This is a genomic window from Streptomyces sp. NPDC001135 (assembly GCF_053598395.1).
The window spans coordinates 1-113,684 of sequence record NZ_JBSFKD010000003.1 but is presented as its reverse complement, the minus strand read 5'-3'; the positions used below and the strand labels follow the sequence as shown (position 1 = coordinate 113,684).

Sequence of the window (113,684 nt, the reverse complement as noted above, 5' to 3'; positions counted from 1 at the left end):
TACCCTGCGCCGGAAGGCCGTGAACGGGCGTGCCGTGACCGGGAGTCGGTGCTCCGGCGGGGGGCGGTACGGGCTGTCCCGGGAGCGCCTGGCCGGGAGCCGGAGTCTGCGCCGCGGCCGGCGCGGGACCGGCCTGGGCGGGGATGCCCTGGCCGGCCGTACCCTGCGCCGGAAGGCCGTGAACGGGCGTGCCGTGACCGGGAGTCGGTGCTCCGGCGGGGGGCGGTACGGGCTGCCCCGGGAGCGCCTGGCCGGGAGCGGCTTGTGCGGGAGGCATCGGTGCCGGGGCCGGCTGCGCGCCCTCCGGTGCCATCGGCTGAGCGGGGTCCGTCGGCTGGGCCACGGCCCGGCGGCGGCGACCGGTCGGCGCGCTGGTCGGATGCGGCTGCGGCGGGGTGTGGTCCGCGGCCTGGTCGAGCGGTACGGCGTCGTGCCGGCCGTCGTCACCGGGCACCCCGGGGACGGGCAGCGGCTGCTGAGCCGCCACCCGCACCTGCCCGGCGCCCTGCCCCGGAACCCCCGGTTGCCCCTCGGCGGCTCCCGGAACGGCCCCCGCACCCGGCCCGGCGGGCGCGACCGCCCCCGGCCCGACCGGCACAGTGCCCGCGGGCCCCGCAGGCGCGCCCGGAACCCCGCCGGACGCCGGAACCGTACCCACCCCGTTCGCCGCGTCCGCGGACTGCGGGGAGCGGTCGGCCTCGGCCGGCGGCAGGGCGAAGACCGTACGGGCGCCGGCCTCCTGGGCGGCGGCCCGCTCCGCCGCGGCGGCCAGCGCACGCCGGCGCCGCCCGGTCGGCTGCCCGCCCTCGGCCGGCGCGCCGTCCGCAGCCGCGATGGCCTGCGCACCGGCGACCGTCTCCGTACCCGGAACGATCTCCGCGCCCGGAACGGCCGGAACCCCCGGTGCCGCCCCGCTGCCCGCCGCCGCGGGCAGGGCGGCCGGCAGGGCCGGCTGCGGGGCGCCCGAGTCGTGGGGGCGCCGGCCCGTGGGAACGGGCACGCCCTGGGGCGGAACGGCGGAGCCCAGGCCCGTACCCGAGGCAGCGGCCCCGGCGGCATGCTCGGCCGCCGTCACCACCGCCCCCTCGCTCACGGCCGCACCGTCCCCGCCGTTGCTCTCGGCGGGCCTGCCGCGTCGCCGCCCGGTGCCCCCGGACGCGCTCTCCGTGCCCTCGGCCGCCGGGACCGCGCCGGTCTCCTCGGCGGGCGCGGCGGCACGCCTGCGGCGCCGCCCGGTCGGTGCGGGGGCCTCCGTGTCATCGGTCCGGCCCGCCGCGGGCACCTCACTCTCCAGGAAGGCGTCCGTGGAGGCGCGCCGGGCCCGCCGCCGTCCGCCACCGGCCCCGTCCTCCGCGGCCGGCTCACCGCCGCCCGAGATCTGCGTGACCGGTCCCTGCCCGGCCGGAAGCGCGGCGACCGCCGGTGCCTGTCCGTCGACCGTCCCGGCGCCACCGCCGAGCGGCACTTCCAGCACATACGCGCTGCCGCTCATGCCCGGCACCTCGTGGGTCTGCAGCACACCGCCGTGGGCCCGTACGATCCCGCGCACGATCGGCTCGTGCACCGCGTCTCCCCCGGCGTACGGTCCGCGCACCTCGATCCGTGCGACCTCACCGCGCTGCGCGGCGGCGACCACCACGGTGTTGTCCAGGTAACCGCCCGCGGAGACGGGCGAGTTGCCGGTCGCGTCGACGCCGGCCACGTCCGCCACGAGGTGGGCGAGCGCGGTGGCGAGCCGCTGCGGGTCCACCTCCGCCTCGATGGGCGGCGCGTGCACGGCGAACTGCACCCGCCCCGGCCCGATCAGCTCGACGGCCCCGTCCACACCCGCGGCGACGACGGCGTCCAGCATCACCTTCGTACGGGCGATGTCCTCGGCGCCGGCGTCCAGCCGCTGATAGCCGAGGACGTTGTCGATGAGCGTCGTGATCCGCGCGTACCCGGCGGAAAGGTGATGCAGCACCTGATTGGCCTCGGGCCACAGCTGCCCGGCATCGTCGGCGGCCAGCGCGGCCAGCTCGCGCCGCAGCTCCTCCAGGGGCCCGCGCAGCGACTGCCCCAGCAGGGTCAGCAGCTGCTCGTGGCGCCCGGCCAGCGCCTCGTACCGGTCCTTCTCCCGCTCGGCGAGCGCGGCGTACCGCTCCTCGCCGGCCGCCACCTCCTCCGCGTGCTTCTCGCGCAGCTCCTCGAGCTCGGTGACATGCTGCTGGCGCAGTGCGGTCAGGTCGGAGGCGTGCTCCTCGGAGAGCCGTTCGACCTCCTCCGCGTGCGCCTTCTCCAGCGCCGCCTTCTCCTCGGCCAGGGTCTCGAGCGGGCGCCGGTCGGTGAAGGTCATCACGGCGCCGACGAGCTGGTCCCCGTCGCGCACGGGAGCGGTGGTGAGGTCGACGGAGACCTTCTCCTCGCCCTTGGACCACAGCACCTGCCCGCGCACCCGGTGCTTGCGCCCGGAGCGCAGGGTGTCGGCGAGCGGGGACTCCTCGTACGGGAAGGGGGAACCGTCGGGGCGCGAGTGCAGCACGAGCGTGTGCAGCTCCTTGCCGCCCAGCTCACCGGCCCGGTAACCCAGTATCTGGGCGGCGGCCGGATTGACGAGGACGATCCGGCCCTCGGTGTCGGTGCCCACGACGCCCTCGGCCGCGGCCCGCAGGATCATCTCGGTCTGCCGCTGCGAGCGCGCCAGCTCGGCCTCGGTGTCGACGGTCCCGGACAGGTCCCGTACGACGACCATCAGCAGCTCGTCACCGGTGTAGCCGTAACCGTCGTACGCCTGCTGGCCGTTCTCCAGATTCGCGCTCGTGACCTCGACCGGGAACTCCGTCCCGTCGGTCCGCCGCGCGATCATCCGCGTCGGCTTCGTGCGCCCGTGCGGGTCCATGTGATCGGGCCGCCGCATCGAGCCGGGGATGAGCCGCGAGTCGAACTCCGGCAGCAGATCGAGCAACCCGCGCCCGACGAGCGCCGTGCCCGGCGCCTCGAAGGCCTCCAGCGCGATGGTGTTCGCGTTGACGACGGTTCCGTTGGCGTTGACCAGGACCAACGCGTCCGGCAGCGCGTCGAGTATGGCTGCGAGGCGAGCAGCGCCTCGGGATGGCCTGCTGCTCACGAGACGCCTTCCTCCCTGTTACCGCACCTTGCCGACCGCTCGGGCCATCTTGCCAACCGGCCCGCGACGTGTCACGCGAGGGAGTCTAAGCGCACACGTTGCGCTCGCGACGCCGGATGCGAGGGAGGTCCCACGACGAAGTGACACCGAACGCGTGACCGCACGCCGCCCCCGGCCCCCGGCCGCGCCCCCGGCTGCTCCTCCGGTGCCCCTGCGGCACTGCTCAGGCTCCGTCCCGGTTCCGCTCCGGCTCCGCGAGACCTTCGCCGGACCTTTACCGGACCGGTGATTCCACCAGGAGAACCCCGGCGGGCGGGAGCCCTCCACGAGCCACCCCCGGGCCCCTCGTCCCGGCCGGGCCGGCCGCTCAGACGGTCACCGGGCCCAGCTTCGGCAGCAGGGGCACCAGCCCGTCCCACCGCCCGATCTCGCACCCGTTGCTGCGGTCGTAGCCGGCGTCGACCCTGCGTCCGGCCCAGGTGCCGGTCACCCGGGCGGTGGCCGGTCCGCCGTAGAGCATGGTGCAGGCGGTGCCGGGCGCCACCGGGGCGAAGAGGTCCCGCCCCCAGCGCGTGTGCCCGTCCAGCACCCGGCAGGCCTGCGCCGCGTCCGGGTGACTCCCGCCGGCCGGGTGACAGGACAGCTCGTACGTCCCGTCCCGCCCGGGTCCGGCCTGCCGCACGACGACGGTGAGGTGATCGCCGCCCCGGTCCTGGGGCCGCACGGGCGACGGCCCGGCCGGTACGGCCACGGCGGGCACGGCGGACAGGGCGAGGAGCCCCGAGACAGCGGCCAGGACAGGCCCGGCGCCGCCCCGGACCGGACCCGGCCGGACACCGGCGCGCGACGGACCTCGCTGAAGAAGAAAGACCATGTCCTGCCCAACGCCCGCGGCCCCCGGACGTTGCGCCGCGCCTCGCCGGAGGAAGCCCTTTGCCCTGTGACCCGGGTGCCTAGTACCGTGGGGGGCGATTGGTGACAGGCCGCTCGGCTGTGTCATCATCTGCACGCACCGATCGCGCGCTCGCGTGAGCGGTTGTGCTGGAGGCGTCGCCTAGTCCGGTCTATGGCGCCGCACTGCTAATGCGGTTTGGGCCTTAAAGCCCATCGAGGGTTCAAATCCCTCCGCCTCCGCACCGATCCCGAAGCCCCGGTCCCCAGGACCGGGGCTTCGGCGTTCCCGCCCCGGCTTCCTCCTGCGTGCGCCTCTCGGCCTTCGTCGGCGTTTGTGCAGGTCACAAGGGGTATGCGAATCGGATTTCACATGGCGGCGGCAGTCATGTAATGTTCTTCCTGTCGCCGCGAGCGGGCCGAAAGGGCCGGGAGCGGGGACAAAACAAAAGAACAAGCACTCGTAGCTTAACGGATAGAGCATCTGACTACGGATCAGAAGGTTGCAGGTTCGAATCCTGCCGAGTGCGCAAAAGGCCAGAGGCCCTGTGGAGTGATCCGCGGGGTCTCTGGCTTTTTGATCACCTGGGGTGCACCGAAGCAGGGTGCAGGAGGCTGTGGACGGGCAGCCTCCTGCGGGGCTGTGCTCCGCGGTGCCGGTCACCCTCCTCTCGTCCTCATGTGCCGCGCTCTGCGACGACGCCTTCAGCATTGCCAAGTGGTCATGTCGACGTCATATGCAGCTAGGCCGTTCGGGTGGGGTCACCCGGGGGCTGAACCCGGTTCGGAGAAATTCCATCTTCCGTACAACCGTTCGCCGTTGCCGTAGGTCTCCGGTACGAGTCGCCAGACTCCTCAGACCCGTCGGGCCCGCGAGTCCCCCACCTCGCCAAGGCCCCATTCCTCACTTGGGGAACACACATGCGCATTCGTGCCAGCCTGGCCACCGCGGCTCTCTCCGGTGCCGCAGCCCTGACCGCCCTGGCCGTCCCCGCCGCGCACGCCGCGGGGAACCCGGCTGCCGCCAAGGCCGAGCAGTTCAAGAGCGCCCACCAGGCGTCGAGCAAGCAGCAGTCCGTCGCCGCCTCGCCCGCCACCGAGGCGGACGGCGACATCCAGGTCACCAAGGTCACCGTGAACGCCAACAAGGACGTCGTCGTCGGCCTGTCGCCGAAGTCGTTCAACGTCTACGTGACCGTGACCGACCCGTCGGGCATCAACCCCGAGCAGCACGGTGTGGACGTCGCCCTGTGGCACGGCACCGACCTGGCGGGCGGCGACTTCGACGGCTTCCTCTGGAACGAGAACGGCGCCGAGAGCTGCGACTACTGGAGCGCGACCGCCGCCACCTGCAAGTTCACGATCACGGCCAAGCCGGGTGAGGTCGACGGGCTGTGGGACAGCTCGCTGAACGGCAAGTGGAACGTCACCGTCTTCGCGTCCGCCAACGACGGGGACTCCCTCGAGAACGACTTCTACAAGAACCACTGGATCAAGCGCGCCAGCAGCTTCAGCGGCTTCAACGCGGGCCCGGAGCCCGTCGCCAAGGGCAAGGCCATCACGGTCTCCGGCACCCTGAACCGCGCCAGCTGGACCAACATGAAGTACTACGGCTACGGCAGCCAGCCCGTCCAGCTGCAGTTCAAGAAGGCGGGCAGCAGCACGTACAGCACCGTCAAGACCGTGACGACGTCCTCCAGCGGTTACGCGAAGACGACGGTCACCGCCTCCGTGGACGGCACCTGGCGCTTCCACTACGCGGGCAACGGCAACTCGTCCGTCGCCGACGCCTACGACTACGTCGACGTCCGCTGATCCACGAGATCCGCTGATCACCCCTGGGTGAGACAGAAGGCCCCGGAGGGATCCGGGGCCTTCGTCATGCGCCTCGGCCCGCGACGGCGTCTCAGCACTCCTCCGCGGGGTCGTCCCTGTTCAGCTTCTCCAGGTACTCGTGGGCCAGCGCTGTCGCGCGGGTGAACCAGTCCGTGACGACGGCCAGTTCCCCGGGGGAGTAGTCGGCGAACAGGGCCGTCAGGCGTGTGTAGTGGCCCGCGTACACCGCCTCGACGCGGGTCACCGCGGCCGGTACGGCGGCCACCCGCACCCGGCGGCGGTCCGCGGGGTCCGGGCGGCGGGTGACATAGCCGGCGCGTTCGAGGCGGTTGAGGATCCCGGTCACCGCACCCGTGGTCACGTGGGCGCGGGCCGCGAGGTCGCCGGCCGTGAGCAGGTTCTCGCCCGCCTCCAGGACGAAGGCGAAGCAGGTGAGGTCGGTGACGTTCAGACCCAGCCGCCGGGCCAGCTCCTGCTGTCCGATCAGGTGGGCGGCGATGAGGTGGTCCATCGCCGACAGCGCCTGTGCCGGGGTGGCGGGCGGTCGGGGCGTGCCGTCCATCTTTCTAATTCCCTTAGCTCGTGAGATATTCGGGGTGTGAATTCTTAGTCCGTGAGGGAGTCTCGTCCCTGGAGGCGGCTACATGAGTCTGTACGACGAGGGTCACACGCTCGCCGGCTGGACCGGGTTCGGTATCGCGACCGTCGGAAGCGCTGTGGTGGGCCTCGGGGTGTGCACGGTCTCCGTGCCGGCCCTCGTGGGCGGGCTGGTGATCGTGGGCGTGAGCGTCCTGGTCACCTGGGCGCTGCACCTGGCCGGGTGGGGCAAGCCGCCGGGGGTGCGTCCGCGCGGGCAGTGGGGGATGCGGACCCGGGACTCACTGGCCCGGCAGGGGCATCCCGGGTGTGTCAGTTGCCGGCTGGCGGGCCGGGGACGGCCCGCGCCGGGCGGGGTGCCGGTGCCGACGGCATCGGGTGACGTGCGCGCCGGATCGGCCCCCCTGTCCCCTGCCGAGTGAACGCGGCGCCCGCGGACGGCAGTCGGCGGACCGTTGCCCTCCGGCCTCCGCCGGGCCGCCCCCGGGGCACTGTCGGACCCGGCCTCTAGGCTCGGGAGTGATGGCACACGTATGGACGTGCGCGGGACTGCGCTGGACGCCGGACGGCCCCGTGCTGATGTGGGACGGCGGGCGGCGCAGTGCCCTGCCCCGGGGCAAGCGGGTCGCCTTCGCCGTCGCGGACGGCTCGGCGCGGCAGTGCGTCGGGGCGCGCGGGCACACCTGCCCGGTGCGCGCCGCGGTGCCGGGGCGGAGCACGGGCGCCCGGTGCGAGGAGTGCGCGCGGCTGGACCGGGCGCACTCCGTGGCCGCCGACACGATCGCCGATGATCCGCGGCCGTACCGGGTGTATCTGGCGTGGTTCGGCCCCGGGATGGTCAAGGTGGGGATCACCGCGGTCGAGCGCGGCTCGGCCCGGCTGCTGGAGCAGGGCGCGGTGTGTTTCAGCTGGCTCGGCACCGGACCGCTGATGGCCGCCCGGCGCACCGAGGAACTGCTGCGGGCCGCGCTCCGGGTGCCGGACCGGATTCCGTACGCCGAGAAGCGGGCGGTGCGGTCGGCGCTGCCGGAGACCGAGGCGGAGCGCGCCGCCGAGGTGCGGGAGCTGCATGCGCGGGCCGGGGCGCTCGGCGGATGGCCCGAGTCCCTGCGGCCGGAGCCCTGTGAAGTGACCGACCACATGGGGGTGTTCGGGCTCGCCGGTGCTCCGCCCGTCCTCGGGGACGTGGTGGAGCTCGTCCCGGGTGGCGGTGTGAGCGGTGAGCTGGTGGCGGCCGCCGGGCCCGATCTGCATCTGGCGGTCGCCGGAGGCCGAGGAGGGGCCGTCGTCCTGGACACCCGGCTCATGACCGGCTGGGGACTGGTGCCGCCCGCGGCTTGCGGGCCCGCTGAACTGACCTTTCCCGTCCGGGAGTTCACTCGTCGGCCGGAAGGCCTGTTCTGAGGGGTGTTTCCCAGGGGCTTCCTGAGAGACGCCTGTGCGTTTCTCAGGGAAATCACAGACACCGGAAAGCGTCTTCTCAGAGGACCTCGACAAGGTGTCCACCATGACCACGACCTCGCCCCAGGGGCGCACCGAACTGCTGAGGCCGGACGGGAGCCCCGTCCGCGTGCTTGTGGTGGACGACGAGCTGTCGATCACCGAACTGCTGAGCATGGCTCTTCGTTACGAGGGCTGGCAGATCAGGAGTGCGGGGGACGGGCAGGGAGCCGTCCAGACCGCCCGTGAGTTCCGGCCCGACGCCGTCGTCCTGGACATGATGCTGCCGGACATGGACGGGCTCGCCGTGCTGGGGCGGCTGCGCCGCGAACTGCCGGACGTGCCCGTCCTGTTCCTGACCGCCAAGGACGCCGTCGAGGACCGTGTCGCCGGGCTCACCGCCGGCGGCGACGACTACGTCACCAAACCGTTCAGCCTGGAGGAGGTCGTGGCCCGGCTGCGCGGGCTCATCCGGCGGTCCGGGGCCGCCGACCGGCGGTCGGACTCCGTGCTCGTCGTCGGCGACCTGACGCTGGACGAGGACAGCCACGAGGTGTCGCGGGCCGGGGAGAACATCCACCTGACCGCCACCGAGTTCGAGCTGCTGCGCTTCCTCATGCGCAACCCGCGGCGCGTGCTCAGCAAGGCCCAGATACTGGACCGGGTCTGGTCGTACGACTTCGGCGGCCAGGCCAATGTCGTCGAGCTGTACATCTCCTACCTGCGGCGGAAGATCGACGCCGGCCGTGAGCCGATGATCCACACCCGGCGCGGGGCCGGTTACCTGATCAAGCCCGCCGTGTCGTGAGCCGGCGACGACGGCCACGTCCGCAGAAACGACATGGGGGTCCCCCCGCCCGTGCGAAGCCGAGAGTGGGGGAGGGACAGCCGCGGACCCTGCGGGCGCGGCTCGTCGTCGCCTCCGTGGTGCTGATCGCCGTCGTGTGTGCGGTGATCGGGACGGTGACGACACTGGCGCTGCGGACCCATCTGTACGAGCAGCTGGACGGGCAGGTACGGGAGGCCGGCAAGCGCCTGTCGGGTCCCATGAAGCCCGGCGGCGTGATCCACTCCGGGCCGAGGGACAGGCTCACCGGCTTCGTCGAGGGGCCGACGCAGCTGAAGACCATCGCCGCCGAGGTCGGCACGGACGGCACGGTCACCCGGGCGGTCATCGCCCAGCTGGCCTCCACCAACAACGGGCCCTTCCAGCGGAACGACGCCGTCGCCCTCAGCGACGAGCGCAAGGCCGCCCTGAACACGGTGCCCACCACGGGCACGCACACCGTCGACATCCCGGGCCTGGGTGAGTACCTCGTACGGTACGTCACCGGAGCCGAGGGCACCTACTACGTCGCCCTGCCGACCGAGACGGTCGACAACACGGTCAACACCCTGATCCTCGTCGAGGTGAGCGTCACCGCCGCCGGTCTCGTCGCCGCCGGTATCGCCGGATACGTACTCGTCGGTGTCGCCACCCGCCCCCTGCGCAAGGTCGCCGCCACCGCCACCCGGGTCTCCGAACTCCCCCTGCACACCGGCGAGGTGAACCTCAGCGAGCGGGTCCCGGAGTCCGAGTGCGATCCGCACACCGAGGTCGGCCAGGTCGGCTCCGCGCTCAACCGGATGCTCGACCATGTGCACGGTGCGCTGCACGCCCGGCAGCAGAGCGAGACGCGGGTACGGCAGTTCGTCGCCGACGCCAGCCATGAGCTGCGCACGCCCCTCGCCTCCATCCGGGGCTACGCCGAGCTGACCCGGCGCGGGCGCGAGCAGGTGGGCCCCGACACACGGCACGCCCTCGGCCGTATCGAGTCCGAGGCGGGCCGCATGACCCTCCTCGTCGAGGACCTCCTCCTCCTGGCCCGTCTCGATGCCGGCCGGCCCCTCCAGTTCGAGCGGACCGATCTCGTTCCCCTGGTCGTGGACACCGTCAGCGACTCCCGCGCGGCCGGCATGGACCACAACTGGCGGCTGGACCTGCCCGACGAGCCCGCGCTCGTGTCCGCGGACGCCGCCCGCGTCCAGCAGGTGCTGGTCAACCTGCTGGGCAACGCCCGCAAGCACACCCCGCCCGGTACGACCGTCACCGCCCGCGTGCAGCGGCGCGGGCCGTGGATGTGCGTCGACGTCGAGGACAACGGGCAGGGCATTCCCCCCGATCTGCTGCCGCACGTCTTCGAGCGGTTCGCCCGAGGGGACTCCGCGCGGTCCAGGGCCACGGGGTCCACCGGCCTCGGTCTCGCCATCGTGCAGGCCGTCGCCGCCGCGCACGGCGGTGCCGTGACCGTGGACAGCGTCCCGGGTCGGACGGTGTTCACCGTGCGTCTGCCGGCGCTCGCCCCGGCCGTGCCGCGGCCCGCCCGCGAAACCGACTGGCAGGCGCACTCACAGGCACAGCACAGCGCCACCACATGGGTGGAACAGGGCGCCTGACGAGAGTCGCTCCCATGCGAACCGACTCTTCTCCCGGCACCCTGCCGGCGCGGGAGCACCTCCCGGCCACAGACGCCGGTACGCCTGTCCTGGACGTGGTCATCCCTGTCTACAACGAGGAGAAGGACCTCCAGCCGTGCGTCCGCAGACTGCACGAGCACCTCACGCGCACCTTCCCGTACGCCTTCCGCATCACGGTCGCGGACAACGCGTCCACGGACACCACCCCGCTGGTGGCGGCGCGGCTGGAGGCGGAGATCCCCGAGGTCACCACCTTCCGCCTGGAGCAGAAGGGCCGGGGGCGGGCCCTGCGGACCGTGTGGTCGGCCTCGAACGCGCCGATCCTCGCCTACATGGACGTCGACCTGTCCACCGACCTCAACGCCCTGCTGCCCCTGGTGGCACCGCTGATCTCCGGCCACTCGGACCTCGCGATCGGCTCCCGCCTCGCCCGTGCCTCCCGGGTCGTACGCGGCCCGAAGCGGGAGTTCATCAGCCGGGCCTACAACCTGATCCTGCGCGGCTCCCTCCAGGCCCGCTTCACGGACGCGCAGTGCGGCTTCAAGGCCATCCGGCGGGACGTGGCGCAGGTGCTGCTGCCGCTGGTCGAGGACACCGGCTGGTTCTTCGACACCGAGATGCTGGTGCTCGCCGAGCGGGCGGGCCTGAGGATCCACGAGGTGCCGGTCGACTGGGTCGACGACCCCGACTCCACCGTGCACATCGTGAAGACCGCGACCGACGACCTCAAGGGCGTCTGGCGGGTCGGCAAGGCACTGGCCGGCGGCGCGCTGCCGCTGGACCGGCTCACCCGGCCCTTCGGTGACGACCCGCGCGACCGCGAACTGACCAACGTCCCCACGGGACTGGCCCGCCAGCTCGTCGGGTTCTGCGTCGTGGGCGGCCTGTCCACCCTGTTCTACCTCCTCCTCTACAGCGTCTTCCGGCAGTTCTCCGGCTCCCAGGTCGCCAACGCCCTCGCGCTGCTGGTCTCGGCGGTCGCCAACACGGCCGCGAACCGCCGGCTCACCTTCGGGGTGCGCGGCCGGGGCGGCGCCGTACGGCACCAGGCGCAGGGCCTGGTCGTCTTCGGCATCGGTCTCGCCCTGACCAGCGGCTCGCTGGCCGCCCTCGACGCGGCCAGCGACACCCCGGCGCACTCCACCGAACTGGCGGTGCTCATCGCCGCCAACCTCGCCGCGACCGTGCTGCGGTTCCTCCTCTTCCGCGCCTGGGTCTTCCCGGACCGCGGCGAGCCGGACGACGTCCCGCCGGTGACCGCCACCCACGTCCCGTCCTCGCCGACCCCCAGCACGACGCCGGCACCGACCGGCCCGTACGCACCGCTGCCGCAGCGGCCGGTGCCGTACCAGCAGGCGTACGCGCCGTACCCGACGACCCGCCAGGTCCGCGCCGGTGAAGCCGCGGGCGGCAGCTGGAGAGACGCCACCGTGCGATCGCAGCCGGTGCGCCCTCACGACACCGACCCGGGAGACCCCCGATGACCACCCACTACGACCAGCCGGCCGGCGATCAGGACAGTGCCGCGGTAGGGGGCCCGCCCCCGGCCGCTCCCCCGCACGCGCAGGCGCCCGGCGAGCCCGGGCGGCCCTTCGTCCGCAGGCTGTGGCGCGGCCGGCCCGAGGACCCGCGCTGGGCGCGCCCGGCCCTGTTCGGCCTGCTGGCCGCCACCCTCCTGCTCTACCTGTACGACCTCAGTGCCTCGGGCTACGCCAACTCCTTCTACTCGGCGGCCGTACAGGCCGGCAGCACGTCCTGGAAGGCGTTCTTCTTCGGCTCGCTGGACGGCGGTAACGCGATCACCGTCGACAAGCCGTCGGCGTTCATGTGGCCGATGGAGCTGTCGGTCCGCCTCTTCGGCCTGAACGCGTGGGCGATCCTCACACCCGAGGTCCTCATGGGCGTCGGCACGGTGGCGGTGGTCCACGCGGCCGTGCGGCGCCGCTTCAGCCCGGTGGCCGGTCTGATCGCGGGTGCGGTGCTCGCGCTCACCCCGGTCGCCGCGCTGATGTTCCGGTTCGACAACCCGGACGCGATGCTGGCCCTGCTGATGGCGCTGGCCTGCTACTTCGTCGTACGGGCGGTGGAGGACGGCCGGACCGGGTGGCTGGTGGGGGCCGGGGCCGCGATCGGCTCCGCCTTCCTCGCCAAGACCCTGCAGGCCTTCCTGATCCTGCCGCCGCTGGCGCTGGTCTACGCCGTCTGCGCTCCGGTGAAGCTGCGCAAGCGCCTGGCCCAGCTGGGCCTGGCCACCGTCGCGCTGGTCGTCGCCGGCGGCTGGTGGGTGGCGGTCGTGGAGCTGTGGCCGGCCTCCTCCCGCCCCTACATCGGCGGTTCGCAGAACAACAGCTTCCTGGAGCTGACCTTCGGCTACAACGGCCTCGGCCGGATCAGCGGCGACGAGACCGGCAGCGTCGTCCCCGGGGGCGGCGGCAACGGCGGCGGGCAGTGGGGCGAGACCGGCTGGGACCGGATGTTCAACTCCGAGATCGGCGGCCAGATCTCCTGGCTGCTCCCGTCCGCCCTGATCCTGCTGGCCGCGGGCCTGTGGGCGACCCGCAGGCTGGGCCGTACGTCCGTAAGGCGGGCGTCGTTCCTGGTGTGGGGCGGCTCGCTGCTGATCACCATGGTGGTGTTCAGCTACATGGCGGGCATCTTCCACCAGTACTACACGGTGGCCCTCGCCCCCTACCTCGCGGCCGTCGTCGGCATGGGTGCCGGGCTGCTGTGGGAGAAGCGCGAGGAGACCTGGGCGTCGATCACCCTCGCCGCGTCCGTCGTGGCCGCGGCGGCCTGGGGCTACGTCCTGCTCCACCGCACCTCCGCCTACCTGCCCTGGCTGAAGTGGCTGGTGCTGATCGGCGGGATGGCGGCGGCGCTGGGCCTGATCCTCGCCGGCCGGATCTCCCGGCGACTGGCCCTCGGTGCGGCGGCCGTGGGTCTGGTGGCCGCGCTCGCCGGCCCGACGGCGTACACCCTCAGCACGGTGGACTCCGCGCACACCGGCTCCATCCCGACCGCCGGCCCGGCGGGCGCGAGCATGAGGGGCTTCGGCGGCGGCCGGGGTCCCGGCGGTGGCGGGATGCGGGGCGGCTTCGGCGGCGGGATGCCGGGCCGGCAGGGTCAGAACGGCCAGGGCCGGCAGAACGGCAACGGGTTCCCGGGCGGCGGCTTCGGCGGCGGCATGCCCGGCCCGCAGGGCCCGAACGGTCAAGGGCCGAACGGCCAGGGCCCGAACGGCCAGAGTCAGAACGGTCAGGGCCGGCAAGGCCGGCAGAACGGCAACGGCTTCCCCGGCGGCGGCCGGATGGGCGAAGGCGGCATGGGCGGGGGCGCCGGCGGCCTGCTGAACGGTGCGAAGGTGGCGTCGGCCGCCAAGGAACTGCTGGCGAAGGACGCCTCGAAGTACACCTGGGTGGCCGCGTCCATCGGTTCCCAGAACGCGGCCGGCTACCAGCTCGCCACGGGTGACCCGGTGATGGCGATCGGCGGCTTCAACGGCACCGACCCGTCCCCGACTCCGGCGCAGTTCAAGAAGTACGTGGCGGAGGGGAGGATCCACTACTTCATCGCCGGCGGGGGCATGGGCCGCGGCTCCGCCTCCGGTACGTCCTCGCAGATCAGCTCCTGGGTCCAGAGCACCTTCAAGAAGGTCACGGCCGGCTCGGCCACGTTCTACGACCTCACCCGGAAGAAGAGCTGACGGAAAACCGTGGTTCGTGGCGGCGGGGTTGTTGCGGCGGGCGGGGCGGAAGGTCGCCGAGAGCTCGGGGGTGGGGGTGCGTGCGGTTGCGGGCCGTATGTGGTTGATCGCGCCCACGCGGCGGTGGCCGCATACCGGTGCGGCCCCGCACCCCCTTAAGTTGGACCAGTAGCCGGAAACTAGAAAGGTGCGCTGGTGCCAAAGGAAGCAGGTCGGTCTCCGCGAGCCAGTGTCTGGCTGGAGGGGAAGGGCCGCCGGGGTGGCCGCGGTGGGGGCCAGCCCTCGGGGCTCGACCGGGAGCGGATCACCTCGGTGTCCGTGCGGCTCCTGGACGCGGAGGGGCTGGCGAAGTTCTCCATGCGCCGGCTGGCCGCGGAGCTGAACGTCACCGCGATGTCCCTGTACTGGTACGTCGACACCAAGGACGACCTGCTCGAACTCGCCCTGGACGCGGCCTTCGGCGAACTGTCGCTGCCCGACCCGGAGAACACGGCGGAGGACTGGCGGGACCAGTTGCGGGGGCTGGCCGCCGCGTACCGGGCGCTGCTGGTGCGTCACCCGTGGCTGTCGCCGCTGGCCGGGCAGTACCTCAACATCGGCCCCAACGCGCTGGCGTACTCCCGCGCGGTCCAGCGAGTGGTGCGGCGCACCGGCCTGCCGGCGCACCGCATGATGAGCGCCATCTCGGCCGTCTTCCAGTTCGTGTACGGCTACGGCACGCTGGAGGTGCAGTTCCTGGGACGGATCGCGGACTCCGGGCTGACCCCCGACGACTACTTCCAGCAGTCCATGACCGAGGCCCAGCGGCAGCCCCAGGCCGCGGACCTCTTCCAGGAGTCAAAAGAGATCATGGACGCCCGCGGCGGGGACACGGTCGCCGAGATGATGGACCGTGACTTCGACTTCGCCCTGGACCTGCTGATCGCCGGTATCGAGGCGATGGTCGAGCGCGGCTGACTACTCCCCGCCGGACACCAGCCGCGCCGGAAAGCCGCCGGTGGCCACCGGTCCCCAGCGTTCGGGGGTCACCCGGATGATGGACTTGCCCTGCTTGGCCATGGCTTCCCGGTACTCGTCCCAGTCGGGGTGCTCGCCGGCGATGTTGCGGTAGTACTCGACCAGCGGTTCCACCGAGTCGGGGGTGTCGACGACCTCGGCCGTGCCGTCGATCTGGACCCAGGGGCCGTTCCACTCGTCGCTCAGGACGACCAGGCTGACCCGGGCGTCGCGCCTGGCGTTGCGGGTCTTGGCACGCTCGGGGTAGGTGGACACGACGATCCGGCCCGAGTCGTCGACTCCGCAGGTCAGCGGGGACGCCTGCGGTCCGCCGTCGGCGCGGCGGGTGATCAGCAGGGCGCGGTGGCGGGGCCGTACGAAGTCCAGCAACTCGTCCAGGGAGACACGGGTGTTGGTCGCGATGTTCGGTGCCATGGGGGCAGCCTAGGGGCAGAGCGCGCCCCTGTGGCTGACCCCGCTGTGCCTATGCCTGGGGCAGTGAGTCGCCCTGCACCGCCTGGATGTCGAGCTCGACCTTCAGGGTCGTACCGATCGCGGCGATGCCCGCCTGCAGGACCTGGTTGTAGTTCATCGCGAAGTCCTCCCGGTGCAGTTCCGCCGTGGCGCGGAACGCGGCGCGCGTGCCGCCCCACGGGTCGCCGCCGGTGCCGAGGTAGGCCAGGTCCAGGTCCACCGGTCGTACGACCCCGTGCATGGACAGCTCGCCGTGCACCGTCCAGCGGTCCGAACCCGCGGCCGTCACCCCGGTGGAGCGGTAGGTGATGGCGGGGTGCCGTTCCACGTCGAGGAAGTCCCCGGACTTCAGATGCGTGTCGCGCATGCCGTTGCCCGTGTCGATGGACGCGGCCCTGATCACCGCGTCGACGCGGGACTTGGTGACGTCGTCCGGTGCGATCTCGATCGTGCCGCCGAACTCGGTGAACCGGCCGTGCACGCTGGAGATCCCGAGGTGCTGGGCGACCGCGGCGACGGAGGAGTGCACCGGGTCGATGGTCCAGGGCCCGGGCGGCGGCAGTTCGGTGCCGCCCTGCCGGGCCAGCGTGATCGTGCCGACCTCGGCCCGGCGGCTCGCGGTGACGATCGCGGAGGAGGCCGCGGGCGCGTAGCCGACGGCCGTCACGATCACCGTGTACGCCCCCGGCGCCAGCGCGGTGGTGTCCCGTACGGCTCCCTCGGCGTCCGCCTCGGCGCGCAGCACCTGCGTGCCGGTCATGTCGGTCACCGTGACGACCGCGTGCGACACGGCCCACCCGTCCCGCGTACGGATCTTCGCGGTCAGTCCCATCCCGCCAACTCCCTGAAAAAGTCTTATAAATCGGTCGTGGAGAACCGGCCTGTGGCACACGTACGTCCGTGTGCCACAGGCCGGTGGCTGACTACTCGCCGGGGTGGGCGAGCTGGATGTCGTGGCCGTCGACTCCGGTGCCGGCGACGGTCAGGGCCGTCGCCACCGGCGGGTAGCCCGTCGCGATGACCGTGTACTCGCCGCTGTCCAGGTCGGTGAAGGCGTACGCGCCGTCCGTACCGGTGGTGGCGGTCCCGACCACGTTGCCCGCCTGGTCGACGAGCGTCACGCGGGCGTCGGCCAGCGGACCGTGCGGGGCCTTGACGACACCCTGGAGGCGGGCACCCGCGTCCAGGTCGACCTCGATCCGGGTGACCCCGGTGGCGCCGACCTCGACCGGCAGCGCGCGGGGCCGGAACCCGCTCGCGTTCACGGCGACGGTCACCGCGCCCGGCACCAGGTCGCCGAAGGCGAAGTCGCCCTGCTCCCCGGTGGCGGCCGTGGCCAGCAGGTCACCGCGCACGTCGGTGACGATCACCATGGCGTCCTTGACCGGCAGCGCGCTCCCGGCGGCCCGGACCACACCGGTCAGGCCGCTGGTGCCGCTGAGCAGGATGTCGTACGGCAGCGGCTCCTCGCCCACCACGATGGTGGAGGCCTGCGGCTGGTAGCCGTCGGCGGAGGCGATCAGGACGTACGAACCCGTGCCCGGCGCGTCGACCGCGTAGGCGCCGTCGGCCTGGGCGACCGCGCGGCCCAGCTGGCGGCCGGACAGCGAGATCAGGGTGACCGCGGCCTGCGGGACGGGGGCGCTCTCGGCACCGCGGACGAAGCCGTGCACCGGGGTGCCGCCACCGGTGCCGGGCTCGGCGAGCGTGGCGACGGCGGTCATCTGCCGCGTGGCGGTCGCGGTGGCCGGCGCCTCCTGGAAGCGGTCCGTCGCGACGACGGGCTCGGCCCAGCTGGGCACCTTCTCCCGGGCGGGCTCCCGCACGGTGTTCTCCGCGTTCTCCACGGCGTCGTCCAGGGCGGTCTCGACGGCGGTGGCGGCCGGGGCGGCCACGGGGGCCTGGCCCTCGGCGGCCTGTGCGAGGGCGCCCTTCGTCTTCAGCGGGACCTCCTTGATGAACAGGGTGATCAGGAAGGCGGCGGCGGCGAGGCAGCCGGCGATGAAGAAGACGTCGGCGATGCCGTGGCCGTAGGCGCTCTCCAGCAGCGTCCGGATGGGCGCCGGGAGCTTGTCCATGTCCGGGATGCTGTCGGTCGAGCCCGAGCTGCCGGCCAGGGCCGCCTGGTACTTGGGGCTCAGGGCGGCGACGCCGTCCTGGACGTAGTGGGTGATCCGGCGGGACATCACCGCGCCCAGCGCGGAGACGCCGACCGCACCACCGAGGGAGCGGAAGAAGGTGACCGTGGAGCTGGCCGAGCCGAGGTCGGAGGGCGCCACCTGGTTCTGCGTGGCGAGCACCAGGTTCTGCATCATCATGCCGATGCCGAGACCCAGCAGCGCCATGAAGACGGCCATCTTCCAGTAGGCGGTGTCGTACCGGATGCCGCCCAGCAGCACCAGCCCGGCCGTGACCAGGACGCCACCGCTGACCAGCCACGCCTTCCAGCGGCCGGTGCGGGTGATGAACTGACCCGAGACGGTCGAGGAGACGAACAGACCACCGATCATCGGGATGGTCATGACGCCCGACATCGTCGGGGACTTGTCGCGGGCCAGCTGGAAGTACTGGCTGAAGAACACCGTGCCGGTGAACATCGCGACACCGACGAACAGCGAGGCGAGGGACGCGAGGGTGATGGTGCGGTTCCTGAACAGGCGCAGCGGGATGATCGGCTCGCTCGCCCTGGCCTCGACGAGCACGAACAGCGCGCCGAGGACGATCGAACCGCCGACCATGGCGTAGGTCTGCCAGGACAGCCAGTCGTACTTGTCACCGGCGAAGGTGACCCAGATCAGCAGCAGGGAGACGGCGGCGGAGATGACGAACGCGCCGGCCCAGTCGACCTTGACCTCCCGCTTGACCACGGGCAGGTGCAGGGTCTTCTGCAGCACGATCAGCGCGATGATCGCGAAGGGGACGCCGACGTAGAAGCACCAGCGCCAGCCCAGCCAGGAGGTGTCGGTGATGACACCGCCGAGCAGCGGGCCGCCGACGGTGGCGACGGCGAAGGTGGCACCCAGGTAGCCGGAGTACCGGCCGCGCTCACGCGGGGAGATCATCGCCGCCATGACGATCTGCGCCAGGGCGGACAGACCGCCCACGCCGATGCCCTGGAACACCCGGAAGGTGATGAGCATGCCGGGGTTCTGCGACAGACCGGCCGCCATCGAGGCGACGACATAGATGACCAGGGCTATCTGGACGAGAGCCTTCTTGCTGTACAGGTCGGCGAGCTTGCCCCACAGGGGAGTGGCCGCGGTCATCGACAGCAGGGCGGCGGTGACCACCCAGGTGTAGGCGGACTGGCCGCCGCCGAGGTCCCCGATGATGTGCGGCAGGGCGTTGGAGACGATCGTGGACGACAGGATCGCCACGAACATGCCGAGCAGCAGCCCGGACAGGGCCTCCATGATCTGCCGGTGCGTCATCGGGGCGTGGGCGTCGGCGCCTCCCCCGTGTTTGGCGTGAGCCCGCACACCGGCTGGTGTGGTCGTTGCCATGGGCTTCCTTTTCTTACGTGCTTGCGGGTGTACGGGTGGTCTCTTCGACTACGGGAGCGGCACGGAGGCCGGGAGCCGCAACGGGGTGGACCGGCAGTCGCCGAAGGACTCGCGCAGGCGGGTCATCAGCCGGATCAGCTGGCCCACCTCGTCGTCGGTCCAGTCGGTGAGCCGCTCGGCGAGCAGACGCGTGGTCCGCCGGGACAGCTCCTCGAGCTGCTCCAGACCGGAGGGCGTCAGGCGCAGGATGCGCGAGCGCTTGTCCGCCGGGTCCGGGTGCCGCTCGATCCAGCCGCGCGCGGCGACGTGCGCGACATGGCGGCTGGTGACCGACATGTCCACGGCGAGCAGCTCCGCGAGCTTGCTCATGCGCATGTCTCCGTGGCGGCCGAGCAGGGTCAGCACGGCGGCCGAGCCGGCCGGGCAGTCGGGCGGCAGGATCCGCCCCATGTCCCGTTTCACGGCTCCGACGGCGCTGAGCTGACGCGCCAGCTCCTCGAACTGCGCCTGCTCGGCCATCACACCTCCCGTATTCGTTGCTTGGGGCAACCATAGAGCTGTTTGGTTGCTGCAGGCAAACAAACGGGGACGGTGCGATGTAAAAACTTGACAAAGACAAGTATTGCAGTCGTAAATGTGCAGGTAGGTCGGGGTGAGCTGCCCCCGTCTGTCCCGGTGGCCCCGCACTTGGGTCGGTCACGCGGATTCGCTAGTGTCTCGGGCCATGGCTAACACCCAGGGCCCCCAGGGCAACTACGACCCCGCCGGCAGCACCCAGATGTTCCGCGCGTTCGTCGACGAGGCTCCCCAGGGACGCCAGGCGCAGGCGGCCGCTCCCTCCGGCCCCCGCATCGGCGTGATCATCGGCGTCATCGTGGCCCTGGCCGTGGTGGCCGGTGTCGCCTGGCTGGCGCTGGCGTAGGCGTCACTTCCACTCCACCGAGACGTCCCGCGTCTCGATGTGCATGCCGAGCGGTACGCGCCAGGAGTCGACGCACACCGTCCAGGTGTGGTCCTTGTGCGCGCCCGGAGCGATCGGTGCCGGAAGGTCCGCCGTCGAGGTGACCGTCCCCCAGTCGATGCCGAGCGCGCCGATGACGTGCGTGCCGAAACCCACCGAGCCCGAACGCACCGCGGTGCCCCCGGAGTTGTGGAAGGCGACGGTGACCTTCTGGCACCAGCGCTGATCCGCCGCCCCGGTCGCCGGTTTCCCCCAGGAGAGGTCGGCGGGAGCGGGCGGCGTGCCGTGGCGGGGAGGTGGGGTGGATGAGGCGCCGGGAGGCGGTGCCGTACGACCGTCCGTGCCGCCGTCTCCGCCGCCCGTACTGCCGGAAGGGTCCGGCGTGCCCGGCGTGGGTGCGGGCCGCTCCGGGCTGCCGGGGGCGGTGGGTCCGCTGGTCGGCGGCGGTGAATCGGGCGCCGCTGAAGGCGGGTTGACGCCCGCGGTGCCCCGGCTGCCGTCCAGCGGCACCAGTGACACGGAGCCCGTCGGCGTGCTCGCCGCACTCCGCTTCCCGGAACCGCCCGCCGAGCCGACCGCGACGTACCCGCCGCCAGGGCCGTGGTCCCCGCATGCGGCCAGCACCCCGCCCAGGACGACGACGGCCGCCGACGCTGCCGTAACGGCGCCTCGGCGGCCACGTGTCCATGTCGTCCCCGTCGCCCTGCCCGGCCCTGTCGCTCGCAGCATCGGGCCAGTGTGGCTGACGGGCTGTCAGAACTGAAGGGTCAGTCCGAGATCAGACCGTCCCGCAGCTGGGCCAGCGTCCGGGTCAGCAGGCGGGAGACGTGCATCTGGGAGATGCCGACCTCCTCGCCGATCTGCGACTGGGTCATGTTGGCGAAGAAGCGCAGCATGATGATCCGGCGTTCCCGGGGCGGCAGCTTGGCCAGCAGGGGCTTGAGGGACTCGCGGTACTCCACGCCCTCCAGGGCCGTGTCCTCGTAGCCGAGCCGGTCGGCCAGGGAGCCCTCGCCGCCGTCGTCCTCGGGAGCGGGGGAGTCCAGCGAGGAGGCGGTGTAGGCGTTGCCGACCGCGAGGCCGTCGACCACGTCCTCCTCGGAGACGCCGAGCACCGCGGCCAGCTCCGTCACCGTCGGGGAGCGGTCCAGCTTCTGGGACAGCTCGTCGCTGGCCTTGGTCAGGGCCAGGCGCAGCTCCTGGAGCCGGCGCGGGACGCGGACCGACCACGAGGTGTCCCGGAAGAAGCGCTTGATCTCGCCGACCACTGTCGGCATCGCGAAGGTCGGGAACTCCACGCCCCGCTCGCAGTCGAACCGGTCGATCGCCTTGATCAGGCCGATGGTGCCGACCTGGACGATGTCCTCCATCGGCTCGTTGCGGGAGCGGAAGCGCGCGGCCGCGTAGCGGACCAGCGGCAGGTTCAGCTCGATCAGCGTGTCCCGGACGTAGGCCCGCTCGGGGCTCTCCTCGCCGAGTGCGGCGAGCCGCAGGAACAGGGAGCGGGACAGGGTGCGGGTGTCGATGTCCCCCGAGGCCGGAGGGGCCGGAGTGTCGGCGGGCGCCTGGGCGGGCGGGGCCGGCACGGCGTCGAGGGCCGTGACGCCCTCGATGCCGTCGAGGACGTCGAAAGCGTCGAGCTCCTTGGGCGCTGCCTCGCTCTTCGCGGGCGTCAGCACCTTCGAGCTGCCCTGGTCTGCGGACATGCCACCCCCTTTGGGTCGCGGGACGGTCGGGGCGGCGCTGTCTTTCGAGCAACGCAGCCTTCACCTGAATACCGGAGCCGAAGGCCCGGCAAACGCGTCTCCCGCAGAATGTCACATGTCGGCAACACGCTGTAGTGACATGTCGACATGTGAGAGGTGAATCGGCCCTGGAAAGAAGGGGTCTGACGCCTTTTCGGGTCTCAACTGTCGGCATAAGCGCTGGTGAGCGATTCGCTCGCGACGGTGAGGGATCGAGCGGGTTTGCGATGCGGGGGTGTTCCCGGGTGTGCTCCCGTGCGCCCGCCGTGCTTCTCCGCGAGTCCTCCTGTGCGCCGATGCCCTTCTGCGCGTCGATGCACTTCCGTGTGTGCCGATGTCCTTCTACGCGTCGATGCGATTCGCGGAGCGCAGTCGCTGGAAGCTGCGGGCGAGGAGCCGGGAGACATGCATCTGGGAGACGCCGAGTTCCGCGCTGATCTGTGACTGGGTGAGATTGCTGTAGTAGCGCAGGAGAAGGATTCTCTGTTCGCGTTCGGGGAGTTGGACGAGCAGATGCCGGACCAGGTCGCGGTGTTCCACGCCGTCCAGGGCCGGGTCCTCGTAGCCGATCCGGTCCAGCAGGCCCGGCAGTCCGTCGCCCTCCTGCGCGGCCTCCAGCGAGGTGGCGTGGTACGAGCGTCCCGCCTCGATGCAGCCCAGCACCTCGTCCTCGGTGATACGCAGCCGCTCGGCGATCTCGGCGGTGGTCGGTGAGCGGCCGTAGAGGGTGGTGAGGTCCTCGGTGGCGCTGTTGACCTGCACCCACAGCTCGTGCAGCCGGCGCGGTACGTGGACCGTGCGGACGTTGTCCCGGAAGTAGCGCTTGATCTCGCCGACCACGGTCGGCATCGCGAAGGTCGGGAACTGCACACCCCGGTCCGGGTCGAAGCGGTCGATGGCGTTGATCAGGCCGATGGTGCCGACCTGGATCACGTCCTCCATCGGCTCGTTGCGGGAGCGGAAGCGGGCGGCCGCGTAGCGCACGAGCGGGAGGTTCGCCTCGATCAGAGTCCCCCGCACGCGGTTGTGCTCCGGCGTGCCCGGCGTGAGCTCCTTCAGCTCGGCGAAGAGCACCTGGGTGAGGGCTCGGGTGTCGGCGCCGCGCCGCTTCTCTGGGGTCGCGGGGGCGGGGTCGCAGGCGGGAGCGGTCGCCTCCTCCTGGGGCGGCGCAGTACTGGCCGACACGGTCAACGCCACCTCTTCATCGATCAACCATCCGTCAAAAGTGGTCATAGCATCACAAGAGATGTGCACTGTGTGCAAGCACCGCATAACGCCGTGTTGTGGTCAAACAATGACAAGTTGGGGCGTACAACGCAGGAAAGCCCCCCGCCGGAACGGCGGGGGGCTCTTGGTGCGGGGCACTCAGAATTCGTAGTCGGCGATCACCCACGTGGCGAACTCGCGCCACAGTGCGACGCCCGCCTGGTGGGCCGGGTGCTCCAGATAGCGCTTGAGGGCGTCGGTGTCCTCGACCGCCGAGTTGATCGCGAAGTCGTGGGCGATCGGCCGGTCGCTGATGTTCCAGCCGCACTCCCAGAAGCGCAGTTCCTCGATCCGGTCGCCGAGCTCGCGGAAGGCCCGCACCCCCTGTACGACCCGCGGATCGTCGCGCTCGACACCCTCGTTGAGCTTGAAGAGGACCAGGTGGCGGATCATGGGGTGTACCTCAGCTCTTTCCTCCGTGGGCGACCCAGGTCATGAAGTCGCCGATGGCCTTGGCCGCGTCCGATATGCCCTCGAAGCCTATCTGGACGTAGTCGGCCGCCTTGGCCGGGTCCGTGATGATCACGTACAGCGCGAAGACCACGAGCACGTATACGGCGATCTTCTTGGCGTTCACCGCCACCGCGGCCTCCCCTGTGCTGTGCCTGCGCCCTGTGGGCCCCCTGCTGCCGGCGGCGAGTGTAACCTTCGCGCCCTTTGACAGGACCAACGGCCCGCCGTCCGAGGTCCTTTGCCGGGCCCGTACGACCGCCGTGCCGGGCAGGGCGAACCCCGGGCCCGGCAGGGTCCGGCAGGAATCCGCGGGCCGGGGACGGGCCCCGGCCGCGGGGGTGCGGGCCGCCGGATTTCCTGAAGGCGGCGCGGACTTGAGGGCCCGTTCCCCCTGTGTCCCTTCCTCGGGACGTACGAAGGGCCCCGTCTTTCGACGGGGCCCTTCGTGAAGCGGTAGCGGAGGGATTTGAACCCTCGGTGACTTGCGCCACACTCGCTTTCGAGGCGAGCTCCTTCGGCCGCTCGGACACGCTACCGAGGGAGACCCTACAGCAAGGTGGGGCATGGTTTGAAATCGGAATTCGGCGGCGCCGTCACCGGTCCCGGAAAAACTCGGTGAGAACCCGCGCGCACTCCGCGGCGAGAACACCCTCCACGACTTCCGGACGGTGATTGAGCCGCCGGTCGCGGATCACGTCCCAGAGCGAACCCGCCGCCCCCGCCTTGTCGTCCCGGGCGCCGTAGACGACCCGGTCGACCCGGGACTGGACGATCGCGCCCGCGCACATCGTGCACGGCTCCAGGGTGACCACGAGGGTGCAGCCGGCCAGCCGCCACTCCCCGAGCCGGGCGGCGGCCCGCCGGATCGCGAGAACCTCGGCGTGGGCCGTGGGATCACCGGTGGCCTCGCGCTCGTTGTGCCCGGCTGCCAGCACCGTCGTACCGTCCGGGGACAGCACGACGGCGCCGACGGGGACGTCCCCGCCCCGGACGGCCCGTCCGGCCTCGTCCAGGGCGAGCCGCATCGCGGCCCGCCAGCGGTCGCGTACCGGGTCCACGGGGCCCGGCGTGTGCTGTGCCGCGGTCAGCGGACGGTCTCCAGCACCTCCGAGGCGCCCAGGGCCTCGGCGATCGAGCTGAGCGCGTCCTCGGCGTCCAGGGAGCGCAGTTCCTTCTCGCTGATGCCCAGGTCGTCGAGGATCTGGCTGTCGCCCACCGGGCTGTGCGGGACCGCGTCGGCGCCGCCCTCCTCGTCGTCCTCGTCGGACTCGGACTCGCCGTCCTCCGTTCCGTCGAGGTCCAGGGAGTCCAGGTCGGGGCCGTCGTCGGCACCCGGCTCCCGGCCGAGCAGCTCGTCGGTGAGCAGCAGCTCGCCGTACGCGCTGCGCTGGGCGGCGGCGGCATCCGAGACGTAGATGCGAGGGTCGTCCTCCCCGTCCACGCGGACGACGCCGAACCAGGCGTCCTCCTGCTCGATCAGGACGAGCACCGTGTCGTCGTCGGGAGAGGCTTCCCGGGCCAGGTCGGCCAGATCCGACAGGGTCTCCACATCGTCGAGCTCCGTGTCGCTCGCTTCCCACCCGTCTTCGGTGCGCGCGAGCAGTGCGGCGAAGTACACCGTGACTCTCCCACTGGTCATAGGCGTGCCGGTTGGGGGTCCCCCCGGCGGAGGTACTTGGGCGGAGAGAGCTGGGCTCCGAGCCCCACCCACTCGGAATCGTGGCAGAAACAAGGCTGTCAGGGGACGTCTTCGGCTCCCTGTGTGTTGAGCGTTCGTTGCCGCCACCTGCGGATCGTACGCGGCTTTTCCAGGCACTCACGCACGCCCACCGCGCAAACACCGGGGCGCGCGCGTAACTTCCTCACCCAGAACTTTTTCTACAGTGTCGTGCTCACAGGGCTCACAGGGGTCCTCCCTACCAGCGGAACGTCCGCATGCGCATCGCGTGGCGCAGCCGTGCGGCCTTGGCGCGTCGCGGCTGGACCCGGGCGCGCAGCGCGCGGGCCTCGGCGAGGTCGCGCAGGAACCGGGCGCGGCGGCGGCGCCGCTCGGCGTCCGTCTCCGGCGCCGCGGGCTCGGCCATCTCGGGCTCGGCGCCCGCGTCGTCGGGCAGCTCAGGCAGGTCAGGCACGTCACACCACCCCAGTCCGTCCCTCCCACTTTCCCTCGGACGGCGGGTCCGACGCCAGAGTCGGCGGGGTGCCGGGCGCGGGTACCGTTAGGGGCATGCGTCTCCATGTCGTCGACCACCCCCTGGTCGCTCACAAGCTCACCACGCTGCGCGACCAGCGCACCGACTCCGCGACCTTCCGCCGGCTGGCCGACGAGCTGGTCACCCTGCTCGCCTACGAGGCCACGCGGGACGTGCGCACCGAGGCCGTCGACATCCGGACGCCGGTCGCGCAGACCACCGGTGTCAAGCTCGCCCGCCCCCGCCCGCTGGTCGTGCCGATCCTGCGCGCCGGCCTCGGCATGCTCGACGGCATGGTCCGGCTGCTGCCGACCGCCGAGGTGGGCTTCCTGGGCATGATCCGCAACGAGGAGACGCTGCAGGCCTCCACCTACGCCTCGCGCATGCCGGAGGACCTCTCGGGCCGCCAGGTGTACGTCCTGGACCCGATGCTGGCCACGGGCGGCACGCTGGTCGCGGCGATCCAGGAGCTGATCAAGCGGGGTGCGGACGACGTGACCGCGGTGGTTCTGCTGGCGGCTCCCGAGGGTGTCGCGATCATGGAGCGGGAGCTGGCGGGGACGCCGGTGACGGTCGTGACGGCGGCGGTGGACGACCACCTCAACGAGCACGGGTACATCGTGCCGGGGCTCGGGGACGCGGGGGACCGTCTTTACGGAGCCGCTGAGTAGGGTTCCGCCCGCCTGCCGGGTGCCGCTTGACCGCCCGTTCACGGGTGCGGGCACCCGGGGGTCGGTCGCGCGGTTCCCCGTGCCCCTGGGGCTCTGCTCAGCAGCTCTTCTCGGGGGAGGCTGTCGGCTTCGGCGCGCTCAGCGCCGTCAGTGCCTGCTGTGCGGCCGCCGGCTGGGTCAGGCCCTTGAAGGCGTCGCCGATGATCAGGTCCACGGCGGCGCCCTTGCGGTCGGCGGGGGTGCGCTGTTCGGCGCCGGCGACCTGTGTCGCGAGCACTGCCAGTGAGGTGTTCCGGGCGTCGGCCGGGCCGAGGAGCATCCCGCTGGTCTTGACCTTCTTGTCGAACTCCTTGGCCGCGTTGCCCACGTCGCCGATTTTGAAGCCGCGTTTCCTCAGCGCGTCCGCGGTGTCCTTGGCGAGCCCGCTGCGCTGGGTGGCGTTGTAGACGTTCACCGTGATGTCGCCGGGCCCGGGCAGGGACCTGACCTGGGCCGCCGGCGCGGCCTTGGTCCGGCACCGAGCCTTGGCGGAGGCCACCGTGCCCTTCTTGCCGCCGGTGAAGACGTCGATGAGCTGCAGGGTGCCCCAGCCGAGCAGGCCGAGTACGGCGGCGGACGCCACCACGGCGGCCACGAGCCTGCCGTGTCGGCGCGGCGGACGCATCCGAGGGTATTTGTCCCCCGTGATCCGGTACTGGCCGCCCATGCCGGGGGGAGTCAGCATGCTCATGGGCGCAGCGTAGTGCGCCTGAGCGGTGATGCCTATTAGATGATCAGTAGATGCCGCTCAGCGGAACCCGAAAGGGTCAAGGCCAACGGCCGTGTCGCACCGGGTCAGTCGAGTTCGAGCACGCGTGCGTGCAGCACCTGGCGCTGCTGGAGGGCGGCGCGGACCGCGCGGTGCAGCCCGTCCTCCAGATAGAGGTCGCCCTGCCACTTCACGACGTGCGCGAAGAGGTCGCCGTAGAACGTCGAGTCCTCCGCCAGCAGGGTCTCCAGGTCGAGCTGCTGTTTGGTGGTCACGAGCTGATCGAGGCGGACCGGGCGCGGCGCGACGTCCGCCCACTGCCGGGTGCTTTCCCGGCCGTGGTCGGGGTACGGCCGGCCGTTTCCGATGCGCTTGAAGATCACACGGAAAGCCTACCGGTCAAGACGTTCCGGGCGCAGCCATGGCGGCGGAGTGTGGCACCTGAAAAGATGCCGCAAAAGGGACATGCGGGTTGCTATCGCGGTGGGGGGGCGGGCATCTGAGGTGCGCCGCGCCACGTACACCGCCGAATTCCCCCGTTCGGCCGAGGCCGTCCGGCGCCGTCCGGCGGAGGCGGTGGCCCGCCCCCGCCGGCACCGGTTCAGCGGTCCTGTTGTCCGGGCGGCCGCTGTGATTCCTCCTTCTGCTCCGGCCTGGGTGCCGTCGCACGTCTGGCCTCCGCGCGCAGCAGGGCGCGCAGGACGGCGTAGGGGTCCATGGGCATGGCTGTGCTCCTTGCGTCGAGCCGACCGACCTGTCGCGGGGGACGCGGGTCTGTCAGCAGCGCAGGACCACCGTGCGCAGCGGGGAGGGGGCGTACGGCACCCGTGGCGCGGCGGGGCACGTCCGGGCCGCCGGCCGGGCGGGCGCCGGGTCGGAGAGTGGGGCCGGACGCTCGGGTGCGTCGGCCCGGTGGACGGCACGGGCGGGCGGCCGTACGAGCATGTCGAAGGGGTCGTGCTCGAAGGTCTCGGCCGACACGCCCAGCGCGGGGGCGGCCTGGGCCTGCGCGGGGACGCCGGGCACGCACAGGGCGAGGAGCAGCACGAGCACCCGCAGCCAGGTTCGGCTGCGGGGACGGCTCGCGGTCCTGCTCACAGCGGGTGTGTCCCCCGGGCGGTGGCGGAACGCACCATGCGGGGCGCGGGATCCGCCCGTTCGGCGTAGGAACGCGGCGCGCGGTTGACGCCGGGGCTCGGCGCCCGCGGGACCCGCCGGTGTCACGGTGCCCGCGAATTCGCCGCTGTCACACCGTCCGCGGGATCGCCTTGGCCCGGCCCCGGATGCCGAACGCGGTGACGATCTCGGTGATCCCCACGACGACCAGCCAGATACCGCCGACCAGGGTCAGCACGGCGACCGACCGGAACGGCGAGTCGATCAGCACGATCCCGGCGATGAAGGTGATGATCCCGAGGAAGATCTGCCAGCCCCGGGCGGGCGTCCGGGGGTCGTGCAGGGCGGCCAGGGTCTGGGTGATCCCGCGGACCAGCCAGCCGATGCCGATCCACAGGGCGAGCAGCAGGATCGTCTGCATGGGTCCGCGGAAGCAGAACAGGCCGAGCAGGATCGACAGGGCGCCGCTGATGAAGGCCAGGACGCGCAGCGAGGTCGTCTTGTGCGTGCCGAACGCGGCGACCAGCTGGAAGATGCCGCTGATCAGGAGGTAGAGGCCGAACAGGACACCGGCGGCGAGCAGGGACGCGCCGGGCCAGACGAGGACCAGGATGCCGAGGATCAGCGAGGCGATCCCGGTGACCAGGACCACCTGCCAGGCGGCCCGGGACAGGGCGTGCAGGGGACCCTCGAACGGCGGCTCGGGTTCGTGGCGGGTGTGCGGCCCGCCGGGCGGCTGTGCCGCGTGGGCGCGCTGGTCGTCGTACTCACGGCCCCATTCGGGGCCACTGTTGGGTGCCTCGGTCATGGTCCATGCTTGGACCGCCCGGGTGGCGGGTGCGAGCGGGGAGGGGCCGGTCGGGTGAGGCGCCCCCAGGGGTGCGGGGAACTGCGCGACCAGCCCCCGCACGCCCGCGGCCGCGGAAGCACCGCGCCTATCGGCTCGCTTTGCCGGAGGCCTTCGCCGCTTTCATCTCCTGCTTGTGCGCGCGGACCTTCGCCAGTGACTCGGGCCCGGTGATGTCGGCGACGGAGCGGAAGGACGCGGGCTCGCCGTACGCGCCCGCGGCCTCCCGCCAGCCCTCGGGGGTGACCCCGAGCTGCTTGCCGAGCAGCGCGAGGAAGATCTGTGCCTTCTGCTTGCCGAACCCCGGCAGTTCCTCCAGCCGCTTCAGCAGTTCGGCGCCGCTGCCGACACCCCGCCAGACCGCCTCGGCGTCCCCGTCGTAGTGCTCGACGAGGTACTGGCACAGCTGCTGGATGCGCTTGGCCATCGAGCCGGGGTAGCGGTGCACGGCCGGCTTCTCGGAGAGCAGCGCGGCGAAGGCCTCCGGGTCCGTCGCCGCGATGTCGTGGGCGTCGAGGTCCCCGTCGGCTCCGGCGCCGAGCCGGTCGGCGATGGTCCGGGGCCCCTTGAACGCCCACTCCATCGGGATCTGCTGGTCCAGCAGCATTCCGGTCAGCGCGGCGAGCGGACTGCGCCCGAGGAGTGCGTCGGCCTCGGGATCCTGGGCGAGGTGCAGCGTGACGTCCATGCGTCGATCATGCCTCGCCCGGGATCCGCCCGCCGCCCGGCCGGACCGGGCGCCGTCCGCTACGGGGTCACGCCGGCGCTGGGCAGCGCGGCGCCGAAGCGGGCGTCGGTTGTACGTCTGCCGGTACGCCCCCGCTCCGCCGTCCCCGCCCCGACGCCCCCGGGCCGTCGTACCGCCATGGGTCGCGTACGATTCCCCCACGGCAGAAGCTTAGGCAAGGCTTACCTAAACAGAGGGGGTTCCGGGTGACCACCGAGACCTACCGCGACGCCTGGGGCATCCCCCACCTGCGCGCCTCCAGCACCCGTGAACTGGCCCGCGCCCAGGGCCGGGTGACCGCACTGGACCGCGCCTGGCAGCTGGAGGTCGAGCGCCACCGCTCCCAGGGCACCTCGGCCTCCTTCCTCGGCGCCGGCGCCCTGTCCTGGGACGTCCTCGCCCGCCGGGCCCGCCTCGACGACACCGCCCGCCGCTGCTTCGCCGCGCTGGAACGCCGCGACCCCGAAACGGCCGACTGGGTCCGCGCGTACGCCGACGGCGTCAACGCGGGCCTGCCCGAAGGCGCGCGCCGCGCCGCCGAGTTCACCCGCGCCGGCCTCGCCCCCGGCCGCTGGCAGCCCTGGACCCCGCTCGGCGTCTGGCTCGCCACCCACCTCCTCTTCGCCGGCTTCCCGGCCAAGCTCTGGCGCGAGCAGGCGATACGGCACCTCGGCCCCGACGCCGTCGGCCTGTTCGCCACCGACGGCCCCGGCACCGCCGGCAGCAACGGCTGGCTCGTCACCGGCGCCCGTACCGCCTCCGGCCACGCCCTGATCGCCGGCGACCCGCACCGCTTCATCGAGGATCCCGGCGTCTACCAGCAGATCCGCCTCTCCTGCCCCGAGTTCGACGTCGTCGGTCTGGCCGTGCCCGGCGTCCCCGGCATCGCCCACTTCGGCCACACCGGCACGGTCGCCTGGGCCATCACCAACGCCATGGCCGACTACCAGGACCTGTACCGCGAACGCCTGCGCCGCACCGGCGCCGGCGTCCAGGCCCTCGGCCCGGACGGCCACTGGCACCGGGCCGCGCGGCACACCGAGACGGTCCGGGTCGCGGGGGAGGCGCCGATCGAGATCGAGGTGATCGAGACGGACCGGGGACCGGTGATCGCTGGAGGGCCGGAGGGCCTGGAAGCGGGCGTCACCTCCCCATGCCGGTGCGACCCGCAGGCCGCCGACGGCGGGAACTCCCCACACGGCCCACTCGCACCCGACGACGAAAGCAGTGCGGGGGAGAACGGGATCGCCGCCGAGGGCGAAGCCGAGGCGCTGGCCCTGCGCTACCCGCCCCGCGTCACGGCGGACCTGGGCTTCAGCGCCCTCCTCCCGCTCCTGAGGGCCCGCACGGTCGCCGACGTCGACCGTGCCCTCGACGCCTGGGCCGAGCCCGTCAACGTCGTCCAGGCCGCGGACACCCGGGGCGGCACCCTCCACCGCGTCGCCGGCCGCGTCCCCGTGCGCGCCCGGACCAACCGCCTCCACCCCGTCCCCGCCTGGCACCCCGGCCACGACTGGCACGGCTGGCACGAGACGCCGTACGCGCCCGTACGGGACGGCATCGCGGTGATGGCCAACCAGCGCGGCCCCGCCGCCCCCCTCGGCGTCGAGTTCGCCCCACCGCACCGCGCCGACCGCATCCGCGCCCTCCTCGACGCGCGCTCCGCCTGGACCGCCGACGGCATGCCCGCGATCCACACCGACACCCATCTCGCCTCCGCCGCGCCCCTGCTGGACCACCTCGCCGCCCTCGACGGCCTCAGCCCCGAAGCGGCCCGCCTGCAGCGCCGCCTGCTCGCCTGGAACCGCCGCATGGACGCCGACAGCACCGGGGCGGCCGGCTACGCGGCCGTACGCTCCGCGGTCGTGCGCCGTCTCGCCGCCCACCCGGTGTTCGCCCCGCTCGCCGAACCCCCGGCCTACCCGGAGGTCCTGCTCCCCTGGCTGGCCCTCGTCCCGCGCATCGGCTACGCCCTGGAACACCTGCTGAGCGCCGAGGAGTTGTACGGCGTCGACCGTCCGGCGATCGTCCGGGCGGCCCTGGAGGAGGCGGCCGCCGAGCAGCCGGCCGGCACCTGGTCCACGACCCACCGTCTCGCCCCCTGGCGCGCACTCCCTCAGGCCCCAGAGGACCCTGAGGACCCGGAACCCGGGCTGGCCGGCGACCACGACTGCGTGCTCTGCACCTCCGCCGTCCCCGGCCTCACCGACCGCGCGGCCCGCGGCCCGGCCGCCCGGTACGTCTGGGACCTGGCCGACCGCGCGGCCAGCCGCTGGGTGGTCCCCTTCGGCGCCGACGGCGTCCCCGGCACCCCCCACCACCGTGACCAACTCCCCTTGTGGCGCACGGGTGAACTGGCCCCCGTCGTCACCGACTGGACCCTGCTGACCCTGGAACCCACCGAGGAAACCCATGACTGACCGCTCCGAGGAAGTCTTCGCACAGCACGTCGAGGGCTTCGGCACCGTCCGTGTCCGTCCCCTCGACCCGGTGTCCGACGCGGACGTCGTCCACGGCTGGGTGAGCGAGGAACGCGCCCTCTTCTGGGGCATGACCGGCCTCACCCGGGACCAGGTCGCCGACGTCTACGCCCACATGGCCGGCCTCGACACCCACCACGCCCACCTCGTCACCAAGGACGGCGCACCGGCGGCCCTGCTGCAGACGTACGAGCCGACCGCGGACCGGGTCGGCGCCTGCTACGACGTCCTCCCCGGCGACCTCGGCGTCCACGTCCTGCTCGGCCCGGCCGGCCCCGACGGCCCCCGTCCCGGCTGGAGCTCCGCCCTGCTGACCGTGATGGCGGCCTACGCGCTGTGCGCCCTGGACCGGCGCCGGCTCGTGGTCGACCCGGACGTACGCAACACCAGGGCGATCGCCCGCTTCGAACGCCAGGGCTTCGTGCGCGGCCCGGCGGTCGTCCTGCCCGAGGTGGACATCCCCGACGTGTACCTGCCCCGAAAGCACGCCCAACTCGCCTTCCTGGAGCGGACGGTGGCCTTCCCCGGGCACTAGCCTTTCCCGGGCACTAGCCTTCCCCGGGTGACGACGACGCCCGAAGAGCTGATCGCCCACTACGCCCTCGAACCCATCCCCCGCGAGGGCGGCCTGTTCCGCCCCACCTGGCGGGGACCGGAGGGGGCCGACGGCCGGCCCGCGGGCTCGGCCATCGTCGCCCTGCTCACCGCGGACGACTTCTGCGCCCTGCACCGCCTGCCCACCGACGAGATCTGGCACTTCTACCTCGGCGACCCGCTGCACCTCCTGCTCCTCGCCCCCGACGGCACCACCCGCACCGAAGTCCTCGGCCCCGCCCCGCTGTCCGGGCAGCACGTCCAGCTGACCGTGCCGGCCCGCACCTGGATGGGCGCGCGGGTGGCGCCCGGCGGCGCATGGGCGTTCTTCGGCTGCACGATGGCCCCCGGATTCACCTACGCGGACTACGAACACGGGAACGCGGCCGATCTCACGGCGCGTTACCCGGCCGAGGCCGCCCGGATCACGGAACTGTGCCGCCCATGAGCCTGCTCGACGGACAGACCGCCCTGGTGACCGGCGCGGGCGGCGGCATCGGCCGCGCCATCGCGCTGCGCTTCGCCGAGGAGGGCGCGGCCGTGGCCCTGCACTGCCGTACGGCGGTGGACGCGGCGGCCGACACGGCCGCCCGGATCCGGGAGTCGGGCGGCGAGGCCGTCGTACTCCGGGCGGACCTGACGGACGAGGACGCCTGCCACCGGCTGATCCGGGAGACCGCCGACTGGTCCGGCGGCCGGCTCACCGCCCTCGTCAACAACGCGGCCGTGCAGCCCGTCCAGCCCCTGCCCGGGATGACGGCCCACGAGTGGCGCACGGTCGTCGACACCGACCTCACCAGCGTCTTCGCCTGCACCCAGGCCGCCGCCGCGCACATGCGCGCCCACGGCGGCGGCACCGTCACCCACATCGCCTCCATCGAGGCCGCCCGTCCCGCCCCCGGCCACGCCCACTACAGCGCGGCCAAGGCGGCGGTCGTCATGCACGCCCGGTCGGCCGCCCTGGAGTACGGTCCCGACGGCATCCGCGTCAACACCGTCTCGCCCGGCCTGATCGACCGGGAGGGCCTGGCCCGGGCCTGGCCGGACGGCGTACGCCGCTGGCTGGCCGCCGCCCCCACCGGCCGCCTCGGCCGCCCCGAGGACGTGGCCGACGCCTGCGTGTTCCTGGCCTCGCCGCTCGCGCGCTGGATCACCGGCCACGACCTGACCGTGGACGGCGGCGTCTCGGCCCGCCCGACGTGGTGAGCACTCCGGCCGGTATCTGCGTACACATACGGAGGCGTGCGCTCATCCACAGGCGTGCGCTCATGCAGAGGCCTGCGCTCATGCGGAGGGCACGCGGCGAGGGAGGGGCGAGGTGCGCGAGGCACACCGGCGGTGGCGCGGGCTGGCCCTGCTCTGCGCGGGCCTCCTGTTCCTTCTGCTCGGCACGGCGGCCCCCGCGTCGGCGCACGCGGCCCTGCGCACGAGCGACCCCGGCGACGGCAGCGTCGTGCGCACCGCCCCCCGGCACGTCACCCTGACCTTCACCGAGTCGGTCGGCCTGCTCACCGACTCCTTCCGGGTCTACGACCCCCGCAACCACCGTGTGCGCACGGGCCCCGCCGGCCACGCCCCCGGCCGCTCGGACACGGCCCGCGTCTCGCTGCCCGCCAGGCTCGCCACCGGCACCTACACGGTCGCCTGGCGGGTGGTGTCGGCCGACAGCCACCCGGTGTCCGGCGCGCTCACCTTCTCGGTCGGCAAGCGCACGGCGACGACCGTGAGCCCGGTCCCCGACGCCACGGAGAACCCCGCCACGGAGGCGCTGTACAACATCGTCCGCTGGCTCGCCTACCTCTGCCTGGCCCTCCTCCTCGGCACCGCCGCGTTCGTGGCGTACTGCCGCCCGCCGGTCGCGGCCCCGCTGCGCACCCCGGCCCTGGCCGCCGCCTGGACCCTTCTCGCCTCGACGGCCGCCCTGTTCGTCCTGCGCACCCCCTACGAGGAGGGCACCTCCCCCGCACAGGCCCTGTCCCTGCCCGCCCTCGCGCACGCGGCGACGACCCGCCCCGGCGGACTGCTGCTCGCCCGGCTGGCGCTGCTGCTCCTGGCGGCAGCCGCCGTGGCGCTGCTGAGGGCCCGCCGCACCAGGCTCCCGCGCCGCGCCACCCTCGCCGTGACCGCGGCCCTCTCCCTGCCCCTCGCCCTGACCTGGTCGGCGGCCGAACACGCCTCCGCGGGCCTCCAGGTCCCGCTGGCGATCACTTCCGCCACCCTCCATCTGCTGGCCATGGCGGCCTGGCTGGGCGGCCTGGCGGCGCTGCTGAGGGTGCTGCACCGCACGCCGGCTCTCCCGGCCTCGGTCCCGGCCCGATTCTCCCGCCTGGCCTCCGCCTCGGTGACGGTCCTGGTCCTGACCGGTGTCTACCAGTCCTGGCGGGGCCTCGGTTCCTGGCAGGCGCTCACGGACACGACGTACGGCCGCACCCTGCTGGCCAAACTGGCGGCGGTCACCGCGCTCCTGCTGGCGGCGGCCTGCTCCCGCACCTGGACGACCCGCCTGACGCGGGTCCGGGCGAGGCGGACGACCCCCTCCGTCCGCGTCCCCGAACCGGCCATGGGCCCCCCGCTCCCGGCGGAGCCCCCCGCCCCGCCGCCGCAGCCCCCCTCCCACCTCCTGCGCCGCTCGGTGCTGGCCGAGGCGGCCGTCGGTGTGGTGGTCCTGGCCCTGACGACCCTCCTGACGAGCACGGTGCCCGGCCGGACGGCCACCGGGGCCGCCGGGACCACGCGGCCCGCGGCACCGGCGAGCGGTATCCCGACGGCCTCCGTCACCACGGTCCCCTTCGACGTCGGCACCCCCGGCGGCCACGGCCAGGTCCAGGTCACCCTGGACCCGTCCCGCGTGGGCCGCACCTCCGTCCAGGCGGTGGTCTACGGCCCCGACGGCGGCCTGTCCACGGTCCCCGAACTACGGGTCACCTTCACGCTGTCCAGCCGGCGGATCGGCCCCCTGGACACCAGGGTCGCCGACCGGGGCGGCTACTGGGCGGCCGACTCCTTCGACCTCCCCCTGCCGGGCACCTGGACGATGAAGGTGACGGTACGGGTGTCGGAGGTGGACCAGGTGACGGTGTCGGCACCGGTGCGGGTGCCGGGGTAGAACCCTCCGGAGTGACGGAGGGCACAGTGGGGGCGACCCCATCGTCAGGCGGGGCGCGCGTACGCAACCTTGATTCCACCAGGTGTACGCCGGGCCACCGCCGAGGTCGCGAGCCGCTTGGAGCGTGCCTCTATTCCGGCGAGCACGGCGAGGGATTTGGAGGCCGACTATGGGCGCCTTGAATTCTCGCTTCCATCGGTCGTCTGCACGGTGACTTCAACGTGGGTAACGTCCTGCGCGATGCGGCTGGCCATCCGCGCGTAATCGACCTGGATGGATTTGCCACAAGTCGCCGCGAGTGGGACCTGATGCACACAGCCATGTACTACGACGGCTTTGGATGGCATACGGAAGCGGTGTACGCGGGTTGGGAGGGTGGCGGACAGTGCTGGACGGGGATGAATGAGACCAGAACCGAGACCAGGGCGGCGGGTCATACCTTCTTGACGACGATGGTGTCCGGGAGGAGCTTCTCCAGGTCGTCTACGTCCGAGGTGAAGACGGTGACTTGCCCCTTCTGCTGGCGTGCGATGACAGCGAGCACGGCATCGATCGCGTACTTGTGACCGTGCAGCCTGGCGTCGGCCAGGAGACGCCGGGCTTGGCGGGCCTCGTCCTTTCCGATCTCGGCGACCTTGAGCCGGGAGAGCACCCAGTCCCAGCGCTGTTCGGTGGTTCTGCCGTCGTACGCCTCGACGAGCGTCATGGGAGATGTCACCACGTCGGCCTCACCCCCGGCCGCGAGGTCGAGCCAGGCGATCATCCTGCGGTCGCCGCGCACGGCCAGGGACAGGGCTTCGCAGTCGAGTACGAAAACGCGCAGTGACCGCTTCCTCTGCTCACCGGCGTGCTTCTTCACGCCGCCTCTCCGGCATCGTGTCCTCCGGCGGTGCGACGGCGCTCGTGCTCGGCGTCGAGATCATCCAGTTCCGCCAGGGCTGCCGCGCGTTCGCCCTCGGTGACGGGCCCGTGTTCCTCCTGCAGCCAGTCGACCAGTTCCAGCAGCCGGTCCCGATCGCGCTTGAATCGCAGTGCTTCGGCTACATACGCCGAAAGTCCCCGCTCAGCCGCGTCGGCGCGGATCTCGTCGAGGAGATCTTCGGGGATCGTCACAGTGACCTTTTTCGTCGCCATACAAGGGACCATACTCCTGGTGCAAGCGCCCTTACCAGAGTCGTTGAACCGGCCAGGCTCAGGATGCGGATGGTGGATCCCGCCGTCCTGCCCACCGTTGATCGCTGGGCCACGGCCGCCGCGTCGGTCTTGGGGCATCGAGGCGAGCGGCTCTGTGAACTTCACGTCGATCTGCACCCGGTGCCCGGGCAGCTGCTGGAGGCCGGCAGGCGGCCCATGTCCAGGCGGTTCAGGATGCGCCGGACGCCCGACTTGCTGAGGGTGACGTCGTGGTACCGCTTGAGGTACACGGCGATCTCCTCGGGGCCGAAGTGGTGGTTCTGACGCAGGTAGATGATCTTCCCGACTGTTTCGACGTGGGTCGCGTTCGAGGAGGTCTTCGGCGCCTTGGACCGGGTGCGCTCGGCCTGCGGCAGGGGGGAAGCGCTGGGGCTGCACTGGGAGGACGTCGACCTCGACGCGGGATACGTCCGCATACGCAAGAACCGGCTGCGCCCCAAGTACGCGCACGGCTGCGGTGCCGAGCCGTGCGGCCGGAAGGCGGGCTACTGCCCCAAGCGGGAGCAGACCCGGCGTGAGCACAAGTCCACGAAGTCCCGCGCCGGACGGCGGACTATCGGCCTCCCCGACCCGCTGATCAAGATCCTGCACCAGCACCGAGAAGCTCAGGAGCGGGAGCGGATCGCGGCCGGTGTGGACTGGGAGGGCAAGGGGTACGTCTTCGCCTCACCGACCGGCGGGCCACTGAGCCCGAACACCGACTTCCACGTCTGGAAGCGCCTGCTTCGGGACGCCGGTGTCCGTGGGGAGCCCGGGGGAGCGGCCCGCATGCGCGCCCGGTACATGCATGTGACGGGAGTCATGCTCCGCAAAGTCGCCCAGCAGTCGGTGACGCGCTCTGGACGCCGCCCGCCCCTGAGGAAAAGGCCGACTGAGACGGAAACTGAGACGGGCAACGTCGAAGGGCCCCACTGCGAACAGTGGGGCCCTTCGACATCGTGCCCGGTGAGGCACTGGCGGAGGATACGAGATTCGAACTCGTGAGGGGTTGCCCCCAACACGCTTTCCAAGCGTGCGCCCTAGGCCTCTAGGCGAATCCTCCGCCGGAAACATTACATGACCGAGGGGAGTGCTCGCGAACCCGTTCTCGCAGGGTCCGGATCCGTTACAGCTCGCGGGCCGCGATCGGGTACTGTGGGGCGCAGCCCCTCACGTGGCGCTATCTGACTGAACTCCCCCAGGGCCGGAAGGCAGCAAGGGTAGGTCGGCTCTGGCGGGTGCGTGGGGGGCCCTTGCGTTCCCGGGGTGTCCGCGGCCGGGGCCGGTTGTCAGTGGGCGCCTATAACCTCGTATGCGTGTCGTCTCTCGCGCTGTACCGCCGCTATCGCCCGGAGACCTTTGCCGAGGTCATCGGGCAGGAGCATGTCACCGACCCGCTGCAGCAGGCGCTGCGGAACAACCGGGTCAATCACGCGTACCTGTTCAGCGGTCCGCGCGGCTGCGGCAAGACGACCAGCGCGCGGATCCTCGCCCGCTGCCTGAACTGTGAGCAAGGTCCCACGCCGACCCCGTGCGGCGAGTGCCAGTCGTGCCGGGACCTGGCCAGGAACGGACCCGGTTCGATCGACGTCATCGAGATCGACGCCGCTTCCCACGGTGGCGTGGACGACGCCCGTGAGCTGCGCGAGAAGGCCTTCTTCGGTCCCGCGAGCAGCCGGTACAAGATCTACATCATCGACGAGGCCCACATGGTCACGTCGGCCGGCTTCAACGCGCTGCTGAAGGTCGTCGAGGAGCCGCCGGAGCACCTGAAGTTCATCTTCGCCACCACCGAGCCCGAGAAGGTCATCGGCACCATCCGGTCCCGGACCCATCACTACCCCTTCCGGCTGGTCCCGCCCGGCACCCTGAGGGACTACCTCGCCGAGGTGTGCCAGAAGGAGACCATCCCGGTCGAGGACGGCGTGCTGCCCCTCGTCGTGCGGGCCGGTGCCGGTTCCGTGCGTGACTCCATGTCCGTCATGGACCAGCTCCTCGCCGGCGCGAGGGAAGAGGGTGTGACCTATGCCATGGCCACCTCTCTCCTCGGCTACACCGACGGGTCCCTTCTCGACTCCGTCGTCGAGGCCTTCGCGACCGGGGACGGGGCCGCCGCCTTCGAGGTCGTGGACCGTGTCATCGAGGGCGGCAACGACCCGCGGCGGTTCGTCGCCGACCTGCTGGAGCGGTTGCGGGACCTGGTGATCCTCGCCGCCGTTCCGGACGCGGTGGAGAAGGGGCTCCTCGACGCCCCGGCCGACGTCCTGGAGCGGATGCAGGCCCAGGCCTCCACGTTCGGCGCCGCGGAGCTGAGCCGCGCCGCCGACCTGGTCAACGAGGGCCTGACGGAGATGCGCGGCGCCACCTCGCCCCGCCTCCAGCTGGAACTGATCTGCGCGCGTGTGATGCTCCCCGCCGCCTACGGGGACGAGCGGTCCGTGATGGCCCGCCTCGACCGTCTCGAACGCGGTGTCAACTTCTCGGGTGGTGCCGGTGCGCCCGCCGTGGGGTACGTCCCCGGGCCCGAGGCCCACCCCGCCGGTGCCCTGGCATCGCCCGGCGGTGCCCCGATGCCGCCCGTGGGTGCCCCCGTGCCGCCCGGCGGCGGCCCCGCCGCGGCCCGCGCGGCCGTACGCGCGACCAACGGTCCGGGTGCCGGCGGTCCGGGCGTGGGAGGTCCCGGCGTCGGCGGTTCGGCTCCGGCCGCCCCCGCTCCGACGGCCCCCGCTCCGACGGCCCCCGCACCCACGGCCCCGACGGCACCCGCCCCCGCTCCGGCGGCCCCGGCCGCCCCCACGGCCCCCGCCCCCGGTCAGGCCCCGGTGCCGCCGTCCGACGCCCCCGGCGCACCCGCCGCCTCCCCGGCCCCGGCCCCGGCCGCCGCCGCTCCCGGTGCCTGGCCCACCGCCGCTGCCGCCGGAAGCGGCCGGCGCCCCGGTGGCTGGCCCACGGCCGCGGCACCGGCGGGCGGTCAGCAGGACCAGGCCCCCGGCCGGGCACCCGCTGTGCCGCAGCACCAGGCGGACGGCCCCGCGCAGCCGGCCCCCGCGGCCGTGGCGGCACCCGCACCGGCTCCGGCAGCGGCCGCCCCCGCCGGCGGCCTCGACCCGCGTGTGCTCTGGCCGAACATCCTGGAGGCCGTCAAGAACCGCCGCCGCTTCACCTGGATCCTGCTCAGCCAGAACGCCCAGGTGACCGGCTTCGACGGCACCACCCTCCAGCTCGGCTTCGTCAACGCCGGCGCCCGGGACAACTTCGCCGGCAGCGGCAGCGAGGACGTGCTGCGGGCGGCTCTGGCCGAGCAGTTCCACGTGCAGTGGAAGATCGAGGCGGTCGTCGACCCGTCCGGCGGCGGATCCGCTCCCGCGCCCACCGGTGGCTTCGGCGGCGGAGGCGGCTACGGCGGCACGTCCGCCGGAAGCGGTGGTTACGGCGCCCCCGCCGCACCCCGCCCCGCGGCTCCCCAGCCGGCCCCGCAGTCGGCCGGACCCGCGCAGTCCGGCCCCGCCGCTTCCGCCGCACCCACCCCCGCCCCGCGGCCCACGGCGGCCCCCGAGCCGCCGCCCGTCTCCCTCGAGGACGACATCCCCGAGGACGACGACCCGGACCTCGACGAGTCGGCCCTCTCCGGCCACGAACTGATCGTCAAGGAGCTGGGGGCGACGGTGATGGAGGAGTTCTCCAACGAGTAGGCGGACCAGCGCGGGGTTCCTTTGGAGGAAAGTCCAGCAAACCCGGCCCCCGGTCTTCGGCGACCTTGCCAGTAGGCTGACCCCGTGAAGGTCCTCGTCATCGGCAGCGGCGCCCGCGAACACGCCCTGTGCCGCTCCCTGTCCCTCGACCCCGACGTCACCGCGCTGCACTGCGCCCCCGGCAACGCCGGCATCGCCGAGGTCGCCGAGCTGCACCCGGTCGACGCGCTCGACGGCGAGGCGGTCGCCGGACTGGCCGTCGGCCTCGGTGCCGACCTGGTCGTCGTCGGCCCGGAGGCCCCGCTGGTCGCCGGTGTGGCCGACGCCGTCCGCGCGGCGGGCATTCCGGTGTTCGGCCCCTCGAAGGAGGCCGCGCAGCTGGAGGGCTCCAAGGCCTTCGCCAAGGACGTCATGGCGACGGCCGGGGTACCGACCGCCCGCTCCTACGTGTGCACGACGGACGCGGAGGTCGCCGAGGCCCTCGACGCCTTCGGTGCCCCCTACGTCGTCAAGGACGACGGTCTCGCCGCCGGCAAGGGGGTCGTCGTCACCGACGACCTGGACGCCGCCAAGGCACACGCCGCCGCGTGTGAGCGCGTGGTGATCGAGGAGTTCCTCGACGGCCCCGAGGTGTCCCTCTTCGCGATCACCGACGGCGAGACGGTCGTACCGCTCCAGCCCGCCCAGGACTTCAAGCGCGCCCTGGACGGCGACGAGGGTCCGAACACCGGCGGCATGGGCGCGTACTCGCCGCTGCCGTGGGCCGAGCCGAAGCTGGTCGACGAGGTGCTGCAGACGGTCCTGCAGCCGACCGTGGACGAACTGCGCCGCCGCGGCACGCCCTTCTCCGGTCTTCTCTACGCGGGCCTGGCGATCACCGGTCGCGGCGTCCGGGTCATCGAGTTCAACGCCCGCTTCGGCGACCCCGAGACCCAGGTCGTGCTGGCCCGGCTGAGGACCCCGCTGGCCGGCCTCCTGATGGCCGCCGCCACCGGCAACCTCGCCGATCTGCCGCCCCTGCGCTGGAGCGAGGACGCGGCCGTCACGGTCGTCGTCGCCTCGCACAACTACCCCGCCACCCCGCGCACCGGTGACCCGATCACCGGTCTGGACGAGGTGGCCGCCGAGGACGCCCCGCACGCGTACGTCCTGCACGCCGGGACGAAGCGGGACGGCGACGCCGTCGTCAGCGCGGGCGGGCGCGTGCTGTCCGTCACCGCCACCGGCAAGGACCTGACCGAGGCGCGCGAGCGGGCGTACCGGGCGGTGGGCCGGATCCGTCTGGACGGCTCCCAGCACCGCACCGACATCGCCGCGAAGGCGGCGCGGGCAGGCGCCTGACGTACTCTCCTGCCGCCGGCACGACCCTGGGCCCCGGATGTCGAATCCGGGGCCTGGTCTTTGCTGTCTGTCACCCACCTCTGACCAAAGCCATTCCATCGAGTGAGCGATCGCCCATACGGCTGACGGGGGCCGGGGCCCCAACTAGGGTGCCGCGCAGGCGTTCCGGCACTTGGCTCACCGGCATTGCGATGTCAGTGGCGGGTGCCACAGTGGGGGAGTGAGCACCACCAGGTCGGCACGGCATCGGCAGCGAGGGGGTGAGGTCGGCACGTGACCGGAATCGGTGCGGAGGCGGGCGCGCAGGCCGCGCGTTCCCGGGCCCTCGCCGTACTGCGGGTCCGGGGCCGCGCGCTGGGCGTGGCCCTGCTGCCCGCGGCTGCCGCGGTGATCCTGCTGACCGGCGTGTCCACCGGCCACTTCGTCGGCCCGGGCTGGGACGCCGCGCGCTGGGCCGTGGGCGTCCTCGCCGTGCTGGTACTGCTGGCCGCCGCCGGCATCGCCCTGGTCGTGGCCCGGGCCCGCCCCGCCGTCAGCCCGACGGTGCCGATCCCGGAGCAGTCCGCCCCGGACCTGTACCGAATGGTGCGTGACCTCGCCGATCGCCTGGACGTCCCGGCCCCCTCGGCCATAGCGCTCACCCCGGACTGCGACAGCTGGCTGGAGGACCGCGCCCACGCGGCCCACGGCCCGCCCCCGCGCCCGGCGCCCGACGAGATAGCGGGCCCGGGCCGCCGCCGGGTCCCCGTCGCGCCGGTGCTCGTCATCGGCTCGCCGTTCCTGTGGTGGATGAGGGTCGGCGAGCTGCGGGCGGTCCTCGCCCCGGTCATCGCCGGTACGGGCCCTTCGGCGCACCCCGACATAGCGGCCGCCCGGCGCTTTGTGCGCGGCCTGGACGCGGCGGTCGCGGTCGCCTCGACGCCGGGCCGCTGCCCGCTGGTCCGCGGCGGGTGCGCGGCCCTCGGCTGGGTGGCCCGGCTGCTGCTGCGCGGCTGCCGGGAGCACGCGACGCAGATGGAGCGCGGGGTCGCCGCCGCGGCGGCCGAGCGGGCCCAGACCGTCGACTACGGCCTCAGGATCGTCGCCCAGGAGCAGGTCGGCCTCGCCTACGCCGGCTGGGACCGGCTGCTGACCCGGGTCGCGCTGCCCGCGTGGCGGATGGGCCGCTGGCCCTCCGGGCTGGACGCGGGCGTGGTGGCGGCACTGACCGAGCTGTCCCGGCGCGACCGCCTGGCCGAGGGCTTCACCTCCCGGCTGGGCGAGCGCCCCGCCTGTGACCTGCTGGAAGAGCCCGGCGCGGTGGACGAGGCCGCCTCGCTGCTCGCCGCGCGCCTCTTCCACGGCGGTCCCGCGGAGTCCGGCCCGGACTGGGCGCCGGTGGACTGGCAGGCGTATCCGGAGGAGGTCGTGGACCGCACCTGGCGTGCCGACGCGGCCCGTCTGCACCGCGTCCTGGACTCCCTCGGCGTCCGCCCCTCGCTCGACCCCGCGGCCCCCGAGCCCGGTGGCCCCACCCTGGCCCGCGTCCTGGACCACCTCACCGAGCCCGCCACGGAGGCGGCCCTGCGGAGCTCCCCGGCGACCGACCCGCAAGCCGGCGACGGCGGGACCACCCCACAGGGGCCGCCCGCACCCGACCGCGAAGGCCGCGCGGGTGGCCCGGGTGGCGCGGGTGGGAACCCGGACGCCGAAGGCGAGGCCGAGGCGCCGCAGCCGGAGCGCAGCACCACCCTCGCCGCGGGTCTGAGTGCCGCGCTGGCCCGTGAGGAGGCCGTCCCCGGGGGCGCGACCGCCACCGGCCGGAGCCCGGAGAGCGCCCTGTGGGACGACGGTGGGCTTCCGCTGTTCCCGTTGCAGCCCCCGCGCACCGCCCGCGACCTGCTCACCGACCACGTCACGGCGATGGTGTGCTGCGCGGCCGTCGACACCGCCGGCGCGCTGCCCGCCCTGGACTGGCTGGACGGCCCGTCCCTGCTGCTGGACGGCGAGCGCGCCGCGGACCTCACGCCCAGGGTGCTCAGCCTGGTCGAGGAGGGTGACCCGGGACCGCTGCGCGACTGGCTGGCCGCCTCCGGGATACGGCCCGAGAAGCCCGTACGGCTCGTCTGACGGGAGCCTTGTCTTCCAGTTCAGGTCAATTCGCAACGACTAGTGACCGAGCCCGTGCGTTATGTGATGTGCTGGGAGCGACCACGCACCTGGCAAAGGCGGGCGACATACGACAGCACGGCCGAGACCGGGCGCGTACCACCGAGCACGTCGAGCACCACCGAGACAGGACGACACGGGGGCATGAGGGAGGGGACGGCCATGGCCTCGGACCACGTTCGCCGCTGGGAGTCCGGAGCACTCGCGCACGCCGTCACGGATCCTTTCGGCCAGGGCCCCCTGCCCTGGCTGCGCGGCAGTGAGACCTACTTCGGGGACACCGGTCAGGTCGTGCCCTGGTACGTCGACCCGAGCCCGCAGCAGATCACCGACGGCCGGCCCCGGGTGCCCGCGCCGCGTGCGGGCGGCACCGGTCCCCGCGCGGCCGACGACGTGCACCGCCAGATCAAGGGCTTCACCTCCACCGGCGCGGTCAGGCCCGGCGAGGCGATCGACTTCCACGTCACGGTCGACCCGCCGCAGGAGTTCAGCGTCGACGTCTACCGGATCGGCCACTACGGCGGCGACGGTGCCTCCAAGATCACCACCAGCCCCCGGCTGTCCGGCATCGTCCAGCTCCCGCCGCTGGCCGCCGACCGCACGGTCTCCTGCCACCACTGGTGGCTGTCCTGGCGCCTCCAGGTGCCCTCCCACTGGCGCGTCGGCGCCTATGTGGCCGTCCTCACCACCGCCGACGGCTACCGCTCCCACGTGCCGTTCACGGTCCGCGACGACCACCCCGCCGACCTGCTCCTGCTGCTGCCGGACATCACCTGGCAGGCGTACAACCTGTATCCGGAGGACGGCCGCACCGGCGCCAGCCTCTACCACGCCTGGGACGAGGAGGGCCGGCTGCTCGGCGAGGCCGACGCGGCGACCACGGTCTCCTTCGACCGTCCCTACGCGGGCGCGGGCCTGCCCCTGCACGTCGGGCACGCCTACGACTTCATCCGCTGGGCCGAGCGCTACGGCTACGACCTCGCCTACGCCGACGCCCGCGATCTGCACGGCGGCCGCGTCGACCCCACCCGCTACCGGGGCCTGGTCTTCCCCGGCCACGACGAGTACTGGTCGGTGCCGATGCGCCGGGCCGTCGAGGTCGCCCGGGACCGGGGCACCTCACTGGTCTTCCTCTCCGCCAACACCATGTACTGGCAGGTGGAGCTGGGTCCGTCCCCGTCCGGCGTCCCGGACCGGCTGCTGACCTGCCGCAAGCGCAAGGGCCCCGGAAGGCCGGTGCTGTGGCGCGAGATCGACCGGCCCGAGCAGCAACTGGTCGGCATCCAGTACGCGGGCCACGTCCCCGAACCGCACCCGCTGATCGTCCGCAACGCGGGCCACTGGCTGTGGGAGGCGACGGGCGCGCACGAGGGCGACGAGATCGAGGGTCTGGTCGCGGGCGAGGCCGACCGGTACTTCCCGCGCACCCCGCTGCCCGAGCACGACGAGCGCATCCTGCTCGCCCACTCCCCGTACACCGACGGCGAGGGCGCCCTGCGCCACCAGGAGACCTCCCTGTACCGCGCCCCCTCCGGCGCCTGGGTCTTCGCCTCCGGCACCTTCGCCTGGTCCCCGGCCCTGGACCGCCCCGGCCATGTGGACCCCCGTGTCCAGCGCGCCACGGCGAACCTGCTGGACCGTATCTGCAAACGCGACTGACGACCCCCCGGCCGCGGTGGACCAGCGCATACGGGAGAATCGAGGCACTTGGACAGAACCACGGGGAGGAACCGTGTCCGGATTCGTAGAAAAGCCCGAGCCGATTCAGGTTCCGGGCCTGGTGCACCTGCACACCGGAAAGGTGCGCGAGCTGTACCAGAACGAGGCGGGCGACCTCGTGATGGTCGCCAGCGACCGCATGTCCGCCTACGACTGGGTGCTGCCCACGGAGATCCCCGACAAGGGGCGCGTCCTCACCCAGCTCTCCCTGTGGTGGTTCGACCAGCTGCGCGACCTGGCCCCGAACCACGTCATCAGCACCGAGCTGCCCGCGGGCGCCCCCGCCGACTGGGCGGGCCGCACGCTGGTCTGCAAGTCCCTGAAGATGGTCCCGGTCGAGTGCGTGGCCCGGGGCTACCTCACCGGCTCGGGCCTGCTCGAGTACGACGAGTCCCGTACGGTCTGCGGCCTCGCCCTGCCCGAAGGCCTCGTCGACGGCTCCGAACTGCCCGCCCCGATCTTCACCCCGGCCACCAAGGCCGAGGTCGGCGAGCACGACGAGAACGTCTCCTACGAGGAGGTCGCCCGCCAGGTCGGCGCCGAGACCGCCGCCCAGTTGCGCCAGGCCACGCTCGCCGTGTACTCCCGCGCCCGGGACATCGCCCGCGAGCGGGGGATCATCCTGGCGGACACCAAGTTCGAGTTCGGCTTCGACGGTGACACCCTCGTCCTCGCCGACGAGGTCCTCACCCCGGACTCCTCCCGCTTCTGGCCGGCCGACCACTGGCAGCCGGGCCGCGCCCAGCCGTCGTACGACAAGCAGTTCGTGCGGAACTGGCTGACCTCGGCCGAGTCCGGCTGGGACCGCAGGAGCGAGCAGCCCCCGCCGCCGCTGCCGCAGGAGGTCGTGGAGGCGACCCGGCGGAAGTACGTGGAGGCGTACGAGCGGCTGACGGGCATGAGCTGGTCATGACCCCCGAGCGGTGACGCAACGCGAAAGGCCCCCGGAGGAACCCGGGGGCCTTACTGGAGCGGACGACGAGGCTCGAACTCGCGACCTCAACCTTGGCAAGGTTGCGCTCTACCAACTGAGCTACGTCCGCGTTGCGCCGTGGCGCGAGAGCAACTATACCCAACCTCGCTCCCGTGCGAGACGCACTGCCGCATGACGGTTTTCCGCACCGAGCTTCGTGACCGCCGAGGAGAGGTAGTTCCGCACGGTCCCCGGGGACAGCGCGGCCCGCTCGGCGATCTCCGCGATCGGCGCTCCGTCGGCCGCCAGCTCCAGCACCTCGGCCTCCCGCGCGGTCAGCGGCGAGTCCCCGGCGGAGATCGCGTCGGCGGCCAACTCCGGGTCCACATAGCGGCTTCCGGCGTGCACGGTCCGGATGATCTCGGCGAGCCGCTGCGCGCTGACCGTCTTGGGGACGAACCCCCGCACACCGGCCGCGAGCGCCCGTTTCAGGTGGCCGGGCCGCCCGTGTCCGGTGACGATCAGTACCCGGCAGGCGGGCAGTTCGGCCCGCAGGGATGTGGCGACCTTCACACCGTCGGCGCCCGGCATCTGCAGGTCGAGTACGGCGACATCGGGTGCGTGGGCCCGCGCCATCGCCAGCGCCTCGGGTCCGCTGGCTGCCTCCGCCACGACGAGGAGATCGTCCTCCAGCGACAGCAGCGCGGCCAGCGCGCCGCGGATCAGATGCTCGTCGTCGGCGAGCAACAGCCGTACCGGGGTGCTCATGACGTCACTTCACTCACTTCCTGCTTCAGGGGCACCTCTGCCACCAACCGGAACCGCGCCTCGGACACCGCGCCCGCCTCCAAGGTGCCGCCGACGGCCGCGAGCCGCTCCCGCAGCCCCGTGAGCCCGGAACCCCCACCCCCGTCGGGGGTTCCGGGCAGCCCGTCGTTCTCCACCGTCAGCACCGCACGCCCCTGAAGCACCCGCAGGCGCAGCGTGCAGCACCCAGCGTCCCCGTGCCGCAGCACGTTGGTGGTCGCCTCGCGGACCACCCAGCCGAGCGCCGACTGCACCTCGGCGGGCAGCCCCGTCGTCTCCGCGCTGACCTCGCAGTCGATCCCGGCGGCCGTCAACACCCCCTGGGCGCCGGTGAGTTCGGCCCCCAGGTCGGCCTCCCGGTAGCCGCGTACGACGGCCCGCACCTCGCGCTGGGACTCCTGCGCGATGCGCTGCACCTCGATCATCTGCTCCACGGCCTCCGGCCGCCCCCGCCGGGCGAGTTGGACGGCCAGCTCACTCTTGAGCGAGATCACGGACAGGTTCCGGCCGAGCACGTCGTGCAGATCCCGGCCGAACCGCAGCCGCTCCTCCGCGACGGCGAGCCGGGCCTCGATCTCCCGGGCGCGTTCGGCCTCCCAGAGCACGGACAGGGTCCATGCACCGCAACGGCCGGCGATCAGGGAGAAGCCGGTGGCGAAGGCGGTGATCGTCCCGGTGGCGAACACCCCGAGACCGGTGGGACGCGGGACGGCGAAGACGGCCGTGATCAGCGCCGAGAGGCCCCCGAACCGCACCAGGAAGTGCCGGATCGGCACGGTGAGCGCGTACAGCATCCCGAAGGTGGTGAGCACCGCCCCGAGGGCGAGCCGGGCGGTCGACGGATCGGTCCCGCCGACGGCGTGGAGCGCCGCGGTCACCGCGAGCGCCAGGCCGAGAAGGACGGCGGCGCCCCGCTGGGCGTGCGGCCGGAGCGCGGCGCGCCCGAGGAAGTGGTCGAGAGCGGGCCGCAGAAGCCGGCCGGCGGTCGCGCACTGCAGCACGTTCACGGCGACGAGCAGCAGGGCGAGGGCCATCGGCAGGGGCCGCCGGTGCAGCCCGGTGGTGAGGGGGAACAGGAGCCAGGAGAGTGAGAACACCCAGATGCTGGCGTGCCAGGTGATCAGGCTCTGCAGCTCGACCCGCTCCGCCTTGCTCCGCCGCCCCCAGTGCCGCTGCTGCCACCCTCGTATCCGGCTCACCATGCGCGCCCGTCCCCCGTCGCTTCCGTGCTCAGCGCCGCGGTTCCCACCGGAACCGCCGCCGTACAGCAAACACCGCGAGGAAGATCCAGGCCAACGCGGTCACGAGGGCGCCCAGTGCCTCGCCGGTGCTCAACTGGCCCGTCCAGCCGCCTCGGACGAGCCGGATCGCCGGGGACAGCGGGAGCAGTTCGCAGACGGTGGCCAGCTTGTCCGGCATGGACTCGGTCGGGAAGGTGATCCCGGAGCCGGCCATCGACACGAACATCAGCGGCAGCGCGGTGACCTGGCCGCTCTCCACGGTCCGGGTGAAGGACGCGGTGAGCGCGGCGAGCGCGGCACTGACCAGGTAACCGGCCAGCAGCCCGGGCAGGACCAGATACGGCGCCCTGGGCGCGCCGGTGTGCAGCAGGGCTGCGCACCCGGCGCACAGCACCAGCGCCTGGGCGAGCCCGATGCCGAGCGCGGGCAGGGCGGTGCCGGTGAGGATCTCGACGTCGGAGAGCTCGCCGGTGCGCAGCCGCTTGAGGACGAGTTCCTCGCGGCGGGCGACGTAGGCGTTCACCAGCGAGGTGTACACGGCGAAGAGGAAGGAGAAGCCGATCGCGGCCGTCAGCAGGGTGGTGCCGAGGGTCAGTCCCTGCTTCTTCAGGTCCAGCTGGTCGATGGCCGGCCGCATGCTGAAGGGCAGTATCAGCGGCACGGTCAGTGCGGTGAACACGACCCCGCGGTTGCGGCCGAGCAGCGCGAGCTCCGCCCGCCCCAGCGCCCCCAGCCGCCGGCCCACCGCCGCCCACTCCTTCCCCCCACCGCCCCGGCCCGCCACCCGCACGCCGCTCATGTCACGCTCCTCCCTCTGGACCCCGCCGTCGCCACCGCCTCCGGCACGGACCTGCGCGACGCCCCCGCCGGCGCCGGCCTCGCCGAGGTGCCCTGTGTCCCCGCCACCGTCTCCGACTCCGGCCGGCCCTCCGGCCCCGTCCCGGACCCGCAGTCGGCCCCCGCTCACGCCGTGCCCCCGGACCCCGTCCACCCCGTCGCGCCCCGTCGCGCGTGCCTCCGTCCCGCTCACGCCGCCGCCTCCTGCGCCTGCTCGCGGGCGATCCCCAGGAACGCCTCCTCCAGTGACGCCGAGCGCATGTCCAGTGCGCGCAGCTCGACTCCGGTCCGCTCGGCCCAGGCCAGGACGCCGGTCGCGGTCCGCTGCAGCTGGGTCGTCCGCAGCCGTACGACCCTTCCGTCGCTCTCGTGGTCGCAGACGCCGAGGTCGGCCAGGGGCGGCAGGTCGCCGAGGAAGTAGCCGTCGGGCAGTTCGAAGGTCATCCGGGAGGGCCGGCCCGCGGTGACCTCGGCCGGGGTTCCGGAGGCCGCGATCCGTCCCTCGTGCAGGATGGCGAGCCGGTCGGCGAGACCCTCGGCCTCCTCCAGGTAGTGGGTGGTGAGCAGCACCGTCGTGCCCGCGTCGCGCAGCCCGCGCACCAACTGCCAGGTGTCCCGGCGGCCTTCCGCGTCGAGCCCGGTCGTCGGCTCGTCGAGGAAGAGCACCTCGGGATCGCCGAGCAGGGCGAGCGCCAGGTCGAGCCGCCGCCGCTCACCGCCGGAGAGCTGTTTGACCCGCACCCCGTGTTTGCCGGCCAGCCCGACCAGCTCCAGCACCTCGGCCGTCCTTCGGCTCGTTCGCCTCCAGGGCGCTCCAGCCGGCGTCGGGGCCGCGACCGTGCCCAGCCTTTCGGGCTTCCGCGCGCTCGCACCCCCGACACCGGCGCGCCCTTTCGGCCCACTCGCGGCCGGGCGGGCCCCGCTCGTGCATCCCGCCCACATCCGGGCGGTCTCGGCGACGGTCAGTTCGGCCGGGAAGCCGCCCTCCTGGAGCATCACGCCGGTGCGGGGCCGTACGGCCGTCCGTTCCCGGTAGGGGTCGTGGCCGAGGACCCGGACCCGGCCCCCGGCGGGTGCGGCGAGGCCCTCCAGCAGTTCGACCGTCGACGTCTTGCCCGCCCCGTTGGTGCCGAGCAGGGCGAAGATCTCCCCGCGGGCCACGGAGAAGCTGATTCCGCGTACGGCCTCGAACCCGCCCCCGTAGACGCGCCTGAGATCGGTGACCTCAATCACGTGTTCGTGCTCGTCGTAGTGCATGAAGCCAGCGTCCCGGCGCCCGGGCCGGGTCGGCAGTGCGCGCTGTCATCGCTCGGCATGACAAATGTCAGAGGCGCACGGAGCGGGTCGGAGCCATGCGTGCACGAAAAAACCCCGGTATCGACGACCGGGGCTTCCCCTTGGAGCGGACGACGAGGCTCGAACTCGCGACCTCAACCTTGGCAAGGTTGCGCTCTACCAACTGAGCTACGTCCGCACTGCTCCCGACCGGCTCCCACCGATCGGTGCGAGCACCAGCCTACCTGATCCACACGAGTGGTTGTGACCGGTGCCAGAGCGGGTGACAGGAATCGCACACTGCGCCTTCCCCCTGGAAGGGGGATGTTCTGCTACTGAACTACACCCGCACGATCCTCGGGGTTTCGGCCTTTTCGGCCTCGCCCCTCGGCGTGCTCCAGACATTAGCTGATCAGCAGGGGGGTCGCGCAAGTCGGCTCCCCCTGGTTGCCCGTTATGCCCAAGTGCACGGTCCTCAGGGTCCGCTGACGGGCCCTGAGGACTGCCCCTTCGCGGGCTTCACTGCGCGGCGCTGAAGGCCTCGTAGACCTTCTTGGGGATGCGTCCGCGGGCCGGGACGTCCATCTTGTTGGCCTGGGCCCAGGCACGGACGGCCGCCGGGTCGGGGGCGACCTCCGTCTGCTTGTACGCCTTGCCGGAGCGCGACCGCTTGCGGCCGGCCTCGACGTAGGGCGCGAGCGCCTTGCGCAGTTTCTTGGCGTTGGTTTCGTTCAGGTCGATCTCGTACGACTTGCCGTCGAGTCCGAAGGCGATCGTTTCCGCCGCTTCCGAGCCGTCGATGTCGTCAAAGAGCGTGACCACGACCTTTTGCGCCACGAATATCGGTCCCTTCGTGCGGCACGTCGATACAGCTCAACGGCGATGACGTGCCGAGTATCGGCTATTGCCAATTCATTTGTACAGTGCTCGGCAATGCAAAGTGAAGCCCGACTAAATCCGCCCGCGTGTCCGAACACAATAGGTGGACGGGGTGGACCGTCGAACTTTCCCAGAACTTTTCACGGCGGTACGGCTTCGACACCCGATCGTGATGCGCCTCACGTAGTTTCCTACAACTCTACTCGCGTAGAAATTTTGTGCGGGTAGTCTGAAGGAACCTGCTCAGCACCACACACCGGGAGTGCCAGTGGCACGCGTCGTAGTCGACGTCATGCTCAAGCCGGAGATCCTCGACCCCCAGGGCCAGGCGGTCCAGCGTGCGCTGCCGCGTCTGGGTTTCGAAGGGATCTCGGACGTACGTCAGGGAAAGCGTTTCGAACTGGAAGTTGACGGGCCCGTTGACGAGGCCGCGCTCGCCCGCATCCACGACCTTGCGGAATCCTTCCTCGCCAACACGGTGATCGAGGACTTCACCGTCAGGGTCGAAGAAGTCGCGGAGGCGGCCAAGTGACCGCTCGTATTGGCGTCGTCACTTTCCCGGGCAGCCTCGACGACCGGGACACCCAGCGCGCGATCCGCCTCGCGGGTGCCGAACCGGTCGCCCTGTGGCACAAGGACAGGGACCTCAAGCAGGTCGACGCCGTGGTCCTCCCCGGCGGTTTCTCCTATGGCGACTATCTGCGGGCCGGAGCCATCTCCCGGTTCTCGCCGGTGATGGAGACCGTCATCGAGCAGGCGAAGGCCGGCCTGCCGGTCCTCGGCATCTGCAACGGCTTCCAGGTCCTCACCGAGGCCCACCTCCTCCCGGGCGGCATGCTCGGCAACGACCACCTCCACTTCATCTGCCGCGACCAGAAGCTGCGGGTGGAGAACGCGGAGACCTCCTGGACCGGTGACTACCGCCAGGGCCAGGAGATCCACATCCCGCTGAAGAACATGGACGGCCGGTACGTCGCCGACGCGTACACGCTCGACAAGCTGGAGGCGGAGGGCCGCGTCGTCTTCCGGTACCTGGACTTCAACCCGAACGGCTCGCTCAACGACATCGCCGGCATCACCAACGAGGCCGGGAACGTCGTCGGCCTCATGCCGCACCCGGAGCACGCCGTCGAGCCGCTGGTCGGTACGGGCCGTACCGACGGGCTGCCGTTCTTCACCTCGATCCTCAAGAAGCTGGTCAACGCATGAGCCGGACGCCTCTGGACACGGTCGAGCACGCGGCCGCGACCCCCGACGTCGAGCTGCCCTGGGCCGAACTCGGCCTGAAGAAGGACGAGTACGAGCGCGTGGTCGAGATCCTCGGCCGCCGGCCCACCGGTGCCGAGCTCGCCATGTACTCCGTCATGTGGTCCGAGCACTGCTCGTACAAGTCCTCCAAGGTCCACCTGCGCCAGTTCGGCGAGAAGGCACCGCAGAGCGACGCGCTCCTGGTGGGCATCGGTGAGAACGCGGGCGTCGTCGACGTCGGCCAGGGTTACGCGGTCACCTTCAAGGTCGAGTCGCACAACCACCCGTCGTACGTCGAGCCCTACCAGGGCGCGGCCACCGGTGTCGGCGGCATCGTCCGCGACATCATCGCGATGGGTGCCCGCCCGGTCGCGGTGGTCGACCCCCTGCGCTTCGGCGCGGCGGACCATCCGGACACCAAGCGGGTCCTCCCGGGTGTGGTCGCGGGCATCGGCGGCTACGGCAACTGCCTGGGTCTGCCGAACATCGGCGGCGAGGTCGTCTTCGACTCCTGCTACCAGGGAAACCCGCTGGTCAACGCCGGTGCCATCGGCGTGATGCGGCACGAGGACATCCACCTCGCCAAGGCCTCCGGCGCCGGCAACAAGGTCATCCTCTACGGCGCCCGCACGGGCGGCGACGGCATCGGCGGCGCGTCGATCCTGGCCTCGGAGACCTTCGACGACGCGAAGCCGAGCAAGCGCCCGGCGGTCCAGGTCGGCGACCCCTTCCAGGAGAAGCTCCTCATCGAGTGCACCCTGGAGGCCTTCCAGGAGAAGCTGGTCGTCGGCATCCAGGACCTGGGCGCGGCCGGCCTGTCCTGCGCCACGTCCGAGCTGGCGTCGAACGGCTCCGGCGGTATGCGTGTGACGCTGGACGACGTCCCCCTGCGTGACTCGACCCTGTCTCCTGAGGAGATCCTCATGAGCGAGTCGCAGGAACGCATGTGCGCGGTCGTGGAACCGGAGAAGGTCGACCGCTTCCTGGAGATCTGCGCCAAGTGGGACGTGATCGCCACGGTCATCGGTGAGGTGACGGACGGCGACCGCCTGGAGATCTACTGGCACGGCGGCAAGATCGTCGACGTCGACCCGCGCACGGTCGCCCACGAGGGCCCGGTGTACGAGCGCCCGTACGCCCGCCCGTCCTGGCAGGACGCCCTCCAGGCCGACGACGCGAACAAGCTGCCGCGTCCGTCGTCGAGCGAGGAGCTGAAGGACCAGGTCCTGAAGCTGGTCGGCTCCCCGAACCAGGCGTCGAAGAAGTGGATCACGTCCCAGTACGACCACTTCGTGCAGGGCAACACCGTCCTCGCCCAGCCGGAGGACTCCGGCATGATCCGCGTGGACGAGGAGACCGGCCTCGGCGTCGCCATCGCGACGGACGGCAACGGCCGCTACGCCAAGCTCGACCCGTACACGGGCGCGCAGCTGGCCCTGGCGGAGGCGTACCGGAACGTGGCGACGACGGGGGCCAAGCCGCTCGCGGTGTCGGACTGCCTGAACTTCGGCTCGCCCGAGGACCCGGCGGTCATGTGGCAGTTCGCGGAGGCGGTGCGCGGTCTGGCGGACGGCTGTCAGCAGCTGGGCACCCCGGTGACCGGCGGCAACGTGTCCCTGTACAACCAGACGGGCGAGGCGGCGATCCACCCGACGCCGGTCGTGGCGGTCCTGGGTGTGATCGACGACGTGGCCCGCCGCACGCCGGTCGCCTTCCAGGAGGAGGGCCAACTGATCTACCTCCTCGGTGACACCCGCGAGGAGTTCGGCGGCTCGGCCTGGTCCCAGGTGGTCCACGACCACCTCGGCGGCCTGCCCCCGGCCGTGGACCTGGAGCGGGAACGCCTGCTGGCCGAGATCCTCGTCTCCGCCTCCCGCGACGGCATGATCGACTCCGCGCACGACCTGTCCGACGGCGGTCTGGTCCAGGCGGTCGTGGAGTCCGCGCTGCTCGGCGGCAAGGGCGCGCGTCTGGTCGTACCCGACGGCCTCGACGCCTTCACCTTCCTCCTCTCCGAGTCGGCCGGCCGCGCGATCGTCGCCGTCCCCCGCTCGGAGGAGGTCCGCTTCAACGACATGTGCGGTGCGCGTGGCCTGCCGGCCACCCGGATCGGTGTCGTGGACGGCGCGGCCGTGGAGGTCCAGGGCGAGTTCACCCTCACGCTGGAGGAGCTGCGCAAGGCACACGAGGAGACGATTCCGGCACTGCTGGCATAAGCAGCGGGTCTTCTCCACCCCTGAGGGCCCCGCCTGTTCCGACGGGCGGGGCCGCTTCACGCACCGGCCACGGCGCTCGCGGTGCGTTCCTGCCCCCGCACCGGCCGGGCCTTCGGCAGCCGCAGGGCGAGCAGCAGGCACAGGGCCATCAGCCCCGCCCCGCACAGGAACACCCCGTCCAGTGCGGACACGTACGCCGTCATGCCCGCCGTGCGGTCCGCTCCGCCCAGGGCGGCCAGGGAGCCGACGTCACCGGGGCCGTCGTAGAGGCGGCTGAGGAGGGTGCCGAACAGGGTGGCGCCCAGGGCTCCGCCGAGGGTCTGGAAGAAGCGGATCGCGGTGGTGGCGACGCCGAGCCGGTGGCGCGGCGCCTCCTGCTGCACCAGCTGGATCAGCTGGCCGAGGAGTTGGCCGAAGCCGAGGCCGATGAGGAGCATGGCCGCCCGCAGCTGCCACAGGGGGGTGTGGGTGCCGGTGGTGGCCAGCAGCAGGTAGGCGGCCGTGCCGACCACCGAACCGCTGATCACGAACGTCCGCTCGGACCAGCCGCGTGCGGTGAGCCGCCCGGTGGCGAGGCCGACCGCCATGATGCCCGCCGCCATCGGAGCCAGATAGAGACCGGCGGAGGAGCTGGTGATGCCCCGGACGAGCTGGAGGTAGACCAGTACGCAGTAGATGGCGCCCGTCATGGCCGCGCCCATCAGCCCCTGGATCGCGAAGCCCAGGCGCAGCTCGCGGATGCGGAACAGCGAGGGCGGCAGGATCGGCTCGGTGGCGGTGAACTGGCGGCGCAGGAAGAGCCCGAGAGCGGTGGCACAGGCCAGGGTCAGGCCGACGACCTGCGGGGACGTCCAGGCGTACTGCTTGCCGCCCCACTCGGTGACCAGCAGCAGCGCGGTGGAGAACGCGGCGGCGAGCGCGGCACCGGAGAAGTCGACCGAGCGGGCGGCGGCGGGGCGGGGGAGTTTCAGTACGACGACGGCGGTGGCCAGGGCGGCGATGCCGAGCGGCAGATTGACGTAGAACGCCCAGCGCCAGCTCGCGTGGTCGGCGAGGAAGCCGCCGACCCAGGGCCCCACGGCGATCCCGCCGCCCGCGACGATCCCACCGGTGCCCGCGCCCTTGTTCTTCTCGCCGTTCGGCCCGGCCAGCTGCGCGATCACGACCATCGTCACGCTCATCAGCCCGCCCGCGCCGATGCCCTGCACGGCCCGGGACGCGATCAGCCAGCCGATCGACTGGGCGGCGCCGCACAGCGCCGAGCCGCTCAGGAAGGCACCGAGGGCGCCGAGGAAGACCGGCTTGGCGCCGAGGGTGTCGCACAGCCTGCCGTAGAGCGGGAGCATCGCGGCCGAGGCCAGGGAGAAGGCGCTGAGCAGCCAGGGCATCGTGTCGATCCCGTGGTCGGGGTCGAGGTCCCGGACGATCGGGAAGGTGACGGCGGACACGATCTGGGTGTCCAGGACGGCCAGGACGATCGTGACCAGACAGACGAGAAGGCCGATCTTGCGCTGGGTTTCGGTCATGGACACCACCATGCCCACTGAGAGTGTACCGGGTCAATCTTTCATCTGGGACCAATGTTCGTCTCGGATTAAATTTCATCGCGGTAAGGTGCCCGCATGGCAGAGACGATGGGGCTGCGGGAGCGCAAGAAGCGGCAGACGGCGATGCGGATCTACCGGGTCGCGATCGGCCTGTTCGCCGAGCGGGGCTTCGACAACGTCTCCGTGCAGGAGATCGCCGACGCCGCCGAGGTCTCGAAGATGACCGTCTTCAACTACTTCGGCACCAAGGAGGACCTGGTCTTCCGGCCGATGGAGGAGCACTTCGGCGACGCGGCACGGGCCGTACGGGAGCGGCAGCCGGGTGAGTCCGCCGTGGCCGCCGTACGCCGGCAGTTCCTGGACATGGTGGAGAGCCGCGATCCCGCGATCGGGCTGAACCCCGAGCCGATCAGCCGCCAGGCGCGCGAACTCGTCGTGCGGACCCCGGTCCTCATGGAGCGTGTCTTCCTCGCCGCGCAGAAGGGCACCCGGGAGCTGGCCGGCCTGCTGGCCGCGGAGACCGGCGACATGATGCTCGCCACGATCGCCGCCGCCATGCTCAGCGCCGCGCGCAACGCCCTCATCGAGGAGCACCACCGCCGCGTCGCCGCGGGAGAGGGCGTCGACCAGATCGCCGCCGACGCCCCCGCACGGGCCCAGCACGCCTTCGGCCTGGTGGAAAACGGCCTGAAGGGCTACGGGGTGAAGGCATAGGCTCACCGCCATGCCCCCGGCCAAGAAGCGCGCCCGCAGCTACGACCCCGCCAGGACCCGCGCCGCGGTCCTCGCCCAGTTCGGACATGTCCGGGAGGCCGTTCGCGGCCTCACCGAGGAGCAGCTCGCGCTGCCCACCCGGCTCGGCGAGTGGACCGTACGCGACCTGATCGCGCACATCGGCATGGCACTCACCGCGATCCACCGGGCGCTCGCCCTGCCCGAGCCGCCGAAGGCGGACGCCGTCCTGCTCGACTGGCCCTTCGCCACCGCGGCCAACGCCGCCGCCATCGACGCGTTCACCCGGGACACCGCCGCCGAACACCCCGACCCGGACACCTACCTGGCGGACATCGAGCAGTCCCTGCGCGCCCTGCTGGCGGAGAACCCCGGCACCCGGATCCTCCGGACGAGCGCCGGCGCGCTGCCCCTGGACGACTATCTGGTCACCCGTACCGCCGAGCTCGTCGTCCACACCGACGACCTCAACGCCGCCGTGCCCGGCCTGGACGTGCCGTACGACCGCCAGGCCCTGGCCGCCGCCACCCGGCTGTTCGCCGACGCCCTGGCCGTCAAGGCGCCCGGCGGCTCCACCGAGGTGCGCGTGCCGCCGTACGCCGTGGTGCAGTGCGTCGAGGGGCCCCGGCACACCCGCGGCACCCCGCCCCATGTGGTCGAGACCGACCCGCTGACCTGGATCCGGCTCGCCACCGGGCGCCTGGCCTGGAAGGACGCCCTCGAGGACGCCCGGGTGAGGGCCGGCGGGGAGCGGGCGGACATCGGGGGACTGCTGCCGCTCATGTCGTAGTGGCCGTTCCTGCCGCAGGCCGCTCACCCCGCGGAGCCCGACAGCGGAACCGGTCCTACCGCCGGTCCGTCGAACCCGTATGAACCGGCACAAGCAGCGCATGACCCTGACGGCGGCCGCCGTGCTCGTCCCGCTCACGGTGGCCTGTGGCATCGGAAAGGCGGACAGTGGTCCGGTGGGCGTCCAGCAGTCACGGGTGACCGGCATCGACTGGCGGGTCGACGGCCTCACCGCCGGCGGCACGACCCGGCACGCGCCCGCCGCCGCCCGCCTGCGCATCGACGAGGACGGCAGGGCGGCCGGCAACCTGGGCTGCAACCAGTTCAGCGCCCGGGCCACCGTGCACGGCGACCGGATCACCTTCGGTGACCTGCGCACGACGAGGATGGCCTGCGCCCCGGACCGCATGGACTTCGAGCGCGCCCTCGCCCGCGCGCTCACCACCGGCACCCTCGTCGCCAAGGCCGACGACGGGAAGCTGACGCTCACCGACGGCGACGGCGACCGCATCAACCTCAGCCGCAGCGCGCCCGAATGATGTGCGACGCCTCACTCGCGCATCGGGCGAAAAGCGCCCGTGAACGGCGACGGACAGCTCCCCAACGGTCACCGACACATCAGCGCCAACGCGCTGACCTGCACAAACGAAGAAACCGACAAGGTGATCGCGACCGGTGCGCCGGTAACGGCCACGTATCCCCAATTCGGACCAGTGGTCGACCTCGCCTACACTCGGTGGCGTGCCACGTGGTGACGGTCGACTCAATCACGATCTGCTTCCCGGCGAGAAGGGCCCCCAGGACGCTTGCGGCGTCTTCGGTGTCTGGGCTCCGGGTGAAGAGGTCGCAAAGCTCACGTACTTCGGGCTCTACGCCCTCCAGCACCGGGGTCAGGAATCCGCGGGAATCGCGGTCAGCAACGGCTCCCAGATCCTCGTCTTCAAGGACATGGGCCTGGTCTCCCAGGTCTTCGACGAGACCTCGCTCGGCTCGCTCCAGGGTCACATCGCGGTCGGACACGCCCGCTACTCGACCACCGGCGCCTCCGTGTGGGAGAACGCCCAGCCGACGTTCCGCGCCACCGCGCACGGCTCGATCGCGCTCGGCCACAACGGCAACCTGGTCAACACGGCGCAGCTCGCCGAGATGGTCGCCGAACTCCCGAACGACAACAACAGCCGCTCCACCCGGGTCGCGGCCACCAACGACACCGACCTGCTGACGGCGCTGCTCGCCGCCCAGGTCGACGAGGACGGCAAGCCGCTCACCATCGAGGAGGCCGCCCACCAGGTCCTCCCGAAGGTGCGGGGCGCCTTCTCGCTCGTCTTCATGGACGAGCAGACCCTCTACGCCGCCCGTGACCCGCAGGGCATCCGCCCGCTGGTCCTCGGCCGCCTGGAGCGCGGCTGGGTGGTCGCCTCCGAGTCCGCCGCCCTCGACATCTGCGGCGCCAGCTTCGTCCGCGAGATCGAGCCGGGCGAGTTCGTCGCCATCGACGAGAACGGCCTGCGCAGCTCTCGATTCGCAGAAGCGAAGCCCAAGGGCTGTGTTTTCGAGTATGTGTACCTGGCCCGCCCGGACACCGACATCGCCGGCCGGAACGTGTACCTCTCCCGCGTGGAGATGGGCCGCCGGCTCGCCAAGGAAGCCCCCGTCGAGGCCGACCTCGTCATAGCGACCCCGGAGTCCGGCACCCCGGCCGCCATCGGTTACGCCGAGGCCTCCGGCATCCCCTTCGGCGCGGGTCTCGTGAAGAACGCCTACGTCGGCCGGACCTTCATCCAGCCTTCGCAGACCATCCGCCAGCTGGGCATCCGTCTGAAGCTGAACCCGCTGAAGGAAGTCATCAAGGGCAAGCGCCTGGTCGTCGTCGACGACTCGATCGTGCGCGGCAACACCCAGCGGGCCCTGGTCCGTATGCTCCGCGAGGCCGGCGCCGCCGAGGTCCACATCCGGATCTCCTCGCCGCCCGTGAAGTGGCCCTGCTTCTTCGGCATCGACTTCGCCACGCGCGCGGAGCTGATCGCCAACGGCATGACCATCGAGGAGATCGGCACCAGCCTCGGCGCCGACTCGCTCGCCTACATCTCCATCGACGGCATGATCGAGGCGACCACCATCGCCAAGCCGAACCTGTGCCGCGCCTGCTTCGACGGCGAGTACCCGATGGACCTGCCGGACCCGGAGCTGCTCGGCAAGCAGCTGCTGGAGACCGAGCTGGCGGCCGGTCCCGCCGCCACGGCCGCGGCCGACGCGATCCGCCGCCCGTAACACCCCTGCAGTACGACACGAAAGCTCTCACAGTCATGTCTGAGACAACTGGTGCCAGCTACGCAGCGGCGGGCGTCGACATCGAGGCGGGCGACCGCGCCGTCGAGCTGATGAAGGAGTGGGTGAAGAAGACCCAGCGCCCCGAGGTCCTCGGCGGCCTCGGCGGCTTCGCCGGGCTCTTCGACGCCTCCGCCCTCAAGCGCTACGAGCGCCCGCTGCTCGCCTCCGCCACCGACGGTGTCGGCACGAAGGTCGACATCGCGCGCCGCATGGGCGTCTACGACACCATCGGCCACGACCTGGTCGCCATGGTCATGGACGACATCGTGGTGTGCGGCGCCGAGCCGCTGTTCATGACGGACTACATCTGCGTCGGCAAGGTCCACCCCGAGCGTGTCGCGGCCATCGTCAAGGGCATCGCGGAGGGCTGTGTGCTCGCCGGGTGCGCCCTGGTGGGCGGTGAGACGGCCGAGCACCCGGGCCTGCTGGGCGAGGACGACTTCGACGTCGCCGGCGCCGGTACGGGCGTCGTGGAGGCCGACCGGCTGCTCGGCGCGGATCGCATCCGTAAGGGTGACGCCGTGATCGCCATGGCGTCCTCCGGGCTTCACTCGAACGGGTACTCCCTGGTCCGCCACGTCCTGCTGGACCGCGCCGGCCTGTCCCTGGAGGCGGAGGTGGCGGAGCTCGGCCGCACCCTCGGCGAGGAACTGCTGGAGCCCACGAAGATCTACTCGCTGGACTGCCTCGCCCTGACCCGCACCACGGATGTGCACGCGTTCTCGCACATCACCGGCGGCGGACTCGCGGCCAACCTGGCCCGCGTGATCCCGGACGAGCTGCACGCGACCGTCGACCGCTCCACCTGGAACCCGGGCGCGATCTTCGACCTGGTCGGCAGGACCGGGAACGTCGAGCGCCTGGAGCTGGAGAAGACCCTCAACATGGGCGTCGGCATGATGGCGATCGTCCCCGAGGAGTCCACCGAGGTGGCCCTCGCCACCCTGGCCGACCGCGGGGTCGACGCATGGGTGGCCGGGGAGATCACCGAGCGGGGCGAGAAGGAGACCGGCGCGGACATGGTCGGAGACTACGCCGGCTGAACCTGCGGGTAGCACAGAAGCCGGTCGGTGGCAGTGCCACCGACCGGGCGAGTGCTCAGTGCAAGGTCAAGCGCCGCGACGATGTTGTGAGGGACCGTCGTCTTCATCCTCGTCGTCGTCCTCATAGAGGTCCGCGTAACGAGAGTAAAGATCGTCCTCTTCATTCTCATCGTCCTCGAACGGCTCGCTGTTCGGCGGCTGGCTCGAAGTCGATGCGCCCAGTTCACTGGCCAGCCGTGACAGGTCAGTCCCACCGCTGTTGTACTTCAGCTGGCGGGCGACCTTCGTCTGCTTGGCCTTGGCCCGGCCGCGCCCCATGGCTCGACCCCCTCGGTGACGGGGCTTGATGGCCCCAGAGTCTGACACGCGTTCATGATCTGGAACGGACCCTCCGCGGAGAGGCCGGTCCGTAGGGCTTCCACGGTACCTGAGCCCGCGCCCATACGGTACGTCGCCCGCAGCACGCGCGTGTGCACAGGACCCTCGAGGAGCCCTGTCCTCGCTGGTCAGTGGCGATTTTAACCACTTATCGGGGAACGACCCGCCGGGGGAAGTGAGAGTTCTCTCTAAGTTCCCGCCGACGGGTACCGCTCACCTGTGCGACCGGGTCAGCGCGCGGCGTGTCCCGCGCGGGCCTCGGCCATCCGCTGCTCGGCGATCCGGTCGGCCGCGGCGGCCGGCGGAATCCCATCCTTCTTCGCACGTGCGAATATGGCCAGCGTGGTGTCGAAGATCTTCGCCGCCTTCGCCCTGCACCGGTCGAAGTCGAACCCGTGCAGCTCGTCGGCCACCTGGATGACCCCGCCGGCGTTCACCACGTAGTCCGGCGCGTAGAGGATCCCGCGGTCGGCGAGGTCCTTCTCGACGCCCGGGTGCGCGAGCTGGTTGTTGGCCGCGCCGCAGACCACCTTGGCGGTGAGCACCGGGACGGAGTCGTCGTTCAGGGCACCGCCGAGCGCGCAGGGGGCGTAGATGTCGAGCCCCTCGACCCGGATCAGCTCCTCGGTGTCGGCGACCGCCGTCACACCGGCCGGGTACTGCTCCAGGATCCGCTGGACGGCGTCCGCGCGCACGTCCGTGACGACGACCTCGGCGCCTTCGTCACGCAGGTGCTTCACCAGGTGGTGGCCGACCTTGCCGACGCCGGCGATGCCGACTGTGCGGCCGCGCAGCGAGGGGTCGCCCCACAGGTGCTGGGCGGAGGCGCGCATGCCCTGGTAGACGCCGAAGGCGGTGAGTACCGAGGAGTCCCCGGCGCCGCCGTTCTCGGGGGAGCGGCCGGTGGTCCAGCGGCACTCGCGGGCCACGACGTCCATGTCGGCGACGTAGGTGCCGACGTCGCACGCGGTGACGTAGCGCCCGCCGAGGGAGGCGACCATGCGGCCGTAGGCGAGCAGCAGTTCCTCGGTCTTGTCGCGGTCCGGGTCGCCGATGATGACGGCCTTGCCGCCGCCGTGGTCGAGGCCGGCCATGGCGTTCTTGTACGACATGCCGCGTGCGAGGTTCAGGGCGTCGGCGACGGCCTCGGCCTCGTTCGCGTACGGGTAGAAGCGGGTGCCGCCGAGGGCCGGGCCCAGGGCGGTGGAGTGGATGGCGATCACGGCTTTCAGGCCGGTCGCGCGGTCCTGGCAGAGCACGACCTGCTCATGGCCGCCCTGGTCCGACTGGAACAGGGTGTGCAGGACATCGGCAGGTGCGCCAATTACGTCGGTCACTGTGGTGACTCCTGTGTAAAGAGCGGCGAGTGGGGTGGGACCCCGTACGGGTGGCGGGGTGCCGTGGCATGAGCGTAGAGCCTTGGCGCGACCACCATCCGTGCAGTGTTCAGGATCACTCTCCCGGGCCTCTTGTGCACGCATGACCGTGGCACGATTTGCAGTGGTTTTGCAGCGGTTTTCGAGCGGGGCCCGATGGGGAGGGAGCAGGCGTGCCGAAGGTGTCCTCCGTGGTCGTCCCCTATGCCGCGTACCTGCGCGTGTACGAGCCGCTGGGCGCCTTCCCGGAGCCGGAGCGCAGTCACTGGACGCGGTACGCCCGCCGCCCCGACCGCCCCTCCTACCAGGACGAACTGCGCCGCTCCCTGGCCGACTTGCTGCCCACCCCGCCGGTCGCGGTGCCGGTGCACGAGAGCAGTGACGCCTTCGTTCTGGAGGTCGACGGGGTGGTCTGCGTGTGCCCGTGGCGGACCCGGCTGCGCGGCTGGCAGGCGCTCGGCGAGCTGGCGGAGGAGCTCCCGGCGTCGGTCCTGGACGCGGTGCTGCCCCCGGTCGTGCGCCGCCAGGCGGCCCAGGACTACGAGCGCTGGCTCGACCGCAACCCCGACGCCCGCCCGTGGATCCGCACGGCGACCTGGCAGGTGCCGCTGAACTGGTTCGTGCTGGTCTCCGACGAGGAGCGGCGGTACGAGAAGGGCACCGCGGAGGTGCCGCCGCTGCTGCGCTACCGCACGCCCATGGTCCAGGCCCGGCGGCGGGTGGCGCGGGGGCTGCGCACGCTGAAGGAGACCGTCGAGGAGGGCCCGCTGATCGACGGCCTGCTGGACGTCGGCCGCTGGCTGGAGGAGTTCCACCCGCGCTCGCTGGTGGAACTGGACTACGGCGGCCTGGTGCACGTGCTGCCGGCCGGCGAGCTGGAGGGCGACCACTCGGCGGCGGATGTGGCCGAGGGCATCGAGGCGCTGCGCCGGGGTGACGGGGCGGCGGCCGGCGAGGTCTACGTGCGGCTCGTGGAGCGGTGGCGGTCGGTACGGGACCGGCGTTCCGCGAACTGAGTGAGATGACGGGTGACGTACGTCACGGCTCGAACGGCGTCGAACGACGTACGGTCTACGGCACTTGCTCATCTGACGGGACGTTGGTCCCGATCTGGACTTTTGTCTCAAGCGTGATGGACGGCACTTACAAGAGCCTTGCCCTAAGTGCCGCCCCTCATGCCAAAATAGGACAAGGAGTCCGGGGAGGACTCCGTCCGTCCAACTATGCTCCACTGTGGGCGGAATCTCCGCATTGCACGCTTTGGGGGGTCTGGTGACTCCTGATCGTCCTGTGACTGATCGTCACAGTGGCGTGACTGTCCGCTATGGCATGGTCCATCGGCTTCCGTCGCTGATGAACACCTGGGAGGGCAATTCCATCGGTTTGGCCGACGCGGCTGGACAGATGGTGTAGTTGTAGTGCCGAGGACAAGCCGTTCGTCCTATAACCGACTCGACTCGCGTCCGCCATTTCGGGCGACGCGGGTCAAGGTGCAGAATTTAGAGGAAAGAACCGAGAAGGTTCGGTTCTCCCGAGGAGGCCGCTCATGACCGCTCGCACCCCTGATGCCGAGCCGCTGCTGACCCCGGCTGAGGTCGCCACCATGTTCCGCGTCGACCCCAAGACGGTCACGCGGTGGGCGAAGGCCGGCAAGCTCACGTCCATCCGTACGCTCGGCGGGCACCGCCGCTACCGCGAGGCCGAGGTCCGCGCTCTTCTCGCGGGCATCCCGCAGCAGCGCAGCGAGGCCTGAACAACCACATAACCGGGTAATACGGCTGGTCCCCCAACCCGCCGAGGCGCCCGGAACCCTAGCTCCAAGCGACGCGGGACCTGCCCCAACAGGCCCCTCGCCCAGGCCGAAGAGAACGTTGTAGGCAGCGACACAGGGTGCGTCGTAGATCGCGCTGGACTCCGCCGGGTCCAGCGCGATCTTTTTTGTGCGCTGGTCGGGTGGCGGGTGGGCCCCTGTGAGCGGCCTTGTCGGAGTCTGGGCAGGGCTGTCGGAACCGCTGTGCGTGATCCCTGGGCCCGGTGCAATTGCACATATTAAATTGACCAGTTGTAGGGCAGGGGTAAGTACCGGCCTTTCAAAAACTCATGCGGTGACTCCCGTCACACGGCGCGCCGGTTGTTGCCGGTGGCGTGTGTGCGCTAGTGGAGTGACCTGTTCCAGCGTCCCACGCAGGACGGGCTGTTGGGACCGGCGTTGGTCACGCGCTGCGGGGACTCTCGTCCTCGACTTCCTCGTCGTCCGTTTCCCCGGCCCGGGGGCCGGCATCCATGGCCAGCCGCAGCAGGTGGTGACAGATGGGGCAGTGGCGGGTGAGGTGCCGGTAGGACGAGGCGGCCGACAGGTGCGCCCTCAGCAGCGCCCGCGTCTCGTGCCTGGCCGATGCCGCCATACGCCACCTCCGCGGACCGCACAGGGGGAACGGGCCCTGGTCCCTGGGTACCGGCGCAATGTGCCGCCGTCAAGGGCGCCGGGCTCCGCCGGTTCGGCCGGATCCCCCGGGCGCCGGTGCCGATCCCCGCGCGCGTGACCGGTGCTGTGCCTGGTGCTGTGCCTGGAACTCCGCCTGGTGCTGCGCCCGGGGGTTGCCGCCCCCAGCCCCGCTTCGCCCTGACGGGCCCCGCCCGGCGCCGGACCTGCTGCACGGGCCCCGCCCGGCACCGGACCTGCTGCACGCGCCCGCCCGTCACCGGACCTGCTGCACGCGCCCGCCCGTCACTGGCCGGCTGCACGCGCCCGCCCCGCACCGAGAAGCCGACGGCATGCGAAAGGGCCCGCGTCCGTTGCCGGATGCGGGCCCTTCCTTGCTGCGGTCCTGACGGGATTTGAACCCGCGGCCTCCACCTTGACAGGGTGGCGAGCACTCCAAACTGCTCCACAGGACCAGGTTTCGCGGCGCTTGGCTTGCTGCGTTGCGCTGCGAGAAGAGACTGTACAGGAGGTGAGCCCGCCTGGTCGAACTCACCCCCTGTGTGCGAGTGATTACGGGACGGCCGCGTCGATCGCCTTCACGATCCGCTTGTCGGAGACGGGGTACGCGGTGCCCAGCGCGTGGGCGAAATAGCTCACCCGGAGCTCCTCGATCATCCAGCGGATGTCCAGGACCTGCCGCGGCACCGGGCGCCCCTGGGGGAGCTGTTCCAGGAGCCAGGCGTACTCGTCCTGCATCTCGTGGACCTTCTCCATGCGGGTGGTGTCCCGCTGGACGCCCGTCGGCATCTGCTGCAGGCGCCGGTCGACGGCCACCAGGTAGCGCATCAGGTCGGGGAGGCGGCGTATGCCCGCCCAGGTGACGAATCCCGGCTTCACGAGGGCGTCCAGCTGCTTGCGCACGTCCGTCAGGTTTGCGAGGAGCACGGGGCTGCTCACGGCCTTCAGACGGCGCTCACAGGCCTGCCAGGCCGCGAGGACCTGCTGCACCTGGCCGACCGCGCGGACCGTCGTGTCGACGATCTCCGCGCGCACCTTGTCGTACAGCTTCCGGTACGACTCCTCGTCCCACACCGGGCCGCCGAAGTCCCCGATCAGCTTGTCCGCCGCCGCCATCGCACAGTCGTCGAACAACGCCTGGACGGAGCCGTGCGGGTTCGCGGACAGCGCCAGCTTCTGCGCGTTCGTCAGCTTGTCCGACGCGAACTTCGCCGCGTTCACCGGGATGTTCCGCAGGATCAGGCGGCGGGTGCCCTTCCACATGGCCTCGGCCTGCTCGTCCTCCGTGTCGAAGAGCCGTACGGACACCGTGTCGCCGTCGTCCACCAGCGCCGGGTACGCCTTGACCGGCTGGCCGGCCCGGCGGGTCTCGAAGACCCGGGTCAGCGTGCCGATCGTCCAGTCGGTCAGACCCTTGCGCTCCAGTGACTCGCCGCCCTCCCGGGAGGCCGTCGCCGCAGCCGCCTGCGAGAGCGCCTTGCGGGCCTTCGGTTTCAGGCTCAGCTTCAGTGCCTCCAGGTCCTTGTCCTCGGCCAGCTTCCGGCGCCGCTCGTCGACGATCCGGAAGGTGATCTTGAGGTGGTCGGGGACCCTGGACCAGTCGAAGTCGTCCGCCTCGAAGGGGACGCCGACCATCCGCTTGAGCTCGCGGGCCATGGTGACCGTCAGCGGCTCCTGCAGGGGCACCGCCTTCTCCAGGAACGCCTTCGCGTAGTTCGGCGCCGGTACGTAGTGGCGGCGGACCGGCTTCGGCAGGGAGCGGATCAGCTCCGTCACGACCTCCTCGCGCAGGCCCGGGATCTGCCAGTCGAAGCCCTCGTCCGTGACCTGGTTCAGTACCTGGAGCGGGATGTGGACCGTCACACCGTCCGCGTCCGCGCCCGGTTCGAACTGGTACGTCACCCGGAACGTGAGCTGCCCCTGCCGCCAGGAGTCCGGGTAGTCGGCCTTCGTGACCGCCCCCGCCGACTCCCGGACGAGCATCTCCCGCTCGAAGTCCAGGAAGTCCGGCTGCTCGTGCCGCTTGTGCTTCCACCAGGAGTCGAAGTGCGCGCCGGAGACGACCTGTTCGGGCACCCGCTGGTCGTAGAAGTCGAAGAGCGTCTCGTCGTCGACCACGATGTCCCGGCGCCGCGCCCGGTGCTCCAGCTCCTCGACCTCACTGAGGAGCTTGCGGTTGTCGGCGAAGAACTTGTGGTGCGTACGCCAGTCGCCCTCCACGAGCGCGTTGCGGATGAACAGCTCGCGACTCGTCTCCGGGTCGACACGGCCGTAGTTGACCTTCCGCTGGGCGACGATCGGGACGCCGTACAGCGTGACCTTCTCGTACGCCATCACGGCCGCCTGGTCCTTCTCCCAGTGCGGTTCGCTGTACGTCCGCTTGAGCAGGTGTCCGGCCAGCGGCTCGACCCACTCGGGCTCGATCTTCGCGTTGACCCGCGCCCAGAGCCGGCTCGTCTCCACCAGCTCGGCCGACATCACGAACCTGGGCTGCTTCTTGAACAGCGCCGAGCCCGGGAAGATCGCGAACTTGGCGTTGCGGGCGCCCAGGTACTCGTTCTTGTTGCCGTCCCGTACGTCCTTCATCCCGACGTGGGAGAGCAGACCGGCGAGGAGCGAGACGTGGACGCGGTCGGCCGGGGCGTCCGCCTCGTCGAGGTGGATCCCCATCTGCTTGGCGACCGTCCGCAGCTGGGTGTAGATGTCCTGCCATTCGCGAATGCGCAGGAAGTTCAGGTACTCCTGCTTGCACATCCGGCGGAAGGAGCTGGAGCCGCGTTCCTTCTGCTGCTCGCGGACGTACCGCCACAGGTTGAGGTAGGCGAGGAAGTCGCTGGTCTCGTCCTTGAAGCGGGCGTGCTGCTGGTCGGCCTGGGTCTGCTTGTCGGCCGGGCGCTCACGCGGGTCCTGGATGGACAGCGCGGCGGCGATGACCATGACCTCGCGGACACAGCCGTTCTTGTCGGCCTCCAGCACCATGCGGGCCAGGCGCGGGTCCACAGGCAGCTGGGCCAGCTTGCGGCCGGTGTCGGTGAGCCGCTTGCGCGGGTCCTTCTGCGTCGGGTCCAGCGCGCCCAGCTCCTGCAGCAGCTGCACGCCGTCGCGGATGTTGCGGTGGTCCGGCGGGTCGATGAACGGGAACTTCTCGATGTCGCCGAGGCCGGCCGCGGTCATCTGCAGGATGACGGAGGCGAGGTTCGTACGGAGGATCTCGGCGTCCGTGAACTCCGGCCGGGCCAGGAAGTCGTCCTCGGAGTACAGCCGGATGCAGATGCCGTCGCTGGTCCGGCCGCAGCGGCCCTTGCGCTGGTTGGCGCTGGCCTGCGAGATCGGCTCGATGGGCAGCCGCTGGACCTTGGTGCGGTGGCTGTAGCGGCTGATCCGGGCGAAGCCGGGGTCGATGACGTACTTGATGCCGGGGACGGTGAGCGAGGTCTCGGCGACGTTGGTGGCCAGAACGATCCTGCGCCCGGTGTGCGGCTGGAACACGCGGTGCTGCTCGGCGTGGGACAGCCGGGCGTACAGCGGCAGCACCTCCGTGAAACGGTACTTCTTCTTCTCCAGCGCGTCGGCGGTGTCCCGGATCTCCCGCTCGCCGGAGAGGAAGACGAGGATGTCGCCCTGGCCCTCGGCCTGGAGTTCCTCGACGGCGTCGCAGATCGCGGTGATCTGGTCCCGGTCGGTGTCGTCGCTCTCCTCCTCCAGGAGGGGCCGGTAGCGCACCTCCACCGGATACGTCCGGCCGCTGACCTCGATGATCGGGGCGTCGCCGAAGTGCCGCGAGAAGCGCTCGGGATCGATGGTCGCCGAGGTGATGACGACCTTGAGATCCGGCCGCTTGGGCAGCAGCTGCCCCAGATAACCGAGCAGGAAGTCGATGTTGAGGGACCGCTCGTGGGCCTCGTCGATGATGATCGTGTCGTAGGCGCGCAGCTCGCGGTCGGTCTGGATCTCGGCGAGCAGGATGCCGTCCGTCATCAGCTTGATGAACGTGGCGTCCGGGTTCACCTGGTCGGTGAACCGCACCTTCCAGCCGACGGCCTCGCCGAGCGGCGTCCTCAGCTCGTCCGCGACCCGCTCGGCCACGGTCCGGGCGGCGATACGACGGGGCTGTGTGTGCCCGATCATGCCGCGCACACCACGGCCCAGCTCCACACAGATCTTCGGGATCTGCGTGGTCTTTCCGGAACCGGTCTCACCGGCCACGATGACGACCTGGTGATCGCGGATGGCCGCCGCGATCTCGTCCTTCTTCTGGCTGACCGGGAGCTGCTCGGGGTACGTGACGGCGGGCACACGGGCACGCCGCTCACCGATCCGTTCCTCGGCCCTGCCGATCTCGCCCTCGATCTCGGCGAGGACGGCGGCGCGGGCCTCCGGCTTACGGATCTTGCGCGCGCCCTCGAGCCGCCGGCCGAGCCGGTGCGCGTCGCGCAGCGACAACTCGGTCAGACGGGGGGCGAGGGTGCCGAGAACGGGGGCGGGATGCGTAGACATACGCGATCCAGGATCTCACCCCCCAGGAAAAACACGCGAACGATTTGGCGGGGGTCCTGCAGCGCGGGGCCGCGTCATCGTCGCCCGCCTCGCAGCTCGGCGATCCGCGCATCCACCTGCGTACGGTCGTACCCGCGCCGGACGATGTCGAAGGCGGGCGGTGCGTCGGCTGCCGTACCCGTGGCCAGACCGGCCAGATAGGCGTCCACCTGGGCACGGTCGTAACCACGCCGTGCGATGTCGAAACCCCGGACGTCGTCTGCCACAGATGCCCCCCTTCGGCGCCTGATCATACGGCGTGGGGGTGGTCCCCTAGTCGCCGCCCGGCGGACACGCAGGGCACTGAATGCAAAGCCTTGGCCATCGGTTCATGTCATGATCACGGTGAGCACATCCGTCTCTGGCAGGACCCTTGCATGCCAACCATCAGCGTCATCACCGCCGTACACAACGGCGGCCACCACTTCCTCCGTGACACCTATGAATCCCTGCGCGAACAGAAGCTCCCCGACGACTGGCAATGGGAATGGTGCGTGCAGGAGGACGGCACCTCGGGTATCCCCGCGAACAGCGTGCCCAGTGACCCCAGGGTCACCTTCGGGACAGGACTGCAAGCGCGCATAGCGGTGACGCGTACCCATGCCCTCGCGCGCGCGACAGGAGACCTGATCCGGACGCTGGACGCGGATGACGTGCTGCTGCCGGGCGCGCTGGAGAGAGACATAGAGGCCCTGGAACGCGTCCCGTGGTGCGTGTCCGCCTGTGTCGACCTCCACGAGGACGGGAGCACCGCACCGGGTCCCTGCGACCCTCCGGGCGGCCCCCTGGAGCCGGCCCGCTTCTATCACGAGGTGCGGGAGCAGCGTCTGTCCGTCCAGGCGACCACCTTCGCCGCTCACCGTCGTCTGGTGCTCGCGCTGGGCGGCTGGCAGGCACTGTCCGGAGCCGAGACGGTCGCCCTGCTCCTTGCTGCGGAAGCCGTGGCGCCCGGAGAGTTCATAGCGGAGCCGAGCGTCCTTTATCGCAAGCATCCCCACCAGACGACCGCATCGACCCACTACTGGGAACCGGCGGAAGCGGCCACCCGGATCGACGCGCTCATGCAACGCGCCGGTGCCCTGCGGGAGTCGGGCTGGAAGTGGACCTAGGGGTCGTGGGCGGCATCGGGTAGCCGCGCGGGCTGAACACCCCCTGGCCGACGGTTCCGGCCAGGGGTATGGCTCCCGACATGATCATGACCCGCTCCGTCGTCATCCGCATGCGACGACGAGCCCGCAACGAACGCATCAAACCCTTCCGGGCCCGCATCCACGAGGCGGAAGGCCACAAGCTCCGTGACCGACTCGCCCAAGGGCCGAACACGCCCAGGGTTCGTCATGGGCGCCTGGCCCGACATGCCCGACGGCGTCACCGACCGCCCGGCGGACGTCTGGGAAACCTTGCTCGCCGTCGTCGACGCGGCCGGCGGCACCTGGCCCGACCGCCCGCGCGGTGTGCGTGACGCTGGTGGCCGCGTCCAAGGCGTGAGGCTCGTTGGCGTACCGGATGGCGTAGACGGCACGAAAGAACCCCTCCCCGGTGGAATCGGGGAGGGGTTCAGGCCCTGGTAGGGCGGCTGTGGCTGGGGCCGGGGTCGAACCGGCGACCTTCCGCTTTTCAGGCGGACGCTCGTACCAACTGAGCTACCCAGCCACGGTGTTTCACGTGAAACACCAGCGGTCCTGACGGGATTTGAACCCGCGGCCTCCACCTTGACAGGGTGGCGAGCACTCCAAACTGCTCCACAGGACCAAGCGTGCGTGCAACAGTGTCGCACACGGTATTGCGTGCCCCCAACGGGATTCGAACCCGTGCTACCGCCTTGAAAGGGCGGCGTCCTAGGCCGCTAGACGATGAGGGCTATCGGCCCGCCTGGGCGCTTCTCAGCGCGTCGGGGACGTGAGAAGCATATGGGATGGCGGGGGGTATCGCCAAAACGGTTTACGGCGAGGGCATGGAAGAGGTGTGCGAAGGGGCCGTCGGGCCGGGTGTGGACCCCGGTTCCTCGCGGTGGTGCCGCCGGCCGAGGGCGTCGTCGGCCAGGTGGCGGCTGACCTCGGCCGTCGTCTCGCCCAGCCCGCCCAGTTTGATCGCGTCCCAGGCCTGCAGGCGGCGGCTGTCGCGGTCGAAGTAGAGGATCGAGGCCTCGATGGGGGCGGGGTACTTGCGCTCCACCGCCCGCAGCCCGCTTCCGCCCGTGGAGCCCTCCATGCGCAGCCGGGTGCCGTAGGGGAGCCTCTCGTCGCCTTCGTGATGCAGATGGCCGCACAGGACCAGCGGCACCTCGCCGTCCGTCTCGCGGGCCGCGACGGGCTCGTGCGCGATCGCGACGTCGACCGGCTTCCCGGCCGCCCGCTGGTCGCGCAGGGCGCTGGCCAGCCGGTCGCCGGCCAGTTGCTCGGCCGCGTCTCCGCCGGGCACCACCGAGCGGTCGGGGGTGAACTGGGGATCGCCGATGCCCGCGAAGCGCAGGCCCGCGACGGTCTGGGCGCGTCCGTCGTCCAGGACGTGCACGTTCTTCATCCGCTCCAGATAGTGCTGGGTGGTCCGGGAGTCGTGGTTGCCCCGCACCCAGACGTAGGGCGCCCCCAGGTCCCGGACCGGGTCCAGGAAGCCGCTCTCCGCCGCCGTGCCGTGGTCCATCGTGTCGCCGGAGTCGACGATCACGTTCACCCTGTACTGCTCCACCAGCGAGGAGATGATCTTCCAGCTCGCCGGGTTGAGATGGATGTCCGACACGTGCAGGACCCGGATGGTGGAGGGGTCCGGCTGGTAGGCCGGGAGTGTGGAGGTGACGTCGTAGAGCTTCGTCACGTTCGTCACCAGGCGGGCCAGCTCCTGCTGGTAGACGTCGAAGTCGGTGACGATGCTGCGCGCGTTGCCGACCACCTGCGGCGCCGAGCTGAGCAGTCCGGAGAACCTCGGCTCGAGGATCGACTTCGGGTTCCAGGTGGCGTACGCGCTCGCCCCGGACGCCGCCAGCAGAGCCAGGGCGAGGCCGCCCGCGGCGAGGGCCCGGCGGGGGCTGCGGTAGACGGCGAGGCCGAGGGCCGTGGCACCGGCGACCACGGCGACACAGGAGCGAACGGCCAGGTCCAGCGTGCCGTGCTCGACGTCCTTGGCGACCTCGTCCTGGAGGCCCGAGATCCGCTCGGGGTGGTCGACCAGGGCCTGGGAGCGGAGCGGGTCGAGCTGGTCCACGTTCACGTCCAGGCGGACCGGTGCCACATGGCTGTCCAGGGAGAGTGCGCCCAGGGGCGAGATGTTGATCCTCGTGCCGCCGGTGAGGGACGGGCGCAGGGCCATCGTCGTGTTCATGGGCCCGACCGGGGTCCGTACGTTCCCCACGATCAGCAGGCCCAGCCAGGCGCCGAGCAGGACGACCGCCGTGAGGCCGAGGGCGCGGATCCAGGGGCGGGGGCGGGGGGCGAGTTCCGGGGCGCGCAGCGGGCGGCTGGCGCGGCGGGCGGTGTGCATGCGGTTCGTCATCGTGCGGAGTGCTGCGACCGGGACGCGGACCATTGGTGCCGTATGCCCACGGCCCGGGGCGGATATGCGGATATCCGGCCCCGGTAGGCCTCGTACAGGTCTCGCCCGGCCCGTCGGGGACGCTCCCGGGAGCCCCTCGTGCCGGACAATGACCGTGTGCTGGAGATGACGCGCGAGGAGTTCGAGGAACTGGTGGCCGAGGCGCTCGACCGGATCCCGCCGGAGCTGACGCGGCTCATGGACAACGTGGCGGTGTTCGTGGAGGACGAACCGCCCGTCGACGACCCCGAGCTGCTGGGTCTCTACGAGGGGACGCCGCTGACCGACCGCGGCGAGTGGTACGCGGGGGTGCTGCCGGACCGGATCACCATCTACCGCGGGCCCACACTGAGAATGTGCACCAGCCGCGCGGACGTCGTCGCGGAGACCGAGATGACCGTGGTGCACGAGATCGCCCACCACTTCGGCATCGACGACGCCCGCCTGCACTCCCTCGGCTATGGGTGAGGGCGGATGACGGGCGAGGTGGGGCGTGGGGGCGCCGCGCCGACCTCGGGTGGGCGGTGCGTGCGGGTGTGTGGCTGATCGGTGATGCCTGTGGGGATGCGGGTGGGGCGCGTGTCCTCTTGTGGGTAGCGGGAGTTGGGGAGGTTGACTCCTTTCCTTGCCTCCGGAGGTGGCCGCCGTGCGCCCCTTGCCCGTACCCGTCCGGTTCACCGTCACGGTGCTGGCCCTCGCCGCTGCCGCCGGCTGTGTGAACGTCGGTGACGCCGCGGGCCCGGCCAGGCCCTCGCACTCGGCGGGGCAGCGCGGCGGCAAGGCGCCCGACGGCGGCCCGGTGGTCGGTGCGGGCGGCCTCGGTCACAACGGCGCGGCGGTCGACGGCAAACACGGGCACGGCAGCAAGCCGAAGCCGGAGGAGCGGGCCTCCGCGTCGCCCACCCCGTCCGGCGAGGACAGCGCCTCCGCGACCCCGGCGAAGCCCCGCAAGACCACGGAGCCCGTGGACCCGGCGCCCACCAAGGCCCCACCGCCTCCGCCGGTCACCTCCGCCCCGCCCGAGCCGCCCCCGTCCTCCCCCCCGCCCCCGGCGACCTCCGAGCCGCCGTCGGCCGAGCCGTCCTCCTCGGCGCACGAGGGGACCGGACCACAGCTCGTCCAGCGCGAGCCGGCGCCCACGGCCGGCGTACCGGCGTGAAGGTCCGAGCGGACGATGAGCCGAACCGCGCGCGCCGAGCGAACTGTGGGCGCCGGGCCGGACCGGGGACGGCGAGTCGATCTGCGGGTGCCGGGCCGGACCGGGGGCGGTGAGTCGATCTGCGGGTGCCGGGTCGCCCTGTCGCCCGCCGAGTCGGTTCGCAGGCGGTGAGCAGGTCCGCGGTTACCGTGCTGACCTGCGGTGATGGGGCTCGGTTTGCCTTCAGGGGTGGTGGGTGCGTATGGTGGTAGATCGTTTGATCCCATTTGCCCGGCGCCACCACAGAGCGCGCCGTGTGGCGCGTACTCTCCTTTGCCGTGGCGGACCGCATTGAGGCGGTCGTGAGCGAATCACGGAGTTGACGGGCGCGTGCCGAAGAGACTCCGGAAGGTTTCGCATTCGCATGTCCGTGTCCAGTGTTGATCAGATCGTCGTGTCCGAGAACGAGCTCGAGAACGAACTCGTCGACGTGACGACCGAGGTCACCGAGGCCCCCGAGGCCGACACCAACCAGACCCCCCAGACCACCTTCGCCGACCTCGGCCTGCCCGAGGGCGTCGTGCGCAAGCTCGCGCAGAACGGCGTGACCACCCCCTTCCCGATCCAGGCCGCGACCATCCCGGACGCCCTGGCCGGCAAGGACATCCTCGGCCGTGGCCGCACCGGCTCCGGCAAGACCCTCTCCTTCGGTCTGCCCACCCTGGCCCAGCTGGCCGGCGGCCGCACCCAGAAGCACAAGCCCCGTGCGGTCATCCTGACCCCGACCCGCGAGCTGGCGATGCAGGTCGCCGACGCCCTGCAGCCGTACGGCGACGTCGTCGGCCTGAAGATGAAGGTCGTCTGCGGCGGCACCTCCATGGGCAACCAGATCTACGCCCTGGAGCGCGGCGTCGACATCCTCGTCGCCACCCCGGGCCGCCTGCGCGACATCATCAACCGCGGCGCCTGCTCCCTCGAGGACGTGCAGATCGCCGTCCTGGACGAGGCCGACCAGATGTCCGACCTGGGCTTCCTGCCCGAGGTCACCGAGCTGCTCGACCAGGTCCCGGCGGGCGGCCAGCGCATGCTGTTCTCCGCCACGATGGAGAACGAGATCCAGACCCTCGTCGACCGCTACCTGAACAACCCCGTCTCCCACGAGGTGGACGCGGCCCAGGGCGCGGTGACGACCATGTCGCACCACATCCTCATCGTGAAGCCCAAGGACAAGGCGCCGGTCACGGCCGCGATCGCCTCCCGCAAGGGCCGCACGATCATCTTCGTCCGCACCCAGCTGGGCGCCGACCGGGTCGCCGAGCAGCTGCGCGAGGCCGGCGTGAAGGCCGACGCGCTGCACGGCGGCATGACGCAGGGCGCCCGCACCCGCACCCTGGCCGACTTCAAGGACGGGTACGTCAACGTCCTGGTCGCGACGGACGTCGCCGCGCGCGGCATCCACGTCGACGGCATCGACCTCGTCCTGAACGTCGACCCCGCGGGCGACCACAAGGACTACCTGCACCGCGCCGGCCGTACCGCCCGTGCGGGCCGTACCGGCACGGTCGTCTCCCTCTCCCTGCCGCACCAGCGGCGCCAGATCTTCCGCCTGATGGAGGACGCCGGCGTCGACGCGGCCCGCCACATCATCCAGGGCGCCGGCGCCTTCGACCCGGAGGTCGCCGAGATCACCGGCGCCCGCTCCATGACCGAGGTCCAGGCCGAGTCCGCCGCCAACGCCGCCCAGCAGGCCGAGCGCGAGGTCGCCCAGCTCACCAAGCAGCTGGAGCGCGCCCAGCGCCGTGCCACCGAGCTGCGCGAGGAGTCCGACCGGCTGGTGGCCCGGGTCGCCCGCGAGCGCGGCGAGGACCCCGAGGCCGCGGTGGCCGAGGCGCAGGCGACGGCGGCCGAGGAGCTCGCCGTGGCCCAGGGGTCGGCGGAGCGCGAGACCGAGCGCGAGGAGCGCCCGGCGGCTTCGGCGCCGTACGAGCGCCGGGAGCGGCGCGGCTTCGACCGCCGCGACGACCGTGGCGAGCGCGGTTTCGAGCGCCGCGAGGACCGGGGCGACCGTGGTGACCGCGGTGGCCGTGGCTTCGAGCGCCGTGACGAGCGCCGCCCGTTCGACCGCGACCGGTCCTCCGAGCGCCGTGACGACCGTGGTGGCCGCTCCTTCGAGCGCCGTGACGAGCGCCGCCCCTTCGACCGCGACCGCAGCGACCGTGACCGCGGCGACCGTGGTGGCCGCTCCTTCGAGCGCCGTGACGACCGGGGTGGTTTCGACCGCCGTGACGACCGCGGTGGCCGTGGGTTCGAGCGCCGTGAGGAGCGCCGTCCGTTCGACCGTGACCGCAGCGACCGTGGTGGCCGCTCCTTCGAGCGCCGTGACGACCGGGGCGGCTTCCGTCGCGACGAGCGTGGCGGGCACCGGGGCAGCGACCGGCCGTTCAACCGCGACCGCCGCGACGACCGCCCGGGCTTCCGCTCCGGCGGCCACGAGCGCCCCTACGGCCGCCGTGACGACCACCGTGGCAACGGCTCCTTCGGCCGCCGCGAGGACAAGCCGCGCTGGAAGCGCAACGGCTGACACCACGGCGGAAGCCGCGGCTGACGCCGAGTGACCCGACGAGGGCCCGTACGACTTCGGTCGTACGGGCCCTTTTCAGTCACCGGGTGACGCATGTCACGCCCCCATGGAGGGAATTGCTGGGGGCATGACAGATGACGCGAGAGCGAACGGGACCCACGGCCTCTCGGACGAGGAGCGGCTGGCCCAGCTCGGCTACACCCAGGTCCTTGCCCGCCGGATGTCGGCGTTCTCGAACTACGCCGTCTCCTTCACGATCATCTCGGTGCTGTCGGGCTGCCTGACCCTGTATCTCTTCGGCATGACCACCGGCGGGCCCGCGGTGATCACCTGGGGCTGGGTGGTGGTGGGCCTGCTGACCCTGTTCGTCGGCCTCTCGATGGCCGAAATCTGCTCGGCCTACCCCACCTCGGCCGGCCTCTACTTCTGGGCCCACCGCCTCGCCCCACCCCGCTCGGCGGCGGCCTGGGCCTGGTTCACCGGCTGGTTCAACGTGTTGGGCCAGGTCGCGGTGACCGCGGGCATCGACTTCGGCGCGGCTTCCTTCCTGGGCGCGTACCTGAACCTGCAGTTCGGCTTCGAGGTGACACCGGGCCGCACGGTCCTGCTGTTCGCGGCGATCCTCGTCCTGCACGGCCTGCTGAACACCTTCGGCGTGCGTATCGTCGCGTTCCTGAACAGCGTGAGCGTGTGGTGGCACGTGCTGGGCGTGGCGGTGATCGTCGGCGCGCTGGCGTTCGTCCCCGACCACCACCGGACGGCGTCCTTCGTGTTCACGCACTTCGTCAATGAGACGGGCTGGGGCAGCGGCCCGTACGTCGTCCTCCTCGGCCTGCTCATGGCCCAGTACACCTTCACCGGCTACGACGCCTCCGCCCACATGACCGAGGAGACCCACGACGCGTCCACGGCGGGCCCGAAGGGCATCGTCCGCTCGATCTGGACGTCCTGGATCGCCGGTTTCGTGCTCCTGCTGGGCTTCACGTTCGCCATCCAGTCCTACGACGGGGAACTGACGTCCCCGACGGGCGCGCCCCCGGCCCAGATCCTCCTGGACGCACTCGGCGCCACGACCGGCAAACTCCTGCTCCTGGTCGTGATCGGCGCCCAGCTCTTCTGCGGCATGGCGTCGGTGACGGCCAACAGCCGCATGATCTATGCCTTTTCGCGCGACGGCGCGCTGCCGTTCTCCCGTCTCTGGCACACGGTCAGCCCGCGCACCCGCACCCCCGTGGCGGCGGTCTGGCTGGCCGCGCTGGGCGCCCTGGCCCTGGGCCTGCCCTACCTGATCAACACGACGGCCTACGCGGCGGTGACGTCGATCGCGGTCATCGGCCTCTACATCGCGTACGTCATCCCGACCTTCCTGCGGATCCGCAGGGGCGCCGCCTTCGAACGCGGGCCGTGGCACCTGGGCCGCTGGTCGTCCCTGGTCGGTGTCGTCTCGGTGACCTGGGTCGTGGTGATCACGATCCTCTTCATGCTGCCGCAGGTCTCCCCGGTCACCTGGGAGACCTTCAACTACGCCCCCGTCGCCGTCCTGGTCGTGCTCGGCTTCGCGTCGGCCTGGTGGCTGGCGTCGGCCCGCCACTGGTTCCTCGGCGGGGAGCGGGCCGCCGCTCCGGCGCTGGTCGAAAAGTGACCATCCGGCCCGCTCCTCCCGTTCCGAACCCCACCCGACGCGGCCGGGTCACCGATACCCGATCGGAGACTCGGCCTCGTCCGGCTATGCTCGGACAGGCAACATCGTCTGGGCCCTTAGCTCAATTGGCAGAGCAGTGGACTTTTAATCCATTGGTTGTGGGTTCGAGTCCCACAGGGCCTACGAGTTGTAGGCGAGGGGCAACCCTCTGACCTGCTACGCAGCGCTCGTGTCGGCTTCGGTCGGCTCGGGCGCTGCGGCGTTTTCGGGTGTCTCCTCCCGGCCTGCACATCCGGCCGAGGCCTTCCGGTGCGGGTAGGTGTTTGCCTACCCCAGAAGTAGGTTCCGGCCCATGGCGCCTGCCAGGTCCCTCGCAGCAGCATGATCTCCAGGTCGCAGCGGGTGGCCTGGAGGACGAGACGGGGGGCGGATATGTGGCCGTTTCCGGTGAGCGGGGCGGCGCCCTGGCCGGGGGGCGTGCTCGTGGCGTTGACCGCGGTCTGTGCCGTGCTGGCTTTCAGGGCGGAGCAGGCGCGGGACCGGGCGGCGCGTAGCGCGCGGCCGGCTGGGCGGATCGGCTGGCCGGTCGTGGCGGGACTGGTGGGTACGGCCGCGTACGGCAGTGTGCCTGCTCTGCTGTTCGCCCTGCACGACTCCGCCGGAGGGGCCGGCTACGTCGTCACCGTGCCGGTTCTGGAACCCGACGGGCTGCTCCCGGCGGCGCTGCTGATGGCCGGCCTGCTGGCCACCACGCTGCTCACGTCGGCGAGCGTGCCCAGGCGGTGGGTGCTGCCGGTGGTCGCGGCGGTGACCGGCGAACTGCTGGAATGGACGTACTGGCTCACGCATTCCTCTGCCGGCTATGGGCGGACCCTGCTGAACGTCCTGGTGGGCAGTGTGAGCGTCCCGGTGCTCGCCGCCCTGGCCGGTGCGGCTCTGCTCCGGCCGGCGAACGGCAGGCCCGCGCGTCTGGCCGGAGCCGACGCGCCCAGGTCCGCGCGCTGGGCCCTGCTGCTGCCCGCCGTCGTGGTGATGACCGGTGACCTGCTCGGCCTCGATCTGTGGCAGTTCGCGTCGCCGGGCACCGGGATCGGGCCGGCAGTGGTGGGTTACCTGGTGGGGCTGGCGCTGCTGGCGGCCGTCGTGGCCGGGCTGGTGCGGTGGCCCAGGGCGGCGGCGGACCTGGCGGCCCTGGGGCTGGTGGGGATCGGGGTGTACGACGTCGCCCAGAGCGGGTTCGGGCAATCCCTGGTGGTGGTGCGGAAGTTCGGCTCCCCGCGCGGGCCGGCGCCGTCGCTCCCCCTGGAGACGGCTCACCATGTGTCGGTCCTCGGCGGGATCCAGGGGGCAGCGCTGCTGGCCCTCGGTCTCTGGCTGCTGCCGCTGACCGTGCTGCCGGATGCCAGGCGGCTGTGGGGGCGTGGGCCGGATCCGGCGCTGACCCGGCGGGTGCGGGAGCTGACCGAGACCCGGGCCGAGGCGGTCGGCTCCGCGGCCGCGGAGCTGCGCAGGATCGAGCGGGACCTGCACGACGGCGCGCAGGGACGGCTGGTCACCATCGGGATGAACCTCCGGGTCGCCGAGGAGATGATCCACAGCGATCCGCACGAGGCCGCCGCACTGGTCGTCGAGGCCCGCGTCGCCTCGGCGGCGGCACTGGAGGAACTGCGCGGCCTGATCAGGGGGATGCACCCGCCGATGCTGGCCGACCGGGGCCTGGGGGAGGCGGTCCGGGCGCTCGCGCTGGACCTGCCCCTGCCGTGTGAGACCGAGATCGATCTGCCCGGGCGGCTCGCCGCCCCGCTGGAGTCGGCCTGCTACTTCGCCGTCGCCGAGGTGGTCACCAACGCCGTCCGGCACGCATCGGCGCACGGTGTCCGGATCCGCATGGCCCGGACGGACGGGCTGCTGCGCATCGAGGTGGTCGACGACGGGGTGGGCGGCGCGGATCCCGCCCGGGGCACCGGGCTGGCCGGGGTGGAACGGCGGCTGGCGGCCTTCGACGGGATCCTGGCGGTCAGCAGCCCGCCCGGGGGGCCGACGATCGTGGTCATGGAGGTGCCGTGCGCGTAGTCGTCGCGGAGGATCTCTTCCTGCTCCGGGAAGGGCTGGTCAGGCTCCTCACGGCACGCGGGTTCGAGATCGTGGCGGCCACCGACAGCGCGCCGGGCCTGCTCGGCGCCCTGCTGGAGTTCCGGCCGGACCTCGCGATCGTGGACATCAGGCTGCCGCCCACCCACACCGACGACGGACTCCGCGCGGCGCTGTCCGCCCGGGAACGGATACCCGGACTGCCGATCCTGCTGCTCTCGCAGTACGTCGAGCAGATCTACGCCCAGGAACTGCTCGCCGACCAGGCCGGCGGGGTCGGCTACCTGCTCAAGGACCGGGTCTTCAGCGACGACCAGTTCGTCGACGTGATCCGTACGGTCGCCGCGGGTGGCACGGTCATGGACCCGGAAGTGGTCACCAAGCTGCTCGGCCGCAGCAGCCGCGGCGCACGCGGGCCCCTCTCCCGGCTCACCGAGCGGGAACGCCAGGTGCTCGAGCTCATGGCCGAGGGACGCTCCAACAGCGCCATCGCGAACCGGCTCTTCATCAGCGACAAGGCCGTGTCCAAGCACAGCACCAGCATCTTCACCAAGCTGGAGCTCGCCCCCTCCGACGACGACAACCGCCGCGTGCTGGCCGTGCTCGCCCACCTCATGTCGGCGCCACGTGACGGTCGCGTTCCACCGAGCCGCTGAGCTGATCAGGACCGGAACACCCGGCGTGCCGCCGTGTGGATGGCCTGCGTGTACGGGGCGTCCGCGGCGCGTGTCTCCTGGTCGAGGTCGGCGAAGGGGACCAGGGCCCTGTGGTCGCTGTCCACCGTCCGCATCCAGGCACACCAGGCGTTGTGCACGTCCTCGTCGGTCACCTGTTCGCCCTTGGCCAGCAGGAGCACGGCGTAGAGGCGGAACAGGGCGTCGGAGTCCGCGGGAGGCTTCGCGTGCGGGGGCAGACAGGACCGGATGCGATCGGCGAGAGCGTCCAGATACGTCACACCGACAGTGTGCCCGCACAAAGGATCAGGTGTGCCACGGCGAACACGAGGGGGACGACGCGCTCGGACGCGCCCAGGTGACGGACAGGGTGGTACGCCGTCCCCCGTTCCCCCTCATCGGTGCCGGGTGTCCAGTGCCGCCAACTGGTTCATGACCGGCTGGAGTTCCGGATGAACCTCGCCTCCCGGTCCGGCCGGAAGACGACCATTCCCTTGAGGGCGAAGTCCCAAAGCAGGCGCTGTCGCCCGCCGTTCAGGAGCACCTCCCGGCGCGGACGCTCGGAGCGAGCGGGCGACGGGTAGGCCGGCAGGAACAGCCGGGGTTCGCTCCGGAAGCCCACTGGTCGGTTCCCAGGTTCTTCCTGAAGACCGCGAAACCCAGGGGCCCGACGCCGCACCCAAGATGCGCCAACCGGGCTGTGCGCACAGAGCAGTTGGACCTGCTCGCGGAACCTTCACACGGAACGCGAACAGGCCGCGACCTCCACGGTCGACGGCCTGTCCACGCTCAAGAAGGGGTTACCGCCAGCACAGCGAGCTAATCGTGTGGGTATCGCAGATGTGGCCGTCGGCGGCCGAGGCGGTACCGGCGGGGATCGCAAGTGCCGCGAGGAGCGCGGCGATGAAGAGGGCGGAGATGTGTCGCATGGCGAACGGTCCTTTCTGGGTCCTCCGGCAAGACAGGTGTCTTGGGGGTGAGCCCAGGCTTGCGTAGACCCGCACACTCCGCATGTCGAACGAACACGGTCGGTGACCAAGGGAGGCGCCCGGACCGGCTGCGGCCGGCCCGGGCGCCGTACGTCACGGGGTGTCGAACGTCGGCCCTTGCGGCTTGGAGTTCCGCCGGCTGTGTGCGGCGTGCCGGGGCTTGGACACCTTGGACGAGACCTGCCCCACGATCTCCCAGAAACACACCAGTGCGGTGATGGGTGGAATTCCGAAGATGATCAGTGAAAGCGGTGAATGTGATGAATGGCTGACGCACAGGGCGACGGCCATGGCGGAGGCACCCAGCAGCACACCCCACGATCTGCGCGCACTCCGGTTCTGCACGGTGGCCCGCAGAATGGACAGGGCCGCCACGAGCCACGGCCCGTACACCGTCAGCGGCCACCACTGGGCCAGTCTCATCGGCAGTACGGAAGAAGCGGTGGCACGGAGCTGGGTATAAGAATAAGAAAACGACCAGCCCAACATGCAGATTGCGCACACCGAGATCGTAGCGATCAGCAGGGTGACATGAGCGCTGCGATTGGTCTCGGGCGAGCGGGATTCCGTACGGATCCGCCGCCGGTTCCGTCTGTGGCTGGAGCGCTCGTGCGGCGGGCTCGGCTCGGGATTCGCGCCGGATGCGGCGGACAGCATCTGAGCCAGCTCTTCGACCGGGTCCCACTCTATCTCGATCGTGCTGAACTCGGAGTCGCTGAAGATGTCTTCGTCCTGAATCCTGTCCATCAGGTAAGTCCTATAGCCCCACCATCGCCTGCAGATACTCGGTTTCCAGCTGGGTGATTCTCCTCAGGAACTCATCGAGTAGATCCGAACATCCGTCAAAACGTCCCTCCCCTTCGTCGTGTTCCGCCTGAAGTGTGAGCGCCGAGCGAAGATTCCCGGCTGCGATCCTCTCAGTCAGTGTCACGACCGCCTAACGAGCTCCTCGGGCGGCGGGGGTGTGCGGCATTCGGGTGTTTCCGTGGCCCGAAAGCAGTATCCGGCGGGTCCGATGACAGCAATTGGCGAAAATGCGAGTAACTGGGAAATTGCATTCCGTGAATGGAGAGGGGACGGATCCGGCCACCGACGGCGTCGCCGTCGTGGCCGGCCTCCTCGGGCCCCTGTGCGTCCGTCAGGGTGAAACGCGCGTGTCGCGGCGGCCGGTACGGAACCGGTGGGGCTGGGACCTGTTACGGCCGGTAGGCCCGTAGGAACGCCGCCACCCCGCCCGTGATCAGGCGGTCCGTCTCCGCCGGCGGGCGGGGATGGACGCCGTAGTTGGTGAACTGGACGATCGTATGGGTGGTCAGGGCCATGAAGTGCGCGGCGGCCATCGCGGCGTCGCCGTGCAGGTCGAGGAGTCCGGAGTCCGCGAGCTGTGTCATCGCCTCGGCGACGGCCCGGCCGACCGGTCCTGGGCCCGCCTCGTGCCAGGCCTTGAGGACCTCCGGGGGCACATGGTCGGCCTCGGCGTGGATGTGGCGGACGAGGGCGAAGTGGTTCGGGTAGTCGGCCATGAGGGCGACGAACGCGCGGGCCAGGGTGACCAGGTCGCGTTCGAGGTCCTCGGCGCGTGGCGGCCGTTCCGGGTCCAGTACGGCGTGCAGGCGGGCCAGTTGGGCGTCGCGGACCTCGTTGGACGTCCAGGTCACCACGGTCTGGAAGAGCTGTGCCTTGCCGCCGGGGAAGTGGTTGTAGAGCGTGCGCGTGGAGACGCCGGCCTCGGCGGCCAGCGCGTCGACCGAGGCGCGCGCATAGCCCTCGCGGCCGAAGAGGGTGCAGGAGGCGCTCGCGATCGCCATCTGCTTCTCCAGCTTGCGCGGTGAGACCTCGCGTCGCGCCTGCGCCGTACGGGACTCGTTCGTTTCGCCCACACCCGCCTCCTTGTGACCAGTCACTCTACCCGAGTTACAACGACCGTTGTATTTTCTACAACGACCGTTGTACTTTGCAGTCCGGGAGGCCGCACAGGGCGGTCGTCCCACCGCAGAAGGGGGACACCTGTGTCTGTCACCGAAGCGTCTGCCACCGATGTGCCTGTCACCGACCACGAGGCACCGCTGCGCGTCGCCGTCGTCATCGGCAGCGTCCGGGAAGGCCGGCTGGGCCGGGCCGTCGCCGACTGGTTCCTCGGCACCGCCGCCGGGGACGAGGGGCTGCACTTCGACGTCATCGACCTCGCCGAGGTCGAGCTGCCGCTGGTGCTACCCGACTGGGGCGGCAGGCCGAGCCCCGAGGCCGCCGCCGCACTGCGGGAGGTCTCGCCGCGGCTGGCCGCCGCCGACGCGTTCGTCGTCGTCACGCCCGAGTACAACCACAGCTTCCCGGCGTCCCTGAAGAACTTCGTCGACTGGCACCACACCCAGTGGCACGCCAAGCCGGTGGGCTTCGTCTCGTACGGCGGCCTCGGCGGCGGACTGCGCGCGGTCGAGCAACTCCGGCTGGTCTTCGCCGAACTGCACGCGACGACCGTGCGCGACTCGGTCAGCCTGCACGGCCCCTGGTCCGGGCTCGGGGAGGACGGCACCCCGCGGGACGCGGCCGTGTGCGCCGGTGCCGCCAAGGGCATGCTCGGCCAACTCAGCTGGTGGGGCCGGGCGTTGCGAGCCGCGCGGGCCGAGCGCCCGTACGCGGGCTGAGGGCGGGGCGAGAGAGGTGGGGGAGATACGTACGACGGCGCCCGCCGTGGCACCGGCCCGACCGGTGCCGGACCCGGCCAGGGCCCTGAACCGCACCCTGGCCGTCACCGTCACCGGCAGCGTGATGGCGGTGCTGGACATGACGATCGTCAACGTCGCGCTGCGCCGGCTCTCGCAGTCCTTCGGCGCCTCCCTGCAGACCATCCAGTGGACCGCCACCGCGTACACGCTCGCGCTGGCCGCCGTCGTCCCGACCGCCGCCTGGGCCATGGCCCGGATCGGCGCCAGGCGCACCTATCTGACCGCACTCACCCTCTTCACCCTCGGTTCGCTGCTCGCCGCGTGCGCCTGGGACGCGGGCAGCCTCATCGCCTTCCGGGCGGTGCAGGGGCTCGGCGGCGGACTGCTGCAGCCGGTCGGCATGGCGATGGTGATGGGCGCGACCGACCGCAGCCGTCTCGGCCGCGCGATGGCCGTGGGCGGGCTGCCCGTCCTGGTCGGGCCGATCGCCGGTCCGGTGCTCGGCGGCTGGCTGGTCGACGCGGCCTCCTGGCACTGGATCTTCCTGGTCAACCTGCCCGTGGGCGCCCTGGCCCTGGCCCTCGCCCTACGACTGCTGCCGCCGGACGCGCCGACGGCCGGGCCCGGGAGGACCACCGCCCGCCTCGACCTCCCCGGCCTGCTGATGCTCTCGCCCGGCCTCGCCCTGCTCCTGTACGGCCTGGCCCGCGGCGGTGAGCGCGGCGACTTCACCGCGCCCGGCGCCCTCGTGCCGACGCTCGCCGGAGCGGCCCTCGCGGCGGCCTTCGTACGACGGGCGCTCACCGCCCGCGCACCGCTGCTGGACCTGCGGCTGCTGCGCGACCGCACCTTCGCCGCCGGCGCCGGCACGCTCGCCCTGTTCACCTGCGGCTACTTCGGTTCGATGCTGCTCGGCCCGCTCTACTGGCAGCAGGAGCGGGGCCTGAGCGCCACGGCGACCGGGCTGCTGGGCATGCCGGTCGGTCTCGCCGTCGGTACGACGATGCAGATCGCGGCGCGCCGGATCGACAAGGTGGCGCCGCGCCGGCTGATCCCGGCCGGCATCGCGGTGGCCGCCCTCGGGATGGCGCTGCTGGCGTGGCAGTCCGGAACGCCCGGGGCCGCGCCCTGGCGGATCGTCGCGTCGGCCATGGTGATGGGGGTCGGCACCGGCATGGTGCTGATGCCGACGATGACCACCGCGAGCCGGGGGCTGCCCGGGGAGCGGCTGCCCGCGGCGAGCACCGCGCTGAGCATCACCTCCCAGCTGGGCGCCTCCGTCGGCACGGCCGTGCTGTCGGTGGTCCTGGGCTCGGCGGGCCTGCACCCGTCCGGCTTCCGCACCGCGTACACCGTCGCGGCGGCCCTCCTGGCCCTGGCGGCCCTGCCGGCCCTCCGCCTCCCGGGCCGTGGTCACATGCGGTGAGCGGATCCGCCGATCCCCCGACTCCGCCCCCGTCTCAGCCCGCGGTCAGTTCCGTCAGTTCGGCCAGGGGGAGGGTGTGGCGGGTCTGGAGGACCTTCGCGCGCAGGTAGCGGACGTTGTGAGCCGTGGTGAAGACGCCGGTCGGCACCCGGTCCCGTACGACGACGCCCAGTGCGCGCAGCTGCTCGGCCTTGTCGGGGTTGTTGGACAGCAGGTCCAGTTCGTCGATGCCGAGGGCGGCGAGCATCTGCGCGGCGGCGGTGTAGTCGCGGGCGTCCTCCGGCAGGCCGAGCGCGGCGTTCGCCTCGTAGGTGTCGAGGCCCTGGTCCTGGAGGGCGTAGGCGTCGAGCTTGTTGTAGAGGCCGATGCCACGGCCCTCCTGGCGGAGGTAGAGCAGGACGCCGCCGGTGGTGGCGATGCGTTCGACCGCCTCGCGCAGCTGGGGTCCGCAGTCGCAGCGGGCCGAGCCGAAGACGTCGCCGGTCAGGCACTCGGAGTGCAGGCGCACCAGCGGAACCGGGCCGGGGTCGCCGAGCACGACGGCGACATGCTCCTGGCCGTCGGCCAGGCCGTGGAAGGTGACGAGTTCGGCGTCGACGCTGTAGCCGTCGTCGAAGCGCAGCGGTACCCGGACGCGGGCGCGCGGCGTGGCGGCGGTGGTGTCGGGCATGCGGGTCCCTCCGGGGAAGGTGCTTCAGATTTGAAGCAGTGATCGTGCGGGGACCCTACCGCATGATTAAAACTTGAAGCAATTAGTTTTCGGGTGCCTGGTGGGACTCGGGGGGTGCGGGCGGGGCCGACGAGGAGCAGGACGACCGGCGCCGCCAGGGCACGTCCTCCGCGCCGGGTGCGGCATCGTCGCCCTGCAGCCCGCGGGCGATCCCGGTGCAGATCTCCTCCAGTTGCCCCACCTGTTCCGGGGTGAGCCGGTCGAACAGGGTGGCGCGTACGGTCTCGACGTGCCCGGGCGCCGTACGCTCCAGCACGGCCAGTCCCTCGTCCGTCAGCACGGCGATGCTGCTGCGCTTGTCCCAGCGGCAGTCCTCACGGCGCACCAGCCCGTCCCGCTCCAGACGGGTCACCGCATAGGTCAGCCGACTGCGCGTGATCTTCAGCGTCTCCGCGAGGTCGGTCATGCGCAGCCGCCGCTCGGGCGCCTCGGAGAGGTTGGCCAGCACGGAGTAGAACAGATGGGGCATGCGGGCCGTCTGCTGGAGGTTCCGGTCGATCGCGTCGTCCAGCAGCCGGGCGGCGGACAGGTAGGCGCGCCAGGCGCGCTGCTCCTCGGCAGTGAGCCAGCGGGTCGTCATGCCGCCAGTGTAGGTTTGTTTCAAACTTGAACCAAGAGTGACTTCAGGGAGAGCGCGCCGATGTCGTACCCCTATGTGCTGCTGTCCGCCGCCGTCTCCCTCGACGGCTACCTGGACGACACCGGCCCCGAACGGCTCCTGCTGTCCAGTCCGGCCGACTTCGACCGGGTGGACGCGGTCCGGGCCTCCGTCGACGCGATCCTGGTCGGCGCCGGCACGATCCGCGCCGACAACCCACGGCTGCTGGTCAACTCCGCCGAGCGCCGCGCGGCCCGCGTGGCCGAGGGCAGGCCGCAGTACCCGCTGAAGGTGACCGTCACCGCCACCGGCGACCTCGACCCCGGCGCCCATTTCTGGCACACCGGCGGCGACAAGCTCGTCTACACGACCGACAAGGGCGCCGAGCGAGCCGCACGCCTCCTCGGCGGCACCGCCGACATCGTCCCGCTCGGCCCCGACCTCGACTGGCGCGCCCTGCTGGGTCATCTGCACGACGTGCGCGGCGTACGGCGGCTGATGGTCGAGGGCGGCGGCACGGTCCACACCCAGCTGCTCCGGCTGGGCCTGGCCGACGAGCTCCAGCTGGTCCTCGCCCCGCTGTTCGTCGGCGACCCGGCCGCCCCCCGCCTGTTCGGGCCGGGTGCCTACCAGGCCGGCCGGCTGCGCCTGACCGAGACCCGCCGCATCGAGGACGTCGTCCTCATGCGCTACGAGCCCACGGCCCCCGGCACCGGCCCGGTCCCCACCGCCGCCGACCGGCACTGGCTGCGCACCGCCTGCGAGCTGGCCGCGTTGTGCCCGCCCTCGGAGACGGCGTTCAGCGTCGGCGCGGTGGTGGTCGCCGCCGACGGTACGGAGCTGGCCCGGGGGCATTCCCGGGAGGGCGGCGACCCCGTGGTCCACGCGGAGGAGGCGGCGCTGGCGAAGACCGATCCGGCGGATCCGCGGCTGGCCGCCGCCACGGTGTACTCCAGCCTGGAGCCCTGCGCCCGGCGTGCCTCACGGCCGGCGCCGTGTGCCGAGCTGATCCTTCGGTCGGGGGTGCGGAGGGTGGTCACGGCTTGGCGGGAGCCGGACACGTTCGTCTCCGCGGCCGACGGGACGGGGCTCCTGGTCACCGGGGGTGCGCAGGTGGTCGTACTGCCGGAGCTGGAGGGACTGGCCAAGGCACCGAACGGGCATCTGCTGGGGCACTGAAAAACACCCGGGGCCGGAATCCACTGGATTCCGGCCCCGGGCCTTCAGTAGCGGGGACAGGATTTGAACCTGCGACCTCTGGGTTATGAGCCCAGCGAGCTACCGAGCTGCTCCACCCCGCGTCGTTGTGACTCCAGAGTACCCCATCCGCGGGGCGGCTCGCACACCGCTTTCCCGCGGGCCGCCCCGGCCCCGGTGATCCTCTGTACGGACAGTGACCGGACGACCGCCCTCCGCATAACATCTGAGTCACCATCAAAAACGCCGAGACTCCTGAACGCCGGTCAACTCGCCCGTTTTGCAGGACTCCTGACCGGTACGTCCGGGCCGGAAAAGGTTAATGATCAAGGCGGATGGCTTGGAAAGTGACCAGCAGGTCTATTAACGTTCGATAACGCAGCGCGGTCGTCCCAGCCGTCACAAGAGACGGCTCCGTGCGCACGCGCCGAATCCCGCGAGGGAACCGGGGAACCACCACCTTGGGGTGAATCACGCGGATGCCGTGACCGGTATACGCGCGTAGGAGACCTTCCTGCTCCGAACCCGTCAGCTAACCCGGTAGGCGGAGGAAGGAAAGGAGTACGCCCGCGTGGCGTCCAACCGGCCTACCCCAGAAGCCCCGTTCATGCCCGCGGAGGCCGAGCCCGAGACCTTCGGCTACGGCGCCTACCGCACCGAAGAGGGCCCCTGGGAGGAGTGGAACCCCACCGAGGACTCCCTCGCCCCCGTCCGCGGCCGGCACCGTGTCGCCAAGCAGCGCGGCGGCTTCGCGCGCAGCTCCACCGTCCTCGGCGTCGGCGTGATGGCCGCCGTCGGTGCGGGCGGCATGGCCAGCGCCAACACCGGTAAGCCGCCGGTCTCCATATCCCTGCCGGACCTGGACTCCGTCGGTCACCTCTTCGGCGACGACGCCTCCGACGCGCCCCGGACGGACGGCAGCACGCTCAGCAACGCCGGCGTGACCTCGGCCGACAGCAAGGACTCCGACGCGGGCGAGACCCTGCGCAACCGGATCATGGCCCAGGCCGAGCAGCAGCGGAGCAAGGCCGACAGCAGGGCCACCGCCGCCGCGCTCGCCGCCGCCGAGAAGCAGACCGCCGACACCGCGGCCAAGGCGGAGCAGGACGCCGCCGCCAAGGCCGCCGCCGCCAAGCAGAAGGCCGAGGCCGACGCCAAGAAGGCGGCCGAGGCCAAGAGGCTGGCCGAGCTGGCCAAGCAGTACCAGCTGCCCGTCGTCTCGTACACGATCACCGGCACCTTCGGCCAGCCCGGCGCCATGTGGTCCTCCGGCTACCACACCGGCCTCGACTTCGCCGCCCCCACCGGCACCCTGATCAAGGCCGTCCACGGCGGCACGATCACCCAGGCCGGCTGGGCCGGCGCCTACGGCTACCGCACCGTCCTCACCCTGGACGACGGCACCGAGCTGTGGTTCTGCCACCAGTCCTCGATCAACGTCTCCGTCGGCCAGAAGGTGTCCACCGGCGAGGTCATCGGCCGCATCGGCGCCACCGGCAACGTCACCGGCCCGCACCTGCACCTGGAGGTCCACCCGGGCGGCCAGGCCACCGGCATCGACCCGGCGCCGTGGCTGCGGGACAAGGGCCTCAACCCCTGAGCGTGTCAGCCATGTGAACCGTGGGAAGTCGGCGCCGGCGGTGGAATGCGATCATCCACCGCCGGTGTTGATGTGAAGCATGACTTCTCTGCGCCCACTCGGTTCCTCCGACCTCGAGGTCTTCCCGCTCTCCCTGGGCGGCAACGTCTTCGGCTGGACCGCCGACGAGGAGACCTCCTTCGCCGTCCTCGACGCCTACACGGCCGCCGGCGGCAACTTCATCGACACCGCCGACGCCTACTCCGCCTGGATCGAGGGCAACAAGGGCGGTGAGTCCGAGACGATCATCGGCAAGTGGGTCAAGGCCCGCGGCAACCGCGACAGCGTCGTCATCGCCACCAAGGTCAGCCAGCACCCCGAGTACCAGGGTCTGTCCGCGACCAACATCAAGGCCGCCGCCGACGCCTCCCTGCGCCGCCTGGACACCGACTACATCGACCTCTACTACACCCACTTCGACAAGCCCGAGGTACCGGTCGAGGAGATCATCGGCGCGCTGGACGAGCTGGTGAAGGCGGGCAAGGTCCGGCACATCGCCGCCTCCAACATCAGCCCCGAGCGGCTGCGGGCCTCCCTGGACTTCTCCGACCGCGAGGGCCTGGCCCGCTACGTCGCCCTCCAGCCCCACTACAACCTCGTCTCCCGCGACACCTACGAGGGCCCGCTGCAGGACCTGGCCGCCGAGAAGGGCCTGTCCGCCGTGCCGTACTTCTCCCTGGCCGCGGGCTTCCTGACCGGCAAGTACCGCCCCGGCACGAAGGTCGACAGCGCCCGTGCCGGCCGCGCCCAGCAGTACGCCGACTCCCAGCGCGGCCAGAAGGTCCTGGCGGCCCTGGACGAGATCGCCGCCGCCCACGAGGCCCCCGTCCCCACGGTCGCTCTCGCCTGGCTGGCCGCCCAGCCGACCATCACCGCCCCGATCGCCTCGGCCCGCACGGTGGCCCAGCTTCCGGCCCTGCTGGGGGTGGCGGACCTGAAGCTGACGGAGGAGGAGGTGACGAAGCTGACGGACGCGTCGGCCTGATCCCGGCACGGCTGCGGGCCACCGCGCCCGCCCGCCGCTCCCGCCGCCCACGGCCACTTTCCTTCCGCCGCGACGGCGCTCAGCCGCAACGCAGTGATCCGGCGGTGCCGAACTCCCCCGCCACCCGACCGGCTAGGACCGGTACGGGTTCTCCGCGGGACACGGCCCCGCCGGATACCCGTACGCCGTGGTCACCGGTGCCGCCGGATACCCGTACGCCGTGGTCATCGGTGGCGCCGGGTGCCCGTACCCCGGCCAGTACGCCGCAGGCACCGGCACCGGAGCAGTCGCCCCGGCCGCGTACTCCAGAGCCGGCCGAGCCACATCCCTCCGCTTCCACAGTTCGTCCAGCAGCTCCCGCTCCCGTACGACGAAGTCGGCCCCGCCCTTCCCCTTGCGCCCCCGGTGCCGCAAGGACGCCAGCGACGTCGCGTACGCCTCGTACTGGGCCACGGCGCGTGCCGCGGGGCGCCCGGCGTGGTGGCGGGCGTAGTCACGGGCCGCCCGCCGCGCCCGCATCGACCCGAGCGCGAACGGCTCCGCGGGCCCCAGCCACCCGGCCAGCACATACGCCGGCAGCTCCGTGCGCACGGTCCGCAGCTCCCGCTGCCGCGTCCAGATCGCCAGCCAGGTCAGCAGCCCGAACGCGGGCACCATGAATCCGCCGTAGACGGCGAAGAACCCGAACTCGCCGAAGGTGGAGGAGCCGTTCCAGAAGGCGTGCATGCTCATCGCGAGCAGCAGACCGCCCAGCGGCAGCAGCACCCGCCGGGCGTGCTGCCGTTCGGCGGAGAGCGCGGCGACGCCGAAGCCGATGCCGGTGAGGGTGGTGAACAGGGGGTGCGCGAACGGGGACATCACGATGCGCACGAAGAAGGTCGCGGCGGTGACGGAGGCGATGCCGCGGCCGCCGCTGAGCTGGTCGGTCCCGAAGGCCGTCCCCAGGTAGAGGATGTTCTCGGTGAACGCGAACCCGGTGGCGGTGATCCCGGCCACCACCACCCCGTCCACGATCCCGGTGAAGTCACGTCTGCGGAAGAGGAAGACCAGCAGGACGGCGGCGGCCTTGGCGGACTCCTCCACGATGGGCGCTATCACGGTGGCGCCCAGTGTGTCGGCACTGGCGGGATCGGCGGTGGCGGTGGCTATCCACTTGGTCGCGAAGCTGTTGGCGACGATGGCTATCAGCGCCGCCGCGCACGCTCCCCAGGCGAAGGCGAAGACCAGGTTCCGCCAGGGCCCCGGCCCCACCCGGTCCAGCCACCGGAAGGCGGCTATGAGCCACGGCACGGGCAGCACGGCCAGTCCTAGCCCGACGAGGAACCCCTCCGTACCCGTCTGTCTGCGCACCAGCGCGAGAATGACCAGCCCGGACAGCGCCAGCAGTGTGATCAGTGCCCCGTACCGCACCCACCTGCGCTGCCACCAGTGCGGATGGTGAAGCACAAGGCCCTCGGGGCCCGGGGGGTGCGTCGGAAACGGAGGACTGGTGGCCACGGCATCGACCCTAACGGTGGCGGGGCGAGGGGCTGGAGCGTTTACCGGCCCCGATGCGGTACGCGTTATCGGTCCTGACTGTGCGGTACGCGCCGGAACAGCAGATCGTTCACGACATGTCCCTTGTCCAGTCCCTGTTCCTCGAAACGGGTCAGCGGCCGGGACGCGGGGCGCGCCGCGAAACCACCGTCTGCCTGCGTGTTCTCGAAGTCGGGGTGCGCGGTGAGCACCTCGAGCATCTGCTCGGCGTACGGCTCCCAGTCGGTCGCGCAGTGCACGATCGCGCCGGGCCGCAGCCGGGTCGCGGCGAGCGTCAGGAACTCGGGCTGGATGAGCCGGCGCTTGTGATGCCGCTTCTTGGGCCACGGGTCCGGGAAGTACACCCGCAGCCCGTCGAGCGAGTCGGGGGCGAGCATCTCCCTGAGCAGGATGATCGCGTCACCGTTCGCCACCCGGACGTTGGACAGGCCGTTGCGGTCGGCGAGAGCCAGCAGATTGCCCTGCCCCGGGGTGTGCACGTCGACGGCGAGGATGTCGGTGTCCGGGTCGGCGGCGGCCATCTGCGCGGTGGCCTCGCCCATCCCGAACCCGATCTCCAGCACGACGGGCTTGTCGTTGCCGAACAGCTCGCCGAGGTCGATGACCCGCCGCCCGTCGATGTCGAGCCCCCACGTGGGCCACAGCCGCTGCAGCGCGTCCGCCTGCCCGGCGGTCACCCGGCTGCGCCGCGGCTGGAAACTCCGGATCCGCCGCTCGAAGTGGGACCCGGCGGGATCGGCCTTGGGCCCGTCCGGGAACCGCGGCTCCCCCTTGGCCCGGGTATGCCGGACGGAGACGCCGGGGGTGTGGGGGGTCGGCGAGGGGGCTTCGGGGAGGTTCAGCGAGTCAGACACAGTGCTTCCGATTTTACGGGGCGCCGGGAGGACGCCCTTGCGAGCCGAGCATGTCCAGCACCCGGCGCCCGACCTCCCGCCCGATCGGCAGCGAAGCGGTGGCCGCGGGCGACGGTGCGTTCAGCACATGCACGGCCCGCGCCCCCTCGCGGATGAGGAAGTCGTCCACCAGCGTCCCGTCCCGCAACACCGCCTGCGCCCGCACCCCGGCGGGGGCCCGCACCAGGTCGTCCGCCTCCACCCCGGGCAACAGCCTGCGCACCGCCGTCAGGAACGCCCCCTTCGACAGCGAGCGGCGCAGCTCACCCGCGCCGTATCTCCAGTGCCGCCGGGCGATCGCCCACGACCCCGGCCACGCCACCGTCCCGGCCAGCTCCCGGGGGCGTACGACTTTCCAGCCGTACCCCTCCCGGGCCAGCGCCGGTACCGCGTTGGGTCCGATGTGGACGCCCCCGTCGATCCCGCGGGTCAGATGCACCCCGAGGAACGGGAACGCCGGATCCGGCACCGGATACACCAGCCCGCGCACCAGCTCCGGCCGCGCCAGCTCGTAGTACTCCCCCCGGAACGGCACGATCCGCACCCCGGGCTCGTCCCCGGTCAGCCGGGCCACCTCGTCGCAGTACAGCCCGGCGCAGTTCACCAGCACCCGCGCGCGTACGACATCTCCGGCGGAGGTGAGCACCGCCACGCCCCGCTCCGGTCGCCGGTCCACCCGGACGACCCGCGCCCCGTACCGGATCTCGGCGCCCGACGCCCGGGCGAGCTGCCGGGCGACCCCGACGAAGTCGCACACCCCCGTCGTACCGACGTGTATGGCGGCGAGTCCGCGCACCTCCGGCTCGTACTCACCGATCTGTGCGGCGCCCAGCTCGCGCACCGGGATGCCGTTCTCCCGGCCGCGCTGCACGAGCGCGTGCAACCGCGGCAGCTCCTCCCGCTCCGTGGCGACGATCAGCTTGCCGGTGACGGCGTGCGCGATGCCGTACTCGGCGCAGAACTTCACCATCTCGGCGGCGCCGCCCACCGCGTACCTCGCCTTGAGCGAGCCGGGGCGGTAGTAGATCCCGCTGTGGATGACCCCGCTGTTGCGTCCCGTCTGGTGCCGGGCCGGCCCCGGCTCCTTCTCCAGCACGAGGACCCGCGTGCCCGGCGCGGCCCGGGTGATCGCATACGCCGTGGACAGCCCGACGATCCCCCCGCCCACCACGAGCACATCACAGTCGTATGACCCGACCAGCACCGAGCACCACCTCCACTCCCGATAGTGCACTGCGCCACTGACAATGCCTTCAAACGCCCTCGGTTCGCGGTGTCCGCGTGCCGGGCCGGGGTCAGGCGGGGGCCATCAGCAGCGGCCGAGCCCTCTCCCGCAGCTCCACCACCCGCGGCTCGTCCCCGTACGGCTCCAGCCGGTGCAGGAGATCCTTCACGTACTCGGTGGTGCGCGCGGACGAGATCCGCCCGGCCACCTCCACGGCCCGCACCCCCTGCTCGCACGCGGCGTCGAGGTTCCCGGACTCCAGCTCGGCGACCGCCGAGACCACCAGCCGCAGCCCGTGCGACCGCACGAACTCCTCCGTCGGCTTCGACAGCGCCTGCTCGGTGAACCGCCGCACCTGCCGGGGCGCCTTCAGATCCCGGTAGCACTCCGCGGCATCAGCGGCGAACCGGTCATAGCCATAGAAACCAAGCCAAGAAGGATCGTTGTCGCCCTCCCGGGACCGCTCCAGCCACCCCTCGGCGGCCTTCAGCGCCGCACCCGCCGCCTGCGCGTCTCCCGCACGCGCGTGTGCCCGCGCCTCCACCAGCCGGAAGAAACTCATCGTGCGCGCGGTCGCCAGCCCCCGGTTCCGCTCCAGCGCGGCCTGCGCCAGATCGACCCCCTCGTCGCCGAAGCCGCGGTACGTCGCCTGCAGCGACATGGAGGCCAGGACATAGCCCCCCAGGGGGACGTCCGCCGCCGCCCGCGCGAGCCGCAGCGCCTGGATGTAGTACCGCTGCGCCGCCTCCTGCTGGCCGGTGTCGAAGGCCATCCACCCGGCGAGCCGGGTGAGTTCGGCGGAGGCGCCGAACAGGGCGCGGCCCACCTCGTCGGAGTAGGAGCCGAGCAGCAGGGGCGCCGCCTCCACGCGCAGGCACTCCGGCACCATCGACGAACGCCAGTCCCCGCCGCCGTACTTGGAGTCCCACCGCCTGGCGTCCTCGGCGGCCTCCCGCAGCTTGCGCACATCGCTGTGGCCGACTTTGATCGGTGCGCCGGAGCCCTCGGCGGAGCCCGTCTCCCGCGCGACCGAGCTGTCGGCGGGGGTTATCAGCCATCGTGAGGCGGGCGTTGCGTATGCGCTCACTGCGAACGATCCGGCGAGGGACTGCCAGATGCCGCCCGTACCGGCCCGGCGCCCGGCGAGGTCGAGACGGTACAGCTCCGTCGCCGACCGCACCGCCTGTCCTACGTCTCTGGGGAAGGCGAGGCCCACTTCGGGCGCGGGATCCGCGTCCGCCAGGCCGATCTCGTGGAGCGGCACCGGGCGGCCGAGCTTCTGTCCGATGGCGGCCGCGATGAGGTGCGGTGCCGCGCCCTGCGGCACCATCCCCTTCGACACCCAGCGCGCCACCGAGGTCTTGTCGTAGCGAAGAGTCAACCCGCGTTGGGCGCCAAGGTCGTTGACGCGTCGTGCGAGTCCTGCGTTGCTGATTCCCGCGAGGGCGAGAACGGCGCCGAGCTTTTCGTTCGGCCCGCGTTGCTCCCTGGACATGCGCCACCCCTCGACACAGACGGCTGCCGCGCTGGCATAACCACGCGGCATTCGTAAACCCAGCGTAGTTCGCCGCATCCCAAGCGTTAAGGGGCATTGTTCCGGATGGCGGGATTGTGGTCCGTACGGAAGTGCGGTCCTGTACGCACCGTGCACGGCCTGTCGCCGCGTGCCCCCGCGTGTGTGGCCGTGCGCCCGTCCGTGCGCTCTTCTCCGGCCATCGGGGGAGCGGTTCCATGGCTCTTGCGTGGGTCGGCCCGCTGTACTGGATCCAGTGGGCTGGGGGACACCGCCACCTTCATCCCCGCGGGTGGCGGACCGGTCCGGGAGGCGATGCCCGCCTCCCGGACTGTGCGCGTGTCCGCGCCGCCACGCGTTCCGCAGGCCTGTACGGAGCGTACGCATCTCCCGCTTCGCTCTGCGTATTTGGCTGAAAATCGCCCCAGCCCTTCGCCGTGGGAATCCGCTCCGACCATGGAACTTGACGGCGCGAAGGGCGTCTTGGGGGAGCGTAGAGGGGGCGCATTCGAGTCGTACTCACCTCGGCCCGCCTTGCACGTCCCTCGATCGAAGCCGGTGCCGCCGCCCCTCCACAGTGCTCCCTTCATGGCAGCATGGGGATCCGGTTCGTACGGTGCACTGTTGTCCACAGCCTGTGGAGGCGTCGATGCGGTGGTTGGTGGGGTGGAGCAGCACCGCCGCGGGCGTCGCGGGGACCGGCACCGCGGGCGCCACCGGTTACGACGGCGAGACGCTGCACCCGGTCGGCTCCCACCTCCTGTGGGGCGACCCGGATCCGCTGTGGGCCGTCGGCGACTGGCGCCCGGACGAGGTGCGCGTGGTGCGGGCCGACGCGGACAGCCACATCGCCGTCCTCGGCATCTGCGGCGCCTCCGACGAGGAGCTGAGGCGCGGCCTGTTCACCGCGCGCGGGGGCGCACTGCGCCATCTGACGGCCTGGCCCGGCAGTTACACGGCCGTCGTGAAGGTCGGCCGCCGCATCACCGTCTGCGGCGATCTCGCCGGTGCCCGCCCGGTCTTCCACACCCCCTGGGCCGGCGGCACGGCCTACGCCACCGCCGCGCTCCCCCTCGCCGACCTCATCGAGGCCAACCTCGACTTCGCGCACCTGGCCGCCCTGCTCGCCGCCCCCGAGGTACCGGCCGCGCTGCGCGACAGCACCCCGTACGAGGGCGTGCGGCGCGTTCCGCCGGGGCACGCGCTCGTGCTCCGCGCCGGGGCGCGCGAGATCGCCGGGTACGAGCCGGTCGCCTCGCTCGCCGTGGCCGCGGCCCCCGCAGACCCGGGGCGCGCCGTGGACGCCGTACGCGACGCCCTCGTGGAGGCGGTCCGCACCCGGCTGTCGGCACCGCGGCACGTGCCCGGCCTCGACCCCGGGCCGGTGCCCGGCATGGGCCCGGCCGAGCGGCGGGCCCGGCGCGGGATGCCCGCGCCCGGTATCGGCGCCGACCTCTCCGGCGGCCCCGCCTCCGGCACCCTCGCGCTGCTGGCCGCCGGGCTGCCCGGCAGACCCGGCACACTCCTCGGCCACGGCACCGGCGCGGGCGAGCGGCTCGTCGCCGTCACCTTCAATGACCTGACCGTGCCCGGCCGCGAGGCCGAACTCGAACGCGCCGGAGCCCTCGCCGCCAACCCGCGCCTGCACCACATGGTGGTCACCGGCGGCGAGGAGACCCTGCCGTACGCCGATCTCGACGGCCCCCTCACCGACGAACCCGGACCTTCGCTGGTCATGGCCGCCCGGCACCGCGCCCGGCTCGCCGCGGGCAGCGCCGACCACTTCACCGGCCACGGCGCCCGGCAGGTCCTGGACGCCCACCCCGCCCGCCTCGCCGACCTCCTCATGGACCGCAAACGGCGTCATCTGGTCCGCCCGGTCGCCGCGCTCGCCAAGGCCGACGGCTCGGTGATGGTCCCCGCGCGCGTGTACGGCGCCGCCCGCCGCCTCGCCCGCACCCCCTACCGGACCGGACTGGAGGTGCTGGGCGAGCGGCTGATGCGGCGCCGCTTCGACGAGCCCAAGGGAGCGGTCGGCGCGTCCCTCGCCGCGCTGACGTGGGCCAGACCCGGGCCGGCCGCCCGTTGGCTGACGGGGGAGGCCCTGGCCGAAGTATCGGTTCTTCTCCAGTCGGAGGCGGACCGTTCCGCAGCCGCCGCCCAGCGCCCCGGCGACTATCGCGCGCGTGCCGCCCTCGCCCGTTACGCCGCCGATCTGCGCGTCCTCGAACAGGCCGCCGAGATCCGCTCCCAGCGCCTGCACGCGCCGTTCCTCGACAACCAGGTCGTCCGCGCCTGCCGCGCCCTGCCCGAGGCCCTGCGCGTCCAGCCCGGCGCCCGCGCCGCCATCCTGCGTACGGTCCTGGAGGGCGCCGGCGTCACCGACCTTCCGCCCGGCTGGGGCGCCCCCTCGCACGCGTCCTCGGCGGCAGCCGCACGCGCGGGTCTGCGCGGGGCGGCCGACTCCCTCCTGGACCTCTTCTCCACGCCCCTCCTGGCCGACGCCGGCCTGGTGGAGGCCCGCGTCGTCCGCAAGGCGCTCCGCACGGCAGCCGCAGGCGACCCCCTCCCTCTGGACGGCCTGGCCGAGCTCGTCTCCCTCGAACTCTGGCTCCACCGCCTCCTGTCCCGCCGAGGCACCTGCTGGACGGGGACCCCGGCACGCGCGCGTGCGGTGCCCTCCGGGATCCAGCCGAGAAGAGGGGCCTTGGCCTCCGGCGCCTGAGCGGGCTGCGAAGGGGCGGCGCCCCGCCGTACCTGTCCCCGGGTCCGCCGTGGCCGTTCGCGCACCTCCCCGCGCCCTTCGGGGAGCCGCGGTGCCGCGTGCCCCGGGGCACCGCCGCAGCCGGCCGTCGTGCCGCCGGGGCGGCACATCGGGCACCGCTGAGCGAAACCCCGTCGACCCGCCCCGCGGCCGCCGCGACAATGACCAGGTGCGGTACAGAATCCTGGGCGTGACCGAGGCGGCAGACGACCAGGGCACCCCCGTACCCATCGGCGGCCAACGCCTGCGCACGCTCCTCACCGCACTGGCCCTGCGCCCGGGCCGCACCACCGCCCCCGAAGCCCTCATCGACGACATCTGGGCCGACGACCGCCCGAGCGACGCCCCCGCCGCCCTCCAGGCCCTCGTCGGCCGCCTCCGCCGAGCCCTCGGCAAACAGACCGTCAGCTCCGGCCCCGGCGGCTACCGCCTGGAGGCGACCGAGGACGATGTCGACCTGTACGTCTTCGAACGCCTCACCCGCACCGGCACCCAGGCCCTCACCGCGGGCGACCCGGCCACCGCCCACCGCACCCTCACCGAGGCCCTCGCGCTGTGGCACGGCCCCGCCCTCGCCGACCTGGCCGACCGCACCGCCGCCGCCCGCCCCGACGCCCTGCGTCTGACGGCGACCCGCGCCCGCGCCGCCGCCGCCCTCGACCTGGGCCGCGCCCCGGACGCCGTACCGGAGCTGACGGAACTCACCGCGGCCCACCCCCTGGACGAGCCCCTGCACGCCCTCCTCATCCGCGCCCTGCGCGACACGGGCCGCACCGCCGACGCCCTCGCCGCGTACGAGTCCGCCCGCCGCACCCTCGCCGACACCCTCGGCACCGACCCCGGACCGGAACTCAAAGCCCTGCACGCGTCGTTGCTCCAGCAGCAGGAACCACAGCCACGGCCGGAGCCCCGGAAGGCACCGCCTCCCGCCCGGCCTCCCGAGCGCACCGGCAACATCCGCCCCCGTCTGACGTCGTTCGTCGGGCGGGAACCCGAACTCGACGCCATTCGTTCCGATGTGCACAGGGCCCGCCTGGTCACGCTCACCGGACCGGGCGGCTCAGGAAAGACCCGCCTCGCCGAGGAGGCCGCAGCAGGGCTCCCGCAGGCATGGCTGGTCGAGCTGGCCCCGCTCGACCGTCCGGAGGCGGTGCCCGGCGCGGTGGTCAGCGCCCTCGGTCTGCGCGAGACCGTGCTGCTGACCAACGAGCTGGCGACCCCGCAGGCCGACCCCGTCGCCCTGCTGATCGAGTACTGCGCCCCGCGCAGCCAACTCCTGGTCCTTGACAACTGCGAACACGTCATCGGCGCGGCCGCCGCCCTCGCCGAGACCCTCCTCACCCACTGCCCGGGGCTCACGATCCTCGCGACCAGCCGTGAACCCCTGGGCGTCCCCGGTGAGTCGGTGCGTCCGGTCGAGCCCCTCGTCCCGGAGCAGGCGCACCGCCTGTTCGCCGAGCGCGCGAAGGCCGTCCGTCCCGACGCCGACGCGGCGCTCGCCGACACCGAGGCCGTGGCGGAGATCTGCCGCCGCCTGGACGGGCTGCCGCTCGCCATCGAGCTGGCCGCCGCCCGGCTCAGGCTGCTGACCCCGCGGCAGATCGCCGACCGCCTCGACGACCGCTTCCGCCTGCTCACCGCCGGAAGCCGCACCGTCCTGCCCCGCCAGCAGACCCTGCGCGCGGTCGTCGACTGGTCCTGGGACCTGCTGGACGAGCGCGAGCGCACGGTGCTGCGCGAGGTCTCGGTGTTCGCCGGCGGCTGGGACCTCACGGCGGCCGAGGCCGTGTGCACCGGCCCGGCGGCCGACCTGATCGGCGCCCTGGTCGACAAGTCCCTCGTCGTCGCCGCCCCGGACGCCACGGGCGGCATGCGCTACCGCATGCTGGAGACCATCCACGAGTACGCCACCGAGCGTGCGGCCGAGGTCCCCGGGCTGCGCGCCACGGCCGAGCGACGGCACCGCGCGTGGGTGCGGGCACTGGTCGAGGAGGCCGAGCCGCGCCTGCGGTCGGCGGACCAGCTGCCCTGGATCTCCCGCCTGGAGACGGAACACGACAACGTCCGGGCGGCCCTGGACCGCTCCGTCCGCGCAGGCGACGAGGCGGAGGCGGGCGCGATCGTCGTCGCCATCGGCTGGTTCTGGTGGCTGCGCAACCACCGCCGGGAGGCGGTGTCCTGGGTCCGGCTGGTCCTGCGCCTGGGTGTGGCCCTGGACACCCGGGCGGCTTCCCGTCCCTCCGGGTCCCCCGCGGACGCCGACGACCCGGAGACGCTGACGACCCTCATCGAGTCGGCCGACCCGATCGGCTCCCTCGTCTCCGCCCCCGACGGCGAGGCCGGGCACCCGCTGCGGGAGCTGCGGATGGACCTGCGGATGCTCGACCTGTTCCTGACCTCCGAGTCGAACCCCGAGCACCTCGGGACCGACCCCCGCTCCCCGCAGTACATCGCGCGCGTCCGGGCCGCCTACGAGCCGGGCGGTCCCCGGGCCGCCCGCCTCCCGGGCATCGTCTGGCCGCTGACCGCCTACTACCTGGGCGGCCCGGTGGACGTCGGCCCGGACATGGCCGCTGCCGTCGCCAACTGCCGTGCGTACGGCGGCGACTGGGAGGTCGGTGTCTCCCTGATGTACCGCACCCATATGACCGTCGACTCCCCCGGCAACCTGCGGGGCGTGGACGAGGACCTCGCCGAGCTGCGGACGCTCAGCCGGCGCGTCGGGGACCGCTGGATGCGGGCCCAGGTGTGCAGCGCGGCCGGCGAGGCGGCCATGGCGCGCGGCAGGTTCGACCGGGCACGCGGTGAATACGAGGAGGCGCTGCGCCTCGCCTACGAGGTGGGGGCCTACGCCGAGTCGCCGTTCCTGATGGCGCGGCTGGCCGAGATCGCCTACCGCTCCGGCGACCCGCAGGCCGCGCTGTCCGCCCTGGACGAGGCGGAAGCGGCCGCCGACCGCTACGCGGTACCGGAATCGCGCGCCTTCGTCCTGCTGATGCGCGCTCACATCGCCGTGCGCCACGGGCGGATCGTCCAGGCCCGCGAGCTGTACGAGGCGACGTGCGCGGTGACGCGGGGCGGCAACCCGCCGCCGCAGTTCCTGGCGGCCCTGCGCACCGTCGAGGCGCTCCTCGCGGCCGACGAGTCGGGCCCCGAGCACGGGCTGCCGATCCTCGCGGAGGCGCTGCGCGAAGCCGTGGCCCAGCGGTGCTCCGAGGCGATCACGGCGGTGCTGGTGGACACCGCGGCCGGCCTGCGGGCGCGGTGCGGCGACCCGGCCGGCGCGGTCCGGCTGTTCGCCGCGGCGGACCACTGGCGCGACGGCAATCTGCGTCCCGAGCCGGAGCGCGGCGAGGCCGTCCGGGTGCAGGCCGAAGCCCGTGCGGCCCTGCCCGCCGGGCGGTACGCGGCCGAGCGCGCCCGGGGCGCGTCCCTCGACGTGGCCGCTGTGCTGCGGGAGCTGGGCGCGCCGAAGGTGGCCGCGGAGCGCGGCTGAGGACGGCTACCGGCAGGTGAACCGGGACTGGGCCCAGTCCGCGAGCGCCGCCCGGTCGAAGAGGTTGCGGTGCGGTCGCACGACGAGCCGTACGGTCCTGCGCCCGCTCAGGTCCACATGGACGGGCACGGCCCGGTCGTTGCCCTTGACCGTCCCGGACTGCCACAGCCGGACCCCGTCGGCGTAGACCGAGAAGGACACCTTGCCGAGGCCGAGTGTCATGTCGTCGACGCCGGCCAGTGCGTCGTAGGCGGTGCACTGGCGGTTGAGGGCGACGGTGACGGAGGACTCGCCGTGCACGGTCACCCCGCGCGTGTACCGGGTGCCGCCGACCGACATGCCGTAGCGCTGCCACACCCAGCTGCTCTCGCCGAGCCGGATCTCGGGCCGGGTGCCGTCGCCGGTGAGGTCGTAGTGGAGGTCGCTCAGCTCGTAGACGGCGGTCGCCGGCGGCGGAGCGGGCTTCGGGGTCGGCTTCGGCGTGGGCGTGGGCGCGGGATTGGGAGTGGGAGTCGGTGCCGGTGCCGGAGTGGGAGTCGGCTTGGGCGCCGGTTTCGGCGTGGGGGTCGGGGAGGGCGTCCGCGTCGGGGCGGGGGCCGCCCCGGCAGCCGGTACGACCGGCCGGGGAGCGGGCTTCTTCACCTGCTTCGGCGGGGTCGGCTCCGGCGGCTCGGAGCGCACGACGGGCGCGGGCGGCGGCGGCCCGGCCGTCTTCTTCGCCGGCGGGTGGCCGTCGTTCACCAGGGCCAGCGCCACCGCGGCGGCGGCCACCGCGACCACACCGGCCGCGATGCCCGCCTTCACCGGCGCCCCGAGCGCCTCGGAGGCCGCGGCTCCGCCCGCTCCGCCGGACGAGCCGGGGGCCGCGGCGGCACCCGCCGCACCGGCTCCCGCCCCGCCGGCGACGATCCCGAGCGCCTTGGCGTACCCGGCGGCCCCGAACCAGCCGATGACCGCGACCGGGACGACAGCGGGGATACCGCCGGCGACCTCCTCGATCTGCGCGGCGGCCAGCCGGCACCTGGCGCATTCCTCCAGGTGCTTGCGCAGGCCCCGTTCGGCGCGGACGCGCAGTTTGCGGCGGGCGTAGGTGCCGAGCTGGTCGGCGTAGCGGGCGCACTCCTCGTCGCCGGCGAGCGAGGCGCTGACGTGAGCCTGCAGATAGGCCTGCTTCAGCCCCTCGCGCGCCCGGCTGGCGAGGACCCGGGTGCCGTTGGCGTCCAGCCCGAACAGCACGGCGACCTCGCTCGGGGACTCGTCCTCCACCTCGGTGTGCCACAGCACGGCCTGCCAGCGCTCGGGCAGGGAACGGAAGGCCCGCATGGCCAGGGACTGCTCGGCCTCGTGCATCGCGCGCACATCGGCGCCGAGGTCCACCGTGCCGTCGTCGGACACCTCGGATGCGCGCGAGGCCCGCTGGGAGAAGACGGCGAAGTCGTCCACGAGCTGCTCGCGCCGGGCCGACCTGGTCCAGTGTGCGGCGACGCGCCGCACGGAGGTCAGCAGATAGGCCCGAACGGCGTGCTCGGGCCCCGATCCGCCGCGCACCGCCTGCAGCATCCGGGCGAAGACCTCCGCCGTCAGGTCGTCGGCGGTGTGCCCGTCCCGGCAGCAGGTGCGCGCGTACCGGCGTACGGAGTCGGCGTGCCGGCGGTAGAGCTCCGCGTAGGCGGAGTCGTCACCGCCGCGCATCCGCGCGATCAGCTCACCGTCGTCGGGGGGCGTCTCCCGGGGCGGCGGCAGCACGCTGCCCCCGCGCTGGGCGGGCACGCTCGCGTCGCCCCGCCCGCCGGGGGAAGCCGCACGCCCGCCCTGGTGCGGCACCTGGGGCGGGGTCAGCCCGGCGGCCTCCGCGCCCGCTTCGTCACCGCGTGACTCGTCCCACCCGTCAACGCCCATCGCGGACAGCCCCCGACACCGGCCCAGCCCAACCCGTCACCGGCTCAGGGTGCCACAGGGTCCTTTGGTCAAGGACCCTGCGTGCACGGCATCCACTCGTCCGAGGGCCCTGGTCATCACGGGTACGCGCGCACCACCCGAACGAGCGGGCAGCCGTTCCGCAGGGGCGTGGGACCGCATCGGCACGCGGCTGCCGCCGCGCGGGCGCGACCAGCCACATCAGACCCGCGGCCCGACGACTGCGCGCGCCCGCACCCCGAACCGTCCCGGCCGGCCCCTACGCCGGCCGGGACCGGAGCCCCTCCAGCAAAATCTCCAGCAGCCGGGCGGAGGCCGCCGCCTGCTGCGCCGCGTCCGGCAGAGAAGGCGCCGCGGTGGCGATCACCAGCAGCACATCCCCCACGGACACATCCGCCCGCAGTTCCCCGGCCGCCCGAGCCCGCTCCACGAGCTGCCCGACCACCTCGAGCAACACCCCGACGCCGCTGTCATCGGCAGCCCCAGCGGATTCCCCCGGCACCAGCCGCAGCTCACCGGCCCCCGGCTGCACCCGCTGCTGAGGCACCCGGGCCTCGCCCACGGCCTCGGCCGAACCGGCGGAGCCCTGCGCGGAGCCGACCAGCACCTGCGGCGGCAGCAACCGCCCCGCCCCCGACGCCACGGACGTCCGCAGGAACCGCGACAGCGCCGACCACGGCTCGTCCTCCTGCCCCAGCGCGGCCCGCGCCTGCTCGGTCAGCCGCGCCGTCTCCTCCTCGGCTATCCGCCGGACCAGCACGTCCTTGCTGGGAAAGCGCCGGTACACCGTGCCGACACCCACCCGCGCGCGCCGCGCCACGTCCTCCATCGGCGCGCCGTACCCCAGCTCGCCGAAGACCTCACGCGCCGCACGCAGCACGTGCTCCAGATTGCGCTGTGCGTCCACCCGCAGCGGAGTCGTACGCGACCCGTCCGCGCGTCCGTTGGCCGCCGCCGCGCTCACCGCGCCACCGCCGGGCGCGATCGCGGTTGCCGATGACCAATGCGTGTCCTGAACATGCATGTATTCCCCCGGTAATGACGTCTCCCCCCGGAGACTCCCCGTCACTGAACGCGGAGTGCGCGGAACGTGCGCCGGTCCCGACCGGGTCCGCCCGTCGCGGCACCCGCTCAACCACATTCCCTACACCCCGTCGACACATGAACATAGTTGAGAGGGGGTCAATTCAGAAGGGGCAGGTTCCGCACAGTGCGCCCCCCGATCGGAGTACGGGTCTTGTACGTCCCGTTTCCTCACCTTCCATCCACCTCGCCCGCCCCCACTGACCTGCCCCCTTTCGTCCCGCCCGGACACCACGCCCGGCCCCGCGCACACCCGGCCGCCGGTCACACAAATTGCCGGGGCTGTGGACAAACACCTGCGCCGGGTGCGTCATGGGATGGTGAAGGAACGTGCGCGCATTCTGGTTGTCGGCGGCGGCTACGTCGGGATGTACACGGCCCTGCGTCTGCAGCGGAGGCTCAAGGGCGAGCTCAAACGGGGTGAGGTCGAGATCACCGTCGTCACCCCCGACCCCTACATGACGTACCAGCCGTTCCTCCCCGAAGCAGCCGCGGGTTCGATTTCCCCTCGCCATGTCGTCGTACCGCTGCGCCGCGTTCTGTACCAGTGCCACGTCGTCATCGGCGAGGTCACCTCCATCGACCACGCGGTGCGCACCGCCGCCGTCCACACCCTCGCCACCGCCGGGGAAGGCAGGGCGGCCGAACTCCTCGGCTACGACGAACTCGTGCTCGCCCCCGGCTCGATCTCCCGCACGCTGCCCATCCCGGGCCTCGCCGAGTACGGCATCGGCTTCAAGACCGTCGAAGAGGCCATCGGCCTGCGCAACCACGTCATCGAGCAGATGGACATCGCCTCCTCCACCCGCGACCCCGCCATCCGCGACGCCGCCCTCACCTTCGTCTTCGTCGGCGGCGGCTACGCCGGCGTGGAGGCGCTCGGCGAACTGGAGGACATGGCCCGCTACACCGCGCGCTACTACCACAACGTCCGCCCCGAGGACCTGAAGTGGATCCTCGTGGAGGCCTCCGACCGGATCCTGCCCGAGGTCGGCGCCGAGATGGGCCGCTACACCGTCACCGAGCTGCGCCGCCGCAACATCCAGGTGCTCCTCGAAACCCGCCTGGACTCCTGCGCCGACCGCGTCGCCGTCCTCAGCGACGGCCAGCGCTTCCCGACCCGTACGGTCGTGTGGACCGCCGGCGTCAAACCCCACCCGCTGCTCGCCGCCACCGACCTGCCGCTCACCGGGCACGGCCGGCTGAAGTGCACCGCCCAGCTGACCGTCGACGGCGCGGAACACGCCTGGGGAGCGGGCGACGCGGCGGCCGTACCCGACGTCACCGCCGCCGAACCCGGCACCGAGACCGCGCCGAACGCCCAGCACGCCGTACGCCAGGCCAAGGTCCTCGGCGACAACATCGCCCACGCCCTGCGCGGCGAGCCCCTGGAGACGTACGCCCACAAGTACGTCGGCTCCGTCGCCTCCCTCGGCCTGCACAAAGGAGTCGCCCAGGTCTACGGGCACAAGCTGAAGGGCTACCCTGCCTGGTTGATGCACCGCGTCTACCACCTCAGCAGGGTGCCCACCGTCAACCGCAAGGCCCGCGTCCTGGCGGAATGGACCCTCGCCGGGCTCTTCAAACGGGAGATCGTCTCGCTCGGTTCACTCGAACATCCGCGAGCGGAGTTCGAACTCGCGGCCGGTGGAAAGCCTCCTCACAGCCCCTCGGACAACCCGAAGGGGTCGTCCTGACCGGACCCAGGAACTCCCCGGCCCGCCCAGGCGTCTGACGGATGTCGCCGAGGCGCCGCCCCTGTCAGACTGCCCCACGTCCGCGGCCGGGCCACCCACCCGCCCACAGCACCCACGAGGCTTCTTCCCAAGTGAACTTCACGCGCTGGAGCGCCCGGCTCCCCGGAACGCAGCGCCGCGCCGCCGCGCGGACCGAGACCCCGGTCTCCCCGGACCGGCGGGGGGAAGGCTCCGTGCCCGCGGCCCGCGCCGAACAGCCGGCCGACGGCACATCCCCGGTGCCCGCCGTCGACGAACTGCCCGCGCGCGACGTCCTCGACCGCGTCCCGGCCCTCGTCGCGCTCGTGCACGGCCCGGACCACCGCATCGGCTACGTCAACGACGCCTACGCGGCGGCCTTCGGCGCACGGCCCACGGACGCGCCCGCGCGTGAGGCGCTCCCGGAGCTCGCCGAACTGGGCCTGCTCCCGCTCCTCGACCAGGTGCTGCGCAGCGGCAAGCCGCGCACCCTGAAGTCCCGCAAGGCCGTCGACGGCCGGTCCTACACCTTCACCTGCACCCCCGTCGCCGAGGACGGCGACCGCGACGGCGGCGTCCTCGTGTTCGCCACCGACGTCACCGACCACGCCGAGGCCGCCGAACGCCTGCGCGCCAGCGAGCGCCGCCAGCGCGAGACCGCCGTCACCCTCCAGCGGTCCCTCCTCCCCCAGGAACTGGAACAGCCCGACGACCTGCGCATCGCCGCCACGTACCAGCCCGGCGGCACCGAGGCCGCGGTCGGCGGCGACTGGTACGACGTGATCACCCTCGGCGGCGGCCGCACCGCCCTGGTCATCGGCGACGTCATGGGGCGGGGGGTGCGCGCGGCGGCCGTGATGGGCCAACTGCGGACGGCCGTCCGGGCGTACGCCCGCCTCGACCTGCCCCCGCACGAGGTGCTCCAGCTCCTCGACGGCCTCGCCGCCGAGATCGACCCCAACCAGATCGCCACCTGCGTCTACGCCGTCCACGACCCCAACGAGGGCCGCCTGGTGTACGCCTCCGCCGGCCACCTGCCGATCCTGGTCCGCGACGAGAACGGCACGGTCTCCCGCGCCGACGAACCCACCGGCCCCCCGCTCGGCACCGGCGGCTGGATGCACTCCTCCGGCTCCATCGCCCTCGGCCCCGGCGCCACCGCCGTCCTCTACACCGACGGCCTGGTCGAGCGCCGCGACGAGGACCTGGACGAAGGCATCGCCGCTCTCGAAGGCGCCCTCGCCGGCGCCACCGGCACCCCGCAGGTGGTCTGCGACCGCCTGGTCCGCTCGGCCGGCGTCACCGCCGACCACGACGACGACGTCGCCGTCCTCGTCCTCCAGCACCCCGCCCGTACGGGCCCCGACGGCGACCTCTTCCGCAATGCCGCCCTGGAACTCCTCGGCGGCGTCGAAGCGGCTCCCCGCGCGCGTGCCTTCGCCTCCGGCGTCCTCACCAGCTGGCGCTTCCCCGCCGAACTGCACGACCTCGGCGTCCTCGCCACCAGCGAACTCGTCGCCAACAGTCTCCAGCACGGCACCCCGCCCATGCGGCTGCGGCTGCGCCGCACCGACCGCCGCCTGATCGTCGAGGTCACCGACGGCGACGACCACCTGCCCCGGCGCCGCCGCGCCGAACCCGCCGACGAGTCCGGCCGCGGCATCGCGATCGTGGCGACCATCGCCTCGAACTGGGGCTGCCGCCGCACCCCGGGCGGCGGCAAGGCGGTGTGGTGCGAGTTCGTCCTGCCGGCGAACAAGGCGTGACCCTCTGCGCGGCATCTCGCCGAGCGGCCTGCCCGGTGCTAAAGCCTCTCTCATGGCAGACGCACCGGGTTTTCACCTCAAAGGCACCCAGTCCGAGCGGTACGAGACCTACGCCGCCCCGATCAACACGCCGTTCGCGACCGCCCTCCTGGACGCCGTGGACCTGTGGCCGGGGGCCGCGGTCCTCGACCTCGCCTGCGGCACCGGCTTCACCGCCCGCGCGGCAGCCGCACTGGTCGGCCCCACCGGCCGGGTCTACGGCACCGACATCGACGAGGGCATGATCCGGGTGGCCCGGGAACGCCACCCCCGTCTCTACCCCGACATCGAGTTCACCGTGGCCCCCGCCGACCGGCTCCCCCACCCCGAGGGAGCCTTCGACGTCGTCGTCTGCCAGCAGGGCGTCCAGTTCTTCCCCGACCTCGCCGCCGCCCTCGCCGAGACGGCCCGGGTAACCCGCCCCGGAGGCCGCTTCGCCGCGACCGTATGGGCCGCCCTGGACCGGCAGCCCTACTTCCGCGCCCAGCTCCACGCCATCGAGGACCACGGCAGCCCCGAGGCCGCCGAGGCTCTCTCGGAAGCCTTCTCCTGCACCGCCGAGCTGTTGACCTCGGCCCTGCACAAGGCCGGCTACCGCGATGTCGCCCACCGCGAGGTCAGCTTCGGCATCGCCCTGCCCCCACTGGACTCCTACGCCCGCGACCAGCTGGCCTGTACCTCCTGGGGTGCCCTGATCGAGGAAGCCGGCGGCGAGGACGCGCTCACCCGAGCGGGTGACGTGGTCCGCGACCAGCTCGCCCCCCGCCTGGCCCCGGACGGCACGGCGACCGTCCCCTTCACGGCGACCCTGGTCACCGCGGCCCGCTGAGCCGAGGGGGCCGGCACACGGCGACGGCCGCCACCAGAAGGTGACGGCCGTCCAGGACCACAGCGGGCTGGTCCATGGGCTCACACGGGGCTCACGCCTCCGCCGCCACCGGCTCCGCAGGCGCACCACCGCGCGCCACCAGCCGGCTCTCGCGGGCCGACCACGGCTGGTCCTGCACGGCGGTGAGCCGCCGCCCGAGCCGCAGCGCCAGGACGGTGATCCCCAGCGAGAACAGCAGGAAGGTCACGATGTACGGCGCGTGCAGCGAGGCGCCCAGGGGCCCGCCCACCGCCGGACCGACGGCCAGGGCCAGCTGCTTGACCAGCGCGAACGCCGAGTTGTACTGCCCGGCCATGCCCTCCGGCGCCAGATCGGCGACCAGCGGCGCGACCGTCGGCGACAGCATCGCCTCACCCAGCCCGAACAGCGCGTACGTCGACACGAAGGCGGCCGTCGCCATCTCCTGGCTGCCGTGCCCCAGCCCCGCGTACCCGGCGGCCAGCCAGGCGACGGCCCAGATGAGGCCCACCCCGGCGATCACCCGGGACCGCCGACGCCGCTCCACGAACTTCAGCACGGCGAACTGGGCGACCACGATCATCAGCGTGTTCGCGGCCAGGGCCGTCCCCAGCGCGGAGGTGGATATCCCGGCGGCCTCGACGCCGTACGCGCTCAGCCCCGACTCGAACTGGCCGTAGCAGGCGAAGAACAGCACGAAGCCCAGCACGCACAGCTGCACCATCGCCCGGTTCCCGACCAACTGCCTCCAGCTGCCCTTGCCCGACGCCGTGGGAGCCTCCTCCATCCGCGGCGAGTGCGGCATCCGCACCGTCGCCATCACGCCGACCAGCAGCAGGAACATCGCCGCCTCGATCGCGAACAGCAGCGTGAACGACGACACGCGCGTGGTGTCGACGAGATGACCGCCGATGAGGCCGCCGACGCCGAGCCCCAGGTTCTGCAGGAAGAACTGCATCGCGAACGCCCGCGACCGGGTGTCGGCCGAGGAGCAGTCCACGATCATCGTCGCCAGCGCCGGCTGCATCACGGCCTGCCCGGCACCGAGCGCCGCGGCCGACAGCAGTACGGCGGCGGCACTGCCCGCCAGCCCCAGGCTCAGCGCGCCGAGCGCGGCGGTGACCAGGGCGGCGAGCAGGACCGGCAGTGGGCCGCGCCGCACGATCGCCCTGCCGGCGAACGGCAGCACGATCAGCGCGGCCACGGCGAAGACGGCGAGCACGAGTCCCGCCGTCATGGCTCCCAGCCCCCGCACCTGCGCCACATAGACGTACAGGTACGGGACCGTGAAACCGAGCCCGAACGCGCTGAGTGCGTTGCCCACGTGGATCCGGCGCATCGCTGCGCCCATCGCCCTGGTCACGTTCACCTCTCTCACTAGTTAGGTGTGAAGACTTCGAAGCTAAAGTTCGAAGCTAAAGAGTACACATCGAAGGACTTCAAGGCAAAGGCGCCGCGTGCGATACTGCGGCCATGGCCGACACCGCCCCCGACGTCACCGAGCCGACCCTCGACGAGCAGATCGCCGCCTACCAGCGCGAGTTCCGGGACCTCGACCCCCAGGTCGAGAAGATCGTGTCGGCGCTGTCCCGGCTCAACCGCCGTATGAACGTCGCCTACGGCCGCCAGACCTCCGCCCTCGGTATCAGCAACGCCGAGTGGGAGGTACTCAAGGCTCTGGTCCTCTCCGGCGCCCCCTACCGCATGGGCCCCAGCGACCTCGCCAAGCGCCTCGGCCTCACCCCGGCCGCGATGACCCACCGGATCGACCGCATGGTCTCCGAAGGACTGGTGACCCGTGAGCGGGACGAAACCAATCGCGTACGGGTCATCGTCGAGCTGACCCCGGAGGGACGGGAGAAGTGGCTGGAGGCAATGCGCATGGCGACCGTCTTCGAGGAGGACCTGCTCCAGGACCTCACGCCGGCGGAGCGAGCGGTCCTCGGCGAGGTGCTGACCCGCCTCCTGCGCAGGGTGGAACACGCCCAGCCGGACGCCGGCGGGCGCCTCAGCGACCTCGACTGAGGGTGCGGAAAAGATCTTGACAGGGGCCGGTTGACACGCCCCTCCCCGTTCCGTAAAGTTCTTCGGGTTGCCACGGAGCCGTAACGGTTCCGCAGCAACACCTCAGCCGCCCCGAGCGGCGCCCCTCACACCTACAGCACGATCTCCCGCACGGGTTGTTTTCGGCGTGCCCGAAATTCAATTCGACGGGAAGCCCGGTGGCCCGATTGGGAAAAGCCGAGCGGATCCGCTAAGGTTTGAGACGTCGGAACGGCCCAACGGCCGGGAAGACAACCCCCCTGACTGGGAGTCAGACACCGAAAGGATCTGATAGAGTCGGAACCGCCGGAAAGGGAAACGCGGAAGCGGGAACCTGGAAAGCACCGAGGAAATCGGATCGAGAAAAGATCTGATAGAGTCGGAAACACC

The 113,684-nt window shown here is 72.1% G+C and carries 95 protein-coding genes, 13 tRNA genes, 1 other RNA gene, 5 pseudogenes and 1 riboswitch (1 of these 115 running past the window's edge); of the genes and pseudogenes, 55 read left to right on the top strand and 59 right to left on the bottom strand.

All coding sequences use genetic code 11. From position 1 onward, the window contains the following. Positions 1–3,106, bottom strand: the 5' portion of a protein-coding gene (locus ACWC94_RS05805; protein WP_450795121.1) for a PAS domain-containing protein. Its footprint begins 1,577 nt before the window's first position; the window shows 3,106 of its 4,683 coding nt (coding positions 1–3,106); it begins with the start codon at positions 3,104–3,106; its stop codon lies beyond the left edge, outside the window. A 367-nt stretch (positions 3,107–3,473) separates the two neighbouring features. Next, the gene (locus tag ACWC94_RS05800; RefSeq protein ID WP_450795120.1) at positions 3,474–3,980 is read right to left on the bottom strand and encodes an SSI family serine proteinase inhibitor; all 507 of its coding nucleotides are present in this window, start codon (positions 3,978–3,980) and stop codon (positions 3,474–3,476) included. 169 nt (positions 3,981–4,149) lie between these two features. On the opposite strand from ACWC94_RS05800, the gene ACWC94_RS05795 reads away from it, so the two are divergent. From ACWC94_RS05795 to ACWC94_RS05785, 3 genes are all read left to right on the top strand, one after another. Continuing rightward, positions 4,150–4,240 (top strand) — tRNA-Ser (locus ACWC94_RS05795). A 214-nt stretch (positions 4,241–4,454) separates the two neighbouring features. Then, positions 4,455–4,527, top strand: a tRNA-Arg gene (locus ACWC94_RS05790). A gap of 391 nt (positions 4,528–4,918) precedes the next feature. Further along, complete coding sequence (locus ACWC94_RS05785; protein ID WP_450795119.1) at positions 4,919–5,812, top strand: calcium-binding protein; 894 nt, start codon at positions 4,919–4,921, stop codon at positions 5,810–5,812. A gap of 91 nt (positions 5,813–5,903) precedes the next feature. Here the strand turns inward: ACWC94_RS05785 and ACWC94_RS05780 are convergent, their stop codons facing one another. Then, entirely contained in the window at positions 5,904–6,395 is a 492-nt protein-coding gene (locus ACWC94_RS05780) for a MarR family transcriptional regulator (protein WP_450795118.1), read from the bottom strand. A gap of 82 nt (positions 6,396–6,477) precedes the next feature. Between ACWC94_RS05780 and ACWC94_RS05775 the strand changes: the two genes are divergently transcribed. The 7 genes from ACWC94_RS05775 to ACWC94_RS05745 all read left to right on the top strand — a co-directional run bounded on the left by ACWC94_RS05775 (position 6,478) and on the right by ACWC94_RS05745 (position 14,987). After that, a complete protein-coding gene (locus ACWC94_RS05775) occupies positions 6,478–6,852 on the top strand; it encodes an HGxxPAAW family protein (RefSeq protein ID WP_450795117.1) in 375 nt (124 codons plus the stop codon). Positions 6,853–6,952: 100 nt separating this feature from the next. Next, the gene (locus tag ACWC94_RS05770; RefSeq protein WP_450795116.1) at positions 6,953–7,834 is read left to right on the top strand and encodes a DUF2797 domain-containing protein; all 882 of its coding nucleotides are present in this window, start codon (positions 6,953–6,955) and stop codon (positions 7,832–7,834) included. A 103-nt stretch (positions 7,835–7,937) separates the two neighbouring features. Further along, positions 7,938–8,678: a response regulator transcription factor gene (locus ACWC94_RS05765; RefSeq protein ID WP_450795115.1), complete on the top strand. Its 741-nt coding sequence runs from the start codon at positions 7,938–7,940 to the stop codon at positions 8,676–8,678. Beyond that, entirely contained in the window at positions 8,675–10,306 is a 1,632-nt protein-coding gene (locus ACWC94_RS05760; protein WP_450795114.1) for an ATP-binding protein, read from the top strand. Before ACWC94_RS05765 ends, ACWC94_RS05760 begins: the two co-directional genes overlap by 4 nt. Before the next feature lie 14 nt (positions 10,307–10,320). Further along, a complete protein-coding gene (locus tag ACWC94_RS05755) occupies positions 10,321–11,811 on the top strand; it encodes a glycosyltransferase (RefSeq protein WP_450795112.1) in 1,491 nt (496 codons plus the stop codon). Further along, on the top strand, positions 11,808–14,030 hold the full coding sequence (locus ACWC94_RS05750) for an ArnT family glycosyltransferase (RefSeq protein WP_450795111.1): 2,223 nt from the start codon (positions 11,808–11,810) through the stop codon (positions 14,028–14,030). The genes ACWC94_RS05755 and ACWC94_RS05750 overlap by 4 nt, the downstream gene beginning before the upstream one ends. A gap of 195 nt (positions 14,031–14,225) precedes the next feature. Then, positions 14,226–14,987, top strand: a complete 762-nt coding sequence (locus tag ACWC94_RS05745) for a TetR/AcrR family transcriptional regulator (RefSeq protein WP_450795110.1) — start codon at positions 14,226–14,228, stop codon at positions 14,985–14,987. Here ACWC94_RS05745 and ACWC94_RS05740 read toward each other — a convergent pair whose 3' ends face one another. The 4 genes and pseudogenes from ACWC94_RS05740 to ACWC94_RS05725 all read right to left on the bottom strand — a co-directional run bounded on the left by ACWC94_RS05740 (position 14,988) and on the right by ACWC94_RS05725 (position 19,522). Further along, a complete protein-coding gene (locus tag ACWC94_RS05740; RefSeq protein WP_450795109.1) occupies positions 14,988–15,461 on the bottom strand; it encodes a PPOX class F420-dependent oxidoreductase in 474 nt (157 codons plus the stop codon). 49 nt (positions 15,462–15,510) lie between these two features. Next, positions 15,511–16,332, bottom strand: a complete 822-nt coding sequence (locus ACWC94_RS05735) for a YceI family protein (protein ID WP_450795108.1) — start codon at positions 16,330–16,332, stop codon at positions 15,511–15,513. Between the two features lie 91 nt (positions 16,333–16,423). Further along, positions 16,424–19,003: a DHA2 family efflux MFS transporter permease subunit gene (locus tag ACWC94_RS05730; protein WP_450795107.1), complete on the bottom strand. Its 2,580-nt coding sequence runs from the start codon at positions 19,001–19,003 to the stop codon at positions 16,424–16,426. A gap of 13 nt (positions 19,004–19,016) precedes the next feature. Beyond that, positions 19,017–19,522 (bottom strand): annotated as a pseudogene (locus tag ACWC94_RS05725) (MarR family winged helix-turn-helix transcriptional regulator). A 205-nt stretch (positions 19,523–19,727) separates the two neighbouring features. Between ACWC94_RS05725 and ACWC94_RS05720 the strand changes: the two are divergent. Beyond that, positions 19,728–19,925: a hypothetical protein gene (locus tag ACWC94_RS05720; protein WP_450795106.1), complete on the top strand. Its 198-nt coding sequence runs from the start codon at positions 19,728–19,730 to the stop codon at positions 19,923–19,925. Positions 19,926–19,928: 3 nt separating this feature from the next. Here ACWC94_RS05720 and ACWC94_RS05715 read toward each other — a convergent pair whose 3' ends face one another. From ACWC94_RS05715 to ACWC94_RS05675, 9 genes are all read right to left on the bottom strand, one after another. Further along, positions 19,929–20,693 (bottom strand): hypothetical protein, encoded by a 765-nt coding sequence (locus ACWC94_RS05715; RefSeq protein WP_450795105.1) that lies wholly within the window; start codon positions 20,691–20,693, stop codon positions 19,929–19,931. A gap of 38 nt (positions 20,694–20,731) precedes the next feature. Next, positions 20,732–21,670 carry an RNA polymerase sigma factor SigF gene (locus ACWC94_RS05710; RefSeq protein WP_450795104.1) on the bottom strand — a complete coding sequence of 313 codons (939 nt, stop codon included), beginning with the start codon at positions 21,668–21,670 and terminating at the stop codon, positions 20,732–20,734. A 381-nt stretch (positions 21,671–22,051) separates the two neighbouring features. After that, on the bottom strand, positions 22,052–22,942 hold the full coding sequence (locus ACWC94_RS05705) for an RNA polymerase sigma factor SigF (RefSeq protein ID WP_450795103.1): 891 nt from the start codon (positions 22,940–22,942) through the stop codon (positions 22,052–22,054). 132 nt (positions 22,943–23,074) lie between these two features. Next, complete coding sequence (locus tag ACWC94_RS05700) at positions 23,075–23,368, bottom strand: Dabb family protein (RefSeq protein WP_450795102.1); 294 nt, start codon at positions 23,366–23,368, stop codon at positions 23,075–23,077. A 10-nt stretch (positions 23,369–23,378) separates the two neighbouring features. Further along, the gene (locus ACWC94_RS05695; protein WP_103817756.1) at positions 23,379–23,558 is read right to left on the bottom strand and encodes a hypothetical protein; all 180 of its coding nucleotides are present in this window, start codon (positions 23,556–23,558) and stop codon (positions 23,379–23,381) included. Between the two features lie 321 nt (positions 23,559–23,879). Beyond that, positions 23,880–23,964 (bottom strand) — tRNA-Ser (locus ACWC94_RS05690). Between the two features lie 57 nt (positions 23,965–24,021). Next, complete coding sequence (gene tadA, locus ACWC94_RS05685) at positions 24,022–24,453, bottom strand: tRNA adenosine(34) deaminase TadA (protein ID WP_450795343.1); 432 nt, start codon at positions 24,451–24,453, stop codon at positions 24,022–24,024. A 59-nt stretch (positions 24,454–24,512) separates the two neighbouring features. Next, positions 24,513–25,046 carry a tRNA adenosine deaminase-associated protein gene (locus ACWC94_RS05680; protein WP_450795342.1) on the bottom strand — a complete coding sequence of 178 codons (534 nt, stop codon included), beginning with the start codon at positions 25,044–25,046 and terminating at the stop codon, positions 24,513–24,515. Positions 25,047–25,344: 298 nt separating this feature from the next. Then, positions 25,345–25,551, bottom strand: a complete 207-nt coding sequence (locus tag ACWC94_RS05675) for a hypothetical protein (protein ID WP_450795341.1) — start codon at positions 25,549–25,551, stop codon at positions 25,345–25,347. Positions 25,552–25,655: 104 nt separating this feature from the next. Here ACWC94_RS05675 and upp point away from each other — a divergent pair, with 104 nt between their 5' ends. Then, a complete protein-coding gene (gene upp, locus ACWC94_RS05670; protein WP_450795101.1) occupies positions 25,656–26,291 on the top strand; it encodes a uracil phosphoribosyltransferase in 636 nt (211 codons plus the stop codon). Between the two features lie 97 nt (positions 26,292–26,388). On the opposite strand, the gene ACWC94_RS05665 is transcribed toward upp, so the two are convergent. The 6 genes from ACWC94_RS05665 to ACWC94_RS05640 form a co-directional block, all read right to left on the bottom strand. Further along, positions 26,389–27,021: a LytR C-terminal domain-containing protein gene (locus ACWC94_RS05665; protein WP_450795100.1), complete on the bottom strand. Its 633-nt coding sequence runs from the start codon at positions 27,019–27,021 to the stop codon at positions 26,389–26,391. A 104-nt stretch (positions 27,022–27,125) separates the two neighbouring features. Continuing rightward, complete coding sequence (locus tag ACWC94_RS05660; RefSeq protein WP_004943146.1) at positions 27,126–27,422, bottom strand: type II toxin-antitoxin system VapB family antitoxin; 297 nt, start codon at positions 27,420–27,422, stop codon at positions 27,126–27,128. Positions 27,423–27,640: 218 nt separating this feature from the next. Continuing rightward, positions 27,641–27,763, bottom strand: a complete 123-nt coding sequence (locus tag ACWC94_RS05655) for a hypothetical protein (protein ID WP_450795099.1) — start codon at positions 27,761–27,763, stop codon at positions 27,641–27,643. 53 nt (positions 27,764–27,816) lie between these two features. Beyond that, positions 27,817–28,137, bottom strand: coding sequence for a hypothetical protein (locus ACWC94_RS05650; protein WP_450795098.1), 321 nt, complete (start codon positions 28,135–28,137; stop codon positions 27,817–27,819). A 148-nt stretch (positions 28,138–28,285) separates the two neighbouring features. Continuing rightward, a complete protein-coding gene (locus ACWC94_RS05645) occupies positions 28,286–28,963 on the bottom strand; it encodes an HdeD family acid-resistance protein (protein ID WP_450795097.1) in 678 nt (225 codons plus the stop codon). Positions 28,964–29,090: 127 nt separating this feature from the next. Beyond that, complete coding sequence (locus ACWC94_RS05640) at positions 29,091–29,690, bottom strand: HhH-GPD-type base excision DNA repair protein (RefSeq protein WP_450795096.1); 600 nt, start codon at positions 29,688–29,690, stop codon at positions 29,091–29,093. A gap of 245 nt (positions 29,691–29,935) precedes the next feature. On the opposite strand from ACWC94_RS05640, the gene ACWC94_RS05635 reads away from it, so the two are divergent. The 6 genes and pseudogenes from ACWC94_RS05635 to ACWC94_RS05610 form a co-directional block, all read left to right on the top strand. Then, complete coding sequence (locus ACWC94_RS05635; protein WP_450795095.1) at positions 29,936–32,149, top strand: penicillin acylase family protein; 2,214 nt, start codon at positions 29,936–29,938, stop codon at positions 32,147–32,149. After that, a complete protein-coding gene (locus ACWC94_RS05630; protein WP_450795094.1) occupies positions 32,142–32,744 on the top strand; it encodes a GNAT family N-acetyltransferase in 603 nt (200 codons plus the stop codon). Before ACWC94_RS05635 ends, ACWC94_RS05630 begins: the two co-directional genes overlap by 8 nt. A 27-nt stretch (positions 32,745–32,771) precedes the next feature. Further along, positions 32,772–33,251 (top strand): cupin domain-containing protein, encoded by a 480-nt coding sequence (locus tag ACWC94_RS05625; protein ID WP_450795093.1) that lies wholly within the window; start codon positions 32,772–32,774, stop codon positions 33,249–33,251. Beyond that, positions 33,248–34,009: an SDR family NAD(P)-dependent oxidoreductase gene (locus tag ACWC94_RS05620; protein WP_450795092.1), complete on the top strand. Its 762-nt coding sequence runs from the start codon at positions 33,248–33,250 to the stop codon at positions 34,007–34,009. Before ACWC94_RS05625 ends, ACWC94_RS05620 begins: the two co-directional genes overlap by 4 nt. 112 nt (positions 34,010–34,121) lie before the next feature. Further along, on the top strand, positions 34,122–35,909 hold the full coding sequence (locus ACWC94_RS05615) for a copper resistance CopC/CopD family protein (protein ID WP_450795091.1): 1,788 nt from the start codon (positions 34,122–34,124) through the stop codon (positions 35,907–35,909). A gap of 221 nt (positions 35,910–36,130) precedes the next feature. Beyond that, a pseudogene (locus tag ACWC94_RS05610) lies at positions 36,131–36,247 on the top strand (aminoglycoside phosphotransferase family protein); the annotation flags it as partial. A 95-nt stretch (positions 36,248–36,342) separates the two neighbouring features. Here ACWC94_RS05610 and ACWC94_RS05605 read toward each other — a convergent pair. From ACWC94_RS05605 to ACWC94_RS05595, 3 genes and pseudogenes are all read right to left on the bottom strand, one after another. Then, a complete protein-coding gene (locus tag ACWC94_RS05605) occupies positions 36,343–36,768 on the bottom strand; it encodes a PIN domain-containing protein (protein ID WP_450795090.1) in 426 nt (141 codons plus the stop codon). Next, entirely contained in the window at positions 36,765–37,043 is a 279-nt protein-coding gene (locus ACWC94_RS05600; RefSeq protein WP_450795340.1) for a CopG family transcriptional regulator, read from the bottom strand. The genes ACWC94_RS05605 and ACWC94_RS05600 overlap by 4 nt, the downstream gene beginning before the upstream one ends. A 111-nt stretch (positions 37,044–37,154) precedes the next feature. Beyond that, a pseudogene (locus ACWC94_RS05595) lies at positions 37,155–37,447 on the bottom strand (IS481 family transposase); the annotation flags it as partial. Between ACWC94_RS05595 and ACWC94_RS05590 the strand changes: the two are divergent. Then, positions 37,439–37,978 (top strand): annotated as a pseudogene (locus ACWC94_RS05590) (tyrosine-type recombinase/integrase); the annotation flags it as partial. The pseudogenes ACWC94_RS05595 and ACWC94_RS05590 sit on opposite strands and share 9 nt — an antisense overlap. Before the next feature lie 79 nt (positions 37,979–38,057). Here the strand turns inward: ACWC94_RS05590 and ACWC94_RS05585 are convergent. Further along, positions 38,058–38,145, bottom strand: a tRNA-Ser gene (locus tag ACWC94_RS05585). Between the two features lie 99 nt (positions 38,146–38,244). On the opposite strand from ACWC94_RS05585, the gene ffs reads away from it, so the two are divergent. The 6 genes from ffs to ACWC94_RS05555 all read left to right on the top strand — a co-directional run bounded on the left by ffs (position 38,245) and on the right by ACWC94_RS05555 (position 46,895). Continuing rightward, positions 38,245–38,339: signal recognition particle sRNA small type (ffs, locus tag ACWC94_RS05580), an RNA gene on the top strand. Positions 38,340–38,398: 59 nt separating this feature from the next. Then, positions 38,399–40,774: a DNA polymerase III subunit gamma and tau gene (locus ACWC94_RS05575; protein WP_450795089.1), complete on the top strand. Its 2,376-nt coding sequence runs from the start codon at positions 38,399–38,401 to the stop codon at positions 40,772–40,774. 84 nt (positions 40,775–40,858) lie between these two features. Beyond that, positions 40,859–42,115, top strand: a complete 1,257-nt coding sequence (gene purD, locus ACWC94_RS05570; RefSeq protein ID WP_450795088.1) for a phosphoribosylamine--glycine ligase — start codon at positions 40,859–40,861, stop codon at positions 42,113–42,115. A 273-nt stretch (positions 42,116–42,388) separates the two neighbouring features. After that, positions 42,389–44,224: a hypothetical protein gene (locus ACWC94_RS05565; protein WP_450795087.1), complete on the top strand. Its 1,836-nt coding sequence runs from the start codon at positions 42,389–42,391 to the stop codon at positions 44,222–44,224. A gap of 201 nt (positions 44,225–44,425) precedes the next feature. Next, positions 44,426–45,922, top strand: coding sequence for a N,N-dimethylformamidase beta subunit family domain-containing protein (locus ACWC94_RS05560; RefSeq protein ID WP_450795086.1), 1,497 nt, complete (start codon positions 44,426–44,428; stop codon positions 45,920–45,922). Positions 45,923–45,995: 73 nt separating this feature from the next. Continuing rightward, on the top strand, positions 45,996–46,895 hold the full coding sequence (locus ACWC94_RS05555; protein WP_450795085.1) for a phosphoribosylaminoimidazolesuccinocarboxamide synthase: 900 nt from the start codon (positions 45,996–45,998) through the stop codon (positions 46,893–46,895). A gap of 54 nt (positions 46,896–46,949) precedes the next feature. Here the strand turns inward: ACWC94_RS05555 and ACWC94_RS05550 are convergent. The 8 genes from ACWC94_RS05550 to ACWC94_RS05515 form a co-directional block, all read right to left on the bottom strand. Further along, positions 46,950–47,025, bottom strand: a tRNA-Gly gene (locus ACWC94_RS05550). A 23-nt stretch (positions 47,026–47,048) separates the two neighbouring features. Further along, entirely contained in the window at positions 47,049–47,663 is a 615-nt protein-coding gene (locus ACWC94_RS05545) for a response regulator (protein ID WP_450795084.1), read from the bottom strand. Beyond that, positions 47,660–48,904: a sensor histidine kinase gene (locus tag ACWC94_RS05540; protein ID WP_450795083.1), complete on the bottom strand. Its 1,245-nt coding sequence runs from the start codon at positions 48,902–48,904 to the stop codon at positions 47,660–47,662. Before ACWC94_RS05540 ends, ACWC94_RS05545 begins: the two co-directional genes overlap by 4 nt. Before the next feature lie 28 nt (positions 48,905–48,932). Beyond that, positions 48,933–49,742, bottom strand: coding sequence for an ABC transporter permease (locus ACWC94_RS05535; protein WP_450795082.1), 810 nt, complete (start codon positions 49,740–49,742; stop codon positions 48,933–48,935). Between the two features lie 227 nt (positions 49,743–49,969). After that, positions 49,970–51,037 carry an ABC transporter ATP-binding protein gene (locus ACWC94_RS05530; protein WP_450795081.1) on the bottom strand — a complete coding sequence of 356 codons (1,068 nt, stop codon included), beginning with the start codon at positions 51,035–51,037 and terminating at the stop codon, positions 49,970–49,972. Positions 51,038–51,178: 141 nt separating this feature from the next. Further along, a tRNA-Gly gene (locus ACWC94_RS05525) sits at positions 51,179–51,254 on the bottom strand. 79 nt (positions 51,255–51,333) lie between these two features. Continuing rightward, positions 51,334–51,405 (bottom strand) — tRNA-Gly (locus ACWC94_RS05520). Positions 51,406–51,574: 169 nt separating this feature from the next. Further along, the gene (locus ACWC94_RS05515; RefSeq protein WP_031164632.1) at positions 51,575–51,892 is read right to left on the bottom strand and encodes a histone-like nucleoid-structuring protein Lsr2; all 318 of its coding nucleotides are present in this window, start codon (positions 51,890–51,892) and stop codon (positions 51,575–51,577) included. Positions 51,893–52,202: 310 nt separating this feature from the next. On the opposite strand from ACWC94_RS05515, the gene purS reads away from it, so the two are divergent. Genes purS through purL form a run of 3 tightly spaced genes read left to right on the top strand, consistent with a single transcriptional unit; the run spans position 52,203 to position 55,398 of the window. Further along, positions 52,203–52,466 carry a phosphoribosylformylglycinamidine synthase subunit PurS gene (gene purS, locus ACWC94_RS05510; RefSeq protein ID WP_006133353.1) on the top strand — a complete coding sequence of 88 codons (264 nt, stop codon included), beginning with the start codon at positions 52,203–52,205 and terminating at the stop codon, positions 52,464–52,466. After that, positions 52,463–53,143, top strand: a complete 681-nt coding sequence (purQ, locus tag ACWC94_RS05505) for a phosphoribosylformylglycinamidine synthase subunit PurQ (protein WP_450795080.1) — start codon at positions 52,463–52,465, stop codon at positions 53,141–53,143. The genes purS and purQ overlap by 4 nt, the downstream gene beginning before the upstream one ends. After that, positions 53,140–55,398, top strand: a complete 2,259-nt coding sequence (purL, locus tag ACWC94_RS05500) for a phosphoribosylformylglycinamidine synthase subunit PurL (protein WP_450795079.1) — start codon at positions 53,140–53,142, stop codon at positions 55,396–55,398. Before purQ ends, purL begins: the two co-directional genes overlap by 4 nt. A 56-nt stretch (positions 55,399–55,454) precedes the next feature. On the opposite strand, the gene ACWC94_RS05495 is transcribed toward purL, so the two are convergent. Continuing rightward, positions 55,455–56,924 carry an MFS transporter gene (locus ACWC94_RS05495; RefSeq protein ID WP_450795078.1) on the bottom strand — a complete coding sequence of 490 codons (1,470 nt, stop codon included), beginning with the start codon at positions 56,922–56,924 and terminating at the stop codon, positions 55,455–55,457. Between the two features lie 96 nt (positions 56,925–57,020). On the opposite strand from ACWC94_RS05495, the gene ACWC94_RS05490 reads away from it, so the two are divergent. From ACWC94_RS05490 to purM, 5 genes are all read left to right on the top strand, one after another. Continuing rightward, entirely contained in the window at positions 57,021–57,659 is a 639-nt protein-coding gene (locus ACWC94_RS05490) for a TetR/AcrR family transcriptional regulator (RefSeq protein ID WP_450795077.1), read from the top strand. A 10-nt stretch (positions 57,660–57,669) separates the two neighbouring features. Beyond that, on the top strand, positions 57,670–58,467 hold the full coding sequence (locus tag ACWC94_RS05485; protein ID WP_450795076.1) for a sterol carrier family protein: 798 nt from the start codon (positions 57,670–57,672) through the stop codon (positions 58,465–58,467). 100 nt (positions 58,468–58,567) lie between these two features. Then, complete coding sequence (locus tag ACWC94_RS05480) at positions 58,568–59,005, top strand: META domain-containing protein (protein ID WP_450795075.1); 438 nt, start codon at positions 58,568–58,570, stop codon at positions 59,003–59,005. Positions 59,006–59,207: 202 nt separating this feature from the next. Then, complete coding sequence (gene purF / locus ACWC94_RS05475; protein WP_450795074.1) at positions 59,208–60,737, top strand: amidophosphoribosyltransferase; 1,530 nt, start codon at positions 59,208–59,210, stop codon at positions 60,735–60,737. A 35-nt stretch (positions 60,738–60,772) separates the two neighbouring features. Next, complete coding sequence (gene purM, locus ACWC94_RS05470) at positions 60,773–61,840, top strand: phosphoribosylformylglycinamidine cyclo-ligase (RefSeq protein ID WP_450795073.1); 1,068 nt, start codon at positions 60,773–60,775, stop codon at positions 61,838–61,840. 66 nt (positions 61,841–61,906) lie between these two features. Here the strand turns inward: purM and ACWC94_RS05465 are convergent, their stop codons facing one another. Together ACWC94_RS05465 and ACWC94_RS05460 are read right to left on the bottom strand one after the other, a co-directional pair. Next, complete coding sequence (locus tag ACWC94_RS05465) at positions 61,907–62,158, bottom strand: DUF3073 domain-containing protein (RefSeq protein WP_069780012.1); 252 nt, start codon at positions 62,156–62,158, stop codon at positions 61,907–61,909. A gap of 290 nt (positions 62,159–62,448) precedes the next feature. Next, positions 62,449–63,555 carry a Leu/Phe/Val dehydrogenase gene (locus ACWC94_RS05460; RefSeq protein WP_450795072.1) on the bottom strand — a complete coding sequence of 369 codons (1,107 nt, stop codon included), beginning with the start codon at positions 63,553–63,555 and terminating at the stop codon, positions 62,449–62,451. A gap of 212 nt (positions 63,556–63,767) precedes the next feature. Between ACWC94_RS05460 and ACWC94_RS05455 the strand changes: the two genes are divergently transcribed. Then, complete coding sequence (locus tag ACWC94_RS05455; protein ID WP_450795071.1) at positions 63,768–64,610, top strand: hypothetical protein; 843 nt, start codon at positions 63,768–63,770, stop codon at positions 64,608–64,610. A 530-nt stretch (positions 64,611–65,140) separates the two neighbouring features. Further along, entirely contained in the window at positions 65,141–65,347 is a 207-nt protein-coding gene (gene bldC, locus ACWC94_RS05450) for a developmental transcriptional regulator BldC (protein ID WP_003949541.1), read from the top strand. Positions 65,348–65,807: 460 nt separating this feature from the next. On the opposite strand, the gene ACWC94_RS05445 is transcribed toward bldC, so the two are convergent. From ACWC94_RS05445 to ACWC94_RS05430, 4 genes are all read right to left on the bottom strand, one after another. Then, a complete protein-coding gene (locus ACWC94_RS05445; protein WP_450795069.1) occupies positions 65,808–65,999 on the bottom strand; it encodes a DUF6274 family protein in 192 nt (63 codons plus the stop codon). 418 nt (positions 66,000–66,417) lie between these two features. After that, positions 66,418–66,492, bottom strand: a tRNA-Asp gene (locus tag ACWC94_RS05440). A gap of 97 nt (positions 66,493–66,589) precedes the next feature. Continuing rightward, positions 66,590–70,534: an ATP-dependent RNA helicase HrpA gene (gene hrpA / locus ACWC94_RS05435; protein ID WP_450795068.1), complete on the bottom strand. Its 3,945-nt coding sequence runs from the start codon at positions 70,532–70,534 to the stop codon at positions 66,590–66,592. A gap of 74 nt (positions 70,535–70,608) precedes the next feature. Then, the gene (locus ACWC94_RS05430) at positions 70,609–70,800 is read right to left on the bottom strand and encodes a DivIVA domain-containing protein (protein ID WP_450795066.1); all 192 of its coding nucleotides are present in this window, start codon (positions 70,798–70,800) and stop codon (positions 70,609–70,611) included. A 150-nt stretch (positions 70,801–70,950) separates the two neighbouring features. Here ACWC94_RS05430 and ACWC94_RS05425 point away from each other — a divergent pair, with 150 nt between their 5' ends. Together ACWC94_RS05425 and ACWC94_RS05420 are read left to right on the top strand one after the other, a co-directional pair. Then, on the top strand, positions 70,951–71,682 hold the full coding sequence (locus ACWC94_RS05425) for a glycosyltransferase family 2 protein (RefSeq protein ID WP_450795065.1): 732 nt from the start codon (positions 70,951–70,953) through the stop codon (positions 71,680–71,682). 65 nt (positions 71,683–71,747) lie between these two features. Continuing rightward, positions 71,748–72,058 (top strand): annotated as a pseudogene (locus ACWC94_RS05420) (DUF3631 domain-containing protein); the annotation flags it as partial. Between the two features lie 94 nt (positions 72,059–72,152). Here the strand turns inward: ACWC94_RS05420 and ACWC94_RS05415 are convergent. From ACWC94_RS05415 to ACWC94_RS05400, 4 genes are all read right to left on the bottom strand, one after another. Next, positions 72,153–72,226: transfer RNA gene (locus tag ACWC94_RS05415), tRNA-Phe, on the bottom strand. A 24-nt stretch (positions 72,227–72,250) separates the two neighbouring features. Beyond that, a tRNA-Asp gene (locus tag ACWC94_RS05410) sits at positions 72,251–72,325 on the bottom strand. Between the two features lie 36 nt (positions 72,326–72,361). Next, a tRNA-Glu gene (locus ACWC94_RS05405) sits at positions 72,362–72,434 on the bottom strand. An 80-nt stretch (positions 72,435–72,514) separates the two neighbouring features. Then, entirely contained in the window at positions 72,515–74,095 is a 1,581-nt protein-coding gene (locus tag ACWC94_RS05400) for a metallophosphoesterase family protein (protein WP_450795064.1), read from the bottom strand. 123 nt (positions 74,096–74,218) lie between these two features. Here ACWC94_RS05400 and ACWC94_RS05395 point away from each other — a divergent pair, with 123 nt between their 5' ends. The 7 genes from ACWC94_RS05395 to ACWC94_RS05365 all read left to right on the top strand — a co-directional run bounded on the left by ACWC94_RS05395 (position 74,219) and on the right by ACWC94_RS05365 (position 82,209). Then, positions 74,219–74,569: a metallopeptidase family protein gene (locus ACWC94_RS05395; protein WP_450795339.1), complete on the top strand. Its 351-nt coding sequence runs from the start codon at positions 74,219–74,221 to the stop codon at positions 74,567–74,569. 178 nt (positions 74,570–74,747) lie between these two features. After that, positions 74,748–75,260: a hypothetical protein gene (locus ACWC94_RS05390; RefSeq protein WP_450795063.1), complete on the top strand. Its 513-nt coding sequence runs from the start codon at positions 74,748–74,750 to the stop codon at positions 75,258–75,260. Between the two features lie 403 nt (positions 75,261–75,663). Beyond that, a complete protein-coding gene (locus ACWC94_RS05385) occupies positions 75,664–77,820 on the top strand; it encodes a DEAD/DEAH box helicase (RefSeq protein ID WP_450795062.1) in 2,157 nt (718 codons plus the stop codon). 127 nt (positions 77,821–77,947) lie between these two features. Beyond that, positions 77,948–79,462: an amino acid permease gene (locus ACWC94_RS05380; protein WP_450795061.1), complete on the top strand. Its 1,515-nt coding sequence runs from the start codon at positions 77,948–77,950 to the stop codon at positions 79,460–79,462. 110 nt (positions 79,463–79,572) lie between these two features. After that, positions 79,573–79,645 (top strand) — tRNA-Lys (locus tag ACWC94_RS05375). 405 nt (positions 79,646–80,050) lie between these two features. Continuing rightward, a complete protein-coding gene (locus tag ACWC94_RS05370) occupies positions 80,051–81,535 on the top strand; it encodes a sensor histidine kinase (protein WP_450795060.1) in 1,485 nt (494 codons plus the stop codon). After that, entirely contained in the window at positions 81,526–82,209 is a 684-nt protein-coding gene (locus ACWC94_RS05365) for a LuxR C-terminal-related transcriptional regulator (RefSeq protein WP_450795059.1), read from the top strand. The genes ACWC94_RS05370 and ACWC94_RS05365 overlap by 10 nt, the downstream gene beginning before the upstream one ends. A 5-nt stretch (positions 82,210–82,214) precedes the next feature. Here ACWC94_RS05365 and ACWC94_RS05360 read toward each other — a convergent pair whose 3' ends face one another. The 4 genes from ACWC94_RS05360 to ACWC94_RS05345 form a co-directional block, all read right to left on the bottom strand. After that, a complete protein-coding gene (locus ACWC94_RS05360; RefSeq protein ID WP_450795058.1) occupies positions 82,215–82,508 on the bottom strand; it encodes a DUF7701 domain-containing protein in 294 nt (97 codons plus the stop codon). 519 nt (positions 82,509–83,027) lie between these two features. Continuing rightward, a complete protein-coding gene (locus tag ACWC94_RS05355) occupies positions 83,028–83,156 on the bottom strand; it encodes a hypothetical protein (RefSeq protein WP_450795057.1) in 129 nt (42 codons plus the stop codon). 153 nt (positions 83,157–83,309) lie between these two features. Then, positions 83,310–83,963 (bottom strand): DUF2637 domain-containing protein, encoded by a 654-nt coding sequence (locus ACWC94_RS05350; RefSeq protein WP_450795056.1) that lies wholly within the window; start codon positions 83,961–83,963, stop codon positions 83,310–83,312. 449 nt (positions 83,964–84,412) lie between these two features. Then, a complete protein-coding gene (locus ACWC94_RS05345; RefSeq protein ID WP_450795055.1) occupies positions 84,413–85,096 on the bottom strand; it encodes a TetR/AcrR family transcriptional regulator in 684 nt (227 codons plus the stop codon). 129 nt (positions 85,097–85,225) lie between these two features. On the opposite strand from ACWC94_RS05345, the gene ACWC94_RS05340 reads away from it, so the two are divergent. Then, positions 85,226–85,861: an NADPH-dependent FMN reductase gene (locus tag ACWC94_RS05340; protein ID WP_450795054.1), complete on the top strand. Its 636-nt coding sequence runs from the start codon at positions 85,226–85,228 to the stop codon at positions 85,859–85,861. Between the two features lie 16 nt (positions 85,862–85,877). Further along, on the top strand, positions 85,878–87,308 hold the full coding sequence (locus ACWC94_RS05335; protein WP_450795053.1) for a DHA2 family efflux MFS transporter permease subunit: 1,431 nt from the start codon (positions 85,878–85,880) through the stop codon (positions 87,306–87,308). 34 nt (positions 87,309–87,342) lie between these two features. On the opposite strand, the gene ACWC94_RS05330 is transcribed toward ACWC94_RS05335, so the two are convergent. Both ACWC94_RS05330 and ACWC94_RS05325 read right to left on the bottom strand, forming a co-directional pair. After that, positions 87,343–87,978: a GTP cyclohydrolase II gene (locus tag ACWC94_RS05330; protein WP_450795052.1), complete on the bottom strand. Its 636-nt coding sequence runs from the start codon at positions 87,976–87,978 to the stop codon at positions 87,343–87,345. An 82-nt stretch (positions 87,979–88,060) separates the two neighbouring features. Further along, positions 88,061–88,618 carry a MarR family winged helix-turn-helix transcriptional regulator gene (locus ACWC94_RS05325; protein WP_450795051.1) on the bottom strand — a complete coding sequence of 186 codons (558 nt, stop codon included), beginning with the start codon at positions 88,616–88,618 and terminating at the stop codon, positions 88,061–88,063. A 60-nt stretch (positions 88,619–88,678) separates the two neighbouring features. On the opposite strand from ACWC94_RS05325, the gene ACWC94_RS05320 reads away from it, so the two are divergent. Next, positions 88,679–89,815: a dihydrofolate reductase family protein gene (locus ACWC94_RS05320; RefSeq protein WP_450795050.1), complete on the top strand. Its 1,137-nt coding sequence runs from the start codon at positions 88,679–88,681 to the stop codon at positions 89,813–89,815. A 48-nt stretch (positions 89,816–89,863) separates the two neighbouring features. On the opposite strand, the gene ACWC94_RS05315 is transcribed toward ACWC94_RS05320, so the two are convergent. Then, a tRNA-Met gene (locus tag ACWC94_RS05315) sits at positions 89,864–89,937 on the bottom strand. Positions 89,938–90,248: 311 nt separating this feature from the next. After that, a riboswitch (cyclic di-AMP (ydaO/yuaA leader) is annotated at positions 90,249–90,395 on the top strand. A gap of 9 nt (positions 90,396–90,404) precedes the next feature. On the opposite strand from ACWC94_RS05315, the gene ACWC94_RS05310 reads away from it, so the two are divergent. Both ACWC94_RS05310 and ACWC94_RS05305 read left to right on the top strand, forming a co-directional pair. Then, positions 90,405–91,433 (top strand): M23 family metallopeptidase, encoded by a 1,029-nt coding sequence (locus ACWC94_RS05310; RefSeq protein ID WP_450795048.1) that lies wholly within the window; start codon positions 90,405–90,407, stop codon positions 91,431–91,433. Between the two features lie 79 nt (positions 91,434–91,512). After that, positions 91,513–92,457 (top strand): aldo/keto reductase, encoded by a 945-nt coding sequence (locus tag ACWC94_RS05305; RefSeq protein WP_450795047.1) that lies wholly within the window; start codon positions 91,513–91,515, stop codon positions 92,455–92,457. A gap of 132 nt (positions 92,458–92,589) precedes the next feature. On the opposite strand, the gene ACWC94_RS05300 is transcribed toward ACWC94_RS05305, so the two are convergent. The 4 genes from ACWC94_RS05300 to ACWC94_RS05285 all read right to left on the bottom strand — a co-directional run bounded on the left by ACWC94_RS05300 (position 92,590) and on the right by ACWC94_RS05285 (position 97,606). Further along, positions 92,590–93,954 carry a PrsW family glutamic-type intramembrane protease gene (locus tag ACWC94_RS05300; RefSeq protein ID WP_450795046.1) on the bottom strand — a complete coding sequence of 455 codons (1,365 nt, stop codon included), beginning with the start codon at positions 93,952–93,954 and terminating at the stop codon, positions 92,590–92,592. Between the two features lie 65 nt (positions 93,955–94,019). Next, on the bottom strand, positions 94,020–94,847 hold the full coding sequence (gene trmB / locus ACWC94_RS05295; RefSeq protein ID WP_450795045.1) for a tRNA (guanosine(46)-N7)-methyltransferase TrmB: 828 nt from the start codon (positions 94,845–94,847) through the stop codon (positions 94,020–94,022). Positions 94,848–94,860: 13 nt separating this feature from the next. Continuing rightward, on the bottom strand, positions 94,861–96,090 hold the full coding sequence (gene lhgO / locus ACWC94_RS05290) for an L-2-hydroxyglutarate oxidase (RefSeq protein WP_450795044.1): 1,230 nt from the start codon (positions 96,088–96,090) through the stop codon (positions 94,861–94,863). A gap of 91 nt (positions 96,091–96,181) precedes the next feature. Further along, positions 96,182–97,606 carry an MFS transporter gene (locus tag ACWC94_RS05285; RefSeq protein ID WP_450795043.1) on the bottom strand — a complete coding sequence of 475 codons (1,425 nt, stop codon included), beginning with the start codon at positions 97,604–97,606 and terminating at the stop codon, positions 96,182–96,184. Between the two features lie 667 nt (positions 97,607–98,273). On the opposite strand from ACWC94_RS05285, the gene ACWC94_RS05280 reads away from it, so the two are divergent. Beyond that, a complete protein-coding gene (locus tag ACWC94_RS05280) occupies positions 98,274–100,349 on the top strand; it encodes an asparagine synthase-related protein (protein ID WP_450795042.1) in 2,076 nt (691 codons plus the stop codon). A gap of 208 nt (positions 100,350–100,557) precedes the next feature. Beyond that, on the top strand, positions 100,558–103,884 hold the full coding sequence (locus ACWC94_RS05275; RefSeq protein ID WP_450795041.1) for a BTAD domain-containing putative transcriptional regulator: 3,327 nt from the start codon (positions 100,558–100,560) through the stop codon (positions 103,882–103,884). A 6-nt stretch (positions 103,885–103,890) separates the two neighbouring features. Here the strand turns inward: ACWC94_RS05275 and ACWC94_RS05270 are convergent, their stop codons facing one another. Then, entirely contained in the window at positions 103,891–105,783 is a 1,893-nt protein-coding gene (locus ACWC94_RS05270) for a sigma-70 family RNA polymerase sigma factor (protein ID WP_450795040.1), read from the bottom strand. Between the two features lie 277 nt (positions 105,784–106,060). Next, a complete protein-coding gene (locus tag ACWC94_RS05265) occupies positions 106,061–106,825 on the bottom strand; it encodes a TetR/AcrR family transcriptional regulator (protein ID WP_450795039.1) in 765 nt (254 codons plus the stop codon). 376 nt (positions 106,826–107,201) lie between these two features. On the opposite strand from ACWC94_RS05265, the gene ACWC94_RS05260 reads away from it, so the two are divergent. From ACWC94_RS05260 to ACWC94_RS05250, 3 genes are all read left to right on the top strand, one after another. After that, complete coding sequence (locus tag ACWC94_RS05260) at positions 107,202–108,581, top strand: NAD(P)/FAD-dependent oxidoreductase (protein WP_450795038.1); 1,380 nt, start codon at positions 107,202–107,204, stop codon at positions 108,579–108,581. A 131-nt stretch (positions 108,582–108,712) separates the two neighbouring features. Beyond that, entirely contained in the window at positions 108,713–110,365 is a 1,653-nt protein-coding gene (locus ACWC94_RS05255) for an ATP-binding SpoIIE family protein phosphatase (RefSeq protein WP_450795037.1), read from the top strand. 52 nt (positions 110,366–110,417) lie between these two features. Continuing rightward, positions 110,418–111,233 (top strand): class I SAM-dependent methyltransferase, encoded by an 816-nt coding sequence (locus ACWC94_RS05250; protein WP_450795036.1) that lies wholly within the window; start codon positions 110,418–110,420, stop codon positions 111,231–111,233. 91 nt (positions 111,234–111,324) lie between these two features. On the opposite strand, the gene ACWC94_RS05245 is transcribed toward ACWC94_RS05250, so the two are convergent. After that, positions 111,325–112,614, bottom strand: a complete 1,290-nt coding sequence (locus ACWC94_RS05245) for an MFS transporter (protein ID WP_450795035.1) — start codon at positions 112,612–112,614, stop codon at positions 111,325–111,327. A gap of 110 nt (positions 112,615–112,724) precedes the next feature. Here ACWC94_RS05245 and ACWC94_RS05240 point away from each other — a divergent pair, with 110 nt between their 5' ends. Continuing rightward, a complete protein-coding gene (locus tag ACWC94_RS05240; RefSeq protein WP_450795034.1) occupies positions 112,725–113,276 on the top strand; it encodes a MarR family winged helix-turn-helix transcriptional regulator in 552 nt (183 codons plus the stop codon). Positions 113,277–113,684: the final 408 nt, after the last annotated feature.

Excerpts from the sequence above, each read along its gene's own strand:
- ACWC94_RS05320 (WP_450795050.1), top strand. The coding sequence starts at position 88,679 with ATGTCGTACCCCTATGTGCTGCTGTCCGCCGCCGTCTCCCTCGACGGC.
- ACWC94_RS05715 (WP_450795105.1), bottom strand. The coding sequence starts at position 20,693 with ATGCTGCGAGCGACAGGGCCGGGCAGGGCGACGGGGACGACATGGACA.
- ACWC94_RS05330 (WP_450795052.1), bottom strand. The coding sequence starts at position 87,978 with ATGCCCGACACCACCGCCGCCACGCCGCGCGCCCGCGTCCGGGTACCG.
- ACWC94_RS05700 (WP_450795102.1), bottom strand. The coding sequence starts at position 23,368 with ATGATCCGCCACCTGGTCCTCTTCAAGCTCAACGAGGGTGTCGAGCGC.
- ACWC94_RS05705 (WP_450795103.1), bottom strand. The coding sequence starts at position 22,942 with ATGACCACTTTTGACGGATGGTTGATCGATGAAGAGGTGGCGTTGACC.
- ACWC94_RS05630 (WP_450795094.1), top strand. The coding sequence starts at position 32,142 with ATGACTGACCGCTCCGAGGAAGTCTTCGCACAGCACGTCGAGGGCTTC.
- ACWC94_RS05385 (WP_450795062.1), top strand. The coding sequence starts at position 75,664 with ATGTCCGTGTCCAGTGTTGATCAGATCGTCGTGTCCGAGAACGAGCTC.
- ACWC94_RS05480 (WP_450795075.1), top strand. The coding sequence starts at position 58,568 with ATGACCCTGACGGCGGCCGCCGTGCTCGTCCCGCTCACGGTGGCCTGT.
- ACWC94_RS05620 (WP_450795092.1), top strand. The coding sequence starts at position 33,248 with ATGAGCCTGCTCGACGGACAGACCGCCCTGGTGACCGGCGCGGGCGGC.
- ACWC94_RS05265 (WP_450795039.1), bottom strand. The coding sequence starts at position 106,825 with ATGCATGTTCAGGACACGCATTGGTCATCGGCAACCGCGATCGCGCCC.
- ACWC94_RS05305 (WP_450795047.1), top strand. The coding sequence starts at position 91,513 with ATGACTTCTCTGCGCCCACTCGGTTCCTCCGACCTCGAGGTCTTCCCG.
- ACWC94_RS05720 (WP_450795106.1), top strand. The coding sequence starts at position 19,728 with ATGGCTAACACCCAGGGCCCCCAGGGCAACTACGACCCCGCCGGCAGC.
- ACWC94_RS05560 (WP_450795086.1), top strand. The coding sequence starts at position 44,426 with ATGGCCTCGGACCACGTTCGCCGCTGGGAGTCCGGAGCACTCGCGCAC.
- ACWC94_RS05285 (WP_450795043.1), bottom strand. The coding sequence starts at position 97,606 with ATGTCCAGGGAGCAACGCGGGCCGAACGAAAAGCTCGGCGCCGTTCTC.
- ACWC94_RS05640 (WP_450795096.1), bottom strand. The coding sequence starts at position 29,690 with ATGGACGTCACGCTGCACCTCGCCCAGGATCCCGAGGCCGACGCACTC.
- ACWC94_RS05240 (WP_450795034.1), top strand. The coding sequence starts at position 112,725 with ATGGCCGACACCGCCCCCGACGTCACCGAGCCGACCCTCGACGAGCAG.
- ACWC94_RS05765 (WP_450795115.1), top strand. The coding sequence starts at position 7,938 with ATGACCACGACCTCGCCCCAGGGGCGCACCGAACTGCTGAGGCCGGAC.
- ACWC94_RS05775 (WP_450795117.1), top strand. The coding sequence starts at position 6,478 with ATGAGTCTGTACGACGAGGGTCACACGCTCGCCGGCTGGACCGGGTTC.
- ACWC94_RS05710 (WP_450795104.1), bottom strand. The coding sequence starts at position 21,670 with ATGTCCGCAGACCAGGGCAGCTCGAAGGTGCTGACGCCCGCGAAGAGC.
- ACWC94_RS05425 (WP_450795065.1), top strand. The coding sequence starts at position 70,951 with ATGCCAACCATCAGCGTCATCACCGCCGTACACAACGGCGGCCACCAC.
- ACWC94_RS05540 (WP_450795083.1), bottom strand. The coding sequence starts at position 48,904 with ATGGTGAGCCGGATACGAGGGTGGCAGCAGCGGCACTGGGGGCGGCGG.
- ACWC94_RS05485 (WP_450795076.1), top strand. The coding sequence starts at position 57,670 with ATGCCCCCGGCCAAGAAGCGCGCCCGCAGCTACGACCCCGCCAGGACC.
- ACWC94_RS05655 (WP_450795099.1), bottom strand. The coding sequence starts at position 27,763 with ATGCCCATGGACCCCTACGCCGTCCTGCGCGCCCTGCTGCGCGCGGAG.
- ACWC94_RS05785 (WP_450795119.1), top strand. The coding sequence starts at position 4,919 with ATGCGCATTCGTGCCAGCCTGGCCACCGCGGCTCTCTCCGGTGCCGCA.
- ACWC94_RS05600 (WP_450795340.1), bottom strand. The coding sequence starts at position 37,043 with ATGGCGACGAAAAAGGTCACTGTGACGATCCCCGAAGATCTCCTCGAC.
- purL (WP_450795079.1), top strand. The coding sequence starts at position 53,140 with ATGAGCCGGACGCCTCTGGACACGGTCGAGCACGCGGCCGCGACCCCC.
- ACWC94_RS05355 (WP_450795057.1), bottom strand. The coding sequence starts at position 83,156 with ATGCGACACATCTCCGCCCTCTTCATCGCCGCGCTCCTCGCGGCACTT.
- upp (WP_450795101.1), top strand. The coding sequence starts at position 25,656 with ATGCGTCTCCATGTCGTCGACCACCCCCTGGTCGCTCACAAGCTCACC.
- ACWC94_RS05400 (WP_450795064.1), bottom strand. The coding sequence starts at position 74,095 with ATGGTCCGCGTCCCGGTCGCAGCACTCCGCACGATGACGAACCGCATG.
- ACWC94_RS05780 (WP_450795118.1), bottom strand. The coding sequence starts at position 6,395 with ATGGACGGCACGCCCCGACCGCCCGCCACCCCGGCACAGGCGCTGTCG.
- ACWC94_RS05490 (WP_450795077.1), top strand. The coding sequence starts at position 57,021 with ATGGCAGAGACGATGGGGCTGCGGGAGCGCAAGAAGCGGCAGACGGCG.
- ACWC94_RS05535 (WP_450795082.1), bottom strand. The coding sequence starts at position 49,742 with ATGAGCGGCGTGCGGGTGGCGGGCCGGGGCGGTGGGGGGAAGGAGTGG.
- ACWC94_RS05495 (WP_450795078.1), bottom strand. The coding sequence starts at position 56,924 with ATGACCGAAACCCAGCGCAAGATCGGCCTTCTCGTCTGTCTGGTCACG.
- ACWC94_RS05530 (WP_450795081.1), bottom strand. The coding sequence starts at position 51,037 with ATGCACTACGACGAGCACGAACACGTGATTGAGGTCACCGATCTCAGG.
- purM (WP_450795073.1), top strand. The coding sequence starts at position 60,773 with ATGTCTGAGACAACTGGTGCCAGCTACGCAGCGGCGGGCGTCGACATC.
- ACWC94_RS05270 (WP_450795040.1), bottom strand. The coding sequence starts at position 105,783 with ATGGGCGTTGACGGGTGGGACGAGTCACGCGGTGACGAAGCGGGCGCG.
- ACWC94_RS05770 (WP_450795116.1), top strand. The coding sequence starts at position 6,953 with ATGGCACACGTATGGACGTGCGCGGGACTGCGCTGGACGCCGGACGGC.
- ACWC94_RS05730 (WP_450795107.1), bottom strand. The coding sequence starts at position 19,003 with ATGGCAACGACCACACCAGCCGGTGTGCGGGCTCACGCCAAACACGGG.
- ACWC94_RS05665 (WP_450795100.1), bottom strand. The coding sequence starts at position 27,021 with ATGAGCATGCTGACTCCCCCCGGCATGGGCGGCCAGTACCGGATCACG.
- hrpA (WP_450795068.1), bottom strand. The coding sequence starts at position 70,534 with ATGTCTACGCATCCCGCCCCCGTTCTCGGCACCCTCGCCCCCCGTCTG.
- ACWC94_RS05800 (WP_450795120.1), bottom strand. The coding sequence starts at position 3,980 with ATGGTCTTTCTTCTTCAGCGAGGTCCGTCGCGCGCCGGTGTCCGGCCG.
- ACWC94_RS05755 (WP_450795112.1), top strand. The coding sequence starts at position 10,321 with ATGCGAACCGACTCTTCTCCCGGCACCCTGCCGGCGCGGGAGCACCTC.
- ACWC94_RS05380 (WP_450795061.1), top strand. The coding sequence starts at position 77,948 with ATGACAGATGACGCGAGAGCGAACGGGACCCACGGCCTCTCGGACGAG.
- ACWC94_RS05280 (WP_450795042.1), top strand. The coding sequence starts at position 98,274 with ATGCGGTGGTTGGTGGGGTGGAGCAGCACCGCCGCGGGCGTCGCGGGG.
- ACWC94_RS05740 (WP_450795109.1), bottom strand. The coding sequence starts at position 15,461 with ATGGCACCGAACATCGCGACCAACACCCGTGTCTCCCTGGACGAGTTG.
- ACWC94_RS05545 (WP_450795084.1), bottom strand. The coding sequence starts at position 47,663 with ATGAGCACCCCGGTACGGCTGTTGCTCGCCGACGACGAGCATCTGATC.
- tadA (WP_450795343.1), bottom strand. The coding sequence starts at position 24,453 with ATGCGGCTCGCCCTGGACGAGGCCGGACGGGCCGTCCGGGGCGGGGAC.
- ACWC94_RS05350 (WP_450795056.1), bottom strand. The coding sequence starts at position 83,963 with ATGGACAGGATTCAGGACGAAGACATCTTCAGCGACTCCGAGTTCAGC.
- ACWC94_RS05645 (WP_450795097.1), bottom strand. The coding sequence starts at position 28,963 with ATGACCGAGGCACCCAACAGTGGCCCCGAATGGGGCCGTGAGTACGAC.
- ACWC94_RS05750 (WP_450795111.1), top strand. The coding sequence starts at position 11,808 with ATGACCACCCACTACGACCAGCCGGCCGGCGATCAGGACAGTGCCGCG.
- ACWC94_RS05260 (WP_450795038.1), top strand. The coding sequence starts at position 107,202 with ATGGTGAAGGAACGTGCGCGCATTCTGGTTGTCGGCGGCGGCTACGTC.
- ACWC94_RS05465 (WP_069780012.1), bottom strand. The coding sequence starts at position 62,158 with ATGGGGCGCGGCCGGGCCAAGGCCAAGCAGACGAAGGTCGCCCGCCAG.
- bldC (WP_003949541.1), top strand. The coding sequence starts at position 65,141 with ATGACCGCTCGCACCCCTGATGCCGAGCCGCTGCTGACCCCGGCTGAG.
- ACWC94_RS05445 (WP_450795069.1), bottom strand. The coding sequence starts at position 65,999 with ATGGCGGCATCGGCCAGGCACGAGACGCGGGCGCTGCTGAGGGCGCAC.
- ACWC94_RS05250 (WP_450795036.1), top strand. The coding sequence starts at position 110,418 with ATGGCAGACGCACCGGGTTTTCACCTCAAAGGCACCCAGTCCGAGCGG.
- ACWC94_RS05325 (WP_450795051.1), bottom strand. The coding sequence starts at position 88,618 with ATGACGACCCGCTGGCTCACTGCCGAGGAGCAGCGCGCCTGGCGCGCC.
- ACWC94_RS05735 (WP_450795108.1), bottom strand. The coding sequence starts at position 16,332 with ATGGGACTGACCGCGAAGATCCGTACGCGGGACGGGTGGGCCGTGTCG.